We start from the raw sequence: 85631 nt of genomic DNA on the forward strand, positions 1-85631 counted from the left end.
ACCGTGCCGTCCGGGTTGATGGTCAGCGGACCGCTGTTGGTCGGCGTCAGGGTGATCTGCGTCGGCACCACCGCCACGCCATCGAGCGTGTCGTTGCTCAGTACGTTGATCACCGCCGTTCCACCGGCCGTGCCCGAGACCGGACCGGCGATGTCGTTGACCGCGTCGATCGCCGCCGCAGCCACCACCACCGTCACCACCGCACTATCGCAATTGGCAGGATTGGATTGCTCGCAGATCTGGTAGGTCGCCGTGTAGGTTCCGGCAGGAGTGTTGGGCGCTACATCCACGCTGCCGCTGGGATTGATCGTCAGCGGACCACTGTTGGTCGGTGTCAGCGTGACTTGCGAGAGCCCTGCAGGACCACCATCGACTGTGTCGTTGGACAGTACATTGACGACGCCGACGCCACCGGCGTTTCCGTTCAACGGTCCAGCGCTGTCGTCGACCGCCTGGATGACTGCGGGCGACACGACAAGGGTCACCAATGCCGTATCGCAGTTGGTCGGATTGCTTCGCTCGCAGATGCGATAGGTCAGCGTATAGGTCGCGGCGGGTGTAGCGGGTGCAACCGTTACTTGTCCATTGCTCGTATTGAGCGATACGCCCGCATGACTGGCCGGGCCGACCAGACTCAAGTCCACACTGGCAAGGGTGGCCACCGCGCCATTGAGGCTGTCGTTGGCCAGGACATCGGCAACGGCAATTCCTCCGGCAAGTCCGGGTACGGGACTCGCACTAGCATCGTCGTCGTTGGCTACCAGCGGATTGGCCAATACCGTGATCGGTGGCGTGGTGCTGGTGTTGTCACCGGGGTTCGGATCGGTGACGGAAGGCGGCATCAGAACGCTGGCGGTATTGGCGCCAATGGTCGCCGGCGTCGCCAATGGCGCAGTGCCGGCGATATCGATCACGACCGCGCCGCCTACGGCAAGTGTTACCGACAAGTTGAGGTTGCCGGTACCCGCAGCCGCGCTGCAGCTCGAGCCTGCCGAGACAGGCGCGCACGTCCAGCTGATCGCGCTCAATTCGCCGGGCAACGTGTCGATGACGGTCACGCCCGACGCCAGAGAAGGGCCGGCATTGCTGACTTGTATGCGATAAGCGACCTGGGATCCGGCCAGCGCCGGCGAAGCGCTGATCAGCGTTTTTAAAACAGTCACGTCGGCCTGCAGCGCAAGCGCATTGCTGTCGGTGGCGCTGTTGTTGCCGGCCGCCGGATCGGAGGTGTCCCCCGGCAGCGTTACGGTGACCGTGTTGGATAGGGTACCGGGGTAAGTCTGGGCGGATGCGTTGGAACCTGCCGTCAAGGCAGCCAGGAATATCGAAGCCGCTACGGCGTAGCGCACTAGCAGAACACTCGCGCCGGTGGATATCGGTCGCGGTAGTGCAGGAGCGTGCTGTTGCATAACCGTGTCCCCGCCGTACGTGGCTACCGCGTTTTCCCTACTGGCCATTTGCGTTCCCCAATCCATTGCCTGTCGTTCTTGCGTAGACCTGCTTCGAATCAATACGCTGCGGGGTCGGCGCTAAACGCAACGGGTACGGTGATCGTGGCTTGCCCGCCCGCGGCAAGATCGACGGTGACGCTGATGCTCTGTTGTCCTGGCGCACCACCGCTGGCGGCAGTGCAGGTGCCGCCGGTTGCGATACAGATCCAGGGGGCCGAGAGCGTCGCGCCGGTGGGAAGGGTGTCGTTGACGACCGCGCCAGCGACCGGATCCGGTCCGGCGTTGCTCACGGTGATCGAATAAGTAGCGGTATTGCCCGGCGTGTAAGTGCCGCTTCCGTCGGACTTGGTGATCGACACATCCGCCTGGCGAGTTCGATTGGTGATCCGGCAGGTGAGGGTGACCGGGTCGGGCGTCAGCGCGGGAGCCGATAGCGAGAAGCTGCTTCCGGTACCGGAACTTATCTGGGTTCCGTTTTGGTCGGTGCACGCCCAGGTGCTGATATAGCGGCCGAGCGTGGTGCCGGTGCCGGCGGCTTCCGCCAAGTCGTACGCCGCTCCTGGCGTGGTGACTGCAGGCGCGGTCGCACCGCCGTTGCCAACGTCGCTGGCCGAAGCCACCACGGTACCGCTTTGACTTACGCTTAGATTGAACAGGCCGGGATCTTCCGCCGGTTGCAGCACTTTCGCCAAGGTCAGCAACGCGGCGCAGGACCGCGCGATGCCTTCGACCGTGAAAACCGCGTTGCCCACCCGGGTGCCGAGCAAGCCCAGCAGGTTATCGACCAAGCCACCCAGCAGCGCGTTGAACGCCGGTTGCAGCACGGCGGTGGCGGTCGATCCCAGACTGGCCTCGACCGCGCTGACCACCGAATTCAAGATCGGCACCAATGCAGGTGGCACGCCGATCGGCAGGCCCAGCAGCGTCACCGTCGGCGTGCCGCTGGTGACGTTGATATCCAGATTGTTCAACAGACCCACGACCAATGTTCCTGCGCTCACCGTTCCGCTGCTTGCGGTACGGGTTTGCGGATAGGGTGCGTTGACGGTAAAACTCTGAAGCGATGGAGATCCGGTCGCCGCTGCGCGTGCCGTCACGGTCAAGGGAACGCGCACCGCGACCAAGCCAACGCCTGACAGGTTGACGTTGAACCGAAGATCGAGATTGTTGATGATGACGGGAGTGACCACCGCATCAGTGATCACGGTGGTGCGATTGAAGAACACGCTGTCGGCCACGGTGCCGACATAGAAATTCACCAGGCCCGGACGAGCATTGAAGCTCACCGTGCCGGCAAGCGCATCCACGGCGGTGATGGTGCCTTCGGCGCGTGCTATGTCCGCATAGAGCTGCAACTTAAGCACGTCCGCAGTCAGGGTGACGTTGGTCAGTCCCAAGCCAAGCGCATTGATCGCATTGATGACCGCCTGCAGATCCAGACCCTGCGCCACATCGACGTTGAGCTTTACGCGTATGGCGCCGGTGTGGAACGAGACGCCTTGCGGTCCGCAGACGTAGACGGGAGGTTCTACTACTTGCAACCACAGCTGCAGGTTGGCCAAGCCGGTCAAACCCAATGCTGCCGTGTTGACGGTGATGGGCTGCGGCGTAGTCAGAACGTTGCGGTAGTTGTAGAGCTGCGCCGCGCCGGTCACCAGATCCAGCAGATCCAATTCCACCAACGCAAGCGAACCAGGCGGCAATGCGATCTGCAGCAAGTCCGAAAGGCGAATGGTGCCAACCAAACCTGGCACGCCCAGCGGCAAAGCGTTCAGCGCATTGGCCGCTGCCGTGTTGCCATCGGCCTGCAAGACCTGCGCCATCGCCAATTGCAGCTGGCCCAAAGTTATATCGGAGTTGAGTATCTGGCTGGTATCGCTCAGGCCCAGGTTCACGCCCAGCTGCGCGATCAAGGCATTCAAGTTGATGTCGGACTGCGCCAATGCATTCCAGTCCAGCACGCTCGCGTTGACCGTGGTTCCGGGCAATAGCGCACTTAACAGCAAGTTGAGCAAAGGCCCTTGGGTACTGTCCACCTGCACCAGACGCGGGCCTGCCGACACGCATGCGCCGGCGGTACATCCGGCTTGGGCGAGAGCCGGCGGCGAGACCGAAAATAAGGCGAGCGCCGACAGGCAAACCGCCAATGCCATGCGCAAGCATCGTCCGCGTGCGCACATCCCCATAACCGAACGATGCTTCATCGGCTCACTCCCCATGTAGTCGATGCCGTAGCGCCAGCAAGTCTTTTGCCGCCGGGAGGTACCGGTTCCCCACTACTTCGGGGATTAATAGGGCGCGTTACAACGGCGGTCAACCTGTCATAAGTGTGATTGGGGTTAGCGCGCCTTAGCGTTGAATTCGACTACTATCGGCGGCAGGGGAAATTGAATGCGCGTCAGCAGTTGACTACAACTTTCGGTAAGAGTTGTTTAGCAGTCAGAATCGCTTACATCGGTACTTGGGGGATTGAATGCTGTCGATGCCGTGCCGCATCCGCAAATTGCGGAACAGTGCCAAGCTGTCTCAGACCGAGCTGGCGATGCTTGTCGGTGTCCAGAGAAGCGCTGTTGCCCAATGGGAAAGTGAGAATGGAACTCATCCCAGCGTTGAACACCTGTCCAAGCTAGCAGTGGTCACGGGCGCTACCTTCGAATGGCTGGCGACCGGCAGAGGCTCGGATAACAGCGCTTTTTCCGCTGAATCCGACACTGCCGCGGTCGCTTGGGATTTCGCCCAAGACGATATCGAAAGCCGGGTGCTTGAACTTTTGCGTCAGATGCCGCTGAAAAAGCAGCTTGTGGCATGCAAGCTGCTGGAAGCCTTGATCGGTCCCTAGTATCCGCGGTTCTTCTCGCTCCGCCTTGTCGGAGATGCGCACTTAGATCGAGCGAATTCGTTCGCGTGGCACTCGCTGGGCGTCCTACATGATGTGCGGTGCTCTTCCCGCAACGTCGATGCAAAGGGATGGCTATCCTGTTTCCGTTTCCCAACGGAGCGGCCCAAGCGCCCTTATTGCGGGCTGCGCACCGTAAATATTTCACAGTCAACCAGTCGGATGATTGGAGAAATTCGCGACACCGCCTTTAGATCGTTTCAAAGTGCTCTGTAAGCCCGATTACAACGCCAAGCCGTTTATCGCTTCACCACTGGCCGCGGCGGCATCTCGCAAGAATGACGCCTAGGCCTGCAAGGACGCCATGTCGATCACGAAGCGATAACGCACATCCGAGCGTTCCATCCGTTCGAAAGCCTCGTTGATTTGGTCCATGCGGATCATTTCGCAATCGGGCAGGATGTTCTTGCGTGCGCAGAAGTCGAGCATCTCCTGGGTCTCGCGGATGCCGCCGATGGGCGAACCGGCGATCCGGCGCCGTCCCAGAAGCAACGGAACGGTGTTCGGCTCGTCGATTGGGCCGAGTTGACCGACGATCACCAGCGTGCCGTCGACATCCAGCAGCGGCAGGTAAGGGTTGAGATCGTGCTTGACCGGAACAGTGTCGATGATGAGGTCGAAACCGAACTGCGCTTTCGACATGGCCTCTTCCTCCGAGGAGACGAGAAGCCGATCGGCGCCGAGGCTCAACGCGTCAGCCTCTTTGTCCCTGGTACGGCTCAGCACGGTCACATCGGCGCCCAAGCCGACCGCCAGCTTGACTGCCATATGGCCCAAGCCGCCAAGTCCGATGACACCGACGCGGCTGCCCGGGCCGACGTTCCAGGTGCGCAGTGGCGAATAGGTGGTGATACCGGCGCACAGCAGCGGCCCGACGCGGGAAAGATCCAGTCCGCCCGGCACGCGCAGCGCGAACTCCTCCCGGACCACCAGATGCTTGGAGTAACCGCCGTAGGTGATCTCTTGCGTAACGCGGTCGCGGTCGTTGTAGGTTTGCGTCATGCCTTCGCGGCACAACTGCTCCTCGCCCTTACGGCACCGGTCGCAGTGTTGGCAGGAATCGACCATGCACCCGACCGCGACCGCGTCGCCGACTTTGTAGCGCGTGACTTCGCTGCCGACCTCGGTTACGCGGCCGACGATCTCATGGCCGGGAACGACCGGGTACGTGCTCCAACCCCAGTCGTTGCGGGCCTGGTGCAGGTCGGTGTGGCAGATGCCGCAATAGAGAATTTCCATCGCGACGTCGTTCGGACGCAGGTCGCGCCGTTCGAAAGCGAACGGCGCGAGCGGCGAGTGGGTGGTTTGAGCTGCATATCCGATGGTTTTCATGGTGCGGTCCTGTTTTTTCCGTATTCGTTTGTTCGTTCGCGGAGTGTCGGCGGTTAGCGACCCACCAACCCCGCCAGGTGCGGCGGATAGCGATCGCCCTCGACTTTGATGGCCGACAGAGCGGTCTCGATTCCGCGGAGTTCGTCGCTAGTCAGTTCCACTTCCGCCGCGCCCGTGTTCTCCTTCAGGCGATGCAGTTTGGTGGTGCCCGGGATCGGAACGATCCACGGCTTTCGCTCCAGCAGCCAGCCGAGCGCGATCTGCGCCGGTGCGACCTGTTTTTTCGCTGCGATCTGTCCGATGAGGTCGACGAGGACCTGGTTCGCCTTGCGGGATTCCGCCGAGAAACGGGGAACGAGGTTGCGGAAGTCGGAACTGTCGAAGGTCGTGTCCGCGCTGATCGCGCCGGTCAGGAACCCTTTGCCCAAAGGACTGAAGGGCACGAAGCCGATGCCGAGCTCCTCCAGCGTCGGCAGGATTTCCTCTTCCGGTTGTCGCCACCACAAGGAGTATTCGCTTTGCACCGCCGTAATCGGCTGGACCGCATGGGCGCGTCGGATGGTCTGCGCGCCCGGTTCGGACAGGCCGAAGTGTCGGACCTTGCCTTCGGCGATCAGCTCTTTAATCGCGCCCGCTACGTCTTCGATCGGCACGTTCGGATCGACCCGGTGCTGATAGAACAGATCGATGACCTCCGTCTTCAGCCGCTTGAGCGAGGCCTCGGCGACCTGCTTGATATGCTCCGGCCGACTGTCCAAGCCGCGTTGTTTGCCATCGGCCGGATCGATATCGAAACCGAACTTGGTGGCGATGACCACCTGTTCGCGGAATGGGGCAAGGGCTTCGCCGACGAGTTCTTCGTTCGCGAAAGGACCGTAGACTTCCGCCGTGTCGAAAAAGGTGATGCCCAATTCGCAGGCGGAGCGGATAAGGTCTATCGCCTGCTGCTTGTCGGTGGCCGGGCCGTAGCCGTAGCTCAGACCCATGCAGCCGAGCCCGAGAGCCGAAACTTCCAGGCCGCTGTTGCCCAGGATGCGCTTTTCCATTTTCTTGCTCCTGTCGAATCGGGAATCAAGTCTGGCCCACCCATCCGGCTTTGATTAGACAGGACAATTCGAATGGACTTATGCTTTCTGCTCATCAATCCGGGTGGGCGATCCGATGCCGCGCGAGAACTACAACGACCTGCTCGCCTTTCTCGCTGTGGCTCGGGAACGCAGCTTCACCCGTGCCGCGGCGCAACTCGGCGTATCGCAATCCGCTCTCAGCCACACCATCCATGCGCTCGAAAAACGGCTGGGCCTGCGCCTTCTCACCCGCACCACCCGCAACGTTTCCCCCACTGAAGCAGGCGAGCGCCTGTCGCGCGAACTCGGACCGCACTTCCAGGACATCGATGTGGCCGTGGCGGCACTGGGAGAACTGCGCGACAAACCCAGCGGCACGATCCGCATCACCACCAGCGAACACGCCTGCATCACTCTTCTGTGGCCGGTTCTGGAGAAGTTCCTACCGGAGTACCCGGATGTCAGCGTCGAGGTGGTGACCGATGCGAAGTTCACCGACATCGTGGCCGAACGTTTCGACGCCGGGATCCGCCTGGGAGAATCGATAGCCAAGGACATGGTGGCCGTGCCGATCGGGCCGCCGATGCGCCTCGTAGTGGTCGGCACGCCCGACTATCTGAACTCGCGGCCTGCGGTCGAGACGCCGCGCGACCTTACCCATCACGACTGCATCAACATCCGTTTCCTGACTCATGGTGGGCTCTACACCTGGGAGTTCGAGAAGGGCGATTCCGTGCTCAATGTACGGGTCGAGGGACGCCTCACCTTCAACGGCATCGCGCAGATCCTCACCGCCGTGCGCGCCGGCTTCGGACTTGCCTACCTGCCGGAGGACATGGTTGAAGCGGACATCGCGGCCGGAAGATTGCGGCAAGTGCTGGACGACTGGTGCCCGCTGTTCGCCGGCTACCATCTCTACTATCCCAGCCGCCGCCAGCACTCGCCAGCGTTTTCCCTGCTGGTCGATGCGTTGCGGTATCGACAATCCGGTGCGCCGACCGGCTGAATCCGAAATCGAAGCGATCACTCTGTGAGGTCGCCGTTCCCGGCCAAATCCAAAAAACGATTCGGTGGTAAATCCTCTAACAGACCGTTATTCGAAAAAAACGAACTCTGGCCCGCGTCTGATTCATGAATGCATGCGTCGCGTCGCTCTGGAAGACCCACGCTTGGTTGCTGAGCTGCCTTTCTTTATCGCCAATCTTCAGTGTCAGTGTGCCCTCCACGACGATGACCTGCACGTACCAACCGGCGGGATCGGCGCCCGCGGAATACGTATCCCCGGGTTGGAGCAACCACTCCCAGGTCTCGGTCTCTTTGCGTGCGGGAATGCTCGACAGCAGCGTGCCCCGCCCGCCTTTCTCCCCCGTCCACCCCAGCCGGTCCACTGTCAGGCGGGCTGTCTGTCCCGCCTCGCGCACCAGATCGGCCAGGGAAGCGCCGAGCGCGATGCCCAGGCGATCCAAAGTGGAAGTGCTCACGCTGGTCGAGCCGCGTTCAATGGCGCCGATCATGCGCAGGCTGACTCCCGAAGCATCGGCCAATGTTTTCTGACTCAGGCCGATTGCTTGGCGGCGCATCCGGACGTTGTGGGCAACGTGGGCAAGGAATGCAGGAATGGCTTGACTAGGCAAAATATTGCTCTTCTACTTTAGGTAGTATTTTGCTTATACGGGGTCCAGACCGATGTTTCCAGCTGCAATCCGCCGACGTGAGTTCGTGGGCGCGGTGACCGCATCCCTCCTATTTTGGTCCGCCCAGGCCGCGGCTGCCCCCGCGGGGCCAGACCACACTGGATCTGCAGAGATCAGCCTTACTTCGGCTCAGGTGGCTGAAGATCTGGAGCTTGCGATCGACGCCATGGAGGCCGCGCTTCCGGACCTCTACTGGCATCAGTCGAAACATGAGTGGGAGGACGGAAAGGCGCGGGCCCGCACCAGCAGTCGGCAAGCGACGGACCCGGAGGGCCTTTATGCGTCCTTGCGGCCGCTGGTTAGCCAGGTGGGCGAAGGACACATGACCCTCGCTCGCTCCGATGCGATGAAGACGCGTGAGCGGCTTGCGGAAAGCCTGCTGCCTCTTGATATGCACTGGACCGAGACGGCAGCGACAGTCACGCAGGGATACGGTGAGGCCTCGGACATCCCTGTCGGCACCCGCATTGAGTCTATTGACGGCGAGTCGAAGGCCGTCCTCGTTGAGGAATTGATGGCGATATTCGGACACGATGGACACATTCCCACAGGTGCGATGCGCGATGGCGAGGGCCAGGGCTACGCACTCGGTCGTTACAGGCTAAGAGGGGTCGAGCGATCGTTCGATTTAGGACTGGTGTATCCGGATGGCCGGGGAGTGCGCAGGACCGTTCGTGGGGTGCCCTATGCCGCGCGCGCGCGCAAGCCGGCCTCCGCAGTATCGCCGCTTGCCACGCTTACCTGGCCGGCGCCGGGCATCGCACTGCTACGCGTACCCACCCTAAGCAACCGCAAATATCGTGATGTGGGCGCCTCGTTCGCGGAAACGATGAAGAACCTGTTCGGTGAGGTTGCCCAGAACCACGCGACGTCGATGATCCTGGACTTGCGCGACAACGGAGGCGGATCCGAGGGAAATGAAAACCTCGTCTTTTCCTACCTCGTCAAAGATCCCATCCGGAAGTATCGCTCGGTCACGGCGCGAGGACAGAATCTCACGGTCACCAGCCTGACTGGCAAGATCTATACGCACCAAGTGTTCGATGACGATGAGCTTAGACTGCAAACCATTGCGCGCGATGGGCGACTATTGCGCAAGAACCTGGCACCAGAAGGGCTGATGAGCGGTTGGGGCCGATCACATCCGGTGTTCACCGGAACGCTCGTCGTGTTGGTGGGCGGCAACACCTTTTCCGGCGGCGCGGAACTTGCTTCCATGTTGTCCCACACCCAACGAGGCAGCTTCATCGGCGAAGAGGTGGCCGGCACCCACGCCGGCAATACCAGTGGGTATCTCTGGGACATCGAACTACCGCACAGCGGGATCACCTTATCGGTACCACTGCTGAAGTTCCAATTCGATTGGACGGACGAACGTCCCGGCAGGGGCGTCCTGCCGGATATCCCAGTTGCGCCCTCTGCCGTGGACAGTAGCCCGCAATCCGATGAGGCCGTTGCACGAGCGCTTCAGTTGCTGACTTCTTTGAAGAGGTAGCGCCGGCGGTCAACATGACAGGCCTTACTTCATTTCGATACGCAGAAGGCGCAGGCCGAATAGGCCGCTGGTTCTCCGGCCGCTGGAGGCGACCAACTTTATCGTGACGCCTCGCCGAATAGCGGCTTGGGCGAGGTCTTTAGGCAAAGCGATCTTGCGCTCGACGAATGTGTCCTTCGCATCCCCCTGCAACTCGATCGTCGTCAGTCGGCGTCCCTCGACCAGAAGGTCGAAGCCTTCGTTGCGGTCTCCGCCGTAGAAGGTAAGCAGCAGTTCGAGGTTGGTGGCTGGATCGGTGCCGCCTCGTGCTTTCAGCCGATAGGAAATCCACTGGCCGGTGTCGCGCCAGTGGCGTCCCACACGGACGCCGGCGCTGCTGTCTTCGCCCTGGTACTGATGGTCGACTTCAGGCTGCTGTTCGCCCGGAATCACTTGATCCAGGGTGCGTTCCTCCAGCGCCTGTCGCTGACGTTCGTCGGCCTCGATCTGGCGGACCACGGCGGGATAAGCAGACGCGGTGGCGGTACGCCAGTACACGACGTAGCGCGCGTCGTGCACACGGAACAGCGGCTCCAACTGTAATGCGTTGAACGCGGTAGGTCGGATCAGCTCACCGGCCTCGAAGGTGAGCGGGCGTCCGGGCATCGCCCTGACCTGCGCCGCGAGCGCCTCTCGATCGCCGACCAGCATCGGCGCACGCTCCAATGGCAGATACGGGCCCGGAGCGATGTGGCTACCGCGACCATCGTCGGCGACCATCCCATCCAGCTCCTCGGTACCGGTGCGCGCGGCCAGCACGATCGGGCCATGCATTAGCGCGATGTAATCCGAACTATCCGGCAATCCTTCGGCGCGGGTGCGCATGGGCAAGTCGATCTCGACGGCATCTCCATTGGCCCACTCGCGCTCGATGCTGGCATAGGAGGACGGAGTGGACTGCAGCGGCCACGGCTTACCGTTGACGCGCACGTTGAGCGGTCCCTCCAACCAGTGCGGGTGGCGCAGACGCAGACGGAAGCGCTGCGGCCTGCACAGCTGCAGGGACAGCCGACTCGATTCCTCGTCGGGGAAGCGCGTGTCCTGGCGCAATACCAACTCGCGCTCGCGCCATTGCAGTTGCGAAGCCATATACAGATTGACGGTCAGCGACTGCGCGTCATGGGCATAGGCGAATGAACCATGGCGACCGTGGTTCTCGATGCCGGTGCCGACGCAGCACCAGAAGCATTCCTGCGGCTGCGAATAGACCCGGTAGTGGCGTGGACGGATCGGAGTGAAGTAGACCAGGCCGCCATGCTGTGGATGCTGGCTGGAGAGAATGTGGTTGAAAAGCGTGCGCTCGTAGAAATCGGCGTAGCGCGGTTGCGGATCCAGCCGGTACAGCTGCGTGCTCAGTCGCAGCATGTTGTAGCTGTTGCAAGTCTCCGGCCCTTCCGGCGATCCCACCATCGCGCTGAAATCGTCGGTGGGATTGAAGTGCTCGCGCACGCTGTTGCCGCCGAAGGCGACGCTGCGGCGCTTGGTCACCGTTTCCCAGAAGAATGCCGCCGCGTCGATCCAAGCCTGATCATTGTCCAGTTCGCCGATGCGTGCGAAGCCGATGACTTTGGGAATCTGGGTGTTGGCGTGCAGACCATCCAATGCGTCTTCGCGGCGTAGTAGCGGATCCAGCAGCGCGCGATGAGAGTAGCGCCGCGCCAGCGTCAAATAGCGCCGGTCGCCGGTGATGGCGTAGACGTCGGCCAGCACCTCGTTCATGCCGCCATGTTCGGTGGCGAGCAGCGCCTGCATCTGCTGCTCATCGAGTCCGGCTACCAGGCGATCGGCCCAATCGGCGAAGGCGATCAGCATCTCGCGCGCCTGACGGCTGCCCGCATAAAGCCAGGCATCGCGCAGGCCGGCGAACATCTTGTGCAGGTTGTAGAACGGCACCCACGCATTGCCCAGCGAAAAAGAACTGGCATCGACTGTGCCCGCCGCCACGCTGTTCCACAGCACGCGGCCATTGGGAACGGCGCCAACATAACCGTCGCCGTTGGCCTGCTGGCAAGCGGCCAGTTCCGCCACCATGTAGTCGAGGCGTTGCCGCAGCTCGCCATCGCCCTGAGAGGCTTCCTGGGCCAAGGCCGACAAGTAGTGCCCGGCCGTATGCCCGTCCAGACCCATCGACTCCCAGTTGGGATATTTTGACGCGCGCGGCGCCAACGCCGCTTCGATCCGATAAGGCGCGACCAAACGGTCCACCGCCAGCGCGGCCAGATAGCGACGGTTGAGCGCATGGGAGCGGGCGAACACGCCTTCGCCGAGGTGGATATCGGCAAGCGCGAACATCTGGGTAACACCGGTTCCGAAGGTGGCGCTATCAGCCCATGCAAGACGCGGCACAGCCGCGACCAAGGCGAGGGATTTGACGAAGGCACGTCGACTGAGTCCGTTGGCGTAGTCGGTACTCATGAGAGGGATGTGTAGCAGACCGTGACGATGCGGCGTCGTCAAGGCTTTGACGTCGACGAGTCGGCGCTGGGAGTGAGACGAAACAGACGCGCGCCGTGCGGTGCGACCTGCGGTTTGAAAGTGCCGCTGACCGGCTTCAGCGGCGTGTGGCTCCACAGGTCCCGCACCTGCACCTGTCCCTGCAATCCGAGCGCAGCAAGTTCCACCGGAATCGGGCGACTGCTTGTTGCCGCGTCGGCATCGCGGGTGTCGAACACCGCCAGGTATTTGGCCCTGCCGTCCGCCGCATCGGCGACCCAGGCAATCAGCCCGTCGTCGGTGCGGAACAGTTGGCGGTTGTTCGCGCTGTGCTGGTTGACCGCGAGTACCTCGTCGTTGGTGAGCAAGGACAGGGTGAACGGATCGGTCCGGGTCAGATCGCCCCCGTGGATCAGCGGCGAGCGCGCGATGCTCCACAAGGTCATCAGTGTGATCTGCTCGTCGCGGGTGAAACGCGTTAGACGATCGAACTCGACGATGCCCAGCGGCAACATGTCCGCATCCGGCCAGGCGCCAGTGATCCGATACGGCGTCCACTCATGCAGGCGTTTGAACTGAGGCAGCAGCAGTTCCCAGCGATCCCAGAAATCGTCGCTGATCCGCCACATGTTGGCGTGCTGATTGACGTGAGCGCCGGCGGACAACGCAGTCTCGCCCGGCGAGGTGCTGAACACGATGGGCCGGCCGGTCTTATCGATCGCCTTGCGGATGGCCTCGATTTCGGCCCGGTTCTGATCGTAAGGGCGACTGAGATCGTCGACCTTGACGAAGTCCACGCCCCAGTCGGCCAGCTGCTGCATCAGCGAATCGTAGTAGGCCTGCGCACCCGGTTTGGACATGTCCACGCCATACATGTCCGGATTCCAGGTGCAGATACTGTTGATATTGGCGATGTCCGCGGCGCGCACGTGGGTGCCCAGGATCGGTGTGTTCTGCTTTACCGCCTGGCGCGGAATGCCGCGCATCATGTGAATGCCGAACTTCAACCCCTTGCCATGCACGTAGTCGGCCAGCGGCTTGAAGCCCTGGCCATCGGCGGCCGAGGGAAACTTCTCCGGCGCCGGCACCAAGCGACTGAAGCCGTCCATGGTCAGCGTGGCGCCTTCCTCATAGCCGTGACCCTTGGCGGTGGGTTGGTACCACTGGATATCCACCGTGATGTACTGCCAGCCATGCGCCTTGAGTTTGGCCGCCATGAAGTCGGCCTGCTGCTTGATCTGCGTTTCGGTCACCGTGGTGCCGAAGGCATCCCAGCTATTCCAGCCAAGCGGTGGCGTGGCGGCCCATTGATGGAAATCGTTCGATGGCGGCGCGGCGATAGCCGCTACAGTCGCCACGGACAGACTGCCGGTGAGCAGCAGGATACTTAGACGTCGCAGAAAGCTCGATTGACGCATGGACCACTCCCTTACCTCTGGGCGGCCCGGACAGCAGCCACGGAAGACGCGTTGGGACGCGTCCTGTGGGCAGGTTAGGACGGACGGTGACCGTGGGTCCAATGAAAAGATTCGTGGCAGCCATGCCAAGTTGACATGGTTCTTGCAATGATGCGGTCAAGGAGAACGATGAATACAAGCGAGTATCAGCAGCACGGCCGTACCGATGAGGCCGACGTTCAAAAGTATGCGGAGCCGGTTCCGACGTTTCTTGCGCGGTGCAATATCCGGCAAGTCGAACCAGTAGCTGCGACTTCCGTGGAGCGGAGACGACTGCTTCTTCTTTGGTGAGGCGGGAGACATGACATTCCTCTGTTCGAAGATCGGCGATCGAGGGGCTGCACGCCCCTCGTGTTCGCTTTAGGAAGGACTGGCCGCGCTTGAATTGAGCGAAACTTTTAGAAATGGAACAGATAGCCCGCCGAGATCCTGGTCTGCGTCGAACGTTCGACCAAAGGACTTTGCTTTATCTCGTCTCCCAGGCTGACCGTGCCGACGTCCAGGAAGAACGTGTGCCGCTGCGCAGGGCTGTAGTCGAGTCGGATGCCTGCTTCGACGTTGACGGTGGCGTCGCCTTCATAGAAGGGGCGATCCACCGTGGCTTCTTCTGGAAGGACGCCGTAGTAGTACGCGACGTACTTCTGGTCGACCCACTCCCCGACCACGCGCGGCGTCAGACCGAAACGGCCCATGCCGAAGCGGCGCTCTACCTGGACGCGGCCGCGCGAGCCTCCGCTGTTGTCCATCGCATCGGTCAGATATTCCGCAGACACCTCCGCGATCGAGTTTTTCCAGATGACAGCGCCACCTACCCAAACGCTGTCGTCGCGTTCCTCCATGCCTTGCAGGTAGTCCGACTCGTCGGTCTCGTAACCGTCCAAGGCGTAGCGTGCTCTCACTCGAAATTCCAGCACATCGCTTTCGTTGACCTTGAAATCGATCCGGCCGCCGTTGATGTCCAACCAGCGGTTCTCGAAATAGACGATCGGGATCGCCTTTGTCTCGTTGTCGTAGTCGCGGTATGGCCGCTCGATCACCGCGGCTCCCAAGCCAATGCCCCAGCGCGAGTTGTCCGCTTTCGTGGCCTCCACCTCTTGCGCGTGTGCCATCGTGGCGATTGCCCCGAGAGACAGGATTCCGAGCAGCTTCAAGCCTGCCGCTGACGGCAGACGACGTGGTCCCTCGTGACGCATCTTTCGAATCCTCTATTGGGCCGACCAACGATGAGCCGGCAAGTTGATGTCAGTTGTGTCCTGCTATCGGTATCCCGACTCCGCTGTGAGGCCACAGCAAACTCGCAGCTGGAATCAAGTCTTAATGACCGATCGGACGTTAGTGATCTTACGCTATAATGACCGTACGGTCGTTATCTGGCTGGAAGTAGTAAGCACGCATTCAGGCTTGAGAACCCGCGTCGGTCAGCGTCGTACCGGGGAACAAGACCAGCCCGCGATTGGCTAGAGGTAGGGCGTCCACGGTGGACGGAATTCCACCGGCTACACTCATTGGAGATCGGTAGCCTGTCGCGTTACGGACCCATCCGGATTCCCTGCTTCGGAAAATGCAGCAGCCCAATAGAGAGACATCGCCACGATGACGCAGGCAAAAAAGAAACCGAAAGAAAAGCCCGTCGTAAAGAAAAAAAGAACGCGGCTATCTCCCGAGGTCCGGCGCAAGCAGATATTGGATGCCGCGCTGATTGAATTCAGCGCCGTGGGTTTTGCCGCCACAAGCATCTCAGCGATTGCCAGGCGCGTAGGTATTTCAAAGGCCAATGTCTACGCCCATTTCTCCAGCAAGGACCAGATCTTCGAAACCCTGCTTCAAGCACTGTCTTCGGTGGGAAAGTCGCAGGGCAACTGGTCCAAGGTACAAGAAGCGCGAGACGTCGAGGAATTCGTCGACAACCTAATCGATGTGACCTATGAAGGCCTTACGCCCGAAGCCCTTGCCATCATGCGATTGCTGATTGCGGAAGGGCACCGCATTCCAGGCGTGCTGGCCAAATGGCATGAATCCAATCTCCAAGCGCGGGCGGGACGACAGAGCGACATCAATGAACAAGTGGCGGCAGGTCGCATGAAGGCCAATCCGCTCACGGAGCATTTCGAGTTCGCCATGACCCCGCTGGTGTACGCGGCCGTTGCGAAATTGATCTTCGGAGACGCCGCTACCGAAGAGGTGGAACGCATCAAAGATACGCACCGCAAACTGCTGCGCCAGCTGTTGTAGCTTCAATTGGTTCGTTGATGGGGATCCGCCGATAGATTCGTACTAGCCGACGCTCCAAGCAGCTTGCGCGTTTCACTAACGGTCTCAGCCCAGTCACGTCTGCAGCGGATTGTCGGGTCGACGCTGTCTCGACGACTTTTTCTTCCTCTTATCGTCACTGGTTCTAGCCGCAGCGCCTAACAACAAGCGACGGAACGTCGGGCATTCCAAATGGCTTGGCGCGGGACAGACGGCTGCGTGTCGCAAGCCATCGCGCATGGCGCTCAATTTGCGAATCGTTTCGTCCAACTCCTCCGCCTTGGCTGCGAGCGCATCCCGATCGATCTGGGTCCCGCCGTTGGGCGAGAACATGCGCGCGATTTCATCGAGCGAGAAGCCGGCAGAGCGCCCCAGGGCGATCAAGGCCAACCGTTCCAGCACGCCAGCGTCGAACAGGCGGCGGAGGCCGCGCCTGCCAACCGAGACGATCAAGCCCTTTTCGTCATAGAAACGAAGCGTCGAGGCAGGAACCCCGGACCGCTTCGCTACCTCGGCAATGTCCACATCCTACCCCTTGACCTCAAGTCGACTTGAAGTGGCACTGTGTTGCCTGTGCCGGGTAAAGGCAAGCGATGGGAGACGGTCATGGCCTATTTGATATGCAGCATTCTCATCGGAGCGGGAGCGACGATGGTGATGGATCTTTGGGCGATCGCGCGCAGGCGCCTGTTCGGCATCCCTCCACCGGACTATGGGCTGGTGGGTCGCTGGCTGGCCTATATGCCGCGAGGTCGCTTTCGCCACGATTCCCTCAAGGCCGCGCTACCCGTGAAGGGCGAGGCGCTCATCGGCTGGACCGCGCACTACCTGATCGGCGTTGCCTTTGCGGCGGTGCTGCTTGGCCTCTGGGGGCTCGCATGGATTCGCCACCCGTCGATCGGTCCCGCGCTAGCCGTGGGGATCGGCACCGTCGCGGCGCCGTTTCTGGTGATGCAACCGGGCATGGGCGCCGGCATCGCCGGAAACCGCACCCCCCGCCCTGCCGCCACCCGATTTCAAAGCCTGGTCACTCACACGATCTTTGGTCTCGGCCTCTACGCAGCGGGCTGGATTGCCAGTTCGTTGTGGACGTCGTAATCGCGTGCTCCCGAACCGACGCACTTATTCAATCAACTAATCAACCAACAACCTCCAACAGGAAAATCCAATGCGCATCCCTGCTCGCTTCGCTCCGATCCTCTTCGGCGCTCTTCTCTCGGCCGTGATGGTCGCCATCGTGTCCGCCTTCGTTCTGGCTATTAGCCAGGGTATCCACCCAGGGTTCGCGATGAAGTGGCTTAAAAGTTGTGCGACCACCTGGCCCGTGGCATTTGTCGCAGTGACGCTCCTTGCGCCTCGGGTACGCCAACTGGTTGTCCGTCTGACCGGTTAACGCGGGCGCTTATGTCTGCCGATCGTGCGTCGGGCGTGGCGTTCGCGCTGAAGCGCTGCCGCAAACCGATCTGAAGGGAAGCAGGACTGGTGCGGTCGCATTACGCAACCGATGGCCTGCTCCGCGACGCCTCAGACGAGCAATCCGTCTAGCGGTTTCACTTCCCGACTATCGGGGAACACGCGCGTTTCCAGGGCAGCCTCGGGCAACTGCAGCTGCTTCGTCAGTACGCCCTTGAACAACGCACGAAGATCGGTGGTCGTGCGCAGATCGCGGCCCTCGTTGAGATCGGACGCGCCCAGCCCCGGCCAGTCGCCTGCGATACGGCCGCCACGGACGCCACCACCGAGCAGAAACGCCACTCCACCGGTGCCATGATCGGTACCCCCGGTACCGTTGACCGCTGCGGTGCGGCCGAATTCGGTCACCACCAGCACTGTGGTCCGATCCCATCGCGCTGTCATACCGTCGCGATAGGCGCGCAACGCGTTGTCCAGCTCGGCCAGCTTGCGCGCCAGCACGCCGGCTTGATTGCCGTGCGTGTCCCAGCCGGAGTCCTCGACAAAACCGATACGCGGCCCCTCCGCTTTGCTCATGAAACGCGCCGCGGCCGCCATGGTCTGCGGCAACTGCACGCCCGCGCGTTTGCCTCCTTTGCCCTGCATGGCCATTTCGCCCGCAACTTCAGTTTCGATGGCGCGCGAGAATGCTTCCGCCAGCGCTGGGTCGGCCGCGTAGAGCGGCTGCAATCTCTGCAGCAGAATCGGATTGACTTCCTGCGGCAGCGGCGGCGACCAGGTGGTGGCTTCGCCCTCCCCGCGCAGGATCAGCGGCATCACCGTGGCGATCGCCAGACCTTCCGAGCCCGGCAACGCCGCCACACAGCGGTTGAGCCAACCGGTACTGCCGCCCGGTTTGGCAGTGCCGTTCTCAAGACAGTCCTGCGCATCGAAATGCGAACGCTGCCGATAGGGTGGCGCGACCGCCAGCACCGGCAGCAGCTGCTTGTCGGCATAGAGCTCGTGCATGAACTTGAGCGACGGATGCAGTGCGAAGCTGCCGTCTAGCTTGAGCGGATCTTTGGGCGCCAACGCACCTCGCAGACGGACATAGGCCGGATCGGCTATCGGCGGCAGTGCATGCAGACCATCTAGGCCGCCGCGCAGCAGTACAACCAGCATGCGCGTATCGCTGCCGGAAGCGAGCGCGTTCGTACCTGGCCAGAGCGTCAGAAACGAACTGGCCCCCAGCGCGGCGACGAACTGGCGTCGGGTCATGCTCATGTCAGGTCCTCCACTGGAAGGCGGGGCTGGCGAATAGCAAGGCCACGCCGTCGCGCGCCGACTCGGCGCGTCTGAGCGCGGTAATTGTTTCGGTATCGAGCGCGTCGCCGAACACATCGCTTGCCAGACGTAAAGGATCCAGTTGTTGTTCCGGTACGCGTTGCGCCAGGGCCTGTGCTGCCTGCACGCGCTTCCACAGCGCGTCCGACCCGGTCCAATCAGCGGCGGTGTCGGCAAAACCGGCGGGCGAGCGAGGGGTAAACGGCGGTTGCCCGAGTTGGCGCAGCAAAGCCACCACGGCATCGGGCCTGACACCGGCGTCGATTCCGCTTGCGCGCATCGCCGACACCAGGAAATCGTCGGGCGTCTTGAACTTGCGCGCGTCCGTGTTCCAGGCGAAGTCGCTTTCGATCAGGACGCGGTACACGGCACGCAAGTCGCCGCTGCGGCTGAGATACGCCTCCGTCATACGTTCGACTAGGGCCGACGGCGGCACGTCGGCGACAAAATGCCGCGCCAGCTTCAACGACAAATGTTTCGCCGTGGCGGGACGCCGCGCCAGATCGCTAAGAATGGCGCGGCCTTGTTCGACACCGCCTTCCGCATAGCGGGTGCCCAGTACGGTGCGCGGTCCTGGTTCATGTGCGGTGGCTCGGAAAACAAAGGCGGAGTCGACCGCCTGCCCGGCGCTGAAATCGCGCGCCAGCGGCGTCCCCCAACCGGTGATGGCACGCGCGAACTCGGTGACGTCCGCCTGCGTATAGCCGCCGTCCACGCCAAGCGTGTGCAGTTCCAGAATCTCGCGCGCCAGGTTCTCGTTGAGGCCGAGCTTGCGCTTGGGCGCGCCGTCGCCTTGCCGCTTGCGTCGCCGCCGCGCGCCGCGTGTGGCGAACATCGAGCCTTCGCCTACCGATTGCGCATTGTCGAGATAGCGCAGCATGCCGGGGTGCGTTTCCGCGGCCACTAGCAGGTCTTCGAAGCGTCCGAAGATATGCGGCCTGATCGCCTCGCGCTCCATCGGGGCGGCGTACAACGAGGCTTGGCGCTTGTCGGCTGAGATTGCGAAATGGTTGGACCAGAAATGAACCAGGCGTTCGCTGAAGCCGGCGTCGGTGGTCGTGGCCACGCGATAACGCGCGCCTATCTCGGCCAGCAGGTCTGGACCAAAACTTTTGCGGAAGCTAGTCTTGAATTTGTCGATGGCGTCTTGCCCGTCGTCGGCCATTGCAGTGCCATCGGCGGTAGATCCGGCCTGCGGCGCGCTTTTCCGCCGCGATCGACGCTCCATGAGGCGTTCCCGGTTATAGGCGAATTCGCGCTGCAGATAGTCAAGACTCGAGGGCAACCCCCTCATCGCCGAAGGCAGCGATCCACGTGCTTCCACTTGTTCCAACAGCCACGCACGTGGATTGCGGACGCTTTGAATTTCGCCGGGTTTGGCTCCCAATCCGAACCTGTTGAGAACGGAAGCGGTTAGTTGGGGAGGCATGCAGTGCTCCGAAATGTCGGCTCATCTGCTTAACGCTTCGGAACTAGAGTGGTTGACATGGGTCGGCTGTAAGGGCGGCCCAGCCGAGAGCGGACATTTCTAAAAAGGACGTCTTGCGCGTCGACAGGAGAGAGATAAAAGCACGCGTCGTGAGCTCAGAGAAGGTCGTCCGACGGTGGCGCCGGCGATCGGCCAAGCAGCTCTTGCAGCAGGGGCTGCATCTCGCGCTGCCAGATCGCATAACCCTTCGCGTTCGGGTGCAGCAGATCGGGCATCACGTCCTTCGACAGCGTGCCGTCGGGTTCGGTCAGCGCGGCGTTGATGTTCAGGAAGTACACGCTGCGCCCGTCGGCCTGGCTGGCGATGATGCGGTTCACGCGCTCGTTGATGTCGCGCAGGGGATCGGCGGGCTTCTCGCCGCGCGGGAAAACGGCGAGCAGCAGCACCTTCGTGTCCGGCAAGCGCTGGCGGATTTCGTCGATCAGACGCTTGATGCCGGCAGCCGTGGTAGCGGGGTCTTCGGCACGATGGCCGGTGTTATTGGTACCGATCATCAGCACTACCACTTTGGGCGCAAGAGCGTCGAGCTCGCCGTGCTGCAATCGCCATAGCACGTTTTCAGTACGGTCTCCGCCGAAGCCGAGATCCAGCGCGTGGTATCCGGCGTAGTGGCGCTGCCAGACTTCGCGACCCTCCTTTTCCCAGCCCTGAGTGATGGAATCGCCGATGAAGACGAGCTCGGGACTGTTGCCGGCCGCCACTAGCCTCCGCGCCTCTGCCAGCTTCTCCTCATGACGCGACAACCACCAATCGATGGCCCACGATTCGTTCAGCATCGACGGCGTGACCGATTCGGTGCGGTAGTCGGGGCAGTCCACGTTGGGTTTTCCGTCGCGCACGAAGCGAACGTTGGCCACGCTGGCGCGGCCACGGCCGTTGCCTTCGAGTTGGAACGGCAGCTTCACCTTGGAGAAGTCCGCGCCCTCTCGCACGAAGCAGGCCATCGCCAGCGATAGGTGCTGCCTGCCCTTGCCGGCGTTCGCGCGCGCCTGCGCAATGAGGTTCACGTTGCGCTCGCAGCCTCCGCCGCAATCGAGCTTGACCTTGATACCACCCTGAGCCATGTCGGCGACGTCCAGATCCAGCTCTAGCGTGCCATCGAGATAAGGACGCAGGTCCAGCGGCCGCGGACTCTCGATGCGCAGCGTGGCGAGCCACAGATCCTTCCACTCGAACTGCAGCGCATCGCGGCGGCCATCGCTGCCTTCGGCGCTGGCGCTCAAGTGGCTGTCGCGCGCGTACTCCGCGGTGGGACGGGGCGCGACTACGCTGTTGCCGGTCAGTTCGGTGTCGCCTTCCCAGTGGCCCACTGTGATGCGCCAGGCCGGGGTGGGCGCGGGAAGGATGACGAGATCGGTGTTGGTCTTCGCTTGGGCGCCAATGGCGCAGACGGCTAAGCATGCGGCGAACAGCAGTCTCGTGATTTGATTCATGGAGGCGGACGTGCCATCGAATGGAATGGGGATTTATTCGGGCCGGCGGGTATTAGCGTCCACCCGGTTCCGGCGTCAGAGTCACCAGCACGATATCGTTGCTGCGCATCGGAACTTCGAGCGTGTGCTCTCCGGCAGGTCCGATCTTGATCCTGCGATCGGTCTCCGGCAGGTCGCGCGTTAGCTCGCGCAGCTTGCCGAGCTGACTGGCGCTCAGGGAAGCGGGGGCCCCCATCTCGACGTAGGCCGAGTACGCGTCGTTGGCACGAAATCCGGTGCGCTTGACCTGAAGCCGGTACATGCCTTCCGTGAGGTGTTTGAAGGTTAGCCGCGCCGCGGGGACCGGCGAAGCGGGAACGAGTTTGGTATAGAACGGCCGATTGCTGACGTTCTGCTGAGGCTGTTCCCAACTCCAGATCAATGCCGAAGCATCGGAGCCATCCGTCGCGAGCAGCGATTCAGTATCGGCGGATGGAATTTCCTTGCCACGGAGCGCGTGCAGATATTTGTAAGCGAAGAACGCCGGCTTGCGGATTCCTTCGCGATTGAGCAGCCCAAAGCCGCCATGAAATGGAGTGGGCGGCGGACCCGGCTCCTCGAACAGATCGGTGTAAACCCAATAGCTCATGCCCTGCACCAGCCCCTGCGTCGCCTTGAGCTTGCTTAGGATGTACGGCGCGCTGATATACGAATCATGCACGGCGTCGCGTGGCGTATAGCTCGTGCTCCACTCCGTGAAGTAAAGCGGCAGCGACGGGAACGGCGATGCGCTGATCTGTTCCCTGACCTTGCGCACGTCGCCGATGATGGCATCCTGAGAGGGAGAAAGCTTGGTGTCGGCCTCGCCTTTCTCGTCCAGGAAACCACCGTCCACGCCATAAGCGTGGGTAGTCACGAAATCCACGGGCGCGCCGTTCTTATGCGCATACTCGAGAAATTCCGGAACCCATGCAGCGCCCGCGGTCGAGGGTCCGCCGACTTGCAGCGTTGAATCGATCGCCTTGATTGCTCTGGCAGTGACGTCGTAGAGCTGGAAGTAGGCCTGTTGGTCGGCCCGCTCCCAGAATCCATCGAGATTCGGTTCGTTCCAGACCTCGAAGTACCAGTGCCGCACCTCCGCCACCCCGTAGCGATCACGCAGGTGGCGAACGAACGCATCGATGAGATCGCGCCATGGCTCCAGCTTCGGATGGGACGTATTGCCTTTCCAGTAGAAGATGGTCTGTTTGGACGTGGCCATCGCATTGGGTGTGAATCCGAGCTCGATGAAGGGCCTGATCCCTTTCGACAGCAGATCGTCGTAGAGTTGATCGATCTTGGTCCAGTCGTACACGGTACGCCCGTCGACGATCCGGACGGTGCCCAGCACATCGTGGAAGATGTCGTGGAATCGAATGTAGCGAAAGCCCAGCTCATCGACGGCGACCTTAAGCTGGGCTTGGCTGTCTGAGCGTATCAACGTGCCCGGAAAATCCGAGCCGATAGATAGGTCGAAGAATCGGTCCAGCGGCCGTTCGGCGCGCGCGAGGTCGATCGTGATCTCACGTGGGGGGGCCTCGGCGGCGCTCGCCGCACCGGGCGCGACGCTGACAGTAGCCGCTGCCCAGGCCATCAGCGGCAAGCTGACGCGCCGCAGATTCAATAAGAATGCAAACATCTCACTTCTCCAGTAAGTCCACACCAAACGATTCAAGACGGAGGTTACCTGTCCAGCGCTTGCCGGAAAGTACGCCGGTCATCGTGCCGTCGATCGCGATGTCCTTGGGTTCGCCCGTGGCGTTGACATAGAGCACCCTACCTTCGACCACGCGCGCGGAGACTCCTTCCGGAGTCTTCGGCCCCGGCTCGATCCCCAGGCTTGCGTAAAGCTGCCGATACAGCGGCCCCATGATCTGCGGCTGCGCAGGCGTGGCAACGTAAATCGCGCGCCCCTTGCCGAATTTGTTCAGCGTGATCGACGGCGTCTTGCCTTCGACATTGGTAAAGCGCGCCAGTACCTCGGCCGTCGAGGACTCCAGCACCTCGTAGTAACCGATATCGCCCTTGATCTCCTTGCCGCCGATCTTGGTCATCACCTCGCCGGCGTCATAGAACTCGTTGGTGCGCAGGCCGAAGACGTCGGTCAACCGCCCCGGTAGCGATGTGTCGAACCACTGGTTGTGCTCGTTCACCTTGGCCGAATACGCGGTCATGATGATGGTGCCGCCTTCGGCGACGAAGCTGCGCAGGTTGTCGGCCGCTGCCTTGTCCAGCAGGTACAGGCCCGGCACGATGACCAGCGAGTATCGGCTCAAGTCCTCGTGGCCGATGTTGATGACGGCGATGTCGATGTTGTCCTTGAACAGCGGCTCGTAGGCGTTGTGCGCCTGCTTCAGGTACGGGGTATTGATGTATTGCTTGACCGTGTTCGATGGCCCCTTCGGTTCGGAGGCGATGACGTTGTCGAACGCATAGGCGATCGCCACTTTCGGCTGGCTCATCCGCGGAAAGCCCAGCTTCTCTAGCTTTGAGAAATCCTGGGCGATGGTGGCGAATTCATCGAGCTTCCAAGACGGCCGGTCGTCGTGGTCGACCAGGCCGAACAGCGCCTGTTCCTCGCCGCCGTGGTGGCTATGGTAAGTCCACGCCAGCGCGGCCTGTGCCCCGATCAGCAATCCGAAGTGCGCCCACATGCGCGCGCGGCCCTTGGTGCCGTAATAACCGCCACCGCCCGCCGTGAACTCGTTGAACCAGATCGGCGTCGACAGGCCGCCTTTCATCATCGTCGCCTCGAAGGCGGCGCCAAGCGGCTCGCCAGGATAAAAGCCCATCGCGCCGTAGCTCACGTAGTCGCGGTAAGTGGACAGATAATCGAAGCCCTTGCGTCCGGCGCTGTCCCAGAGGTTGGAGATGGCCGGCTTGTCGGGTGTGTTTTTCTCGCGGATCGCTTCCAGGTCTCGCAGCGTGCCGATGGTCACATCGGACCAGTAGCGCCGCAGATCGAGCTGGCGCTCGAAGGGTCCGGGACCGTCCGCGTATGGCAGCCGGACCTCGTCCCAGGCGTTGAGATGGCGTGACCAGCGCTGCGTGGCCCAGGCCTTGTTCAGGGCCTCGATGCTGCCGTACTTTTTCTTCAACCAGTCGATAAAGCGCAGACGGTCCGCTTCGGAGTACGAGATGAAGCCGTTGCCGATCTCGTTGTTGTAGCCAATCGCGAACAGCGCCGGATGCTTGGCGTAGCGCTTGGTCAGCGTGTCGGCCATGCGCGCAAGCAGGCGCTTATAGTCGGGGTCGCTGATGTTGTCCATGTAGCGCTCGGCAGGGTCGAGCTGCACGCCATTCTGGGTGACGATATCGACGCCTGGGTACTTGTGGTGCAGCCATATCGGGGCCGGCTGGCCGGGGATGTCGAGGATGACCTTGAGGCCCGCAACTTGCATGCGGTCCATGATCCAGTCGAACAGCTTGAAGTCGAGCTTGCCTTCGTTAGGCTCGAAGGCATCCCAGGACAAGTCACCCATGCGCACGACCTTCATGCCGGCCTGCTGCATGCGGTCGATGTCGCGCTGGATCTGATCGCGGCCGGCACGATCGAAGGGTTGGTAGTTCGTGCCGACGAAGAGCTGTCCAGCGCTGGGCCAGTCGGTGCGGCCGTCGGCGCTCTGGGCAAGGGTGGCCACGGGACTCAATATGGCGAATGCCAGGATGAGAGACAGGACCGTTTTCCTCGCAGTCATTGGAATTCCTTGCATCAAATAGAGAATGTTGCGCTTGTCCGTTCCGTCACGGGCCATCTGCCTTCGCTCACGGCAGAGGCGGACCCACGGCTAGCGCCCAAGTTGCGACGATTGCGAGTACTGTCATCTGTGCTTCTTCTTCAAATCAAGCCATTGCCGCGAATCTTCAGGACGATGGAGATCGAGCCGGCGGCCCCTCGGGCAAGCGCACTTCAAGCGTCTCTCTGCTACGCTCGAACAGCCTGCACTCCGGGATCCGTTGTCGTCTCGCATAAATGTTCTCTTCCAAGTATTGCCGCTGAGCGATCTCGACCTGCCTCGCCGGTTAGCAGAATCGCAGCGCTTTCGGGCGCGATGCAAACGCATCAACGTCGGTGTTTCTCACTGTGGCTGTTTGCTGCATTGACGATCAGCGATACAGGCGACAAGCGCCAGTACAAATCGTTTCATTCTGGCGACCATCAGAGAGCGGAGTTTTCGGGCGTATCGAATCGGCGGCGCAATCAGCCGCACTACCGACCACGAACAGATAGAGCGGCGATGTTCACACGCCTGCACGAAGCTTCGTCGAATCCCCCTTGCACAACAAATGAAGTATTGAGCACGAGCCATTCCGTAAAAGAATAGATGTAGCAGCCGCATAGGCGCCTGACTCGTCCAACGCACTTTGGAGATGAAGAAACGAAGAGACACGCGATGACTATGCTGTAGCGCAACATTCGATCGCTTCCTGCCAGCTCTGCGAAGCGGGTTGAATGCGGCCCGGTCGAATGGGCGATGCAAAAATAGTTCACGCAGTGTTTCGACATGCTCGACAATGTCGAGCCATGCATTTCACCTTGAAAATCCCATATGTTTGTGCGAATCAGCCGATTTTCAGATCGGGCAAACGGTGGGTCGGCTTCGATCCCCACAACGCATAGAACAGCACGTAAAGCTCACAGGCCGCCGTCAGCAGGAAAGAGGTCTGCAATCCGAAGCGATCGGCAAGCCAGCCCTGCACCACCACCAACGCGCCGCCTGCGATCGCCATGATCAACAGGCCCGATCCCTCCTCGGTTAGCGGACCAAGGCCGCGAATACCCAGGGTGAAAATGGTGGGGAACATGATCGAGTGGAACAGCCCGACCGAGATCAGCGCCCACATCGCCAAATGGCCCGTGGTCGATGCCGCGATCAACATCACGATGAAGGCGCCGATGCTGGCGATCGCCAGTGCGCGTTCGGGCGCGATGGCGCGCATCGCGAAGCTGCCGAAAAAACGGCCGACCATCATGCCGCCCCACAGCAGGAACAGATAATGCGATGCCTGCTCATGAGTCAGGTTGCCGATCCGCGGCTGGGAAACGAAGTTGATGAAAAGGTTGGAGACGCCGATTTCCGCGATTAGATAGATGAAGATCGCGGGTACGCCCAACACCAGGTTGCGATGCTTCCACAGCGAATGGTGCTTGCGCTCCTCTTTGGCCGCGCGTTGGGTCGCGGCGCCCATGGCGGGCAGCGGAAAGCGGGCGATGACAATGGCGAGCACCACCAGCGTGGCGGCGACGATCAGATAAGGCACCTGCACCGACTGAGCGTCGGCGAGGCGCTGCGCGGGGGTGATCGCGGCCGCGCCGGCTGCAGCCGTGCCCGACGCCGAACGGCCGAGGATCAGATATCCCCCGAAAAGCGGGGCGAGCGTCGTGCCGAGCGAATTGAACGCCTGCACCAGGTTGAGTCGCGAGGAGGCGGTTTCCGGTTTGCCGACCACCGCAACATAAGGATTGGCGGCCACCTGCAGCAGGGTGATGCCGCTGGCGATCACGAACAGCGCCGCCAACGTCACTCCGTAAGAAGGGATGCGCGCTGCGAGAATCATGCCCAGCGCGCCCAGCGCCATGATCCCCAGGCCGGCGACCAGCGACTTCTGATAGCCGACCCGTTCGATCAGTTTCGCCGAGGGCAAGGAGGCGACGAAATAGGCGATGAACCAGACCGATTCGATCAAGGTCGTCTGCGTGTAGCTGAGTTCGAACACGCTGCGCAGGTGGGGCAGCAACGTGTTGTTGATGACCGTGATGAAGCCCCACATGAAGAACAGGGTAGCGAGCAGCGTGAGAGCGGGACCATAGCGCACGCCATCGTGCGCTGGCGGTCCGACGGAAGTTGCGGTTGTCGTTATGGGTGAGGCCACGTATCTGTCTCCTAGAGTCATGCCCTGCCATCGAAGGTCGAGCGCAAGCGTGGGTAGCGCGAGGTTGGGTCGCTGCGCTGCTGGCGGTGCGCCAGCGATCCGTTTCGCATCAGCGGAAGATTCGCTGTGCGAAGTGGTAGAGATTGTTGGCCCAGCTGTCGCCGTCGTGGCCGTGGTCGTCGACGTTCCAAACATGCGGGATGTCGTGCCGCTTCAGGTACGCATGCAGGTCCTGGGAAATGTTGATCAAACCGTCGCGATTGCCGCACGACAGGTACAGCAGTGCGATTTGCTCGTGCGCCGCCTTGGGGTCGGGCAGCAATTCCGCCGGCGGCCGGGTGTTGGGGGCCGGTGAGAAGCCGCCTATCCAGCCGAACGTATCGGGATGGCCGAGGCCGAAGTTCAACGCTTGGCCGCCACCCATCGAGAGTCCGGCGATCGCCCGGTGTTCGCGGTCGGCGTAGACCGAATACTTCGCCTCCACCGCAGGGATGAGGAAATCCAGAAGATCGCGTTCGAACTTGGCGAACCCGGCCGCGTTCTCCGGAGTGAAGACACGCTCCTCCGGCGGACTGCGGTCGTCCGGCAACGCACGGCCGTTGGGCATGACCACGATCGTCGGCACGGCCTTGCCGTCGGCGATGAGGTTGTCCAGGATCGCGGGGGCGCGCACGTAGCCCCGCCATTCGTCCTGGTTGCCGCCGATGCCGTGCAGCAGATAGAGCACCGGATATTTCCGCTCGGCCGAATAGCCCGCCGGCAGATAGATTTGCGCCCGTCGAAGCGTGCCGGTGACGCCGGAATCGTAGGCCAACTCCACTACTTGTCCCTGCGCAACGCCGGGGTGTACGTCCCTGAAGCCGACTGGCGCATCGGCAAACGCACGCACGTCGTCCGCGCCGAGCACGATGGGCCGGGCGAAGTTGGCGCGCGCCCGTTCGGGAGTGGTTTGCTCCTTATCCTGCGCGAACGAAGCGCTGGCCACAGAGAACAGGAAGATGCCGATCGCACTGATCAACCTCATGGGCAGGCCCACGCGAAGGCCAGCATCCAGGCCACGATCGTCTTGCGGATTCCTCGCTCTCATCGATCCGAAGGCTCCAGGACTACGGCGGCGCCGCCAGCGACCGACAGGCGCAGGGCGAGCGTGTCGCGCGCAGTCACGATGCGCTCGCTGCGTCGGACTTCATCGGGCGCTTCGCCGTCTTCCCACACGGTCGCACGATAGCGGCCCGCGGGCAGGAACTGCAGGGACACGCGCGTGGTGCGGGCCTCGTCGGCAGTCATCGCGCCCACGTACCAAGCCGCGCCCGAGCGCCGCGCCAGCACGATGTCGCGGCCGGGTTCGCCCGAGAGGAATCGCGTTTCGTCCCACGCCGTAGGTACGCGACGGATGAACTCGAAACCCGCCGCGTTCCGATAGGCCTCTGGAGCGTCGGACACCATCTGCAAGGGGCTGTCGTAAACCACGTACATCGCCAGCGCCTGGCCGCGCGTGGTCTGGGTCAGCGGCATCACGGCGCGCACCTCGAATTTGGCCGGCGTGACGTGACGGAAGCCGCCGGGCGTGTAGTCCATCGGGCCGGCGAGCATGCGCGTGTACGGCAGCATCAGGTTGTGCCTTGGGGTGACGCGCTTGTCCATCTTGTTCCATTCGGCGCCCAGCACGCCTTCCTGGGTGATGAAGTTGGGATAGCTGCGCTGCAGCCCGGCGGGAACATAGGCACCGTGCATGTCCAACAGCAGGTGACGTTGGGCGGTCGCGGCGGCGAGGCGCTGGTAGAACGCGACCATCTGCTGGTCGTCGCGGTCCATGAAGTCGACCTTGACGCCTTTGATGCCCCAGCGCGCGTAGGTGTCGAGCACCTCGTCCATGCGCGGCTCCAGGTGCTGCCAGTGCACCCATAGCAGCAGGCCGACGCCCTTGTCGGCGGCGTAGCGCACCAGCGCCGGCATGTCGATGCCTGCAGCGGCGCGGGTGATGTCGGTCTCCGGCCGCGCCTCGCAGCAGGGGCCGGCGCCGAGGGACCAGCCGGCGTCGATCAGGTAGTAGGGAAACCCGGACTCCGCCGCGAAGTCGATGAAGCGGCGGTAGGTGGCCGTATCCGGCTTCACGCCTTCCAGCGGCCCGGACCACCAGTCCCACGCGGCCTTGCCGGGCTTGACCCAACCGAAGTCGCCCTGCGGAGGCGGGTTGAGGTTGCCGATCAGCTGCGAGGCGATCATGTCGCCGGGCCGGTTGCCCAACATCACCACGCGCCAGGCGGTGCGAAGGCCGCCGCCGGAAACGAAGGCCGGCCCGGGCCGGTTCGGCACCGATGACAGCCGCACGCGCAGCGCGTCGCCTTCGCGCCGCAGCGAAGCGCCGGTATAGCCCTGCAAGTACGCCTGGGTGATCGCGAACGAGGCCTTGCCCGACGCAGCCGTACATACCAATGGCACGTCGTAGGACTTGTCCGGCAACAGTTTCGAAACCGCCAGCCGTTCGAACAGCATCTCGTGCGAGCCGTTGACTTCGGTCGCCAGGCACTGCGGATCGCCGGCGAGCACGAAGGCGGTGCGCTCGTCTTTCAACCGCACCGGCGCCGGATCGTCGATGCGATAACGGAATGCGACGCCGTCGTCGTAGGCACGCACGTCGAGGATGAGCCGTCGCGCGTCCGCGCCGGTTTCGCGGAAGGTCAATGTGGTACCGCGGTAATGGTCGCGCGCCACCGATGCCTTGGTCGCGACCAGCGGGATCTCGCGATCGACCTCGGACTCTTCGCGGCGTTCGAGCGAAAGCGCGCCGAACGCGGGAGCAGCGTCGAGTTCCAGCCCCAGCGGGGAAGCGGCAACGACGGTTTCCCCATGCCACAGCACCGAGAACCGGCTGGCATCGTCCTCGATGCGGATCTCCGCCTGGCCGGACGGCGACGGAATCGCCACCTGCCCCGCGACGGCCGAACCTGCTGCCACCGCCCAGACCGCAACAACCATTCCCGCGAGTGCTTTCATCAGCGTTCCCTCTTATAGAAATAGAGCCGGTCGCGCGACCACGGCCGCTGTGACGCACTGCTGGATCCTGTCTGCACGCGCACTGCGGCGCGCTCCTGCGACACCTGCGACACCTGCGATACCTGCGGCGCGGTCGCGTACAACAGGCCGCGGCCAGTGCCGCTCACGTAGATGCGTCCGTAGATGTTCTGATCGGCCGCCATCACGCCGATGCCGCCGAACTGGTGAGCGTCGTCGTTGAAGCGAGCCCAGGTGATGCCGGCGTCCTCTGAGCGGTACACGCCCCACACGCCGTTCACCACGCCCACCACGTAGACCGCGGCCGAGTACACCGCGCCAGGCGCTGCCTTGCCCAATGCCACCAAGGTGGCGCCTTGGACGTCAGGCCACGGGTTGCTGCCCATGATCGACGCAAACTGGCTCAGCTTCTGCCAGGTCGCTCCTGAATCCACCGAGTGGTACACGGCGTTTCCGTCGGCCAGCCAAAGCTCGCCCTCGGCGTTGGGGTTGACCGCCAGCGAGGTGTTCGCGAAGTAGTTGGGGGCCAGCCCCGCGTTCACCGAGCCCTGGCTCAGCGTGAACGTGTGGCCGCCATCGGTCGACGTGTAGACCCTGCCCGGCGTGCCCCACCAGTGGCCGCCGGAATCGTAGGCATAGACCTTGTTCGGGTTCTTGCGATCGGCGACCAGGTGGTAGGCGCGCGGGAAGATCGTGTTGACCGCCGGCAGGTTGGTCGGCACCCAGGTGGCACCGTTGTCCGTGGTGTAGGACGGCACCGAGTTGCCGGGGGCCCAGACGGCCTTGTTGCGCGCGGTGATGGCGATGCTCGCTTCCCCACCCTTGTTGTCCGCGACGCCCGGCGGGTAGGTGGCGAACTGGGCCCAGGTGTTGCCGCCGTCGCCGGACCACACGCCGTAGCCGGTACTGGTGCCCAGGACGACGCCGATGGTGACCATGTACTGCGGGTCGGACCACGCCATGTCGGCGGCGAAGCCGTTGCTCCAGCTAGTGGCCGGCGTCAGCGTCGGCTTGGTCGCGAGGTTGGTATGCACCCAGGTGCCGACGTCGCCCATAGCGTTGATCACGGTGTACGTTGCGCCGGCCGGCGGCGTGGCGAGGCCTAGGACGGCGGTCTCCTCAAGGCCGTCGATCGCCTCGTTCCAGTTCGGCGTGAAGGAGGAGGCGTTGTGGGTTTCCCAGATGCCGCCGCCATGGACGTGCAGCACACGGTCGGAGTTGAACGGATCGATCTCGACATCGTCGGGCCAGCCCCAGAAGGCGCCGTCGGCCGGCGTACGCGGCATGGTGGCCGCGATCTCGCGCCAGGTTTGGCCGCCGTCGCCGGACAACTGGACGGCTTGCTGGCCGCTGTAGTTGCCCCAGGAATTGGTCACGCCCAGTGCGATGCGGGTGCTCGCGCCGGTGCCGGAGACGGACAGGCCGCCGAGCCCGAGGCCTGTCCCTGTCCCCCCGCTGTTCGGGTCCTTCAGCAAGGTCCAGTTGTTGCCGTCGAATTTGTAGAGACGGGCGGGACCACCGGCGCCTGGTCCGGTCTCCTTGGTGAACACGACATAGAACATGCCGTCCGCGGCGCGCACCATGTGCGGGATGTGATAGCCGGAGATCGGGGTCGTGACCGGCGTCCATGAGGCGCCGCCGTCGATCGACCTGTACAGGTTCGAGGCCAAGCCCGCTGTTATGACGTAGTCCGGGGCAATGGGCGCGTAGATCGTCTGCGTGGCCGAGCCGCTGCCTTTGGTGCCGGTGTCGTAGACGACCGTCTCGACGCCCATCGCGCTGTTCATGCCCAAGGCATTGACCTGGTCCTGGGTCAACTTGGCGGAAGACAGCGACGTGACCTGGGCCCAGGTGAGGCCCGAGTCGATACTCTTCCACAGGCCGGCCGTGCGCGTGGCGTAGAACAGCGTCGACGGCTTGTTGGGGTCGACCATCAGGCGTTCGCCGATGGCGCGGCCGGGATTGTTGCCGCCCAGGGGAAAGGGCAGGCCGACGTAGGTCCACTGGTCACCGCGGTTGCTGGAGAGGTACAGGCGGCCGTTGCCCTCGGTCGTGTACATGCTGGCGGCCATGTAGACGAGCTGGTCGTTGTTCGGATCGACGGCGATGCTTTCGACGCCGTGGTACCGGGCCTCGGCTGCACCGAAGCCCAGACCATCGGTGATGGGCGTCCAGGACGACGTGCCCTGGTTCCAGCGGTAGGCGCCACCAATGTCGGTGCGCGCGTACAGCAGGTTGGCGGTGGTCGGATGGAACACGAGGCCGGTGACGTAGCCGCCACCGCCGAACTTCACGCTGTTCCAGGTCTTGTCGGCCATCAGCCTCGCTGGGAGTGGGCCTGCCATTACTCGCTGCGGCGTCGCAGCGGCTGCGGCTTTGGGCGTGGGCGCGGGAGGTGACGACGTTGCGCCGCCACAGGCCACCAGGCCGAACAGAACGGACAGGGCCACCATGCCCCGCAGATATTGTTGTGTCATCGCTTAGTCCCCTTCGATGCAGCAGATGCGTAATGGTTTGAGATCGCGCCGTAGACTGTCCCACTGTCGCGGCAATCGCCGCGAATGCTTTCATATGCGCGTTTTTTAAAACGGACCGTTGCCACGGATCTTCAGGACGATGGCGATCGATCCGGCCAGCCCTTCGGGCAGACGCACTTCCAGCCCCTTGCGGCTGCGCTGGAAAGGCAGGCTTTCCGCCGAACCCAGCGCCTCGATGCGGTCGATGGTGCCGGGTGCCAGCGCCGACTCCTCGGCCAGCGCCTGGATGCGCAGCACGCCGTCGCGCGGCCAGCCCATCGCGATGGCATAGAGCGCGCCACCCTTGGTGGTGAAGCGGATGTCTGCGGCGGTGAAAGGCTGCGAGTTGTTTTCGCTGAACATGCCGCCCGCCACCCGCGTCGGTCCTTCGCCGAATGTGCGCCAAGGCCGCGTACCGTGGATTGCTTCGCTGTTGCGCCCCATCCAGGCAGCGATTTCACCAAGGATTTTTCGCTCGTCCGCGTCGATCGTGCCATCGCCGCGCACCGGCACCGATAGCAGCAAGTTGCCGTTCTTCGAAACGATGTCGCACAAGCGATGGATCACCGTGGTCGCCGACTTGTACTGATGGTTGTCGAAGATCGAACGATCGTAGTGCCAATCGCCCAGGCAGGTGTCGGTCTGCCAGGGCAGCGGCTCGATGCCTTCGCGGAAACCCCGCTCCACATCCTCCACCAGGCCGGCTCGCCGTTCCGCAGGCAGCACCTTGGCGTTGATCACCGCTTCCAGCTTGCCGCCATGCCAGGCCATGCTGGCGTTGTAGTAGTGGGCGGCGATGTCCAGCCCAGCCTGACCCAACGGCAGGCCGGAGTTGTCGAAATAGACCAGGTCGGGCCGGTAGCTGTCGATCAAGTCGCGGCAGCGCAGGAACCATTGGCGCGTGAACGCGGGGTTCTGCAGTGGCGCCTTCTCGTCCCAGACGCGGTCGTTCTGCTCGTGCCATTCGTTCGCTGTACGAATGGTGGTGATGCCATCGGGTATCACTATGTTGCGGCCGGTGTAGAGCGTCTGCGGATCCATTCCCTGCCACCACGTGCCACGGCCATCGGCTTTCGTCAGCCGGTAGGCATCGTAGCGTTGGCCGGCGAGCGGCCCTTCCGGATCGTAACCGTAGGCCGTCTGGAACCAGTGCCAGGCATGTGCCGAATGGTTGCTGACGCCGAAGCGCAAGCCGCGCGCACGCGCGGCCTTCGCCCAGGTACCGACGATGTCACGCCTGGGCCCCACCTGAACGGTGTTCCAACCGTGGTGTTTGGAATCGTAGCAATCCTGATTGTCGTGATGGTTGGCCAGTGCGACGAAGTAGCGCGCGCCGGCATTCACGTACAGATCCATCAATGCCTCGGGATCCCAGTTCTCCGCTTTCCAGCGGTTCTGGATTTCCATGAAGCCAGCCTTGGTGGGATGGCCATAGGTCTGCAAGTGATGGTCGTACTGGCGATGGCCCTGGAGGTACATATTGCGGGCGTACCAATCTCCCGCTTCGGGCACGCACTGCGCGCTCCAGTGCGCCCAGATGCCGAACTTGGCATCACGGAACCAGTCCGGCGTGCGGTAGCCGTCCACCAGAGAATCCCAGGTCGGCGAAAAAGTGGGCGCAAGCGTTGCGGCACTTGCGCCCCACAAGGGAAGCGAGGCCGCTGCGGCCGCGGATTGGATGAATGATCGACGAGATAGGTTCATGGGCACGGCGGAATCTCGGATAGTCGATATCTGGAACTTCCACCACGACCCGATAGGCGGCAGCGACGATGGCCTGCGCCTTCCGGTGGAAGTGCATTCCCTATAAGGCAGCGCGCTTGATTCTGGGGGCTTGATGCATATGCCACAAATACCTAAAAGATCATTATCGATATACGAATCGGTATAGGGCGCGGCTACGCGCCTGCGCCGGGAAGGCACTGAAACGTGTCCCAGCCGCAGGCTCCAAGCCGCTGCATGCCCGGCACGGGCGACCGGACCACACAAGCACGTCATCCCAGCGCAAGCCGGAAGTGCTCTTCAACAGCCGAATGGCTGGTCATCCATTTTGCTTTGTGCACCAACAAGTCGAAGATCAAGATGGATCCCAGCTTGCGCTGGGATGACGAAGGTATTTCGTAGTCACCACGTGCCCCATCCCTGTGTCCGCCGTCGCCGTGTAATCCATATCCGAATGAATATGGAAATCGGCGATATTGTTATTTTTTAAGCATCGATATGCCTTGTAGCATCACGCCGTAAAGCACCGCCGCGCGATCAGCAGCTCCGGTTTCCGCTTCCTTTTCCGCGGGATCGCTCTTCATTCATGGCTGCACCCCGAAAACGCTTCGGCGTGGCCGGGTGTAGTTCGAAGACATGCAGGGTTTCTGGCTCAACAACTCGGTGTTCCGCATGGCGTGTTCGACAGCGCCAAGTCATCGGCAACGCAACCTCCAGCGGGAGAGCCACCATGAGAACAATTCCGGCCACGAAACCATGCCTCGCGGCCGCACTGCTCATGGCGATCGCCGCATCGCCTGCCTGGGCGGAAGTCCGCAACCTGTCGCAGGACTGGCGCTTCCATGCCGGCAAGGCCGCAGGCGCGGAGCGGGCCGCCTTCGATGACCGCGCCTGGCAGCGGGTGGCCGTCCCGCACGACTTCTCGATCATGGACAGACCGGATGGAAGCGCGCCCTTCGATCCCAAAACCGCCAGCGGCCAGGACTCGGGCTATCTGCCAGGCGGCATTGGCTGGTACCGCCGCGACCTTACCCTCACCCCGGCCGAGGCTTCCCGTATCGTCCGGCTGAACTTCGAAGCCGTGTACATGGACGCCGACATTTGGGTGAACGGCGAACACCTGAAGAAGCACCGCTACGGCTATACCGCCTTTTCCGTTGATCTGACTGGCAAGGTCCACCCCGGCAACAACGTCGTCGTCGTGCGCGTCGACCATGTCGACCCATCTTCGCGCTGGTATTCCGGCTCGGGGCTGATCAGGCCGGTCGCGCTGGAGCTTCTCGATCCGGTCCACATCGAGCCCGAAAGCGTCTTCGTCTCCACTCCGGTGGCAGCCGAAGACCGAGGCGTGGTCTCGGTGAGCGCCGCCATCGCCAATCGATCGGACAAAGCGCAGTCCGTCGAGTGGGTGGCCAGGGTGGTTGCGGCCAATGGCGAAACCGTCGCCGAGGCCAAGCAGACACAGACAGTGCCGGCCGGTGCGCGCGCCGAACGGTCGCAGGAACTGGCCGTAGCAAATCCGCGCCTGTGGTCGCCTGACTCTCCCGATCTCTACACGCTGGTGCAGGAGATCCGCATCGATGGGGCGACCGTCGACGAGAGGCGCACCCGCTTTGGAATTCGCACGATCTCCCTGGACGCCGACAAAGGCCTGCGCCTCAATGGCCAACGGGTGCTGCTGCGCGGCGGCAACATCCACCACGACAACTACATGATCGGCGCCGCGGGCGCGCCCGACGCCGACGCACGCAAGGTCGCCCTGATGAAGGCCGCCGGCTACAACGCCATTCGCAACGCACACAATCCGGCCAGCCAGGCCACGCTCGACGCTGCGGACGAACTGGGCATGCTGGTCATCGACGAAGCCTTCGACAGTTGGAACAAGAGCAAGAAGCCGCAGGACTATTCGCGCTTCTTCGCCGAGGACTGGCCGCAAGATATCGACAACATGGTCGTCAGCGGCCGCAACCATCCCAGCGTGCTGTTCTGGAGCATTGGTAACGAGATCCCCGAAGACGGCACGCCGCAGGGCGTCGAAACGGGCCGCAAGCTCGCCGAGCGTGTGCGCAAGCTCGACCCAACGAGGCCCGTTACACAGGCCATCAACGCCGATCCGCCGAAGAGCACTACCCAGGCTGCGGTGCTCGACGCGGTCGGATACAACTATCACGCGCACATCTTCGGTGAGGAACACGAACGGCTTCCCAAGCTCACGATGTACACCTCCGAATCGGTGCCCAAAGACGTGTTTTCTTACTGGCGCGCCGTCGAAACCCAGCCGTGGGTGATCGGCGACTTCGTCTGGACCGCAGTGGACTACCTGGGTGAATCCGGCATCGGCTGGATGGGATACAGCCAGAACTGGCAGAAGCTCGGTCCTTACCCATGGCATCTGGCGTATTGCGGCGAGATCGATGCGACCGGACGCATGCGCCCGGCGGCCTACTACCGCCAGGTTGTGTGGAAGACCGGTGCCTCACCGATCTCCGCCTTCGTCCGCCAACCCAAAGGCACGAAGGATCTCCCCGACCGCCACCTTTATCCGATTACGCCACCGCACATCGATTGGTCGTTGGACGACGTCCACCCTAGTTGGACGTGGCCGGGACAAGAAGGCCGGCAACAGGAGGTAATGGTCTATTCCGAATTGCCGGAAGTGGAACTGTTCCTCAACGGCAAGAGCCTTGGCCGCAAACCGGTGAGCGTGGAAAGCGAATACAAAACTGCCTACCAAGTGCCCTACGCGCCCGGGCGCCTGCTCGCAGTGGGCTATCGCGACGGGCGCGAAGCCGGACGCTGGGAACTGCGCACGGCAGGCACGCCGGCCGCCGCCGTGGTGACGGTAGACCGGTCGCAGCTCACGGCCAATGGCGAGGATCTGGTTTACGTCACCGTGGAACTGCACGACGCCGACGGCACGCCCATCTATGCCCGCGACGACGACAAGCAGGTACGCGTGCGCGTGCGCGGCGCAGGAACCCTGGCCGGCATCGGCAACGGCAATCCAATAGACGTTTCCAGCTTCCAGTCCGGCGAACGCAAGACCTTCCACGGACGAGTGGTCGCCGTGGTCCGCGCCGGCACCCAGGCCGGCCCCATCGTGGTCGACATCGAGGCGGAAGGCCTGCCCTCCCGCCAAGTGCGATTGAACGCGGTCGCACCGCAGCCCTTCTGAATCGAAAGATTCTCGACCGCCCCGCGGCGAAAGCGGTCGTTGCGCTATCGATGTCCGCTTCCGGCCAGAAGCGGACGTTTCAGCGCTTGTTTGACGAGTTTCCATCGTCGGCGTCCAAGCAGGTTTGATGAAGAGGATTGCATCCCTGTAGGATTGATCCCGACGATTTTTGCTTCAACGCTGGCTAGGGCACCGGGCCAGCGTTCTGTAACACCCCTCCGGCGGGCGCTGCCAACCAGTCAATGGAGGGCAACTCGTGCCTGCAATCAATCGCCGTCAACTGCTGCTTGGCAGCCTCTCGCTTCCCTTGCTTGCCTTGCCGTCCGCCGGACGGGCGCAAGTCCAGACCCCGCGCATCCCCTTCGAATCGCTTCTGCGACCCACGGTCCACTCGGGGAACGAACGCTGGGAATTCACCCAGCGCATGTCCCACTACGGCGTGCCGGGCGCGGCCGTGGCGGTTCTGCGCGCTGGACGGACAGCGAGCCTGAAAGGCTACGGCTCAAGGGTGGCCGGGCATGATTTTCCCGTAGGGCCAGACACCTTGTTTTCGGTCGGCTCGGTGAGCAAGGTCGCGACCGCGGCGCTTTGCCTGAAACTCGTCGCGCTGGGCAAGCTCGATCTCGATCAAGGCGTCGGTCGCTGGCTGCGCCGCTGGCAAGTTCCTAAAGGACTGGAAGGCGATACCAGCGACATCAGCCTGCGGATGCTGCTGTCGCATACCGCCGGCTTCAATGTCCATGGGTTCAAGGATGTGGAACCGTCCGCGCCGTTGCCGTCCCTTCTACAAACGTTGAACGGCACACCACCCGCGCTGAACAAACCGTTGCAACGGATCGACCAGGCAGGAAGCCGGTCCCGTTACTCGGGTGGCGGTTACATGGTGGTGCAGACCGTTATCGAGGATGCGATGGGAAAAACTCTCGATGCGTTGGCGCGTCGGTATCTGTTCGCCCCGCTGAGCATGAGCCGTAGCAGGTTCGATGCAGCCCCTTCGGCCACTACGGCCGATATCGCTCACGCTCATGACGGTTCCGGCAAGCCCGTGGCGCTTCCCCGTGGATGGCAGAGCTTTCCCGAACTCGCTCCCTCCGGGCTCTGGACCTCAGCCCATGATCTCGCCCGGCTAGTCGAAGCGCTCTGCGCCAGCTACCGCAAGCCCGGTGGCTTTCTGCCGCAAGCGCTGGCGATAGACATGATGACCGTGGTTTCCCCGGGCACGTTCGGCCTCGGGCCACGCCTGGCCGGCGAAGGCAGCGCGCGCATCTTCCATCATGCCGGGGCGAACGACAGTTACAAAGCCTATATCGAGGGCAACCTCGACAGCGGCGATGGTCTGGTGATCGTAACTAATGGCACTAATGGCGACGTCCTGGGCGATGAGATACGCAACGCCGTGTCCGACTCGCTGCAGTGGCCTGGCGATTGGTCGGTGAAAGTCAGTCCAGTCACCGACGAGGCTTTACTCGACGAATTCGTCGGCGCATACAAGCGGCGAGCGGGCCAGAGTTCCGAGCTGATGGGAATTCTGGACGCCACTTTCGACATCCAGGATCTCGCTGTGCTTCGTACTTCCACTGGACTGGAGCTGCAGGCGAAAGGCAAGCGCAGGTCGCTCAAGCCCGTGAGCAGCAACCGATTCGTGGCGCCCGAGTCCTACATTCCAGCCGGAACATTGCAGATCGCATTCAATCGCGGGGCGATGTGCGACGTACGGAGCCTGACGATCGTCGCAGGTGGCGGTGTTCTTGTCTTCGATAAGCAGGCTGCGCAGGGTCAACAATCGCATTGACCTGCGTGTCCCTTACACCTGCCCGCTATCGGCCAGAAGCGGGCATTTTCAACTTTCCGGAATAGTTGCAGCAGCCAATGGTGCGAGCACTGTCCAACCAAGACTCGCATAAAGGTTGCGGCCGTCTTCTGTCGCGACTAGAAGCTGCGGACTTGCAAGGGATTTTCTCGCAGTTCCAAGAGCGATCATCACCGCAACACCCAATCCTTTCCGCCGATGATACTGCGCAGTTTCGATTCGATCATAAATGAAGACCTCCGCGGTTTCTGCCGCGCATCCGCTTGCGGCCAGATCGCCATCCGGCGCGATGATGCAAGCTCGGGTAACGGGTCCGGCTCGATGAAGCTCCATCCTGTACCCATCCGGTAGAGGTTTCGTGTCGAAAGTCGACACTGCCGCCATCATGAAATAGTTCGCTGGCTGAATCTCCCAGCGAGTTGGCAGCGCACTTCGCAACTCCTCATCAGAGCCGCACAACTTCAGGTAATGTCGTGGGGCCGTAACGTCATGTGCGATTGCGCGCAACCCATCGCATGGCTCTGGGAATACCCAGCGCTTCACTTCCTTTTCCGAGTGGGTATCTACTCGGAAGCCTCCTCGATCGCGAACGGGGGGCGGGGAGCCCCGGGCGATGGAATGCGCTGATTGCCAGGCGAAAACGAGTTTTTGATCGATGCAGGAGAGGGTCATAGCTCATCGTTCATGGTGCTCGGATAGGATGCTTACTCCGGCGACTACACGTGCTGTGCCATGTTGACTTTCAGCGACGACATCTCCGTGACTTTTAACTAAAGCATTGCCCTGTCTCAGGAGCTAAGACGATAACTATAGGGCAGGACCAAAGGAAGACTTGAGCAAACTACGGAAAGACGAGCGTTCCGCATATCCACCTCAGTTCACGACCCACCTCGACATCTTGCATCTACCTTCGTTCAACAGTCATCGGCGCGTGGGATGCAAGTGCGCATTTCGCTTTCATGCGGCCTGTCCTTCAGCGGACCGATCCTTGCCTTCTGGCTTGATCTTGAACCAGATGGAATACATAGCCGGCAGGAACACCAAGGTCAGAACGGTTCCCGCAAGAGTGCCGCCGATTAATGTGTAAGCCAGCGTTCCCCAGAACACGGAATGAGTCAGCGGGATGAAGGCCAGGATCGCTGCCATGGCGGTCAAGATGACCGGCCGGGCACGCTGTACAGTGGCTTCGACGACTGCGTGGAACGGAGCTAGCCCTTCCTTTACATTGTGGTCAATCTGTCCGATCAGGATCAGCGTGTTCCGCATCAGGATGCCGGACAACGCGATCAGCCCGACGAGCGCATTGATTCCGAACGGCTGTTGGAAGACAAGCAGGGTCGGCACTACGCCGATCAGACCCAATGGACTGGTCAGGAACACCATCACCATTGCGGAGAACGAGCGCACCTGCAGGATTAGAATCAGCAACGTGGCTGCCAGCATGATGGGGAATAACGGCAACATTGCGGTCGTCGCCTTGCCCGATTCTTCGATGGAGCCGGCCTGGTCAATGCGATAGCCGCGCGGCAGCTTCTCCACGATCGGCTTGAGCTGTTGGGTGATGGCCGAGGACACGTCCGGCGGTTGCAGGCCGTCGCCGATATCGCCGCGCACGGTGATGGTCGGCATTCGGTCACGACGGCGCATGATCGGTTCCTCCATACGCACGTCGACCTCGCCCACCTGCGATAGCGGGATGCGCTGGCCATTCGCGCCAGCGAGGGTGAAGTCGGTTATCTGTGCTGGATCGAGTCGGACCTCGCCTGCCGATCGCGCGACGACTTGCACCGAACGAATATCCTCTCGCACTGTGGTGACAGGCACGCCACTCAACAGGAACTGGAGCTGTAGCGCCACCTCGTTGGAAGTCAGCCCTACGGCCTGCAAGCGGTCCTGTTGCAAGGTGAAGTGCAGCGCGGGAGTGCGCACTCCCCAGTCCGTGTTGACCGTGCGCATCATGGGGCTCGCATCCATGACCTGCTGCACTTCAGCTGCGATTTTGCGTAACGTGGCAGGATCGGGACCACTGACCCGATAGGCTACCGGGAATGGCGAATAAGGGCCGAAAACCAGCTGCGTGACGCGCACTCGCGCTTCCGGTGCCAGACCGTCAGCGATAGCTTGTCGCAGGCGATGTTTCAGTGCATCACGCTCATCCTGGTTGTCTGTTCGAACTACCACCTTGGCAAACGACGGATCGGGCAACTCTGGACCCACCGAGAAGAAGAACCTTGGCGCCCCTTGGCCAACGTAGGCGGTGACGATCTTGGCTTCCTTTTGTTTGCTCAACCAGGCTTCGACCTTCGCCGTGGCCGCGCTCGTCTGACTGATCGAGGTGCCATAGGGCATCTGCACTTCAACCAGGACTTCGGGCCGGTCTGAGATGGGGAAGAATTGCTTCTTCACTACGGCCATCCCGAGTATGGCCAGGACAAACAGGCCCACGACCGAACCAGCAGCCAACCACTTACGCGCTATGACGCGCCCCAAGACCTGCCTAAAGCGGTTGTAACGTGGGGTGTCATACATCGCGCCATGCCCGCCCTCGACCTTCTTCATGTCGGGCAACAACTTGACGCCGAGGTAGGGCGTGAAGATCACGGCGACCACCCACGAAGCAATGAGCGCTATCCCGACGATCCAGAACATATTGCCGGTGTACTCACCTGCACTGGAACGGGCAAAGCCGTTGGGCATGAAGCCGACAGCGGTGACCAGCGTGCCCGACAGCATGGGTGCTGCGGTATGGCTCCAGGCGTACGCGGAGGCCGCGACACGGCTGTACCCTTCTTCCATTTTCACCACCATCATTTCGATGGCGATGATGGCGTCGTCCACCAGCAAGCCGAGCGCCAGAATGAGGGATCCCAAGGTGATCCGATCGAAGTTCTTGCCGGTTGCGAGCATCACGACGAAGACCGCTGCCAGCGTCAACGGTACGGCCGCCGCCACGACCAGGCCTACACGCCAGCCCATGCTGACGAAGCACACCAGCATGACGACCAGTAATGCAACGAAGAACTTGACCATGAATTCATCGACCGAAGAGTCGATATTGACGGCTTGGTCAGTAACTTTCGTCAGACTCATGCCTAGCGGTAGTTCGGCACCGATCGCATCGACTTCTTTTTTAAGTGCTTCACCCAGGTCGAGCCCGTTCCAGCCCTCGCGCATGACCACGCCAAGAAGCAGCGCGGGCTCGCCACCGCTTCGGATAATGAAAGTCTTCGGATCCTCATAGCCTCGTCTAACCGTAGCGATATCCGATAACTTCAGTGTTCGACCTTGCGCCACGATCGGGGTGTCGCGGATCTTCTGTAGTTCGTCGAATGCACCGTCCAGACGGACGAAGACTTCCGGCCCCTTCGTTTCTACGGAACCTGCCGGCGTCAGCACGTTCTGAGCGTTGAGGGCAGAGAATACCTGCTGCGGATTGACGCCCAGAGTTGCCAATCGCTCGTGCGAGAATTCGACATAGATCCGTTCGGGCTGTTCGCCCACGATATTGACCTTCTTGACGCCTGGCACGTGCAGGAGCTGCTGGCGAAACCGTTCCGCATCGCGTACCAGCAGGCGTTGCGGTTCGCCCTTCGCCTTAAGCGCGTAAAGAGCGAAGGTGACGTCCGCATATTCATCGTTGACCATCGGTCCAATCACACCGGCCGGTAGATTCCTTGCCTCGTCACCTACTTTCTTGCGGGCTTGATAAAATTCATCCTGCACTTTCGAGGGGGGAGTACCGTCGAGCAGTGTGAGCGTCGTAAACGCCAAGCCGGGTCTGGTATAGGTCTCGGTACGGTCGTACCAGCGCAGCTCCTGCAGGCGCTTCTCGATCTTTTCGGCGACCTGGTCCTGCATCTCCTGCGGCGTTGCACCGGGCCAGGCGGTGATGATCGTCATCACCTTGACGGTGAAGGCAGGATCCTCGGCTCGTCCCAGCTTGAAGAACGCGACGAGTCCGGCCACTGACACCAAGAGAATCAGGAACAAGGTGATGGAGCGCTCGCGAACGGCAAGCGCTGACAAGTTGAAACGACTTTCGTTCACGGACGGGATCCCTTGGTCGCTACAACGGCCGCTACGGCAGCGGCTTGGCCGGCCACGCGCACCAGCTCACCTTCGCGTAAAAGGTGCGCGCCCAGCGCGACTATCCTGTCGCCTTGCTTGAGCTGCCCGGTGATGCGTGCACCGTCGTCATCCAGGTGCTGGACCGCCACTGCCCGCCACGTAACTTTCGCCGGCTGGCCATTGATGACCCACACCCCCGGGCCCTTGCCAGCATCGAACAGCGACCCGATTGGCACCTGCACACCGGGTTGCGTGGAAGGTGATCCATCGGGAATCTCGATGGTGATGGTGGTGCCCAATGGCGCGTTTGCCAGCGATCCCTCAAGTACGTACCGCGCCTCGAAAGTGCGCGTCAGTCTGTCCGCAGAATCCGAGAGCTGCCGGAGCGTCGCCGGCACTGAACCCCCGTCATTGCCGAACAATGTGGCCTGGCCGGTGGAGCCGACGGCGGGTCGTAGGGTTTCCGGCAACTGAATAACTGCTTCGCGACGACCGGCCTGAGCGATCCGAACCACGACTTGCCCGGCCGTGACCACCTGGCCAGGCTCGGCCAGCGCCTCTATGACGACGCCATCCACGTCGGCCACGAGCGTTGAATAGCGGTTCGCGTTAAGGGCGACTTCGGCTTGGGCCGCGGCCGCGCTGAGCTGGGCCTTCGCAGAGTCCGCCGCCGCCTTGCTCTGGTCGTACGCGGAGGCAGATATCGCGCCGGTTCCCAGCAGGGCGCGATAGCGGGCTTCGTCCCCGATCGCCTGCTGTGCCAGCGCTCGCGCGGCGGCGACTGCTTCCCGCTGCGCATGAGCGGCGAGCTTCAGGTCGACCGGATCGATGCGCAAGAGCGGCTGACCCCGTTTAACGGTCTGCCCTGTATCCACGAGGCGTTCCAGCACCTTGCCGGAGACACGGAAGCCCAGGTCGCTCTGAACCCGGGCGGCTACGGTCCCGGTGAAGGAGCGCGATGCGGAAGGCGCCCCCTGGACAATGGCGACGCGCACCAACGGCGCCTCGGTCCGAGGATCGGAGGGCGGTTTTCCGCCGCAAGCGGCCAGCACAAACGGCAGTGCACAGAAGGCGGTAGAGGCAAGGAAGCGGCGCAGGAACATGAGAGGCCCATCGACGAATTGGTCAGGCCTCGCACTTTGAACTTAGTGACCATATTAGTCAATAGTCACTACTTCTGAATTATGGCGACAGACTGCGAAGTACCAAACCGGACAACTTCGCCGGCGCCTCGTCCGTGTAGTCGAGGCTGTGCTGCAGGAGCAGGGGGTTGAGATAAGGGCGCATGACCAGGTAGATCGCCATTGAAGTTTCATCGATCGGCGTTTTGCGCTCGAAATCCCCTGTCAGCCTGCCTTCCTGCAAGATGTCCTGGAGTAATTTCTGGATGCGTTCTTCATAGGCAACCACCGCCTGCCAGCGCTCGCTGGCCGCTGAACTGGCGATTTCGTAGAGCTTACGATCCCGGAAAAACAGACGCATGCTGGCCTCGACCGCTGTTTTGAACATCCGCCGCAGTTTCTCGGGGGGTCGTTCAGTTTCGTCAACGGCTGCTCGGATCTCAGTTTCGATCTCGCGCAGGCAGTTCGCGCAGATCATCTCGCCAATGGCCTGCTTAGACGGGAAGAACTTATAGATGTAGGCCTTGGAAAAGCCAATGGCCTTGGCCAGATCGGAGACGGCGGTCTTCTCGTAGCCATACCGGCTGAAGTGTTCGGTGGCCGCGATAACGATCTGATCGCGCACCTCATGGTCGGCCGGACCGCGGGCCGAAACGGGATAAGTGGTCGTTTTTTTCATGGTTGGGAGCTTACCTTTTGCTCCACAGACATACAACGAATGACTATTTCATATATTAGTCACTTCATTTACGATTCAAGTCTGGAAGAAGTGGGTGCCTCGCGAACGGTCCCCTGCATGTTCATTTTCGCCAGCGGCATGGCGGCTGCAGCGTGGTCCCGACTACATCAGCCCCTCGACGAGTGCACTGGGTTCGGGATTTCAACTTCGGATCAGCCTTCGCGATGTCCGCTTTGGGTCGATAGCGGACATTAGGGATATTCAGCCATCCGGGTTCGGAACTCTGCACCACTTCGCATCACTCGGATGCGCTCACAGCTGCCCTCTGGGCCGCTCTTTGTTTCCGCCACTCTTTGACCAGTTCACGGCGGCTGCGCGAATAGCGATCGCTAAGGAACTCTGCCTTCGCGATGCGATCGACACGGAACAACCGAAAATCCACGCGCAGCTCGCACCAACCAGCAATAAATCGACGTGACTCGACAAAGCCCAGCATGATCGGCCAGATAACCCGATCTGATGCGGTTCCGCCCTGGTCGGCGTAAACGATGCGCATCTTGCGCTGCTCGCGCATCGCTTGGCGGACCAGGCGTAAGTCGAGGCCTGACACATCCTCCCGTTTCCTGCCCACGTAAAGCGAATCATCATCCAGCGCTACGCGCATCTCCACGGGGATCACTCCCCCAATCTTGGCCAGCGCGTTTTCCGCGGCGAGTGCTAGTGCGTCATCGGTCTGTCGGGCGACCCATTGAGCACCTGCCACGAGCGCTTGGACTTCCTCTTCGGTAAAGGACATCGGGGGCAAGAGGAACCCCGGCTTCAATATGTACCCTATTCCGGGCTCGCCATCGATGTGCGCACCCATCCCCTGCAAAGTCGCAATGTCACGATAGATAGTACGCAACGACACGCCTGTTTCGCGCGCAAGCACATGGCCGGACACCGATCCACGGTGCCGGCGCAATACCTGCATGAGCTCGAACAGTCGATAGCTTCGCGACATTCTTAGTCCATCACGACGAGACCTTTCCCGTTGATCTTACGGCCTGTTTCCAGGGCGGTGATTAGCTGGATCGCATCATCCAATGGCACCGTCTCGGCGATCGGCAGCCGGAGTTGCCCTGCCCCTGCCGCATTGGCCAGGCTATCCAGAATATCGGCCCTCGGCGTACAGACGATCGGCTTCAGCTTCCGATTCAAGAACGAACGCAGGAACTTGACCGGCGTAGGATCGATGTCGAGGAAGACGCCCTCCTTACGCAGCAGGCCCAGACCCACTGCGGTCTTCATCGTGCCGGCCGTGTCGTAGACCACATCGTAGCGATCACGGATCTGCGACAGATCGGCTTTCCTGTAATCGAAAAGGATCTGCACGCCCAGGTCGCGGGCGCGTTCCATCGCTACGGCGCTGCAGCTGCCTGAAATCGTGGCGCCCAGCATCCGTGCGATCCGCACGGCTGCCTCTCCCACCGCGCCCATGCAACCATTGATGAAAACGTGTTGACTGGCTTTCAGATGAGCCTTGTCCACTAGACCGTTCCATGCGGTGACACCCGGGGTTCCGAGGCACGCCGCATCCTCAAAGGAGACGGAATCTGGCTTTTTGGCAAGGAAGGTTTCGTTGGTCACTACGGCGCCGCCGAGAGCACCGCTCTCCTTGATGCGAGACAGACCGAATACCGAATCGCCGGGCTTGACGCGGGTCACGCCGGGGCCGATAGAGATCACTATCCCGGAGAAATCGCTGCCCATTGCTCGCGGGAAAGATTTACCCGTGACCATCTTCAGATAGCCGCTGCGCACCTTCCAGTCGATGGGGTTGATCGCGGCGAACTTGATCTGCACCGCGACTTCTCCGGTGCCCGGTGTCGCGATCACGAAGTCCTCGAGCTGCATCGTCTCCGGCCCGCCGTACTGGTGATATTGAATGCGTTTCATAGCAGACTGCGACCGCGTCAGTGCGGCTGGACCGTCGCCATGTAGGCGGCGAACGGGGTTGCGTCGTAGATCACGTCGGTCGAGGCAATCTTGCCGTCCTTGACCTTGATGAGTTCGGCGACGATGGCGTGCGGGACGGGATGCGATTCGGCGTCGTAGACCACCACGGCCTGTTGGTCGTCGCCATAGGCGGCGAGAACGGTCAGATTCGTGGTCATTTGGGCGAAGCCGGCGTGGAAGCCGCGAAAGCTTTCGATGCCGGTCAGCTGCCCGATCGGTGATGTACAGACAACATCGTCGGCTGAGAGCAATAGAATCGCTTCGACGTCACGATTGGCGATTGCGTTGACATAAGCGCGGGCGATGGCCAGAGCCTTGCCATTGGAGTTGGACATGATGGTTTTCCTTGGTGGGTGAGGAAACCAACGTATCCCGGCATAGTGCCAATTTCTGTCAGCATTGTTTTGGGTCGGTCCGAGACGGTTTCTGGGCCGTTCAGCACCTCGTGGCACCTTGCACGTCCGCTTTGGACGCAATCCTGTCCTGTTGATCTCTCCCTCGCACTCACAGGTATTTGCAAGCGACATCACTCGCGACCAGGTCAACGCTTCGAGGCGCTTGGCCGCCTCGCACTTAGCCAAACCCGGGCCGCATATCGCGCGCGCTGTCTCAAAGCTCTGATCTGGATACTCAGCGGGGAATACGGGCGATGACCTTGATCTCGAAGTCGAACCCCGCGAGCCAGTTGACGCCGATCGCCGTCCAGTTTGGATATGGCGCTTCCGGAAAGACTTCGCTTTTAACGGCCATGATCGTGCCGAACTGATTTTCGGGGTCGGTATGAAAGGTCGTCACGTCGACGATATCGTCAAGTCCGCAGCCAGCTGCCTTCAGTGTGGCCTTGAGATTGGCGAATGCCAGACGGACCTGACCCTCGAAGTCCGGCTCGGGCGAACCATCGCTGCGGCTTCCAACCTGACCGGACACGAACAGAAGATCATCCGATCTGATCGCTGCGGAATAGGTGTGCGAGGTGTAGAGGTCATGCCGACCGGCGGGGAAAACAGGATCGCGAGTAGCCATGGGGGAATCTCCTTGCGGGGCGGCGGCCCCGGTACGTGGTGATCACTCTAGACAACCGCCCCGGCGGGATAAACACGCCGATCCGGTGATCATTGTTTGTAGAATCCAAACAATCTCGTCCGCCCCCTTGGAGCCCACATGGACCGTATCGACGCGATGCAGGCCTTCGTCCGCGTGGCGGAAACCGGCAGCTTCACCAAGGCCGCCGAAACGCTGCAGGCGAGCAAGACGCGCGTAACGCAACTGGTGCAGCAGCTGGAAACGCATCTGCGGGTTAAGCTTCTCCATCGCACCACTCGCAAGGTCAACATGACCGCCGACGGCGCCGCCTACTACGAGCGCGCCGTGCGCCTGTTGGCTGACCTGGACGATGCCGAAACCAGTCTGTCGGCCGCCTCCGAAGCCCCGCGCGGGCGATTGCGCGTGGATGTACCCGCACCGCTGGCCAGCCTGGTATTGGTGCCTGCTCTGCCCGCCTTCCATGCGCGTTATCCCGACATCCAGCTCGACCTGGGTGCCAGCGATCGCAAGGTGGATCTGATCGATGAGAACGTGGACTGCGTGGTGCGCGGCGGCGAACTCACCGAGACTTCGCTGCGCGCCCGCCATGTAGCGGACTTGCCGCTGGGAATGTACGCGGCGCCGGAGTATTTGGCCCGTGCGGGCGCACCAGCCCATCCGCAGGCGCTGGAAGATGGCCACCACCGCGTCATCGGCTATCGCGGTTCGCGCACCGGCGCACCGCTGACCCACGTGATGCGGCGTGGCGACGAACAGCTGCGCGTGCACGGACGCTACGTGCTGTCGGTGGATGACGGCAATGCGTACCTGGCCGCCGGTGTGGCGGGCCTCGGCGTGCTCTGGCTACCGCGGTACATGGCGCGCGCACCGCTGGCGCGCGGCGACTTGGTGCCGCTTTTAGAAGACTGGCAACTCGATCCGATGCCGCTGCACGTGGCCTTTCCGCCCAACCGGCACGTCAGCCGAAAATTGCGCGTGTTCATCGACTGGATCGTCGAACTGATGGCGCAGCACGCGCCGGCCATCCAGCCTCCGCACTGACCCCGCCTCCGCCGGCAACACGGCGGCCCACGCACTTTCCGTCGGCATCCGGCGGCGGTGCTATCCCAAGCGGAGGCCGTGGCAGGTTGCCGCACCGTTCGCGATGCCCGTCTTCAGATGATCCCGGTTTTTCTGCCGCGAACAGACCTGCTTCGATAGCTAATCTGACTTCGGTTTCGGGCGCGAAACTAGCAGATTCGCCGCCTCCGCCGCCCGGGTTCCGCATTGGATATCGAACTCCGACGATGCACCGGAAACGCCAACCCCGCCGATCGCTGTGCCGTCATGGGTAAAGAGCGGCACGCCGCCCTCCATGGTGGCGATCATCGGTGCGGTTGGCGTGTTCCATGTGGCGGTGTCGCGCGTCGAAGCCTGGTAGACCGCCGCGGAGCGTCCCTTCCACTGCGCCAAGGCAGCGGCAGCCGGCGAGGCGCCATGGTTGGAGAAGCTCACCAGATCGCCACTGCCGTCGAAAACCGCGACAGCGACCGCCTGCCCGGCCTGTCCGGCATTGGCTAGGCAATGGTCGCGGATGGCGTCAGCGGTCTTGAAGTCGAGAAACGGTCGCATCGTCTGCGCCTGCGATCCCGCGCTCACTAACAAGGTGGCCAACGCAATAAGGCCGGTGGAAACCATCGATGTCATCCTGCTCTCCTGTTGGGGTCCGGGTGATGCCCGCGTCCGGCCAGTAACCACTACGTTGCAGCTATTCGCAATGACGTAATGTTCGTTGTCGCTGCGCTCTTTTGCCAGCTAGCAAGCGCCATCGGCAAGGCTCTCGCCGTATGGAGCAATTGCTACGAGGCGATGGGTACCCAGATCGCGCCTTGTCGCGCGCTGGCCACCGCTGCCTCGATGAAGGCCATGCCGGCGACGCCGTCGTCGATGCCGGGGAGATCGAGATCGTGCGGCAGCGGCTCACCAGCGACTTCCGCGGCGATCGCACGGAAAGCTTCGCGATACAAGTTGGCGAAGGCCTCCAGATAGCCTTCCGGATGCCCGGCCGGTATCCGCGTGACGCGTTGCGCGCTCTCGCCGACATAGCCGTTGCCGCGGCGCAGGATTTCGCGCGGGCGGTCCGGGTATTTCACGACCAGCTCGTTGGGATGTTCCTGCTGCCATTCGAGCGAAGCCTCGCTGCCGTACACGCGCAGGCTCAAGTTGTTCTCTTCGCCAATTGCTATTTGCGAGCTGTGCAGCACGCCGCGCGCGCCGCCTTCGAAGCGCAGCAGAAGATTGCCATCATCGTCCAGGCGACGGCCGGGCACGAAAGTCGTGAGGTCGGCGCACAGCTCGGTGATGCGCAAGCCAGTGACATAGCGCGCCAGGTTTTCCGCGTGGGTGCCGATATCGCCCATGCACCCAGCCGCGCCGCTGCGCGCCGGGTCGGTGCGCCAGGAGGCCTGCTTGTGGCCGCCGCTTTCGATATCGCTTGCCAGCCATCCTTGCGAATACTCCACCACCACCTTGCGCAGCGCGCCGAGCGCACCACTGCGAACTAGTGCGCGCGCCTGTTTCACCATCGCATTGCCGGTGTAGTTATGGGTCAGCACGAACACCTTGCCGCTGCGCGCGACCGTCTCGCGCAAGGCGCGCGCTTCGGCCAGTGTCAGCGTGACCGGCTTATCGCAGACCACGTTGAAGCCGTGCTCCAGAAACAACGTCGCGACCGGGAAATGCTGATCGTTTGGGGTGACGATCACGACGAAATCCAGCCGTTCCCCGGACGGCCGCGCCGCCTCGGCCATCGCCATGTCGCGATAGCTGCCGTATGCGCGTTCGGCGGACACGAACAGGTCGGCTGCCGAGTCGCGCGAGCGCTGCGGATCCGATGAGAAGGCGCCGGCGACGAGTTCGGCCTGTCCGTCCATCTGCGCGGCGATCCGGTGCACGGCGCCGATGAAAGCGCCACGGCCACCGCCGACCATGCCGAAGCGAAGCTTGCGTCCGGTCACCCCATCCCTCCGCGCCCGCGACCCTCGAAAGCCGCGTCGAATGCCACGGCGCTGGGCGGAAAATCGAGCTGGCGCACGAAGGCCGCGGCTTCCGTGGCGCCGTGCACACGATCCATGCGCGCGTCCTCCCATTCCACCGACAGCGGGCCGCGATAACCGATGTCGTTCAACGCGACGATGATGTCCTGGAAGCGGACGTCGCCACGCCCGACCGAGCGGAAATCCCAATTGCGGCGTGCGTCGCCGAAGTCGGTATGGCCGCCGAACACACCCACGCTGCCGTCGCCGCGCCCCCACCACACGTCCTTCATATGTACATTGAAGATGCGTTCGCCGAAGGTACGCAGGAAGCGCACGTAGTCCACGCCCTGGTAGGCGAAGTGCGAGGGATCGAAGTTGAAGCCGAAGCGCGGGTGGTGGTCGACCGCTTCCAGTGCGCGTTGCGCGCTGGCGATGTCGAACGCGATCTCGGTCGGATGCACTTCCAGGGCGAAATTCACGTTGACCGCGTCGAAGGCGTCGAGGATTGGTCTCCAGCGCCGTGCGAAATCATCGAAGCCCTGTTGCAGATACGCCTGCGAGGTCGGTGGGAAGGCGTAGACCGCGTGCCAGATCGACGAGCCGGTAAAGCCGGTGACCGTCGCCGGAGAATTCGTCGCCGCGCCCGGCCGCGCATCGAAGAACGCGCGCGCGGCTTTGGCCGTGTCGACCATCCGCGTGGCGGCGCGCTGGCGCACGCCTTCCGGCTCGCCATCGCCCCAGATCTCGGGCGGCAGAATCGCGCGATGGCGCTCGTCGATCAGGTCGCAGACCGCCTGCCCGACCAGATGGTTGGCGATCGCATGGCAGCTGAGCCCTTGTGCTTGCAGCACGCTCCAGCGCTGACGCACGTAGTCCGGCGAAGCCAGCGCGCGTTCGACATCGAAGTGATCGCCCCAGCACGCGAGCTCCAGGCCGTCGTAGCCCATAGCAACGGCTTGCTTGGCAAGTTCGTCGAGCGAGAGATCGGCCCATTGCCCGGTGAAGAGCACGACAGGACGTGGCATGGCAGAGACTCCTGTTATTTTTATTTATACGCCGACGCGTTCGATGCGATAACCGCCGCGCGCGCGGTCGACCCAGTGGAGGATGCCGAAGATCAGCGCGATCGCGACCGGCAGCACCGCCCATATCGGCAATACATTCGTGGCGCCGTAGGTATTGTTGATCCAGCCCATGACAGGACCGGCCACCGCAGTCGAGAACGCGCCAGCGGCGCCGACCATCGCCAGCGCCAGTGCACCGCCGCGCGGGAAGCGCTCGGAGGTCAGCCCCAGCATGGTCGGCCACCAGAACGCGGTGCCCACCGCGAGCAATGCCGCCGCGGCGAACGCGAGTACCGGCGTATCGGCATGTCCGAACAGCCACAGCCCGAGCGCCGCGATCGGCGCCGTCACCGCGACCAGCGTCACCGGTGAGAAGCGATGCGCCAGCCCTCCGCCGAACTGTCGCAGCGCGTACATGATGCCGTTGATCCATACCAGCAGCAGTACGCCGGCCTGCAGCGTGCTGTGCATGACCTCGTTGAAGATGTTGCTGATCCATTGTCCCGGGCCGAGCTCGGTGGCTGCGGTTAACCACATGCAGACGAACACCACCAGGAACAGCGGGCGCTTGAGTTCGCTATACATGGCAGCGGTGGAAACGCCCGCCGCCTTGCGTTCGCTGTCGGGGAAACGCTGGGCGAAGAACATCGTCGCGTAGATCGCCGACGGCAGCAGCATCAGCAACATCTTGGCCTGCCAGCCCAGGCCGAGCTGGGTGAAGGCGAAGGCGAGCACGCCACCGACCACGATGCCGCCCGGGAACCAGGCGTGCAACTTGACCAGTCGCGCGGTCTTGTTTTCGCGGTACAGCGTGGCGATCAGCGGATTGATGCCGGCCTCGACGAAGCCATTGGCAATGCCGATGACCACGGTGGCGGCGAACAACATGGTGAAATCGGTGGCGAACACGGTGAGCAGCACGCCGGCGATATGTCCCACCGCCGCCAGTTTAAGCAGCCGCCCCATGCCCAACAGATCGCACAGCGTGCCGCCGAACAGGATCGACAGGCCGAAGCCCCAGAACGCGGCACCGCTGATCCAGCCCAACTGGACCTTGTCGAGCCCGAACGCGAGCTCCAACTCGCCCATGATGTCGCCGCGGATAGCAAAGGACATCGCGGTGGCTAACAAGGCGATACAACTGGCGACGAACAGGCGCTGCGGGTTCATACGTTTCTCCGCGAAGGGGACGAATACTTCAGGGCCACATCCTCATACGAGCATGCTTCATGGCAGCACGCGCACCTTGATGTTGCGGTAGTGCACTTCACTACCCGGGTCGTGCGCCTGCAGCGCGAAGGTGCCCGAGGATAGCACCCGGCCCAGCATGTCGGCCGGTCGCTCGGGTTGCTCAGGCTGCGTGTAGTCGACTATCGGTTTGTCGTCGACGAAGGTGCGGATGCGACGACCCTCGACGCGGATGCGCAGTGTGAACCAGACATCGTCCTTGGCCGGCGCCTGATAGTTGTCCTCGACCGCATACAGGCCGCCGGTGCGCTTGGGGTCGCTCTGGCTGTTGTTGACCTGCACTTCATAGCCTTTGGCCGGCCAACCCTCGTCCTGCCAGGCGGTATGGAAATAGACGCCGGAATTGGCGCCGGGCTTGGTCATGACTTCCAGCTGCAATTCGAAGTCTCGGAAATCGTGACCTTGCACCGTGCCCACGTAGAACAGATGCGAACGCGGACCCCGCACCACGATCGCGCCGTCGCGAACTTCGAACGAACCTGGCGCCTCGCTGGCGCGCCAGCCGTCCAGCGTCTTGCCATCGAATAATGGTTGCCAGTTGTAACCTTTCGGTTTTGCAGCGTGCGCGCTCATGCAACTGACCAAGGCCAGCAGGCAGGCGCCGAGCAAACGAATGTACATGCGATATGTCCTCCAGACGGACCGGCGCTGTGCCGGCAGGGTTCGGTACGATGCCGCAGTCGGCGTGAGTATCGTGCTCATTGCGACCTCGCGCATTGCGGCACGCGACGCGTGATCGACGGCATCAGCCTACCCCCACGAGTTTGAGCACTTCCGGCGGTGGGCCGTCGAAGCTGGCCAATGGCACGTTGCCGACATAGCCCAGGTATTGCCGACCTTGCGGCGATGTGCAGAACCCGCCGATGGTCAGGTCGCGATAACGGGCGAAGAATTCCGCGGCCTGTTTGAACTCGGCGCGTGCCTTGGGCAGATAGCAGATGTCGTCGCTGATCGCGCCGCGCTGGCTCGCGCTGGATTCGCCGAAGCCGCGCGAAAAGCGCTGCTCCGCCTGCGCATCCAGCCAGTCGAATCCGGCCAGGATCAGCTTGCGGTCGGCGACCTGTTGCGGATAAGGCGCACTAACCCATTCGTTGATGAAATCGACAACGCCGACCGCGACTGCGCCCGGTCCCTCCGCGTCGGCCGGGACGATCAGGTCGCACAGGGCGGTTGCGATGCGCCGCTGCCGTTCGTCTAGCGTCAGCGGCCAGATCGAACCGGGCCCGTAGACCTTGAGCAGGTCCGGGTCGGTGCCGTAGCCCATACCCGAAGGCAGCGTGGGCGTCGGCTCGGAACTGCAACCGGTCAGGTGCATCAGCGGCAGTGCGGCCGCGCTCAACATCCACTTCAGCGAAGTGCGGCGGTCCATCAAAGCTCCTTGCGGCGCATGCGCGCCAGCATGTGGTCGGAGGCGCGCCAGGCCAGCGCCATGATCGTCAGCGTCGGGTTCTTGTCGGCATTGGAGGCGAAGACTGCACCATCGGTGACGTAGAGATTGTCCACGTCCCAGGTTCGACACCACCGATCCGTGACCGAAGTCTTCGGATCGGCGCCCATGATCGCGCCGCCCAGCTCGTGGATGATCGAGCCGCCGGCATGGATGGCCTTGGCGCCATCGGTCTCGACCTCGCCTTGCACGCGCCCACCCATCGCCTCGATGATGTCGGCGAAGGTGCGTTTCATGTGCGCCGCCTGGCGGGTTTCATGTTCGGACCACTGCCAGTGGAAACGCAGCACCGGGATGCCCCACTTGTCCTTCACCTGCGGGTCGATCTCGCAGTACGAGTGCTCGTTCGGAATCATCTCGCCGCGGCCGGCGAAGCCGACGAAAGAGCCGTAGTAGCGGCGCATGTCTTGCTTGAATTTCTGGCCGTAGCTGCCGCCGGTGAGCCATTCGAGCCCGGCGCCGGTATGCATCTCGGGCATGCGCCGGCCGCCGCCGAACTCGATGTGGTAGCCGCGCGCGAAACCGAGCTTGCCGGCCAATTGCTCCTTGTAGAGCCACCACGGCGAATACATGTGACCGCCGTCGGCGCCGTCCTCGTTGTGCGGCGGCAGATTCTCCAGCAGCGGGACCTGCCCGTTCAGACTGGTGCCGACGGTATCCATCAGATAACGGCCGACCTTACCGCTGGAATTGGCCAGACCATTGGGGAACGAGGTGGATTTGGAGTTGAGCAGGATCCGCGCCGACTCGCAGGCGCTGGCGGCCAGCACCACCACACGCGCCGAGGCGGAGAATTCCTTGCCGCTGGTCCTGTCGATGAAGCGCACGCCCTCGGCCTTGCCGTTCGCACCCAGCACCACCTCGCGCACCATGGCGTCGCAGACGATGTCCAGCCGGCCGGTCGCCAGTGCCGGCGGCAGATGCACGGTGGTGGACTGGTAGTTGGCCCCGGTCGAACAGCCGCGGCCGCAGGGCGTCGCCCACCAGCAGGCCGCGCGGCGCAGCATCGCCTCGCGCAGGATCCGCTGCGCCTCGGCGTTGCCCGGATGCAGCTTGGCCGGCAGGTTGTCCGCATCCAGGCGCCGCGTCAGCACGGCGCGGTGGCCGGCAACCACCGGAACCCCCACGCGCCCGGCGCGCTGCTGTACCAGCAGATCGCTGACTTTGGGTTTGGGCGGCGGCAGCAACACGCCGGCAGGCGAATCGGGCGTGTTCTCCAGGCCGTCGTTGTCGCCGTACACGCCGATCAGCATTTCGACCTTGTCGTAGTACGGCGCCACATCCGCGTAGTCGATCGGCCAGTCGAAGCCCAGGCCGTCGCGGCTGTAGGGCTTGAAATCGTAGGGACCGTTGCGCAGTGAGATTCGGCCCCAATGATTGGTGCGGCCGCCGAGCATGCGCGCGCGCCACCAGTCGAAGCGCCCGGCATCGTCCTGGCTTGCATTGACGTAGGGCTCGCCGGGCACCTGCCAGCCGCCGTCGACGGTGGCATCGTAAAAACCGAACGCCTTTTCCGGCGTCGACGTACCGCGCAGCGGCGCCTGTTCTGGAGTCTGGAACATCGCAGTTTCGGTTTCCGGCGTGTAGTTGCGCCCGGCTTCGAGCATCAACACCCTGGCGCCGTCCATGCACAGCGTGTAGGCGGTCTGGCCCCCGGCCGCGCCGGAGCCCACCACGATTACGTCATACGCTTGTTTTTTGATGTCGCCCGCAGTTATGAAAGCCACGGCTTCACGCTTTCAGACGGCGAAGATAATCGAAGCTCAGCTTCACGCTTTCCAGTGGCGCCCGTTCAAAATTTTCCTGCTCCACAAAATAGTGGCGGATGCGTTGCGGATCCATGGCGGCGAACAGCTTCGGCCAGTCCACGCGGCCATTGCCGACCTCGGTGGTTTGGGTATCGACGCGATCGACAACGGTTTTCGCATCTTTGCGCACGTCCTTGATGTGCAGGCAAGAAATACGATCGGCGTGCTGAGTGAGTAGCCGCAACGGATCGGCGCCGGCCGCGGCGACCCAGCCAATGTCGAGCTCCATCGTTACTAGCTTGGCATCGGTCAGCCGCAATAGTTCGTCATAGGCGACCACGCCGTCGTACGCGCGGAACTCCATGTTGTGGTTGTGGTAGCCGCAGGTGATGCCCGCCTTGCGCGTAAGTTCGCCCATGCGGTTGAGCTGCTCGGCATTCCATTTCCAGTCATCGAGGGTCATGCCGGCCGCCAGCGCGTTGCCGTCCTTGAAACGCTCATCCGCCGTCGACGGAAAAGAGATCACGAGGTACCGCGCGCCGATTGCCTGTGCATAGTCGATGCGCTGCTGTAGCTCCTTTTGCGCATCGGCCATGCCGCAGTGCATGCTGGGAGCGGCCAGGCCGTTGTCGAGAAGCATGGCCCGCACTTCGGCAGCGGACTGCTTCGGCACGCCTGCGAACTCGATCTCGCCATAGCCGATCGCGCTAACTGCCTTCAAGGCGGCCGCAAGGTCCTTCGCGACCTCGTCCCGGATCGTCCACAACTGCAGCCCGATCGGCTTGTTCAAAGGCCCGAGCTTTTTTGGGAGCATGGGGCGCGGTGTCGCGGCAAAAGCATTGAGGGAAGTCATCGCGGCAAGCGCCAGTGAGCTGTGTTGAAGAAACGCACGTCGGGTCAACATTAGTGTTCCCTTGCCCCTTAAGGGTTGCCTCTATATAAGAAAGTATCCGGACCTATATAAGAAAATATCCGGACCTATATAAGAAAGTATCCGGACCGAACTCAACGAACAATGCTGCATCGCGACAACGCATTCGCATCATCCATCGCTCGAGGATCTCCTCGACCGGCGTCTCGATGTTACCGTCTTTTTCGCGGTAGAGTCCGTGATCAAGTTGGCTTGAGGAAGCGCAAGTATGGCGGCCGGAAACAATTCCTTTGACGCGATCGTGGTCGGCACCGGCATCAGCGGTGGATGGGCTGCGAAAGAGCTGACCGAGAAGGGACTGAAAACCCTGGTGCTCGATCGCGGGCGGATGGTGGAGCATGGCGAGTACCCCACTGCGAACCTGCAACTCTGGGAACTGCCCTATGGCGGCCGTCCCACCCAAGAGGATCTCAAGGAGCAATCGGTCGCCGCACGCGGCGGCGTGCTCTCGCAGGCGACCAAACACTGGTTCGTCAACGATATGGATCATCCCTACATCGAGAAGAAGCCTTTCGCCTGGGTGCGCGGCTATCACGTCGGCGGCCGTTCCATCATGTGGGGCAGGCAGTCGTACCGCTGGAGTCCGATGGACTTCGAGGCGAACGCGAAAGACGGTGTCGCCGTGGATTGGCCCATCCGCTACGGGGATCTCGCGCCGTGGTACGACCACGTGGAGAGTTTCATCGGTGTGAGCGGTCAGGCGGAAGGCTATGAGCAATTGCCGGACGGAAAATTCCTGCCGCCCATGGAGTTGAATTGCGTCGAGCTGCACCTGAAGCAGGCGCTTGCCGACAAAATGGGCCGCGCGCTCACCATCGGCAGGACCGCGAATCTCACCGCCCCGCTCGCGCACAGCCCGCAGCGCGGCACCTGCCAGTACCGCAATCTGTGCTGGCGCGGCTGTCCGTTCGGGGCTTACTTCAGTAGCAATTCCAGCACGCTTCCAGCGGCGGAGAAAACCGGAAACATGACGTTGCGGCCCAATTCGATCGTCTACGAGCTCATCCATGACGCCAAGAACGACAGGGCCAGCGGCGTGCGGGTGCTGGATGCGGAAACGAACGAGCAGATGGAATTCCACGCCAAGGTGATCTTCCTGTGCGCGTCCACGTTCGGTTCCACGCAAATCCTGATGAATTCCGTCTCCAGCAGGTTTCCGGATGGTTTCGGCAACGACAGCGGCGAGCTCGGCTGCAACATCATGGATCATCACCTGGGCGCCGGTGCCTCGGCGGTTGCCGAAGGCTTCGACGATATGTACTACAGCGGCCAGCGGCCCAACGGCATCTACATTCCGCGTTTCGTCAATATCGGCAAGGACAAGCGCGACTACCTGCGCGGTTTCGGCTATCAGGGCGGTGCCGGGCGTTCGGGATGGACCCGGCTGCTCGAAGATTCCACGCTGGGCGCAGACCTGAAAACGAAGGCTGCCGAGCCCGGGCCGTGGCACATGGGACTGACCGGTTTCGGCGAAACCCTTCCCTATCACGACAATCGCGTCACCCTCGATCGCGCGCGCAAGGACAAGCACGGACTTCCCGTGCTGACCTTCGATGCGACACTGCGCGAGAACGAGCTGAAGATGCGCAAGGACATGGCGGCCGAGGCCGCGACGATGCTGGAAGCCGCGGGATTCAAGAATGTTCACGAGTACGATGGCGGCGACGTACTGGGCATCGGCATCCATGAGATGGGCACCGCGCGCATGGGCCGTGATCCTGAAACGTCCGTGCTCAATGCCTGGAACCAGGTGCATGCTTGCAAGAACGTGTATGTCACCGATGGCTCCTGCATGACGTCGGCGGCGTGTCAGAACCCGTCGCTCACCTACATGGCGTTGACGGCACGCGCCGCAGATCATGCCGTCCAGGAACTGAAGCGGATGAACCTATGAAGACCGACATCGACCGCCGCGAGGCGATACGCCGGGTTGCCTTGCTGATGGGCGGCGCTGTTTCGGCGCCGGCCCTCCTTGGCGTGCTCGCTGGCTGTTCGGCCGAGCCGGACACGCAGGCCGAATGGAAGCCGACCTTCCTCACCCAAGCGCAGGTCGCACTGGTGGCGGAAGTCGTCGAGATCATGATTCCCCGCACGGATACGCCAGGCGCAAAGGATGTCGGTATTCCGGCCTTCATCGACAAAATGTTGAAGGACGCCTACCCGAAGGAGGAGCAGACGCGCTTCGTCGCCGGACTCGCGGACTTCGAAGCCCAGGCCAAGCGCGAACACGGGCGCGCCTTCCTTGAACTGGAACCGGCGCTGCGTGCGGCGCTGGTGAAACAGGTGCATGACCCGGCAGTCGAGGTGGAGCGGAAGGCCACTCTGCCCGTCGCCGAGCGCGGCCGTCCTTTCATCCTCATGGCGAAAGAGCTCACATTGCTCGGCTACTTCACCTCCGAACCCGGCGCCACGCAGGTATTGCAGTACCGCCCGGTCCCGGGTGCGTATCACGCATGCATTCCGCTGAAGCAGGCGGGGAAAGGCAAGACTTGGGCCACCGAGACAAGTTACCGATTCTGATCCGCAATCCGCTCGCCGGGCCGCCGCGTGGCACCGTAGCCCCACATGACGACAGGACTGATGCATGACTCCTAATTCCAGACGCGTCGCACGATCCGGCTGCTTCGTTTTCCTTTTCGGCGTCCTGTTCGCGGATGGCGCCGCGGCGGAAACGTCCGCCGAGAAGGAAGAATGGATCGCGCTGTTCAACGGCCGCGATCTAGACGGATGGACACCGAAGATCACCGGCCACGCGCTCGGCGACAACTTCGGAAATACCTTCCGTGTCGAAGACGGGCTGCTCAAAGTGCGCTATGACCAGTACGAGTCCTTCGGCAAGAAGTTCGGTCACCTCTTCTACAAGGATCCGTTTTCCTACTATCGCCTGGTCGTGGAATACCGCTTCGTCGGCGAGCAGGCGCCGCATGGGCCCGGCAACTGGGCCTTGCGCAACAGCGGCGCGATGTTGCATTCGCCGCATCCGCGCACGATGGGCCTCGATCAGGACTTCCCCATTTCCATCGAGGTGCAGTTCCTCGGTGGTTTGGGCGACGGCAAGGCGCGCTCGACGATGAACCTGTGCACGCCGGGAACGGAGGTCGTGTACCAAGGTTCGATCTATCCCGAGCATTGCTTGGAATCCGCGTCGAAGACCTTCGACGGCGACCAATGGGTCCGCGCCGAGGTGTTGGTGCTGGGCAGCGGGCAGATCACCCATTTCGCCAATGGCGAGGAAGTGCTCGAATACGCATTGCCGCAGTTCGGTGGCGGGGCTGTGTCGGATTTCGATCCCGCTGCCAAACCTGACGGGGAACTGATCGAAGGCGGCTATATCTCGTTGCAGAGCGAATCGCATCCGATCGACTTCCGCAAAGTGGAGCTGCTTAACCTTGCCGGCTGCATGGACCGTAGCGCAAGCAATTACAAGCGCTATTACGTCAAATCAGTGCCGGAAAGCTGTGTTTATGCGAAAGGCTCGAAGCCCGAAAAATAGCACCGCATTGTTCGTGAACTGCTGATGCGCGGCGGCGGCGCCACAAGTTCGATCAAGACTCAGGATCGTACATAATCTCGCGCACTTCCTGGGCACAACGACAGGACGAGGCGATCTTTGCCGCCCACCTCAGCGCGTCGTCTCGGGATGGCACCTCGATGATCGAGAAGCCGCCGATTACCGCTTTGGTCTCCGGGTATGGTCCTTCGGAGACCGAGCCATCGGTAGCGACGATGCTCGCCTGCTGGCTCAGGACGCCGCCGCCGAAGATCCAGACCCCCGCCGCCTTAGCCTCACGCACAACTGCGTGCGACGCCTCGGCCACAGCGGGGAAATCCTCCTCGGGAAACGTCATCGACCCGTCATCGAACGAGATCAGGTATCGCGTCATGTCTCCTCCCCTCCGCTCAATGGTCAGCCTTTAGCAAATCGAGCGCTTCTAGCCAATAAAGCGCAAGCCCACGCCGGGCTCCGTCGCGATGTATTTTGGCGTGGCTGCTTCCTCTCCCAGCTTCAGTCGCAGCCTCCCGACAAGAATACGCAAGTAGTGGGTGTCATACAGATGGCTCGGCCCCCATACCTCCTTCAGCAGTTGCGGCTGCGTGACCACCCGACCGGCGTGACGCAGCAGCAGCGCAAGCAACGCGTATTCCTTGCGCGTCAGTGCAACAGGCTCGCCACGCAGGTGCACTTCACGACGCGAGATGTCGATGCGTAAGTGGCCATCGTCGAAAACGGCCATGGCCTCGTGCTGGTCGGCGGCATGCAGTCGCAGAAGCGCACGCACGCGAGCCATCAGTTCCTGCACCCCGAATGGCTTGGTGACGTAGTCGTTGGCGCCGGCATCCAAAGCCGCGACTTTCTCCGCTTCGTCCGCACGCACGGTAAGCATAATGACCGGCACCTGCGACCACTGGCGCAGCTCCGCCAGCACCTCATGTCCGTCCTTGTCGGGCAGGCCTATGTCCAGGACGACAAGATCGGCGCCCTGCGTGGCTAAAGACGCGAGGCCTTCCTCGCCATTCGGCGCCAGCACCACTTGATAGCCCTGCGCGCGCAGACTGATGTCCAGAAACTTGCGGATCTGGGGTTCATCGTCGATCACCAGCACTCGCGCCGGCGGCGCGGAAATCTGGGAAATCGGATCAGTCGGATTGGGCATCGCTCTTCTGCGGCAGCGGTTCTATGAGCGGCAGGGTAATCCGGATGGTGGTGCCGCGACCATCATTACCCGGTAGCGCCTCCACACTGCCGCCGTGCGCACCGATCATGCCCTGGCTGATGGTCAGTCCCAGGCCGGTGCCATGGCGTCCGCGATCGCCTCGTTCCACGCTGTAGAACATGTCGAAGATGCGCGCGCGCTCCTCTTCCGGTATGCCCGGCCCATGGTCGCGCACATCGATGCGCAGTTTGCCCTCGACCAGGCGCGCGTCGACTTCGACGGGTTGGTCCGGTGGCGAGAACTTGGCCGCGTTCTCCAGCACGTTGAAGAAGGCCTGTTCCACCAGCGCCGGATGCACCCAGATCGGCTTCATGTCAGGTTCGATATGTATCTTCAACTTTACCTGCGGCTGGTAGCGAATCAGCCGACTGGTCGCCGAGCCGATAAGTTCGTCCACGCCGATCCAGTCGCGATTCAAGGTCAAGCCGGTGTGGCCCAGCCGTGTCATGTCGAGCAAGTTCTGTATGTAGCGGTCCAGACGTTCGCCTTCCAACTGGATAGTTTCCAACAAGCTCTTGCGATCTTCGGCGCTCATCGCCTCGGAGTAATTGGCCAAGCTGCTGGCCGATCCGATCATCGAGGAGAGCGGCGAACGCAGGTCGTGCGACACCGATGAAAGCAGCGCCGAACGCAAGCGCTCGGTCTCGCCGCTGACGCGCGCGGTTTCCAGATCGGAGACCAGACGCGTGCGCAATGCGGCCTGGCCGATATCGTCGGCCATGGCCTCGGCCAGGCGGCGCTGCTCGAAGGCCAGGCGCGTGTTGTCCGCGGCAAAGCGCAAGCCCATCACGCCCAACGTGTCCCGATCGTTACGCAACGGCAGGAACCACCATGGCGACCCGGCCAGCGTATCGGTGTAGCGGCCAGTGGCCAGACCGTGGCGCTGCGCCCATTCCGCGGCGCCCAGGTCGGTGTCGGTAAGCTTCGTACCTTCGGAGACGGCGACGTCGTCGCCGATGCGGACCCAGGCCGGTCCGCCAAACGCCGCTTGCAAGGCGGAACGCCCGGCGGTGAGTACCTGTCCTAGATCGGCAGCACTGGCCAGTTGCCGTCCCAGTTCCTGCAAAGCGGTGGCATGCGTGTTCGCCGCCCGCAGCGCCACCACTTGCATGCGCAGCCTGGAGGCAAGTCGTCCGGCGACCAGTGCGGCGACGAGGAACAGGAATACCGTGGTCACACCCTGGCGCGCGCTGATGTGCAGGGTGAAGCGCGGCTCGATGAAGAAGAAGTTGTAGGCCAGAAAACACAGCACGGCGGTGGCTACCGCAGCGGTCATGCGGGTGCGCGCCGCTACCAGGACCACGGCAACGATGAACACCATGGACAGGTCGTCTAGCCCCACCCATCTCTCGGCCAGCCAAGAGATGGCGACGGCCAGTACGGTGGCCATCAACACGAGCGCGGAGTCGTGGCGCGTAAACGAAAGGCGCGGCGCGTGCGATTCCCGTCGTGAACGCGCGCGCGCTTCCGGCGTGTTGACGATGGTCAATTCGAAGTGCGCGCCGCGCTGCAGCAGCTGCTGAGTGAGCGTGCGATTGAACATGCGCGCCACCGGCCGTTCGCGCGTGCGTCCGAGCACGATGGCCGACACGCCGCTGCGGCTCGCGTGATCCAACAAGGCATCGGCGATGCTGGCGCCGCGCAACACTTCGGTGTCTGCGCCTAACTTGCGCGCCAGAGCGAAGGCCTGATCGAGTTCCTGCTGGCGCGCTTCATCGACGACACCGGTCTGCACAGTGACCACGGTCCAGGGCGCATCGCGCCGCTCGGCCAGGCGCCGAGCCACGCGCACCAGGTACTCGGACTGCCCCAGACCGTCGATGGCGACCAACACGCGGCGGCGCACGTTCATGCCGGAAATACCGCGCGCGGCCTGAGTTTCGCGCAGATCGCTGTCGACGCGGTCGGCGGCGGTCTGCATGGCCAGTTCGCGCAGCGCGATCAGGTTGGAAGGCGAAAAGAAGGTCTGCAGCGCCTGCGCCGCCTGGTCCGGTACATAGACCTTGCCCTGGCGTAGGCGCTCGATCAATTCGCGCGGCGGCAAGTCCACCAGCACGATATCGCGCAGGCGGTCGAAGACCAGATCCGGAACGGTTTCGCTGACCCTCACGCCGGTGATGCGGAAGACCACATCGTTGAGGCTTTCCAGGTGCTGGATATTGATGGTGGTGTAGACGTCGATGCCGGCGTCCAGCAGTTCCACCACGTCCTGCCAGCGGCGTTCGTGGCGGCTGCCGGCGGCGTTGCGATGCGCCAGTTCGTCGACCAGAACGATGGCCGGCTTGCGCGCGAGGATTGCATCGAGGTCCATCTCCTCGAAGATGCGGTCGCGGTATTCCAGACGAGCGCGCGGCATCAGCTCCAGACCGTCGATGAGCGCCGCGGTTTCGCTGCGGCCATGGGTCTCGACGATGCCCACCACCACATCGACATTCTGTCTGCGCAGTTCGCGAGCGCGCGACAGCATGGTATAGGTCTTGCCCACGCCCGGCGCGGCGCCCAGGAAAATGGTCAACCGTCCGCTGCCTTCGCGGCGGAGTTCGCCGATCAGGGCATCGGCCTTGTGGGTGCGGGAGTCGATCATGCGGTCATTGTGCTCCAGGGACCATCGCCTTTGACTCGTCGTCCCCGCGAAGGCGGGGATCCAGTGCCTTTATGCTCTACAAGCAAAGTCGCTGGGTCCCCGCCTTCGCGGGGATGACGATCCTTTGTGGCCTTTTACCTCACGCAACCTAATTACTCTGCATCCAGCGCCACGTTGAGTTCCAGCACATTCACTCGCGGCTGGCCCAGGAATCCGAACTGCGGCGCCTGCATATGCGTGGCGACCAGTTCAGCAACCCGCTTCGGATCCATCTTGCGAGCCTGCGCCACGCGCGCGATCTGCACTTGCACGCCTGCCGGGCTGAGGTCCGGATCCAGGCCGCCGCCGGATTGAGTGACTAGTTCGCCGGGCACATCCTGCACGGCGACGCCATCGCGCGCGGCCACTGCGGCTGTGATTTCGGCGATGCGCTTGCGTAAATCGGGATTGGTGCGGGCCTGATTGCTACCGGCCGCGGACATCGGGTTGTAGCCAGCGGCGGAAGGACGCGGCTGGAAATAGCGCGCATCGGCGAAGGGTTGGGCGATCAACGAGGAACCGATGGCCTTGCCGTCGTGGGTGACGATGCTGCCAGTGGCCTGTTGCGGGAACAGGGAACGGCCGATCGCGGTGCCGACCAGCGAGTACAGCAGGCCCATGCCGAAGAGAATGACCGCGGCGAAGGCCAGCGATGCGCGCAAGGAGCCGCGGTCCTGCAGTTGCGTGTTGTGGGCAATGGAGTTCATGGTGGGTTCCTTAAGCGCCGATGGTGGCGGCCAGCGCCAGGTCGATGAGCTTGATCGCGACGAACGGCAGCAGTACGCCGCCCACGCCGTACATAAGCATGTTCCGGCGCAACAATGCGGTCGCGCTGGCGGGCTTGAAGCGAACACCACGCAAAGCGAGCGGGATCAGTGCGGGAATGATCAGCGCGTTGAAGATCAGCGCAGCCAGCACGGCGTTGGTCGGGCTGGACAGATGCATCACGTTCAAGACGCCCATCGAAGGAATGGCGGCGGCGAACAGCGCCGGCAGGATGGCGAAGTACTTCGACACGTCGTTGGCCAGCGAGAAGGTGGTGAGTGCACCACGGGTGATCAGCTGTTGCTTTCCCACTTCGACGACGGCGAGCAGCTTGGCCGGATCCGAATCCAGATCGACCATGTTGCCGGCCTCTTTCGCCGCCTGCGTGCCCGAATTCATCGCCAGTCCCACATCGGCCTGCGCCAGTGCGGGGGCATCGTTGGTGCCGTCGCCGACCATCGCCACCAGGCTGCCCTTGGCCTGTTCGCTGCGGATCCGCGCCAGCTTGTCTTCCGGCGTGGCTTCGGCGATGTAATCGTCAACACCCGCTTCGGCGGCGATGGCCGCGGCGGTAAGCGGGTTGTCGCCGGTGATCATCACCGTGCGCACGCCCATCGCGCGCAGGCGGGCGAACTTCTCCTTCACGCCGTGCTTGACCACGTCCGAGAGTTCGACCACACCCAGCACGTGCTTGCCCTCGCTCACCACCAGCGGCGTGGCGCCGCTGCGTGCGACCTGCTCGACACGCGCGGTGAGTTCGTTCGATACCAGGCTGCCCAGCGCTTCCACATGGCGTTTGATGGCATCGCCCGCGCCCTTGCGGATCGAACGGCCGCTTTCGAGGTCCACCCCGGACATGCGCGTTTGCGCGGTGAATTGAAGGTAGTGCGCTCTGTCGGGCTCGGGGGTAGTGCAGCCCTGTTCGCGCGCCAGCCTGACGATGGACTTTCCTTCGGGCGTGGGGTCGGCCAGCGAAGCCAGCAGCGCCGCTTCGCGCAACAACGAGGCATCGACGCCGGCCAGCGGATGGAACACGGTCGCCTGGCGGTCGCCATGAGTAATCGTGCCGGTCTTGTCCAGCAACAGCACATCGACGTCGCCGGCGACTTCCACTGCCTTACCGGATTTGGCCAATACGTTCGCCGACAGCGCGCGGTTCATGCCGGCGATGCCGATGGCGGGAAGCAAGCCGCCGATGGTGGTGGGGATCAGGCATACCAGCAGCGCGATCAGCAGCAGCGGCGCTACCTGCACGCCGACGAAAGCGCCGATGGCCGGCAGGGTGGCGACCACGATCAGGAAGGTGAGTGTCATGGCCGCCAGCAGCATGGTCAGCGCGATTTCGTTGGGCGTCTTCTGCCGGTTTGCGCCTTCCACCAGCGCGATCATGCGATCCAGGAAACTGTGGCCGGGTTCGGCGGTGATCCGGACGACGATCTCGTCCGACAGCACCTTGGTGCCTCCGATCACACCAGAGCGGTCGGTTCCCGCTTCGCGCAGCACCGGGGCGGATTCGCCGGTGACGGCGGATTCGTTGATGGTGGCGAGCCCTTGGATGATCTCGCCGTCGGCGGGAATCTGGTCGCCGGCACTGACGATAACGGTATCGCCCGGGCGCAGATCGGCGGCAGGCACACTGGTTTCGGCGCCATTCGCACCCTGTTTACGCGCTATCAGATCCTTGCGCGCGCGCCGCAGCGACGAGGCCTGGCCGCGGCCGCGCGCTTCGGCGATGGCTTCGGCGAAGTTGCCGAACAGCACAGTGACCAACAGGATGACAGTGACCGACCAGCCGAAGCCCGGCGTGGCCGCGCCCGCCAGCGTGATGACGGCCGACAACAGCGTGCCTGCCATCACGATGGCCATCACCGGACTTTTGAGCAGGTGGCGTGGCGACAGCTTGAGGAAGGAGTCGCGCAGCGCACTGCGCAGCGCCGCGGCATCGACCAAAGCAGGTTTGCGCGGATGGCCGTGGGAAGTGGTTTCGCTCATTTCATTGTTCTCAGTGCGCCGTCGCAGTCAGCGACAAGTGATCGGCGATCGGGCCCAGCACCAGTGCGGGCATGAACTGCAGCACGGTGAGGATCACCACTACCGCGATCAGGGTCAGGGCGAAGGTCGGCGTTTCGATATGCAGACTGCCCGCGCTTTCCGGCGCCGGACGCTTGCGCGCCATCAGTGCGGCTACGGCCAGCGGCACGATCAACGCCGGATAACGTCCCAGCGCCAGCACTAGCGAGCAGCTCAGGTTCCACCAGTAGGTAGCATCGCCCAGGCCTTCGAACCCGGAACCATTGTTGGCGTAGGCCGAGGTGTATTCATAGAACACCTGACTGATGCCGTGGAAGCCCGGGTTGGAGTTACCGGTGATCGACGGAATCGCGAGCGTCAATGCAGTGAAGCCCAGCACCACCAGCGGCTGCAGCAGGACCAGCAACGCCAGCAGCTTGACCTCCGGCGCTTCGATCTTGCGGCCGAATAGTTCGGGCGTGCGTCCGGTCATCAGGCCGGCCAGGAACACGCTAAGCATCAAGTAGACGAGAAACTGCTGCAGCCCGCAGCCGATGCCGCCCCAGATGGCGTTGACCAGCATATTGACCAGCGTATCCAGTCCGGTCAGCGGCGCCAGCGAATCGTGCATCGCATTGACTGAACCGTTGGAGGTCTGCGTGGTCAGCGACGCCCACAACGCGGAAGCGTCCGCGCCGAAACGCACTTCCTTGCCTTCCATCAGCGCGATGTCGACGGTGGTAGCCGAGTGCGCTTCGGACCATACCGCCAGACCGGTGGACGCGGCCGACATCAGCAGCATGCTGCCGAAGACCATCGCGGTGAGTTTCTTGCGGCCGACCAGCGGGCCGACCATGAAAACCACGGCCAGCGGGATGAGAATTATGCCGACGACTTCCAGAAAGTTAGAGAACGGGGTCGGATTCTCCAGTGGCACCGCGCTGTTGGGGCCGTACCAGCCGCCACCGTTGGTGCCCAGTTGCTTGACCGCGACCATCGCGGCCACCGGACCCAGCGGAATCTTCTGTTCCGCCATCTGCGCGCTGGCGTCGAGCGGGGTGACCGCCGGGCCCGCTGCGAGCGTGGAAGGTACGCCTTGCCACGTCAGCAGCACCGACCACAGCAGGCACAACGGCAACATGAAACGAACGGTGGCGCGGGTGACGTCGGCCCAGTAGTTGCCGGCATCGGCTTCGCCGGTTTCGTGGGCATCCTTTTCCTTACCGCCGAACAGGGCGCGCAAGGTTGCCACCACCAGCGCCAGGCCCATCATCGGCGTGACTACCTGCAGGCCGACGATGCCGACCATCTGCGACAGATAGGAAAGCTGCGCCTGACCGGAATAGTGCTGCTGATTGGTGTTGGTGAGGAACGACACCATGGTGTGCAGCGCCAGATCCCAGCGCATGTTGGGGATAGCGTCGGGATTGAGCGGCAGCCAGGCCTGAGTCATGAACAACAGCCAGACCAGTATGCCGACCGCGAGGTTGCTGAGCAGAAATGCCTTGGCATATCCGCGCCAGCTCATGCCGCGCCGAGGGTCGGTGCCGAGCAGCTTGTAGACCGGCTTCTCTAGCCAGTCGAACAGGCGGTCGCCACGCATGGGAGTGCCGCGCATGACCTTGGCCAGGTAGTGGCCCAGAGGCCAAGCCAGTCCGATGGCGAGTGCGAAGACGAGCAGGATTTCGATCATGGTCGTAATCCGCTCAGAACTTTTCCGGATGCAGGACCACCAGCAGCAGATAAGCCGCCGCCAAGACCACTACGATTCCGCACAATAAAGACAACCAGGCAGGCATTTGGGCATCCCTCAGGTATTTCGAGGAGCGCAGTGTCGGCCCGGGAGACATAAAAGCTCCATTCGTATGGAGCTATTTTGCGTAAATTCTCTGTAACAAATTTCGGGCTACTGAGTACACATCACTGCTATTGGCCAACTTGGCTGGTCTCGAATGTCTGCTTTAGGTCGAAAGTGACCGTCCGCTGAAAGTTGGCTCGCACAACGTTTCAGAAACCCCGCGACAAAACCAGCTCGCGCTCCAGGGTACGGGCGCGAACATTCGTCGTAGCCGAGTCTCTCGAGCGCAGCCGGTGTGAAAGTGTCTTGGCCGCAGCGCGCAACTCCGGCACGGCCGTAATCTCCCAGAGATGCCCCCGAAGAAGCGGCCCAACGCAATAGAGATCGGGGACGCGACTGCCATGCTGATCCAGTACTTCCAGATCGTCCGTCACATTGATGCCCAACCCTTGCGGATCGGCGCTGATCAGGCCCGCCTCGCGCAAATGCGATGCAAGCGGATGGGTGGTGCGGAGAATATCGGTATCCAGACCCGTCGCGCGGATCACATAGTCGTACTGCTCGACCTGGTTCTGCTCCTTGCCGCGCTCGCGGATGAGTGCGTCCGCGCTGTTCGCCCGCAGCCCAGCCCTGAGCAGGCGCGCGGCGCGCACCTTGAGTTGTCCGGAGGCCTGCAGGCCTCCCAGCAGCTCGCCCACCTCGGGGGCGACGCGATGGCGAACGATTTCCCAGTAGGAACGAACATGGCGCAAGAAGCGCGCGCGTTCCCGCGTCGGCAATCCGCGCCAGAACGTCTGGGTGTGCGGCCGTAGCGCGTCGACCGCACCACGCCAATCCGGCACGACGTGGGACAAGGAGCGAATGGCGCCCACAAGCTGGCGGACATCGTGCTTTCGGAGTGCCTGGTGAACGCTGGGTGGCAGCTCGATCGGCGTGCCCGGCGCGGACGTATGGGATTGCGGCAGCAACCCGTGGCGGGAGATCGCCACGATTTCCCCGTGGTGATTTCTACGCGCGAGACTCGCTACCACGTCCGCCATGGTCAAGCCGGTGCCGATGATCAGCACGCGAGCCTTCGAATCGATCTGGTCCAGGGCATCGTCCTGCCAAGGCCATGCGATGTAGCGGGGATGCCGGGCCAGCCTGGGTCCGATGCCTATCAGCCGCTGCGGCGGCAGCGCACCCAGCGCGAGCACGACCCGATCGCTGGCGAAATAGCTTCCGTCCTCCAGGTGCACGCGAAAGCCATCGCCGAGCCGATTGATGGCGATGGCCTCCTGGCGCAGCAGGGTCAGGTTGTTGGCTCGGTCCTTCGCCTTCTGCAGGCGATCGGTCAGGTACTCGCCGTAGGCCAAACGGGGCAGAAAGCCTTCCCGCCCCTGCCGACCCAGGTTCAACCAGTCGGCGAACTCCGCCGGATTGTCCGGATCCGCACCCAGATGCCCGGCACGGACATTCAACACGTGCTCCGGTCGCGTTTCGCCGTAAGCCACGCCGCACGCGAAAGTGTCTTCGACGCCGACCAGGCAGACTTCCGTGGCTTCGTTTTCGGAAGCCAGCAAGGTCGCCAAGGTGCTGCCACTGAATCCCGCGCCGATGATCGTGATCCGCATCGCATGTCTCCCGGTAAGGCCGGACGACTTTCTAGCAATCGATCAGAGTGAATGTGTAATGAAACGGTTATCGCCGCTCTTCGTTCGCGACGGCGATTGCGCGAACGCCTTGCTGTTCAATGATTGTCGGCGCCATCCGTGGCTGATAGCCAATTTTCATCTCCATATGAGCAATCGCGCGGTCACGCGACCGACGGCAGCTTCCCGAGCAACTTATCCAAGGTGATCGGATATTCGCGCACGCGCGCGCCGGTGGCGTTGTAGATCGCATTGGCGACGGCCGCGCCGACACCGCAGATACCCAGCTCGCCTACTCCTTTGGCCTTCATCGGCGAGGACAGCGGATCGGTCTCGTCCAGGAACACCACCTCCTGATGCGGGATGTCGGCATGCACCGGCACCTCATAGCTGGCGAGATCGTGATTGACGAAGAAGCCCAGCCGTTTGTCGACCGCCAGTTCCTCCATCAGCGCCGCGCCGACCCCCATGGTCATCGCGCCGATCACCTGGCTGCGCGCCGATTTGGGGTTCAGGATGCGGCCCGCAGCGCACACTGCGAGCATGCGCCGGACACGGATTTCGCCGGTGGCCGCATCCACAGCTGCCTCGACGAAGTGCGAGGCGAAGGTCGATTGCTGGTATTTCTTGTCGAGATCGCCGTATTCGATCAGGTCTTCGGCGACGATTTCGGCCTCGCTCGCGGCCTGGCCAAGCGGCACGCTGCGATCGCCCGAGCGCACCTTGCCATCGATGAACTCCGCGGTGGCGGCATCGAAGCCGAGCTTCTGCGCGACGGCTTCGCGCAGCTTCACACAGGCGGCGTAGACGCCGGCCGTCGAGTTGTTCGCGCCCCATTGACCGCCGGACCCCGCAGAAACCGGGAAAGCGGAATCGCCCAGACGCACCACTATTTTGTCGAGTGGCAGGCCCATCATCTCGGCGGCGGTCTGGGCGATGATCGTATAACTGCCAGTGCCGATATCGGTCATATCGGTTTCGACGGCGACCACGCCGCTGCGGTCCAGCCTGACGCGAGCGGCGGACTTGGCGAGCAGATTGTTGCGGAAGCCGGCGGCTACTCCCATGCCGACCAGCCAGCGTCCATCGCGTGTGCTGCCGGGCGTAGGACTACGTTTGTTCCATCCGAATCGCTCCGCGCCCATCCGCAGGCATTCGATCAATTGGCGTTGCGAGAACGACCGCGTGGGCTGTTCGGGGTCTACCTGGGTATCGTTGAGGATACGGAACTGGATAGGATCGATACCGAGCTTTTCCGCCATTTCGTCCATCGCGATCTCGAGCGCCATCAGGCCCGGTGCTTCGCCGGGCGCGCGCATCGCGTTGCCTTCGGGCAGGTCGAGCGTCGCCAGCCGCGCGGCCAGCATGCGGTTGGCGCCGGCATAGAGGAGCCGCGTTTGCGCGATCGCATTCTCGAGCCCGCCTCCGGGCAGATCGCCGGACCAGCCTTCATGGCCGATGGCGGTGATTTTTCCCTCCTTGGTCGCACCGATACGGATACGCTGGATGGTCGCCGGCCGGTGGGTCGTGTTGTTGAACATGAAGGGCCGCGTCAACGCGACCTTAACCGGTCGCGCGGCGGCCCGGGCTCCCAGTGCCGCCATTAGGGCGTCGGCGCGTATCCACAGTTTCCCGCCGAAGCCGCCACCGATATAGGGCGAAAGGAGGCGGACATTTTCCTTGGGCAAGCCGAGCGTCGTCGCCATGTCGCTCTTGCTCCAGTCGATCATCTGGTTCGAGGTCCAGAGCGTCAGCTTGTCGCCTTCCCACGCGGCGATGGACGCATGGGGTTCCATCATCGCGTGGGCATGGTCGGGCGTTGTATAGGTCGCGTCGAGCTGAACGGGTGCGGCGGCGAATTCGCCCGCAAAATCGCCCACCGCAATGTCCTTCTGTTCGCGCGTGGAGGGGACGGCCGAAGTCTTAGCGTTCGCCAGATCGAAGGAACCTTTGCTGCGGACATAATCGACGCGGATCAATTGGGCAGCTGCGCGCGCTTGTTCGAAAGTCTCGGCGACGACCACCGCGATCGCCTGATGATAGTGCTCGATATCGGGGCCTCCGAGCAGCTTGGCGGTATTGAACTTGCCTTTGCCGAGTTTGCCCGCGTTCTTGGCCGTAACCACGGCGAGCACGCCCGGTGCGGCACGTGCGACACTAGCATCGAGCGATGCGATCTTTCCCTTGGCGATGGACGCACCGATCACATAGCCATAAGCCTGGTTGGGCACGGCATCGTGCCGTTCGTACGCATACGGCGCGGTTCCGGTGGTCTTGAGCGGGCCGTCGATGCGGTCGGTGGACTTGCCGACGACCTTGAGCTGGTCGATCGGGTTGGTGGTTGCCGGGGTATCGAATTTCATCGCGTCAGCCCCTTGTCTGCGCCAGTACCGCACCGAGCGTGCGCTCGACCAGCGTTACCTTGAATGCGTTGTCGTGGGTCGGCTTGGCACCGTCGAGGAGTCTTGTCGCCACCGCTTTGGCGCCCTGCGGCAGCAGCGCTTCGGCGGCCTCGACCCGCCACGGCTTGTGCGCCACGCCGCCGACCGCTACGCGTCCGGAACCATCGCGCTGAACGATCACCGCCACCGAGACCAGCGCGAAGGCATAAGAAGCGCGGTCGCGCACCTTGTGATAGAGGTGCGTGCCGCCAACCGGCTTGGGCAGCGTCACCGCCGTGATCAGCTCGCCGGACTCAAGCGCCGTTTCGATGTGCGGCGTGGCGCCCGGCAGCCGATGGAACTCGGCGATCGGGATTGCACGGGCCGAGCCATCGGCCTTGACGGTCTCCACCGTGGCATCGAGTGCGCGCATCGCCACTGCCATGTCGCTGGGATGCGTCGCGATACAGGCATCGCTCACGCCGATGACGCCGAGCTGGCGGCTGTAGCCGCCGATCGCCGCGCAGCCGCTCCCTGGCAGACGTTTATTGCACGGTTGATTGGTGTCGTAGAAATACGGACAGCGAGTGCGTTGCAGCAGATTGCCCGCGGTCGTCGCCTTGTTGCGAAGCTGACCCGAAGCGCCAGCGAGCAACGCGCGCGAAAGCAAACCATAGTTGCGTCGCACACCGCTGTCTGCGGCCAGATCGGTATTGCTCACCAGCGCGCCGATGCGCAGGCCGCCGTCAGGGGTACGTTCGATCTTGTCCAGGCCGAGACCGTTCACATCGATCAGGTGCCCCGGCGTCTCGATTTCCAGTTTCATCAGATCGAGGAGGTTGGTGCCGCCCGCGATGAATCTCGCCCCCTTGATGCGTGCGGCGGCCGCGGCGGCTTCGGCCGGCGAACCGGCGCGCTCGTAGCTGAAGGCTTTCATACGCGGCTCCCGGCGACTTCGCTGATCGCATCGACGATGTTGGAATAGGCGCCGCAGCGGCAGATATTCCCGCTCATCCGCTCGCGCAGCTCCGCCGCGGTTACCCGTGGGCGGGAAGTCAGGCTGGCGCTGGCGTGACTGGGAATTCCCGCCTTGATTTCGTCCAGCACGGCGACCGCCGAACAGATCTGTCCCGGCGTGCAATACCCGCATTGGTAACCATCGTGCTTGACGAAGGCAGCCTGCATCGGGTGCAGGTCCTCGGGCGTGCCGAGCCCCTCGACGGTGGTGATGGCGTCGCCCTCGTGCATCACCGCCAAGGTCAGGCAGGCGTTGATCCGGCGACCCTCGACGATCACCGTGCAGGCGCCGCACTGGCCGTGGTCGCAGCCTTTCTTGGTGCCGGTCAGGTGCAGGTGCTCGCGCAATGCATCGAGCAGCGTGGTTCGGGTGTCGAGCTCAAGCTCGCGGACTTTGCCGTTGACGGTCAAGGAGGTCCTGGCCATCACCGGCGCCTTCGATGCTGCAGGCGCCGCCGCGGTCGCAGCCAGCGAACCGGCACTGGGCACGGCCGCAGCGGCCACGGAAGTGACACCTGCGATCAACACCTCGCGGCGAGTCAACTTGGGAACGTCGGAATCATGCATAAGGAACTCCTAGGAGAGTACGAATCCGAATTGTCTAATGCGCTGCGTCGGCTGAACCGTTGCGCCCGCGAAGCGGTGTTGGAATGCCGGGCGAATCGGCGCGACAGCCACACGCAAACCTTGCCGTGTCCTGCCGAGCGACTGAGTGTACCGGCCGTGTATGCCAGGATTAACCGCGATTACCACATGAAGTCATGAATCAGATTCATCAATGGCTCTTGTGCGCTTCATAGCTTTCCCGCATGCAAATCCAAGCCGGTATGCATGCCTTTCTTCGCGAACTCATTGGCGGTTTTTGGCCGCCATAGGCCCCGGCGAAGAATGACGCCGGCCATCCTGATCGCCCGCATGTTAATCGGCCGTCTTCGCCCCCTGCCCCAGCAGGAACCACCCGCTCCGAACGAGGCCATTCCTGAAGCCACTAAAACTTTTGTGAAAACGCAAGCTTCCTGCGCACACGCTCTTCTTATTCCCGGCTGCCTATATTCCTGCTCGCGATGGAATGCGTCGCAAGATTGAGACATGACAATGGCTAGCAAGAACCCTCCCAATCAACGTAAAGACAACAATCAGAAAGACATCAGTCAGAAACAGATGGATCGGGACGACCCGCGCCAGGCCGGCCAGCGCCAGCAGGGACAGGACGACCAGCAGCAGAAGGGACAGCAGCGCCAACAGGGCGACCAGAACCCACAGAACCAGCGCCCGCAACAGCGCTGATACGACAACCGACAACGCCGCCGGCGCTATCCGGGCGCCGGCCTTTCCCTTCGAGGAGTTCGAGCACCATGGGCAGGACATCTAAGTACGATTCGAAGCAGCTGACCGAACTATTGCTGCAGGCGCTGGAGACCGAACGCGGCGGCATCCAGATCTACACGACGGCGATCAAGGCCGCGCAGAACGAAGAGTTGAAGGAGGAATGGCAGGAATACCTGAAAGAAACGCGAACCCATGAGGAGATTCTCGTCCGCGTGTTCGGCGAGTTGGGAATGGACACCGAACAACAGAGTCCCGGCCGTTCGGTGGTCGCGCACCAGGGCAAATCGTTGGTTGCGGCGATCAAGATGGCGATGGATAGCGCCGACGTCGCTGCCGCGGAGCTGGTCGCGGCCGAATGCGTCGTCCTGGCGGAAACCAAGGATCACCAGAACTGGGAGCTGATCGGCCACGTGGCCAAGCATGCGGCCGGCGGCGAAGCCAAGGTGCTGAAGACGGCGTTCGATGCGGTGGAGAAGGACGAGGACCATCACCTGTACCACACCAAAGGTTGGTGCCGCGAACTCTGGATCCAGTCTCTAGGTTTCCCCGCGGTGTTGCCGCCGCCCGAGGAAGTGAAGAAAGTAGAAACTGCCATCGGTGCCTCACGCGCCGAACATGCGCGCGACCGGATGCTCTGATCGAAGCGGCGCTTTCCAGCAGAAGACGGGCCTGGTCGCCGTTGGCGATCAGGTCCCGAGATATCCATATGGAAGAAGCCGTCGAGAGGCTCTGAGCTTGGCTACAACACCATATTCAGGGCAGTGGACGCTCGCACATCAGCGGAGAACGAAGTCTTGATCACCGCCAGTGCCCGCGTCCTGCGCTCCGCTGTCTGCGCGGCGACGCAGTCGGCGGGAACGCTTACCTGATATTCGCGCATGTTCGCTTCCTGCGCGGTGATCAGGATGCAGGCGTCCGCCGCCAGGCCGGTGAGCACGACGCGGCGCACGCCGCACTCGGCCAACAGCAAGGAAAGCGGGGTGGCCAGGAACGCGGAATGTTTCGGCTTGAGGATGTAATAATCATCGGTCCAGGCGCCAACAGGCGCGCGATTTCCGCTCCCGCATTTTGCGGATGGCTGCAGATCGCGATCAGTTCCTTGAAATCCGCGCGCCAGTCCATGAAGTTATCGTTGACGTAGATCACTGGCGCTCCCGCTTCACTGAAGCGCGCTTTCAGACGGGCGATCCGCGCCGCTTCCTTCGCCAGACGCCCGCCGCCCTCGAAGTCGAACAGATTGATCATGTCGATGATCAACAGGGCGGAGGTCGGCCGCGCCATTTCGTCATCCAGCGCTATGGGACTGTCTGAGGTTTGGCCCTCTCCCTACCCATTTCATGGTCGGCGCCGTAGCTGTTTCTGAGCTGGCCATCCGAATATCAGGCGCCAGGTAAAACCCGCGTGACCCCCGCCGCAAGAGCCCGCCATCCTAGCGATCAAGTGTCCGAATCATCCTCGCCACGGATCGTTTAACGCTGTATTTACAAAGTTTGGACGCGGCCCTGATGCCGCATTCAGGAAGATGATCTCCAGACACACTTCCAAGGAGACAACCATGGGATCCGCGATTCCACTGGGCGAATTCAAGAATGTGATGCTGGATATCGATTCGGAACTGGACTATTGGCGCCGGAACTACGAGCAGGCCGCCTTCCACAGGACGTCTCGTGCGTTCGAGCAGTACCTGCCCACGCTCAAGTTCGGATACGACATGTACCTGCTGAATCATGGCAGCGGCCTGGACGAACTATTATCCGTCATGCGCGCCAGATACGAAGCGACAACGGACAGCGATCAATGCCTGGATTGGCCGCTCGCCGAGGCCGTCATCCGCGAAACCTGGAAACGCATGCGCCCGCAGATCAACCATCGGGCCAAAGGCGCCGGAGATTCGATGATCGCATCCCCCGCTACAGGACTGCCGCGTCCTGCGTACCAACCCGCGTAGCGCGGGATGCCAAGCGGATTTTCGCGCCTTGCATTGGCTCAGAATCTGAGATGGACAAGATCCATCCTACGACAGGTGGCGGAAGGAGGCGGCGGCATGACACGACGAGCGGAAAGCGCAGGTCTGCTGTTGCATGGGGGGGAGGCCTACCGTGTTGGCTGGCGAACTGCATGATGCGGCTGGACGCCTTGATGGCGCCCGTTGCGGCCGCGCAGGCCGGCAACGACAGATCCCGCAAGGTGCGATGATTGCGGAACCCGGACGATGGACGGCTACTGCTTCGTCTATGTCTTCCCGTGCGCGTGGGAAGACCACTGCAAGATAGGCTTCTCGCGCGATCCCCTGTCGCGGATCCAGGCCTTGCATCGCCGCTGGTTCGAATTCTTCGATCTCGACCGTGCGGTGCTGGTGGAAACCGAAACCGTTCGCGATGCTCGCGATCTGGAACTCGAGTTGCGGCGGCCGCTAGTCATGCACAACGCGCCCGCGCCACTGACGGTGCGCAAGGAAGCCGCCGGGCATACCGAATGGTTCCGCGGCGCCTCTTCGCAGCTGGAGCGGGCGATCCGTCTGCTGGAGCAGCGCGGCCATGCCATCCATGCGCCGCTGCGGACGTGGCTTCGATCTGCGCTGCTAGCGCGTAGCGATCGTTTGTACGCGTGGACTCAGACGCAGCTGTCCCCGGACGAACTCGACGGGTCTGCAGGGCCGACGCCGACGCAACGCATCGTGCGCGACACGCTGGACGCCTACGCTGCGCTGAGCATCGAGCTGGAACCGCTGCTCGCGCCGGAAGTGACTCGCTGGTACCGCGGCAGAACGCTTCCGGACTTCAATGAAACCGGACTTCAATGAAAGTGTTCACGACATCGGCTAAGAACAAGATTGTTCTATAGCCGTTCTTTCACCAGAAACTGGCGTACAGCGCGCACAGGATCGCAACCACCGCGACGCTGGCGATATTGAACGATGCGCTGGTCGCGTAGCTGACGTCGCCGGTCTTGATCCGATCGCTGACTCCGGAGGCTTTGCTGGCCAGCGACACTACGATCGCCAGCACCAGGGCCAGCAGGAACACCAGACCGACGCGATCCATGAACGGCAGCGACGGCCATGCCAACTTCAACACCACCGATAGCGCGAATGAACCGATCGCCGCGGCCAGTGCGCCGGCCTCGTTGGCGCGCTTCCAGAACAGGCCCAGCACGAAAATCACCACGATGCCTGGGGTGAAGAAGCCGGTGTATTCCTGGATGTATTGGAAACCCTGATCGAAGCTGCCCAGCAACGGACGCGCGGTCAGGATGGCTAGAATGATGGAAACCGTGGCCGCAATGCGGCCGACGCGCACTAGCTTGGTTTCGTCGTGGTTCTTGTGCTGCTTGGCGTAGAAGTCCAAGGTAAAGATGGTGGCGACCGAATTGATCTTGGAAGCCAGCGAGGCGACGATGGCCGCCACCAGCGCCGCGAACACCAGGCCCAGGATGCCGCTGGGCAGGATCGCCATCATGGTCGGATAAGCCTGATCCGGACGCGGCAGGTTCTTCGCCAGCACCACCGCGGCGATGCCCGGCAGCACCACGATCACCGGCATCAGCAACTTGAGGAAGGCGGCGAAAACCACGCCCTTCTGAGCTTCCTTGATGTCCTTGGCCGCCAACGCGCGCTGGATGATGTACTGGTTGAAGCCCCAGTAGCTGACATTCATGATCCACATGCCGCCGATCAATACGCTGAGGCCCGGCAGATCCTTGTAGAAGGGACTTTCCTTGGACAGGATCATGTGGAAATGCTCGGGGTGCGCCTGCCTCAGCTTGCTGAAACCGGCCACGATGCCGGCGCCATCACCGATCTCGCTGAGCGTCAACGCCGACACCAGCAAGCCGCCCAGCACCAATAGCGACACCTGCACGATATCGGTCAGCGCCACCGCTTTCAGTCCGCCGTACAACTGGTAGGCCAGCGCGAAGATTCCGAGCAGCGCCAGCGCCAGCATCTGGTCCATGCCGGTGACCTGGGCGACCGCCAGCGAACCCAGCCACAGGATCGAGGTGAGGTTGACGAAGACGTACAGCCCCAGCCAGAACACGGCCATCAGCGTGCGGATCTTGGTGCCGTAACGCTCTTCCAGGAACTGCGGCATGGTGTAGATGCCGTTGCGCAGGAAGATGGGCAGGAAGAACTTGCCCACGATCAGCAGAGTGATCGCCGCCATCCATTCGTAGGAGGCGATCGCCAGGCCGATGGCGTAGCCGGACCCGGACATGCCGATGATCTGTTCGGCCGAGATGTTGGCCGCGATCAGCGACGCGCCGATCGCCCACCACGGCAGCGATTTGCTGGCGAGGAAATAATCCTTCGCCGATTTCTGGTGCCCGCCTTTCTCCCGCGATACCAGTTGCGCCAGCACGAAAATGCCGACCAGGTAGGCCAGGACGATGCCGATATCGAGCGGGGATAGGGTCATTTCAGCCTCAACGGGAAAACCTGATTGGCAGGAACCCCGGCACGGATGCCGGGGAAGGAAGCACGCCGAGGATCGCTAGAGTTTCGGGCACTCGAACACGTGCTCGGCCTCGTTGATCGCACCCAGTGCTACCCGCGATAGCGAGAATTGCAAGGCTCCCGCGGTTTCCAAGCGCAATGGCTGATTCAACTTGGTAAGGTCGGCGCCCGCCGCGCCGAAGCACTTCAACGGCACTCCCAGCGTGGTCCATTGCTCTTTCGGCAACGCGGCCAACGTATCGCGCAGGGGCAAGGTCGCAGCGCAGCCCTCGCCGCAGGCGACGCTCAGATTCACCTCCGCTTGCGGCACTGCTTCCGCACGCAGGGTCAGTACCAGCATCACGTCGCCGTTGGATTCGCGCAGGACATCGAAGGGAGCATCGGCCAACAGGAACGCAGTGGCCTTGCCGGTGCCGGCCCAGGAGAAGCGCATGGCGTCTTCCTGCGCCTTGTGGTCCACTGCGGCGACGCGGAGGCTGTTGTCGTGCACCGCGGCAGGCAACGTGGTCACCTTGGTCGCATGGCCCTGCGCGTTCTCCAGGCGCAGGCCGGTTCCCGGCGCCGCACGTCCGCGAGCGAAGTAGACCCCGGCGACCTTCTGTTCGCCCGACAATCCCGACACTTCCGGCAGTGGCGCTAAATCGCCTTTATCGGCATAGGTCAGACCGTAGCCGAAAGCGAACTGCGGCGAGTAATCCTTTTGCCCGACGTTGTTGACGAACTGGGTGGCGGTACGCGGCCAGGAGAAGCTCAGCTTGCCCTTGAAGTCGTGCGCCGCTTTGCCCTGCGCATCACGCAGGAGAACATCGGCGATGCCCGCGCCTTCCGATCCGGGCAGCCAGGCCGCCACGAACGCGTCCGCGGCGTTGATCTCGCGGTTCACCCACAAGGGCCGGCCGCTCAAGAACACCGCGACCACCGGAATGCCTTCGGCCTTCAGGCGCTTGATCAGCTGCAGATCGCTGTCGTCGCCTGGCTTATAGGACAGGTCGGGAATGTCGCCTTGGAATTCGGCGTAAGGATTTTCGCCGAAGACCACAATGGCGGCGTCGGGCTTCTGTTTGTACTTGCCGTCCACCGCGAGTTCGGTTTTGCCGCCAGCCGCTTTCACTTGCGCCTGCAGGCCTTCCCAAATGGAATCGGCATTCGGGTAGTCCGCACGCGTGGTGCCGGTGCCCTGCCAGTTGAGTGTCCAACCGCCGGACTGCTTGCCGACGTCGTTGGCTCCGTCGCCGGCCACCAGGATGTTCTTGTGCGGATCCAGCGGCAGCACACCGCCCTGGTTCTTCAGCAGCACCAGCGATTCACGCACCGCCTGGCGCGCCACCGCACGATGCTCGGGTGCGCCCAGCAGTTCGAACTTGCCGCCCAGCGGCCGTTGCGAAGGCTTGCCGGCTTCGAACAGACCGAGGCGGAATTTCACCCGCAGAATGCGCCGCACCGCATCGTCCAACCGTTCCATCGGTAGGGTGCCGGCTTTCACCGCCGCCACCGCGGTTTCGTAGAAACCCTTCCAACTGTCCGGTGCCATCGCCATGTCCAGACCCGCCACGATGGTGGCCGGACAATTGTCGTTGGTGCAGCCCTTGACCTGGCCGTGACCGTTCCAGTCGCCCACCACGAAACCGCCGAATTTCATTTGCCCTTTCAGAACTTCGGTCAGCAGGTGCCGATTGCCGTGCATCTTCTCGCCATTGACGCTGTTGAACGACGCCATGACGGTCTGCGCACCGGCCGCGATCGCCGGCGGATAACCGGCGTTATGTATGCGCGCCAGTTCGGCTTCGCTGATCTTGGTATCGCCTTGATCCTTGCCGCCAGTGGTGCCGCCATCGCCGAGGAAATGCTTCACCGACACCATCACGTGTGAGCCATCCAGAAAGTCCGGTGCGCCGGCCTTGCCTTGCAGGCCCTCGACCATCCTGCCGGCGTAGCTGGCGACGACATCGGGCGATTCCGAATAGCCTTCGTAACTGCGTCCCCAGCGATCGTCCTGCGGCACCGCCACGGTCGGCGCGAACGCCCATTCCATGCCGGTGGTGCGCGTTTCGGTCGCGGTGACCTTGCCGATTTGTTCCATCAGATCCGGATTGCGGGTCGCGCCCAGGCCGATGTTATGCGGGAACAACGTCGCGCCGACGATATTGCTCTGGCCGTGGATCGCATCGATGCCGAACAGGATGGGAATGGCCTTGCCGCCCTGCGATGTATCCATCGACGCTTCGTAGAAAGCATCGGCCAGCGCCAGCCATTGCGCGGGCGTGGCGTTGTACTTGCCGCCAGGATCGGAATTGCCGCCTGCCAGCACGGACCCCAGCCGGTACTTGCGCACATCGTCCGGGGTCAGGCTGGCGATATCGCCCTGCACGATCTGGCCGACCTTTTCCTCCACCGTCATCTTCGCCATCAGCTCATCGATGCGCTTCTCGAGGGCGGGGTCTTCGGCCAGCGGCCAGGCGACCGCGGGCCATGGCGACGCGGTGTTGGTTGTGGCGGTGGCGTCGGGCTTTTTTTCGTCCCGGCAGCCAGCGGCCAGCAGCGCCAACGCCACGGGAATGGCCAACAGCAAAGCAGGACGTAAACGGGAAGACGCAGCAAGTGTGTTCAATGTCGTGGCTCCATCAAGCATAAATAAGATGAGGTGCAAGGCCGCCGTACCGGCCAACCCTGCCCTGCTTCCAAACTAAGCGGGGCGGATGCACGCAAGTCATGGTGCGACCAGACTTGCGCGGTCCGACGCCGACGCCGATAAGCACAGCGCCGATCACGCCCTTCCCCATGAACCGTATCAGCCTTCCATCTGTTCCAGTTCCCGGCCCTTGGTTTCGTACACGTACTTCAGCACGAAGAACACCGAGATCACCGCGGCCACCGTGTAGATGCCGTAGGCGCCGGCGAGGCCGATGCTGGTCAACAGGATCGGGAAGGTGACGGTGATGATGAAGTTCGACGTCCACTGCGCCGCGCCCGCCACCGCCAGTCCGGAACCGCGGATCTGGTTGGGGAACATCTCGCCCAGCATCACCCACATCACCGGGCCCCAGGACATGTTGAAGAACACCACGTAGACGTTGGCGGCCACCAGCGCAACCATGCCCATCGAATCGGACAAAGCCAGCTTGCCTTGCGCATCCAGACCTGCGCTGGCGAACGCGTAGGTCACCAATGCCAGCGACACCGCCATGCCGGCCGAACCGACCCACAGCAAGGGCTTGCGGCCGATCTTGTCGATCAGCACCACCGTCACCAGGCAGGCGCCGATGCTGAGCGCGCCGGACAGCACGTTGATCAGCAGCGCGTCGCTCTCGGAGAAACCGACCGCCTGCCACAACACTGCGCCGTAGTAGAACACCACGTTGATGCCGACCAACTGCTGGAAGGTGGCCAGACCGATGCCGATCCAGACAATCTTGCGGACTTTCCCGCTCGCTTTGTCGACCAGATCGGAAAGACGCGGACGATGGTGGTCCGCCGACAGCGAGCCTTCGATCTCGACCAGCTTGGTCTTCGCTTCCACCGCACCGTACAGGCGCGTCAGCACTTTCGATGCATCTTCCTTGCGGCCCTTGACCACCAGGTAACGCGGGCTTTCCGGAATCAGCAACAACAGCAACAGGAAGATCAAAGAGGGGATCGCCATCATCCAGAACATCCAGCGCCATGCCGCAAAGCCCAGCCACAGCGCTTCGGTGGACGCGCCTGCGGTCTTGGCCAGCAGATAGTTGCTGAGGAAAGCGCAAAACAGGCCGCCGATGATCGCGATCTGCTGCACCGTGGCCAGGCGTCCGCGATAGCGGGCCGAAGCCACTTCGGCGATGTAGGCCGGCGACATCACGCTGGCCGCGCCGACCGCGAACCCACCCAATACGCGCGCGATGATGAAGACCGTCGAGGTGCTGGCCATGCCAGCCCCCAATGCGGAGAACAGGAACAGCACCGCCGAGATGATCAGCACCGCACGCCGTCCCCAGCGATCGGCCAGACGACCGGCGAAGAATGCGCCGACCGCGCAACCGAGCAGCATCGAGGCCACTTCGAAACCGGTTCCGGCGGAACTGGAGTGGAAGGTCTGCTTGAGTCCGTCGACGGTGCCGTTGATCACACCGCTGTCGAAGCCGAACAGGAAGCCGCCGATAGTGGCCACGCAGCTGATCAGGATGATCAGCTTAGTGTTCTCGCCGCCATCTGCGGAGACCTTGCTAAGGGGAATGCTATTCATGGGATGCCTTTGTAAGTGAGGCTTGGTTGATGGAAGCAACGGTTCGGCGACGCTAATGCGACGGCAAGGTCAACGCAATAAATATTGGTTCAGTAGGTTCTCGTAACGTTCCTGTTTGCCGCTGATCTGTTTCGGTTCGCCTTGCTTGCTGGCCAGATCGCGCAGATCGGCCAGGGCCAGCTTGCCCTGCTCGAAGTCGCGGCCAGCGCCGCTGTCGAAGCTGGCATAACGCTCGGTGCGCCATTGTTCCCACGGCGATTCGGTCAGCAGCGCATGGGCCACTTCCAGCCCGCGCGCGAACGCGTCCATGCCGCCGATATGGGCGATGAACAGGTCCTCCAGGTCGGTCGACTCGCGGCGCACCTTGGCATCGAAGTTCAGGCCGCCTTCTAATCCGCCCTGGCGCAGCACCACCAACATCGC

The 85631-nt window shown here is 62.6% G+C and carries 67 protein-coding genes and 1 pseudogene; 16 read left to right on the plus strand and 52 right to left on the minus strand.

The window, feature by feature from the left end; genetic code table 11:
- Both AC1DTQ_RS18390 and AC1DTQ_RS18395 read right to left on the minus strand, forming a co-directional pair.
- A partial coding sequence (locus AC1DTQ_RS18390) for a hypothetical protein (RefSeq protein ID WP_477851468.1) occupies window positions 1-1310 on the minus strand: 1310 nt, incomplete at its 3' end.
- A 197-nt stretch (window positions 1311-1507) separates the two neighbouring features.
- Window positions 1508-3604 carry a hypothetical protein gene (locus tag AC1DTQ_RS18395; protein WP_477851469.1) on the minus strand — a complete coding sequence of 699 codons (2097 nt, stop codon included), beginning with the start codon at window positions 3602-3604 and terminating at the stop codon, window positions 1508-1510.
- 320 nt (window positions 3605-3924) lie between these two features.
- On the opposite strand from AC1DTQ_RS18395, the gene AC1DTQ_RS18400 reads away from it, so the two are divergent.
- Window positions 3925-4290 carry a helix-turn-helix transcriptional regulator gene (locus AC1DTQ_RS18400; RefSeq protein ID WP_477851470.1) on the plus strand — a complete coding sequence of 122 codons (366 nt, stop codon included), beginning with the start codon at window positions 3925-3927 and terminating at the stop codon, window positions 4288-4290.
- Between the two features lie 342 nt (window positions 4291-4632).
- Here AC1DTQ_RS18400 and AC1DTQ_RS18405 read toward each other — a convergent pair whose 3' ends face one another.
- Window positions 4633-5679: an NAD(P)-dependent alcohol dehydrogenase gene (locus tag AC1DTQ_RS18405; protein ID WP_477851471.1), complete on the minus strand. Its 1047-nt coding sequence runs from the start codon at window positions 5677-5679 to the stop codon at window positions 4633-4635.
- A gap of 53 nt (window positions 5680-5732) precedes the next feature.
- Window positions 5733-6725 carry an aldo/keto reductase gene (locus AC1DTQ_RS18410; RefSeq protein ID WP_477851472.1) on the minus strand — a complete coding sequence of 331 codons (993 nt, stop codon included), beginning with the start codon at window positions 6723-6725 and terminating at the stop codon, window positions 5733-5735.
- 115 nt (window positions 6726-6840) lie between these two features.
- On the opposite strand from AC1DTQ_RS18410, the gene AC1DTQ_RS18415 reads away from it, so the two are divergent.
- On the plus strand, window positions 6841-7752 hold the full coding sequence (locus AC1DTQ_RS18415) for a LysR family transcriptional regulator (RefSeq protein WP_477851473.1): 912 nt from the start codon (window positions 6841-6843) through the stop codon (window positions 7750-7752).
- Between the two features lie 76 nt (window positions 7753-7828).
- Here the strand turns inward: AC1DTQ_RS18415 and AC1DTQ_RS18420 are convergent, their stop codons facing one another.
- Window positions 7829-8380 (minus strand): helix-turn-helix domain-containing protein, encoded by a 552-nt coding sequence (locus AC1DTQ_RS18420; RefSeq protein WP_477851474.1) that lies wholly within the window; start codon window positions 8378-8380, stop codon window positions 7829-7831.
- 193 nt (window positions 8381-8573) lie between these two features.
- On the opposite strand from AC1DTQ_RS18420, the gene AC1DTQ_RS18425 reads away from it, so the two are divergent.
- Window positions 8574-9935 (plus strand): S41 family peptidase, encoded by a 1362-nt coding sequence (locus AC1DTQ_RS18425; RefSeq protein WP_477851475.1) that lies wholly within the window; start codon window positions 8574-8576, stop codon window positions 9933-9935.
- Window positions 9936-9959: 24 nt separating this feature from the next.
- Here the strand turns inward: AC1DTQ_RS18425 and AC1DTQ_RS18430 are convergent, their stop codons facing one another.
- From AC1DTQ_RS18430 to AC1DTQ_RS18440, 3 genes are all read right to left on the minus strand, one after another.
- Window positions 9960-12389, minus strand: coding sequence for a glycoside hydrolase family 127 protein (locus tag AC1DTQ_RS18430; RefSeq protein ID WP_477851476.1), 2430 nt, complete (start codon window positions 12387-12389; stop codon window positions 9960-9962).
- Window positions 12390-12427: 38 nt separating this feature from the next.
- A complete protein-coding gene (locus AC1DTQ_RS18435; RefSeq protein WP_477851477.1) occupies window positions 12428-13825 on the minus strand; it encodes a glycoside hydrolase family 27 protein in 1398 nt (465 codons plus the stop codon).
- A 437-nt stretch (window positions 13826-14262) separates the two neighbouring features.
- On the minus strand, window positions 14263-14973 hold the full coding sequence (locus AC1DTQ_RS18440; protein WP_477851479.1) for a MipA/OmpV family protein: 711 nt from the start codon (window positions 14971-14973) through the stop codon (window positions 14263-14265).
- Window positions 14974-15457: 484 nt separating this feature from the next.
- On the opposite strand from AC1DTQ_RS18440, the gene AC1DTQ_RS18445 reads away from it, so the two are divergent.
- Entirely contained in the window at window positions 15458-16096 is a 639-nt protein-coding gene (locus AC1DTQ_RS18445) for a TetR/AcrR family transcriptional regulator (protein WP_477851480.1), read from the plus strand.
- 93 nt (window positions 16097-16189) lie between these two features.
- Here the strand turns inward: AC1DTQ_RS18445 and AC1DTQ_RS18450 are convergent, their stop codons facing one another.
- Complete coding sequence (locus AC1DTQ_RS18450) at window positions 16190-16639, minus strand: helix-turn-helix domain-containing protein (RefSeq protein ID WP_477851482.1); 450 nt, start codon at window positions 16637-16639, stop codon at window positions 16190-16192.
- A gap of 81 nt (window positions 16640-16720) precedes the next feature.
- Between AC1DTQ_RS18450 and AC1DTQ_RS18455 the strand changes: the two genes are divergently transcribed.
- Both AC1DTQ_RS18455 and AC1DTQ_RS18460 read left to right on the plus strand, forming a co-directional pair.
- The gene (locus AC1DTQ_RS18455; RefSeq protein ID WP_477851484.1) at window positions 16721-17212 is read left to right on the plus strand and encodes a DUF2938 domain-containing protein; all 492 of its coding nucleotides are present in this window, start codon (window positions 16721-16723) and stop codon (window positions 17210-17212) included.
- Between the two features lie 70 nt (window positions 17213-17282).
- The gene (locus AC1DTQ_RS18460) at window positions 17283-17507 is read left to right on the plus strand and encodes a DUF2798 domain-containing protein (RefSeq protein ID WP_477851486.1); all 225 of its coding nucleotides are present in this window, start codon (window positions 17283-17285) and stop codon (window positions 17505-17507) included.
- A 131-nt stretch (window positions 17508-17638) separates the two neighbouring features.
- On the opposite strand, the gene AC1DTQ_RS18465 is transcribed toward AC1DTQ_RS18460, so the two are convergent.
- The 10 genes from AC1DTQ_RS18465 to AC1DTQ_RS18510 all read right to left on the minus strand — a co-directional run bounded on the left by AC1DTQ_RS18465 (window position 17639) and on the right by AC1DTQ_RS18510 (window position 34899).
- Window positions 17639-18790 carry a DUF1501 domain-containing protein gene (locus AC1DTQ_RS18465; RefSeq protein WP_477851487.1) on the minus strand — a complete coding sequence of 384 codons (1152 nt, stop codon included), beginning with the start codon at window positions 18788-18790 and terminating at the stop codon, window positions 17639-17641.
- 1 nt (window position 18791) lies between these two features.
- Window positions 18792-20279 (minus strand): DUF1800 domain-containing protein, encoded by a 1488-nt coding sequence (locus AC1DTQ_RS18470; protein ID WP_477851489.1) that lies wholly within the window; start codon window positions 20277-20279, stop codon window positions 18792-18794.
- Between the two features lie 155 nt (window positions 20280-20434).
- A complete protein-coding gene (locus tag AC1DTQ_RS18475; protein ID WP_477851490.1) occupies window positions 20435-21772 on the minus strand; it encodes a GDSL-type esterase/lipase family protein in 1338 nt (445 codons plus the stop codon).
- A gap of 52 nt (window positions 21773-21824) precedes the next feature.
- The gene (locus AC1DTQ_RS18480; RefSeq protein WP_477851555.1) at window positions 21825-23384 is read right to left on the minus strand and encodes a GH39 family glycosyl hydrolase; all 1560 of its coding nucleotides are present in this window, start codon (window positions 23382-23384) and stop codon (window positions 21825-21827) included.
- 46 nt (window positions 23385-23430) lie between these two features.
- Entirely contained in the window at window positions 23431-25488 is a 2058-nt protein-coding gene (locus AC1DTQ_RS18485; protein ID WP_477851491.1) for a beta-galactosidase, read from the minus strand.
- Window positions 25489-26353: 865 nt separating this feature from the next.
- Window positions 26354-27664 (minus strand): sugar MFS transporter, encoded by a 1311-nt coding sequence (locus AC1DTQ_RS18490; protein WP_477851492.1) that lies wholly within the window; start codon window positions 27662-27664, stop codon window positions 26354-26356.
- 109 nt (window positions 27665-27773) lie between these two features.
- Window positions 27774-28688 carry an alpha/beta hydrolase gene (locus AC1DTQ_RS18495; protein ID WP_477851494.1) on the minus strand — a complete coding sequence of 305 codons (915 nt, stop codon included), beginning with the start codon at window positions 28686-28688 and terminating at the stop codon, window positions 27774-27776.
- Between the two features lie 59 nt (window positions 28689-28747).
- The gene (locus AC1DTQ_RS18500) at window positions 28748-30661 is read right to left on the minus strand and encodes a glycoside hydrolase family 97 protein (RefSeq protein WP_477851495.1); all 1914 of its coding nucleotides are present in this window, start codon (window positions 30659-30661) and stop codon (window positions 28748-28750) included.
- Complete coding sequence (locus tag AC1DTQ_RS18505) at window positions 30661-33024, minus strand: hypothetical protein (RefSeq protein WP_477851497.1); 2364 nt, start codon at window positions 33022-33024, stop codon at window positions 30661-30663. The genes AC1DTQ_RS18500 and AC1DTQ_RS18505 overlap by 1 nt, the downstream gene beginning before the upstream one ends.
- A gap of 237 nt (window positions 33025-33261) precedes the next feature.
- Window positions 33262-34899: an alpha-L-fucosidase gene (locus tag AC1DTQ_RS18510; RefSeq protein WP_477851499.1), complete on the minus strand. Its 1638-nt coding sequence runs from the start codon at window positions 34897-34899 to the stop codon at window positions 33262-33264.
- A gap of 748 nt (window positions 34900-35647) precedes the next feature.
- On the opposite strand from AC1DTQ_RS18510, the gene AC1DTQ_RS18515 reads away from it, so the two are divergent.
- Both AC1DTQ_RS18515 and AC1DTQ_RS18520 read left to right on the plus strand, forming a co-directional pair.
- Window positions 35648-38092, plus strand: coding sequence for a glycoside hydrolase family 2 TIM barrel-domain containing protein (locus AC1DTQ_RS18515; RefSeq protein ID WP_477851501.1), 2445 nt, complete (start codon window positions 35648-35650; stop codon window positions 38090-38092).
- A gap of 256 nt (window positions 38093-38348) precedes the next feature.
- Window positions 38349-39884 (plus strand): serine hydrolase domain-containing protein, encoded by a 1536-nt coding sequence (locus tag AC1DTQ_RS18520; RefSeq protein ID WP_477851503.1) that lies wholly within the window; start codon window positions 38349-38351, stop codon window positions 39882-39884.
- Window positions 39885-39932: 48 nt separating this feature from the next.
- Here the strand turns inward: AC1DTQ_RS18520 and AC1DTQ_RS18525 are convergent, their stop codons facing one another.
- The 8 genes from AC1DTQ_RS18525 to AC1DTQ_RS18560 form a co-directional block, all read right to left on the minus strand.
- A complete protein-coding gene (locus AC1DTQ_RS18525; protein WP_477851505.1) occupies window positions 39933-40574 on the minus strand; it encodes a hypothetical protein in 642 nt (213 codons plus the stop codon).
- A gap of 285 nt (window positions 40575-40859) precedes the next feature.
- Entirely contained in the window at window positions 40860-43949 is a 3090-nt protein-coding gene (locus tag AC1DTQ_RS18530; protein WP_477851507.1) for an efflux RND transporter permease subunit, read from the minus strand.
- Complete coding sequence (locus AC1DTQ_RS18535) at window positions 43946-45073, minus strand: efflux RND transporter periplasmic adaptor subunit (protein WP_477851509.1); 1128 nt, start codon at window positions 45071-45073, stop codon at window positions 43946-43948. Before AC1DTQ_RS18535 ends, AC1DTQ_RS18530 begins: the two co-directional genes overlap by 4 nt.
- A 79-nt stretch (window positions 45074-45152) precedes the next feature.
- Window positions 45153-45770: a TetR/AcrR family transcriptional regulator gene (locus AC1DTQ_RS18540; RefSeq protein WP_477851511.1), complete on the minus strand. Its 618-nt coding sequence runs from the start codon at window positions 45768-45770 to the stop codon at window positions 45153-45155.
- 298 nt (window positions 45771-46068) lie between these two features.
- A complete protein-coding gene (locus AC1DTQ_RS18545) occupies window positions 46069-46773 on the minus strand; it encodes a helix-turn-helix transcriptional regulator (RefSeq protein ID WP_477851513.1) in 705 nt (234 codons plus the stop codon).
- A 2-nt stretch (window positions 46774-46775) separates the two neighbouring features.
- Window positions 46776-47708, minus strand: coding sequence for an NAD(P)-dependent alcohol dehydrogenase (locus AC1DTQ_RS18550; protein ID WP_477851515.1), 933 nt, complete (start codon window positions 47706-47708; stop codon window positions 46776-46778).
- Window positions 47709-47725: 17 nt separating this feature from the next.
- On the minus strand, window positions 47726-48103 hold the full coding sequence (locus AC1DTQ_RS18555) for a nuclear transport factor 2 family protein (protein WP_477851516.1): 378 nt from the start codon (window positions 48101-48103) through the stop codon (window positions 47726-47728).
- Window positions 48104-48398: 295 nt separating this feature from the next.
- Window positions 48399-48791, minus strand: coding sequence for a RidA family protein (locus AC1DTQ_RS18560; RefSeq protein WP_477851518.1), 393 nt, complete (start codon window positions 48789-48791; stop codon window positions 48399-48401).
- Window positions 48792-48929: 138 nt separating this feature from the next.
- On the opposite strand from AC1DTQ_RS18560, the gene AC1DTQ_RS18565 reads away from it, so the two are divergent.
- On the plus strand, window positions 48930-49853 hold the full coding sequence (locus AC1DTQ_RS18565) for a LysR family transcriptional regulator (RefSeq protein ID WP_477851519.1): 924 nt from the start codon (window positions 48930-48932) through the stop codon (window positions 49851-49853).
- 159 nt (window positions 49854-50012) lie between these two features.
- Here AC1DTQ_RS18565 and AC1DTQ_RS18570 read toward each other — a convergent pair whose 3' ends face one another.
- The 8 genes from AC1DTQ_RS18570 to AC1DTQ_RS18605 form a co-directional block, all read right to left on the minus strand.
- Window positions 50013-50498 (minus strand): GlcG/HbpS family heme-binding protein, encoded by a 486-nt coding sequence (locus AC1DTQ_RS18570; RefSeq protein ID WP_477851521.1) that lies wholly within the window; start codon window positions 50496-50498, stop codon window positions 50013-50015.
- Between the two features lie 152 nt (window positions 50499-50650).
- Window positions 50651-51808: a Gfo/Idh/MocA family protein gene (locus AC1DTQ_RS18575; RefSeq protein WP_477851522.1), complete on the minus strand. Its 1158-nt coding sequence runs from the start codon at window positions 51806-51808 to the stop codon at window positions 50651-50653.
- Entirely contained in the window at window positions 51805-52854 is a 1050-nt protein-coding gene (locus AC1DTQ_RS18580) for a sugar phosphate isomerase/epimerase family protein (RefSeq protein WP_477851523.1), read from the minus strand. Before AC1DTQ_RS18580 ends, AC1DTQ_RS18575 begins: the two co-directional genes overlap by 4 nt.
- Window positions 52855-52878: 24 nt before the next feature.
- Window positions 52879-54063: an MFS transporter gene (locus AC1DTQ_RS18585; protein ID WP_477851524.1), complete on the minus strand. Its 1185-nt coding sequence runs from the start codon at window positions 54061-54063 to the stop codon at window positions 52879-52881.
- A gap of 57 nt (window positions 54064-54120) precedes the next feature.
- Window positions 54121-54762: a 3-keto-disaccharide hydrolase gene (locus AC1DTQ_RS18590; RefSeq protein ID WP_477851525.1), complete on the minus strand. Its 642-nt coding sequence runs from the start codon at window positions 54760-54762 to the stop codon at window positions 54121-54123.
- 124 nt (window positions 54763-54886) lie between these two features.
- A complete protein-coding gene (locus AC1DTQ_RS18595) occupies window positions 54887-55510 on the minus strand; it encodes a gluconate 2-dehydrogenase subunit 3 family protein (RefSeq protein WP_477851526.1) in 624 nt (207 codons plus the stop codon).
- Window positions 55510-57315, minus strand: a complete 1806-nt coding sequence (locus AC1DTQ_RS18600; protein WP_477851527.1) for a GMC family oxidoreductase — start codon at window positions 57313-57315, stop codon at window positions 55510-55512. The genes AC1DTQ_RS18595 and AC1DTQ_RS18600 overlap by 1 nt, the downstream gene beginning before the upstream one ends.
- 4 nt (window positions 57316-57319) lie before the next feature.
- Window positions 57320-58240, minus strand: a complete 921-nt coding sequence (locus AC1DTQ_RS18605) for a sugar phosphate isomerase/epimerase family protein (RefSeq protein ID WP_477851528.1) — start codon at window positions 58238-58240, stop codon at window positions 57320-57322.
- A 235-nt stretch (window positions 58241-58475) separates the two neighbouring features.
- On the opposite strand from AC1DTQ_RS18605, the gene AC1DTQ_RS18610 reads away from it, so the two are divergent.
- The 3 genes from AC1DTQ_RS18610 to AC1DTQ_RS18620 all read left to right on the plus strand — a co-directional run bounded on the left by AC1DTQ_RS18610 (window position 58476) and on the right by AC1DTQ_RS18620 (window position 61760).
- Complete coding sequence (locus AC1DTQ_RS18610) at window positions 58476-60161, plus strand: GMC oxidoreductase (RefSeq protein WP_477851529.1); 1686 nt, start codon at window positions 58476-58478, stop codon at window positions 60159-60161.
- On the plus strand, window positions 60158-60787 hold the full coding sequence (locus AC1DTQ_RS18615; protein ID WP_477851530.1) for a gluconate 2-dehydrogenase subunit 3 family protein: 630 nt from the start codon (window positions 60158-60160) through the stop codon (window positions 60785-60787). The genes AC1DTQ_RS18610 and AC1DTQ_RS18615 overlap by 4 nt, the downstream gene beginning before the upstream one ends.
- A gap of 64 nt (window positions 60788-60851) precedes the next feature.
- A complete protein-coding gene (locus tag AC1DTQ_RS18620; protein WP_477851531.1) occupies window positions 60852-61760 on the plus strand; it encodes a 3-keto-disaccharide hydrolase in 909 nt (302 codons plus the stop codon).
- Window positions 61761-61812: 52 nt separating this feature from the next.
- Here the strand turns inward: AC1DTQ_RS18620 and AC1DTQ_RS18625 are convergent, their stop codons facing one another.
- The 11 genes from AC1DTQ_RS18625 to paoA form a co-directional block, all read right to left on the minus strand.
- Complete coding sequence (locus tag AC1DTQ_RS18625; protein ID WP_477851532.1) at window positions 61813-62151, minus strand: YciI family protein; 339 nt, start codon at window positions 62149-62151, stop codon at window positions 61813-61815.
- A gap of 48 nt (window positions 62152-62199) precedes the next feature.
- The gene (locus AC1DTQ_RS18630; RefSeq protein ID WP_477851533.1) at window positions 62200-62922 is read right to left on the minus strand and encodes a response regulator transcription factor; all 723 of its coding nucleotides are present in this window, start codon (window positions 62920-62922) and stop codon (window positions 62200-62202) included.
- Window positions 62906-65566 (minus strand): ATP-binding protein, encoded by a 2661-nt coding sequence (locus AC1DTQ_RS18635; protein WP_477851534.1) that lies wholly within the window; start codon window positions 65564-65566, stop codon window positions 62906-62908. Before AC1DTQ_RS18635 ends, AC1DTQ_RS18630 begins: the two co-directional genes overlap by 17 nt.
- 152 nt (window positions 65567-65718) lie before the next feature.
- A complete protein-coding gene (gene kdpC, locus AC1DTQ_RS18640) occupies window positions 65719-66312 on the minus strand; it encodes a potassium-transporting ATPase subunit KdpC (protein WP_477851535.1) in 594 nt (197 codons plus the stop codon).
- Window positions 66313-66322: 10 nt separating this feature from the next.
- Complete coding sequence (gene kdpB, locus AC1DTQ_RS18645; protein ID WP_477851537.1) at window positions 66323-68362, minus strand: potassium-transporting ATPase subunit KdpB; 2040 nt, start codon at window positions 68360-68362, stop codon at window positions 66323-66325.
- Between the two features lie 10 nt (window positions 68363-68372).
- On the minus strand, window positions 68373-70073 hold the full coding sequence (gene kdpA, locus AC1DTQ_RS18650; RefSeq protein WP_477851539.1) for a potassium-transporting ATPase subunit KdpA: 1701 nt from the start codon (window positions 70071-70073) through the stop codon (window positions 68373-68375).
- Between the two features lie 13 nt (window positions 70074-70086).
- Window positions 70087-70179 (minus strand): potassium-transporting ATPase subunit F, encoded by a 93-nt coding sequence (locus AC1DTQ_RS18655; protein ID WP_477851540.1) that lies wholly within the window; start codon window positions 70177-70179, stop codon window positions 70087-70089.
- A gap of 208 nt (window positions 70180-70387) precedes the next feature.
- Window positions 70388-71791, minus strand: a complete 1404-nt coding sequence (locus AC1DTQ_RS18660; protein ID WP_477851541.1) for an FAD/NAD(P)-binding protein — start codon at window positions 71789-71791, stop codon at window positions 70388-70390.
- Window positions 71792-71973: 182 nt separating this feature from the next.
- Complete coding sequence (gene paoC, locus AC1DTQ_RS18665; protein ID WP_477851542.1) at window positions 71974-74172, minus strand: aldehyde oxidoreductase molybdenum-binding subunit PaoC; 2199 nt, start codon at window positions 74170-74172, stop codon at window positions 71974-71976.
- 4 nt (window positions 74173-74176) lie between these two features.
- Entirely contained in the window at window positions 74177-75127 is a 951-nt protein-coding gene (locus AC1DTQ_RS18670; RefSeq protein ID WP_477851543.1) for an FAD binding domain-containing protein, read from the minus strand.
- Entirely contained in the window at window positions 75124-75774 is a 651-nt protein-coding gene (gene paoA, locus AC1DTQ_RS18675; RefSeq protein WP_477851544.1) for an aldehyde dehydrogenase iron-sulfur subunit PaoA, read from the minus strand. Before paoA ends, AC1DTQ_RS18670 begins: the two co-directional genes overlap by 4 nt.
- A gap of 528 nt (window positions 75775-76302) precedes the next feature.
- Here paoA and AC1DTQ_RS18680 point away from each other — a divergent pair.
- Both AC1DTQ_RS18680 and AC1DTQ_RS18685 read left to right on the plus strand, forming a co-directional pair.
- Window positions 76303-76494 carry a hypothetical protein gene (locus AC1DTQ_RS18680; protein WP_477851546.1) on the plus strand — a complete coding sequence of 64 codons (192 nt, stop codon included), beginning with the start codon at window positions 76303-76305 and terminating at the stop codon, window positions 76492-76494.
- 68 nt (window positions 76495-76562) lie between these two features.
- Window positions 76563-77174, plus strand: coding sequence for a DUF892 family protein (locus AC1DTQ_RS18685; protein WP_477851548.1), 612 nt, complete (start codon window positions 76563-76565; stop codon window positions 77172-77174).
- A 101-nt stretch (window positions 77175-77275) separates the two neighbouring features.
- Here the strand turns inward: AC1DTQ_RS18685 and AC1DTQ_RS18690 are convergent, their stop codons facing one another.
- Both AC1DTQ_RS18690 and AC1DTQ_RS18695 read right to left on the minus strand, forming a co-directional pair.
- Entirely contained in the window at window positions 77276-77551 is a 276-nt protein-coding gene (locus AC1DTQ_RS18690; protein ID WP_477851556.1) for a cysteine hydrolase family protein, read from the minus strand.
- Window positions 77437-77817: a cysteine hydrolase family protein gene (locus tag AC1DTQ_RS18695; RefSeq protein WP_477851549.1), complete on the minus strand. Its 381-nt coding sequence runs from the start codon at window positions 77815-77817 to the stop codon at window positions 77437-77439. The genes AC1DTQ_RS18690 and AC1DTQ_RS18695 overlap by 115 nt, the downstream gene beginning before the upstream one ends.
- Before the next feature lie 274 nt (window positions 77818-78091).
- Between AC1DTQ_RS18695 and AC1DTQ_RS18700 the strand changes: the two genes are divergently transcribed.
- Together AC1DTQ_RS18700 and AC1DTQ_RS18705 are read left to right on the plus strand one after the other, a co-directional pair.
- Entirely contained in the window at window positions 78092-78484 is a 393-nt protein-coding gene (locus tag AC1DTQ_RS18700) for a hypothetical protein (protein ID WP_477851550.1), read from the plus strand.
- Between the two features lie 264 nt (window positions 78485-78748).
- Window positions 78749-79339, plus strand: coding sequence for a GIY-YIG nuclease family protein (locus AC1DTQ_RS18705; protein ID WP_477851551.1), 591 nt, complete (start codon window positions 78749-78751; stop codon window positions 79337-79339).
- Between the two features lie 49 nt (window positions 79340-79388).
- On the opposite strand, the gene AC1DTQ_RS18710 is transcribed toward AC1DTQ_RS18705, so the two are convergent.
- From AC1DTQ_RS18710 to AC1DTQ_RS18725, 4 genes and pseudogenes are all read right to left on the minus strand, one after another.
- On the minus strand, window positions 79389-80951 hold the full coding sequence (locus AC1DTQ_RS18710; RefSeq protein WP_477851552.1) for a sodium/sugar symporter: 1563 nt from the start codon (window positions 80949-80951) through the stop codon (window positions 79389-79391).
- A gap of 75 nt (window positions 80952-81026) precedes the next feature.
- On the minus strand, window positions 81027-83618 hold the full coding sequence (locus AC1DTQ_RS18715; protein ID WP_477851553.1) for a glycoside hydrolase family 3 protein: 2592 nt from the start codon (window positions 83616-83618) through the stop codon (window positions 81027-81029).
- A 159-nt stretch (window positions 83619-83777) separates the two neighbouring features.
- Complete coding sequence (locus tag AC1DTQ_RS18720; protein ID WP_477851554.1) at window positions 83778-85208, minus strand: sugar porter family MFS transporter; 1431 nt, start codon at window positions 85206-85208, stop codon at window positions 83778-83780.
- 69 nt (window positions 85209-85277) lie between these two features.
- Window positions 85278-85631, minus strand: a pseudogene (locus AC1DTQ_RS18725) (xylose isomerase); the annotation flags it as partial.

Source organism: Pseudoxanthomonas sp. P4_B2 (assembly GCF_056402315.1).

Coding starts and splice junctions, on each gene's coding strand:
- AC1DTQ_RS18395 (WP_477851469.1), bottom strand. CDS start 3,604: ATGGCATTGGCGGTTTGCCTGTCGGCGCTCGCCTTATTTTCGGTCTCG.
- AC1DTQ_RS18400 (WP_477851470.1), top strand. CDS start 3,925: ATGCTGTCGATGCCGTGCCGCATCCGCAAATTGCGGAACAGTGCCAAG.
- AC1DTQ_RS18405 (WP_477851471.1), bottom strand. CDS start 5,679: ATGAAAACCATCGGATATGCAGCTCAAACCACCCACTCGCCGCTCGCG.
- AC1DTQ_RS18410 (WP_477851472.1), bottom strand. CDS start 6,725: ATGGAAAAGCGCATCCTGGGCAACAGCGGCCTGGAAGTTTCGGCTCTC.
- AC1DTQ_RS18415 (WP_477851473.1), top strand. CDS start 6,841: ATGCCGCGCGAGAACTACAACGACCTGCTCGCCTTTCTCGCTGTGGCT.
- AC1DTQ_RS18430 (WP_477851476.1), bottom strand. CDS start 12,389: ATGAGTACCGACTACGCCAACGGACTCAGTCGACGTGCCTTCGTCAAA.
- AC1DTQ_RS18435 (WP_477851477.1), bottom strand. CDS start 13,825: ATGCGTCAATCGAGCTTTCTGCGACGTCTAAGTATCCTGCTGCTCACC.
- AC1DTQ_RS18440 (WP_477851479.1), bottom strand. CDS start 14,973: ATGGCACACGCGCAAGAGGTGGAGGCCACGAAAGCGGACAACTCGCGC.
- AC1DTQ_RS18445 (WP_477851480.1), top strand. CDS start 15,458: ATGACGCAGGCAAAAAAGAAACCGAAAGAAAAGCCCGTCGTAAAGAAA.
- AC1DTQ_RS18455 (WP_477851484.1), top strand. CDS start 16,721: ATGGCCTATTTGATATGCAGCATTCTCATCGGAGCGGGAGCGACGATG.
- AC1DTQ_RS18460 (WP_477851486.1), top strand. CDS start 17,283: ATGCGCATCCCTGCTCGCTTCGCTCCGATCCTCTTCGGCGCTCTTCTC.
- AC1DTQ_RS18465 (WP_477851487.1), bottom strand. CDS start 18,790: ATGAGCATGACCCGACGCCAGTTCGTCGCCGCGCTGGGGGCCAGTTCG.
- AC1DTQ_RS18470 (WP_477851489.1), bottom strand. CDS start 20,279: ATGCCTCCCCAACTAACCGCTTCCGTTCTCAACAGGTTCGGATTGGGA.
- AC1DTQ_RS18475 (WP_477851490.1), bottom strand. CDS start 21,772: ATGAATCAAATCACGAGACTGCTGTTCGCCGCATGCTTAGCCGTCTGC.
- AC1DTQ_RS18480 (WP_477851555.1), bottom strand. CDS start 23,384: ATGGCCTGGGCAGCGGCTACTGTCAGCGTCGCGCCCGGTGCGGCGAGC.
- AC1DTQ_RS18485 (WP_477851491.1), bottom strand. CDS start 25,488: ATGACTGCGAGGAAAACGGTCCTGTCTCTCATCCTGGCATTCGCCATA.
- AC1DTQ_RS18495 (WP_477851494.1), bottom strand. CDS start 28,688: ATGAGGTTGATCAGTGCGATCGGCATCTTCCTGTTCTCTGTGGCCAGC.
- AC1DTQ_RS18500 (WP_477851495.1), bottom strand. CDS start 30,661: ATGAAAGCACTCGCGGGAATGGTTGTTGCGGTCTGGGCGGTGGCAGCA.
- AC1DTQ_RS18505 (WP_477851497.1), bottom strand. CDS start 33,024: ATGGCAGGCCCACTCCCAGCGAGGCTGATGGCCGACAAGACCTGGAAC.
- AC1DTQ_RS18510 (WP_477851499.1), bottom strand. CDS start 34,899: ATGAACCTATCTCGTCGATCATTCATCCAATCCGCGGCCGCAGCGGCC.
- AC1DTQ_RS18515 (WP_477851501.1), top strand. CDS start 35,648: ATGAGAACAATTCCGGCCACGAAACCATGCCTCGCGGCCGCACTGCTC.
- AC1DTQ_RS18525 (WP_477851505.1), bottom strand. CDS start 40,574: ATGACCCTCTCCTGCATCGATCAAAAACTCGTTTTCGCCTGGCAATCA.
- AC1DTQ_RS18535 (WP_477851509.1), bottom strand. CDS start 45,073: ATGTTCCTGCGCCGCTTCCTTGCCTCTACCGCCTTCTGTGCACTGCCG.
- AC1DTQ_RS18540 (WP_477851511.1), bottom strand. CDS start 45,770: ATGAAAAAAACGACCACTTATCCCGTTTCGGCCCGCGGTCCGGCCGAC.
- AC1DTQ_RS18545 (WP_477851513.1), bottom strand. CDS start 46,773: ATGTCGCGAAGCTATCGACTGTTCGAGCTCATGCAGGTATTGCGCCGG.
- AC1DTQ_RS18550 (WP_477851515.1), bottom strand. CDS start 47,708: ATGAAACGCATTCAATATCACCAGTACGGCGGGCCGGAGACGATGCAG.
- AC1DTQ_RS18555 (WP_477851516.1), bottom strand. CDS start 48,103: ATGTCCAACTCCAATGGCAAGGCTCTGGCCATCGCCCGCGCTTATGTC.
- AC1DTQ_RS18560 (WP_477851518.1), bottom strand. CDS start 48,791: ATGGCTACTCGCGATCCTGTTTTCCCCGCCGGTCGGCATGACCTCTAC.
- AC1DTQ_RS18565 (WP_477851519.1), top strand. CDS start 48,930: ATGGACCGTATCGACGCGATGCAGGCCTTCGTCCGCGTGGCGGAAACC.
- AC1DTQ_RS18570 (WP_477851521.1), bottom strand. CDS start 50,498: ATGACATCGATGGTTTCCACCGGCCTTATTGCGTTGGCCACCTTGTTA.
- AC1DTQ_RS18580 (WP_477851523.1), bottom strand. CDS start 52,854: ATGCCACGTCCTGTCGTGCTCTTCACCGGGCAATGGGCCGATCTCTCG.
- AC1DTQ_RS18585 (WP_477851524.1), bottom strand. CDS start 54,063: ATGAACCCGCAGCGCCTGTTCGTCGCCAGTTGTATCGCCTTGTTAGCC.
- AC1DTQ_RS18590 (WP_477851525.1), bottom strand. CDS start 54,762: ATGTACATTCGTTTGCTCGGCGCCTGCCTGCTGGCCTTGGTCAGTTGC.
- AC1DTQ_RS18595 (WP_477851526.1), bottom strand. CDS start 55,510: ATGGACCGCCGCACTTCGCTGAAGTGGATGTTGAGCGCGGCCGCACTG.
- AC1DTQ_RS18605 (WP_477851528.1), bottom strand. CDS start 58,240: ATGTTGACCCGACGTGCGTTTCTTCAACACAGCTCACTGGCGCTTGCC.
- AC1DTQ_RS18610 (WP_477851529.1), top strand. CDS start 58,476: ATGGCGGCCGGAAACAATTCCTTTGACGCGATCGTGGTCGGCACCGGC.
- AC1DTQ_RS18615 (WP_477851530.1), top strand. CDS start 60,158: ATGAAGACCGACATCGACCGCCGCGAGGCGATACGCCGGGTTGCCTTG.
- AC1DTQ_RS18620 (WP_477851531.1), top strand. CDS start 60,852: ATGACTCCTAATTCCAGACGCGTCGCACGATCCGGCTGCTTCGTTTTC.
- AC1DTQ_RS18625 (WP_477851532.1), bottom strand. CDS start 62,151: ATGACGCGATACCTGATCTCGTTCGATGACGGGTCGATGACGTTTCCC.
- AC1DTQ_RS18630 (WP_477851533.1), bottom strand. CDS start 62,922: ATGCCCAATCCGACTGATCCGATTTCCCAGATTTCCGCGCCGCCGGCG.
- AC1DTQ_RS18635 (WP_477851534.1), bottom strand. CDS start 65,566: ATGATCGACTCCCGCACCCACAAGGCCGATGCCCTGATCGGCGAACTC.
- kdpC (WP_477851535.1), bottom strand. CDS start 66,312: ATGAACTCCATTGCCCACAACACGCAACTGCAGGACCGCGGCTCCTTG.
- kdpB (WP_477851537.1), bottom strand. CDS start 68,362: ATGAGCGAAACCACTTCCCACGGCCATCCGCGCAAACCTGCTTTGGTC.
- kdpA (WP_477851539.1), bottom strand. CDS start 70,073: ATGATCGAAATCCTGCTCGTCTTCGCACTCGCCATCGGACTGGCTTGG.
- AC1DTQ_RS18655 (WP_477851540.1), bottom strand. CDS start 70,179: ATGCCTGCCTGGTTGTCTTTATTGTGCGGAATCGTAGTGGTCTTGGCG.
- AC1DTQ_RS18660 (WP_477851541.1), bottom strand. CDS start 71,791: ATGCGGATCACGATCATCGGCGCGGGATTCAGTGGCAGCACCTTGGCG.
- paoC (WP_477851542.1), bottom strand. CDS start 74,172: ATGAAATTCGATACCCCGGCAACCACCAACCCGATCGACCAGCTCAAG.
- AC1DTQ_RS18670 (WP_477851543.1), bottom strand. CDS start 75,127: ATGAAAGCCTTCAGCTACGAGCGCGCCGGTTCGCCGGCCGAAGCCGCC.
- paoA (WP_477851544.1), bottom strand. CDS start 75,774: ATGCATGATTCCGACGTTCCCAAGTTGACTCGCCGCGAGGTGTTGATC.
- AC1DTQ_RS18680 (WP_477851546.1), top strand. CDS start 76,303: ATGGCTAGCAAGAACCCTCCCAATCAACGTAAAGACAACAATCAGAAA.
- AC1DTQ_RS18685 (WP_477851548.1), top strand. CDS start 76,563: ATGGGCAGGACATCTAAGTACGATTCGAAGCAGCTGACCGAACTATTG.
- AC1DTQ_RS18695 (WP_477851549.1), bottom strand. CDS start 77,817: ATGGCGCGGCCGACCTCCGCCCTGTTGATCATCGACATGATCAATCTG.
- AC1DTQ_RS18700 (WP_477851550.1), top strand. CDS start 78,092: ATGGGATCCGCGATTCCACTGGGCGAATTCAAGAATGTGATGCTGGAT.
- AC1DTQ_RS18705 (WP_477851551.1), top strand. CDS start 78,749: ATGGACGGCTACTGCTTCGTCTATGTCTTCCCGTGCGCGTGGGAAGAC.
- AC1DTQ_RS18710 (WP_477851552.1), bottom strand. CDS start 80,951: ATGACCCTATCCCCGCTCGATATCGGCATCGTCCTGGCCTACCTGGTC.
- AC1DTQ_RS18715 (WP_477851553.1), bottom strand. CDS start 83,618: ATGCTTGATGGAGCCACGACATTGAACACACTTGCTGCGTCTTCCCGT.
- AC1DTQ_RS18720 (WP_477851554.1), bottom strand. CDS start 85,208: ATGAATAGCATTCCCCTTAGCAAGGTCTCCGCAGATGGCGGCGAGAAC.